This is a genomic window from Plantactinospora sp. B6F1 (assembly GCF_040120695.1).
In the GTDB taxonomy this organism is placed as follows: Bacteria; Actinomycetota; Actinomycetes; order Mycobacteriales; family Micromonosporaceae; genus Plantactinospora.
The window spans coordinates 1-85,489 of record NZ_JBEEAC010000026.1 but is presented as its reverse complement, the minus strand read 5'-3'; the positions used below and the strand labels follow the sequence as shown (position 1 = coordinate 85,489).

75 protein-coding genes, 1 tRNA gene and 1 pseudogene are annotated in these 85,489 nt (G+C 71.6%); 36 read left to right on the top strand and 41 right to left on the bottom strand.

Features of this window, described 5'->3' with window-relative positions:
• Positions 1 to 210: 210 nt before the first annotated feature.
• Positions 211 to 2,118: a M14 family metallopeptidase gene (locus ABNF97_RS26225; protein ID WP_349340134.1), complete on the bottom strand. Its 1,908-nt coding sequence runs from the start codon at positions 2,116 to 2,118 to the stop codon at positions 211 to 213.
• 209 nt (positions 2,119 to 2,327) lie between these two features.
• Between ABNF97_RS26225 and ABNF97_RS26220 the strand changes: the two genes are divergently transcribed.
• Positions 2,328 to 3,686: a C39 family peptidase gene (locus ABNF97_RS26220; RefSeq protein WP_349340133.1), complete on the top strand. Its 1,359-nt coding sequence runs from the start codon at positions 2,328 to 2,330 to the stop codon at positions 3,684 to 3,686.
• A 119-nt stretch (positions 3,687 to 3,805) separates the two neighbouring features.
• On the opposite strand, the gene ABNF97_RS26215 is transcribed toward ABNF97_RS26220, so the two are convergent.
• The 3 genes from ABNF97_RS26215 to ABNF97_RS26205 all read right to left on the bottom strand — a co-directional run bounded on the left by ABNF97_RS26215 (position 3,806) and on the right by ABNF97_RS26205 (position 5,915).
• A complete protein-coding gene (locus ABNF97_RS26215; protein ID WP_130461582.1) occupies positions 3,806 to 4,159 on the bottom strand; it encodes a DUF4229 domain-containing protein in 354 nt (117 codons plus the stop codon).
• A 14-nt stretch (positions 4,160 to 4,173) separates the two neighbouring features.
• Positions 4,174 to 4,602, bottom strand: a complete 429-nt coding sequence (locus ABNF97_RS26210) for a hypothetical protein (protein ID WP_130461581.1) — start codon at positions 4,600 to 4,602, stop codon at positions 4,174 to 4,176.
• A 128-nt stretch (positions 4,603 to 4,730) separates the two neighbouring features.
• The gene (locus ABNF97_RS26205) at positions 4,731 to 5,915 is read right to left on the bottom strand and encodes a radical SAM protein (RefSeq protein WP_130461580.1); all 1,185 of its coding nucleotides are present in this window, start codon (positions 5,913 to 5,915) and stop codon (positions 4,731 to 4,733) included.
• Between the two features lie 255 nt (positions 5,916 to 6,170).
• Between ABNF97_RS26205 and ABNF97_RS26200 the strand changes: the two genes are divergently transcribed.
• Entirely contained in the window at positions 6,171 to 7,658 is a 1,488-nt protein-coding gene (locus tag ABNF97_RS26200; protein ID WP_349340132.1) for a C40 family peptidase, read from the top strand.
• Positions 7,659 to 8,429: 771 nt separating this feature from the next.
• Here ABNF97_RS26200 and ABNF97_RS26195 read toward each other — a convergent pair.
• Positions 8,430 to 8,936 carry a hypothetical protein gene (locus ABNF97_RS26195; protein ID WP_349340131.1) on the bottom strand — a complete coding sequence of 169 codons (507 nt, stop codon included), beginning with the start codon at positions 8,934 to 8,936 and terminating at the stop codon, positions 8,430 to 8,432.
• 646 nt (positions 8,937 to 9,582) lie between these two features.
• On the opposite strand from ABNF97_RS26195, the gene ABNF97_RS26190 reads away from it, so the two are divergent.
• From ABNF97_RS26190 to ABNF97_RS26180, 3 genes are all read left to right on the top strand, one after another.
• Positions 9,583 to 10,179: a hypothetical protein gene (locus ABNF97_RS26190; protein WP_130461576.1), complete on the top strand. Its 597-nt coding sequence runs from the start codon at positions 9,583 to 9,585 to the stop codon at positions 10,177 to 10,179.
• A gap of 240 nt (positions 10,180 to 10,419) precedes the next feature.
• On the top strand, positions 10,420 to 12,348 hold the full coding sequence (locus tag ABNF97_RS26185; RefSeq protein ID WP_349340130.1) for a DEAD/DEAH box helicase: 1,929 nt from the start codon (positions 10,420 to 10,422) through the stop codon (positions 12,346 to 12,348).
• 257 nt (positions 12,349 to 12,605) lie between these two features.
• Complete coding sequence (locus ABNF97_RS26180; RefSeq protein ID WP_349340129.1) at positions 12,606 to 13,226, top strand: putative glycolipid-binding domain-containing protein; 621 nt, start codon at positions 12,606 to 12,608, stop codon at positions 13,224 to 13,226.
• A 76-nt stretch (positions 13,227 to 13,302) separates the two neighbouring features.
• On the opposite strand, the gene cds1 is transcribed toward ABNF97_RS26180, so the two are convergent.
• Positions 13,303 to 14,394 (bottom strand): L-cysteine desulfhydrase Cds1, encoded by a 1,092-nt coding sequence (gene cds1, locus ABNF97_RS26175; protein ID WP_130461575.1) that lies wholly within the window; start codon positions 14,392 to 14,394, stop codon positions 13,303 to 13,305.
• A gap of 72 nt (positions 14,395 to 14,466) precedes the next feature.
• Complete coding sequence (locus ABNF97_RS26170) at positions 14,467 to 14,919, bottom strand: AsnC family transcriptional regulator (RefSeq protein ID WP_130461574.1); 453 nt, start codon at positions 14,917 to 14,919, stop codon at positions 14,467 to 14,469.
• Between the two features lie 248 nt (positions 14,920 to 15,167).
• Here ABNF97_RS26170 and ABNF97_RS26165 point away from each other — a divergent pair, with 248 nt between their 5' ends.
• Positions 15,168 to 15,449, top strand: a complete 282-nt coding sequence (locus tag ABNF97_RS26165) for a BldC family transcriptional regulator (protein ID WP_130461573.1) — start codon at positions 15,168 to 15,170, stop codon at positions 15,447 to 15,449.
• Positions 15,450 to 15,498: 49 nt separating this feature from the next.
• Here ABNF97_RS26165 and ABNF97_RS26160 read toward each other — a convergent pair whose 3' ends face one another.
• The gene (locus tag ABNF97_RS26160) at positions 15,499 to 16,128 is read right to left on the bottom strand and encodes a UbiX family flavin prenyltransferase (protein WP_130461572.1); all 630 of its coding nucleotides are present in this window, start codon (positions 16,126 to 16,128) and stop codon (positions 15,499 to 15,501) included.
• 190 nt (positions 16,129 to 16,318) lie between these two features.
• Here ABNF97_RS26160 and ABNF97_RS26155 point away from each other — a divergent pair, with 190 nt between their 5' ends.
• A complete protein-coding gene (locus ABNF97_RS26155; RefSeq protein ID WP_349340128.1) occupies positions 16,319 to 17,629 on the top strand; it encodes a terpene synthase family protein in 1,311 nt (436 codons plus the stop codon).
• A 396-nt stretch (positions 17,630 to 18,025) separates the two neighbouring features.
• On the opposite strand, the gene ABNF97_RS26150 is transcribed toward ABNF97_RS26155, so the two are convergent.
• A complete protein-coding gene (locus tag ABNF97_RS26150) occupies positions 18,026 to 18,211 on the bottom strand; it encodes a hypothetical protein (protein ID WP_349340127.1) in 186 nt (61 codons plus the stop codon).
• Positions 18,212 to 18,710: 499 nt separating this feature from the next.
• Here ABNF97_RS26150 and ABNF97_RS26145 point away from each other — a divergent pair, with 499 nt between their 5' ends.
• The 3 genes from ABNF97_RS26145 (at position 18,711) to ABNF97_RS26135 (ending at position 21,278) form a co-directional block, all read left to right on the top strand.
• Entirely contained in the window at positions 18,711 to 19,928 is a 1,218-nt protein-coding gene (locus ABNF97_RS26145) for a helix-turn-helix domain-containing protein (protein WP_165436636.1), read from the top strand.
• A gap of 10 nt (positions 19,929 to 19,938) precedes the next feature.
• The gene (locus ABNF97_RS26140) at positions 19,939 to 20,475 is read left to right on the top strand and encodes a GNAT family N-acetyltransferase (protein WP_130461568.1); all 537 of its coding nucleotides are present in this window, start codon (positions 19,939 to 19,941) and stop codon (positions 20,473 to 20,475) included.
• Between the two features lie 149 nt (positions 20,476 to 20,624).
• Positions 20,625 to 21,278, top strand: a complete 654-nt coding sequence (locus ABNF97_RS26135; protein WP_349340126.1) for a phospholipase D-like domain-containing protein — start codon at positions 20,625 to 20,627, stop codon at positions 21,276 to 21,278.
• A gap of 41 nt (positions 21,279 to 21,319) precedes the next feature.
• Here the strand turns inward: ABNF97_RS26135 and mqnP are convergent, their stop codons facing one another.
• From mqnP to ABNF97_RS26115, 4 genes are all read right to left on the bottom strand, one after another.
• Entirely contained in the window at positions 21,320 to 22,222 is a 903-nt protein-coding gene (gene mqnP, locus ABNF97_RS26130; protein ID WP_349340125.1) for a menaquinone biosynthesis prenyltransferase MqnP, read from the bottom strand.
• A complete protein-coding gene (locus ABNF97_RS26125; protein ID WP_349340124.1) occupies positions 22,219 to 23,682 on the bottom strand; it encodes a menaquinone biosynthesis decarboxylase in 1,464 nt (487 codons plus the stop codon). The genes mqnP and ABNF97_RS26125 overlap by 4 nt, the downstream gene beginning before the upstream one ends.
• A 100-nt stretch (positions 23,683 to 23,782) precedes the next feature.
• On the bottom strand, positions 23,783 to 24,193 hold the full coding sequence (locus ABNF97_RS26120; RefSeq protein WP_130461564.1) for a hypothetical protein: 411 nt from the start codon (positions 24,191 to 24,193) through the stop codon (positions 23,783 to 23,785).
• 117 nt (positions 24,194 to 24,310) lie between these two features.
• Entirely contained in the window at positions 24,311 to 25,090 is a 780-nt protein-coding gene (locus ABNF97_RS26115) for an MmyB family transcriptional regulator (protein WP_130461563.1), read from the bottom strand.
• Between the two features lie 119 nt (positions 25,091 to 25,209).
• Here ABNF97_RS26115 and ABNF97_RS26110 point away from each other — a divergent pair, with 119 nt between their 5' ends.
• Together ABNF97_RS26110 and ABNF97_RS26105 are read left to right on the top strand one after the other, a co-directional pair.
• Entirely contained in the window at positions 25,210 to 25,560 is a 351-nt protein-coding gene (locus ABNF97_RS26110) for a nuclear transport factor 2 family protein (RefSeq protein WP_349340123.1), read from the top strand.
• Positions 25,557 to 25,928 (top strand): DUF1330 domain-containing protein, encoded by a 372-nt coding sequence (locus ABNF97_RS26105; RefSeq protein WP_130461561.1) that lies wholly within the window; start codon positions 25,557 to 25,559, stop codon positions 25,926 to 25,928. Before ABNF97_RS26110 ends, ABNF97_RS26105 begins: the two co-directional genes overlap by 4 nt.
• Before the next feature lie 217 nt (positions 25,929 to 26,145).
• On the opposite strand, the gene ABNF97_RS26100 is transcribed toward ABNF97_RS26105, so the two are convergent.
• Positions 26,146 to 26,775: a LysE family transporter gene (locus ABNF97_RS26100; RefSeq protein ID WP_130461560.1), complete on the bottom strand. Its 630-nt coding sequence runs from the start codon at positions 26,773 to 26,775 to the stop codon at positions 26,146 to 26,148.
• Between the two features lie 268 nt (positions 26,776 to 27,043).
• On the opposite strand from ABNF97_RS26100, the gene ABNF97_RS26095 reads away from it, so the two are divergent.
• The 3 genes from ABNF97_RS26095 to ABNF97_RS26085 all read left to right on the top strand — a co-directional run bounded on the left by ABNF97_RS26095 (position 27,044) and on the right by ABNF97_RS26085 (position 29,571).
• On the top strand, positions 27,044 to 27,769 hold the full coding sequence (locus ABNF97_RS26095; RefSeq protein WP_349340122.1) for a DUF998 domain-containing protein: 726 nt from the start codon (positions 27,044 to 27,046) through the stop codon (positions 27,767 to 27,769).
• A 78-nt stretch (positions 27,770 to 27,847) separates the two neighbouring features.
• Positions 27,848 to 28,219, top strand: coding sequence for a YciI family protein (locus ABNF97_RS26090; protein ID WP_130461558.1), 372 nt, complete (start codon positions 27,848 to 27,850; stop codon positions 28,217 to 28,219).
• A 53-nt stretch (positions 28,220 to 28,272) separates the two neighbouring features.
• Positions 28,273 to 29,571 carry an RNA polymerase sigma factor gene (locus tag ABNF97_RS26085; protein ID WP_502930553.1) on the top strand — a complete coding sequence of 433 codons (1,299 nt, stop codon included), beginning with the start codon at positions 28,273 to 28,275 and terminating at the stop codon, positions 29,569 to 29,571.
• 22 nt (positions 29,572 to 29,593) lie between these two features.
• Here ABNF97_RS26085 and ABNF97_RS26080 read toward each other — a convergent pair whose 3' ends face one another.
• From ABNF97_RS26080 to hemL, 7 genes are all read right to left on the bottom strand, one after another.
• Positions 29,594 to 30,022 (bottom strand): VOC family protein, encoded by a 429-nt coding sequence (locus ABNF97_RS26080; protein WP_349340120.1) that lies wholly within the window; start codon positions 30,020 to 30,022, stop codon positions 29,594 to 29,596.
• A 130-nt stretch (positions 30,023 to 30,152) separates the two neighbouring features.
• Positions 30,153 to 31,190 (bottom strand): c-type cytochrome biogenesis protein CcsB, encoded by a 1,038-nt coding sequence (ccsB, locus tag ABNF97_RS26075; protein ID WP_130461555.1) that lies wholly within the window; start codon positions 31,188 to 31,190, stop codon positions 30,153 to 30,155.
• Positions 31,190 to 32,863, bottom strand: a complete 1,674-nt coding sequence (locus ABNF97_RS26070; RefSeq protein ID WP_130461554.1) for a cytochrome c biogenesis protein ResB — start codon at positions 32,861 to 32,863, stop codon at positions 31,190 to 31,192. Before ABNF97_RS26070 ends, ccsB begins: the two co-directional genes overlap by 1 nt.
• Positions 32,863 to 33,720, bottom strand: coding sequence for a cytochrome c biogenesis CcdA family protein (locus ABNF97_RS26065; protein ID WP_349340119.1), 858 nt, complete (start codon positions 33,718 to 33,720; stop codon positions 32,863 to 32,865). The genes ABNF97_RS26070 and ABNF97_RS26065 overlap by 1 nt, the downstream gene beginning before the upstream one ends.
• Positions 33,721 to 33,787: 67 nt before the next feature.
• Positions 33,788 to 34,384, bottom strand: coding sequence for a redoxin domain-containing protein (locus tag ABNF97_RS26060; RefSeq protein ID WP_130461552.1), 597 nt, complete (start codon positions 34,382 to 34,384; stop codon positions 33,788 to 33,790).
• Between the two features lies 1 nt (position 34,385).
• Entirely contained in the window at positions 34,386 to 35,036 is a 651-nt protein-coding gene (locus ABNF97_RS26055) for a histidine phosphatase family protein (protein WP_130461551.1), read from the bottom strand.
• A gap of 5 nt (positions 35,037 to 35,041) precedes the next feature.
• Positions 35,042 to 36,379: a glutamate-1-semialdehyde 2,1-aminomutase gene (gene hemL, locus ABNF97_RS26050; RefSeq protein WP_349340118.1), complete on the bottom strand. Its 1,338-nt coding sequence runs from the start codon at positions 36,377 to 36,379 to the stop codon at positions 35,042 to 35,044.
• Positions 36,380 to 36,546: 167 nt separating this feature from the next.
• On the opposite strand from hemL, the gene ABNF97_RS26045 reads away from it, so the two are divergent.
• On the top strand, positions 36,547 to 36,882 hold the full coding sequence (locus ABNF97_RS26045; RefSeq protein WP_130461549.1) for an anti-sigma factor antagonist: 336 nt from the start codon (positions 36,547 to 36,549) through the stop codon (positions 36,880 to 36,882).
• Between the two features lie 67 nt (positions 36,883 to 36,949).
• Here ABNF97_RS26045 and ABNF97_RS26040 read toward each other — a convergent pair whose 3' ends face one another.
• Together ABNF97_RS26040 and ABNF97_RS26035 are read right to left on the bottom strand one after the other, a co-directional pair.
• On the bottom strand, positions 36,950 to 37,504 hold the full coding sequence (locus ABNF97_RS26040) for a response regulator (protein ID WP_349340117.1): 555 nt from the start codon (positions 37,502 to 37,504) through the stop codon (positions 36,950 to 36,952).
• Between the two features lie 43 nt (positions 37,505 to 37,547).
• Positions 37,548 to 41,915 (bottom strand): HAMP domain-containing protein, encoded by a 4,368-nt coding sequence (locus ABNF97_RS26035; protein WP_130461547.1) that lies wholly within the window; start codon positions 41,913 to 41,915, stop codon positions 37,548 to 37,550.
• Positions 41,916 to 42,245: 330 nt separating this feature from the next.
• Here ABNF97_RS26035 and ABNF97_RS26030 point away from each other — a divergent pair, with 330 nt between their 5' ends.
• Positions 42,246 to 44,360, top strand: coding sequence for a SpoIIE family protein phosphatase (locus ABNF97_RS26030; RefSeq protein WP_349340116.1), 2,115 nt, complete (start codon positions 42,246 to 42,248; stop codon positions 44,358 to 44,360).
• A 219-nt stretch (positions 44,361 to 44,579) separates the two neighbouring features.
• A pseudogene (locus ABNF97_RS26025) lies at positions 44,580 to 45,083 on the top strand (M23 family metallopeptidase); the annotation flags it as partial.
• 278 nt (positions 45,084 to 45,361) lie between these two features.
• Here the strand turns inward: ABNF97_RS26025 and ABNF97_RS26020 are convergent.
• The gene (locus tag ABNF97_RS26020) at positions 45,362 to 46,891 is read right to left on the bottom strand and encodes an FAD-binding oxidoreductase (RefSeq protein WP_349340136.1); all 1,530 of its coding nucleotides are present in this window, start codon (positions 46,889 to 46,891) and stop codon (positions 45,362 to 45,364) included.
• Positions 46,892 to 46,971: 80 nt separating this feature from the next.
• On the opposite strand from ABNF97_RS26020, the gene ABNF97_RS26015 reads away from it, so the two are divergent.
• The 4 genes from ABNF97_RS26015 (at position 46,972) to ABNF97_RS26000 (ending at position 51,213) form a co-directional block, all read left to right on the top strand.
• On the top strand, positions 46,972 to 49,083 hold the full coding sequence (locus ABNF97_RS26015) for a prolyl oligopeptidase family serine peptidase (RefSeq protein ID WP_130461544.1): 2,112 nt from the start codon (positions 46,972 to 46,974) through the stop codon (positions 49,081 to 49,083).
• Positions 49,084 to 49,158: 75 nt separating this feature from the next.
• Positions 49,159 to 50,376: a family 16 glycosylhydrolase gene (locus tag ABNF97_RS26010; protein ID WP_130461543.1), complete on the top strand. Its 1,218-nt coding sequence runs from the start codon at positions 49,159 to 49,161 to the stop codon at positions 50,374 to 50,376.
• Between the two features lie 205 nt (positions 50,377 to 50,581).
• A complete protein-coding gene (gene vapB / locus ABNF97_RS26005) occupies positions 50,582 to 50,806 on the top strand; it encodes a type II toxin-antitoxin system VapB family antitoxin (protein ID WP_130461542.1) in 225 nt (74 codons plus the stop codon).
• Positions 50,797 to 51,213, top strand: a complete 417-nt coding sequence (locus tag ABNF97_RS26000; protein WP_130461541.1) for a PIN domain-containing protein — start codon at positions 50,797 to 50,799, stop codon at positions 51,211 to 51,213. The genes vapB and ABNF97_RS26000 overlap by 10 nt, the downstream gene beginning before the upstream one ends.
• A gap of 277 nt (positions 51,214 to 51,490) precedes the next feature.
• On the opposite strand, the gene ABNF97_RS25995 is transcribed toward ABNF97_RS26000, so the two are convergent.
• A complete protein-coding gene (locus tag ABNF97_RS25995) occupies positions 51,491 to 52,447 on the bottom strand; it encodes a pyridoxal-phosphate dependent enzyme (RefSeq protein WP_130461540.1) in 957 nt (318 codons plus the stop codon).
• A 156-nt stretch (positions 52,448 to 52,603) separates the two neighbouring features.
• Here ABNF97_RS25995 and ABNF97_RS25990 point away from each other — a divergent pair, with 156 nt between their 5' ends.
• Positions 52,604 to 53,626: a DUF4352 domain-containing protein gene (locus tag ABNF97_RS25990; protein ID WP_165436635.1), complete on the top strand. Its 1,023-nt coding sequence runs from the start codon at positions 52,604 to 52,606 to the stop codon at positions 53,624 to 53,626.
• 64 nt (positions 53,627 to 53,690) lie between these two features.
• On the opposite strand, the gene ABNF97_RS25985 is transcribed toward ABNF97_RS25990, so the two are convergent.
• Complete coding sequence (locus tag ABNF97_RS25985; protein ID WP_130461538.1) at positions 53,691 to 54,683, bottom strand: NAD-dependent epimerase/dehydratase family protein; 993 nt, start codon at positions 54,681 to 54,683, stop codon at positions 53,691 to 53,693.
• Between the two features lie 168 nt (positions 54,684 to 54,851).
• On the opposite strand from ABNF97_RS25985, the gene ABNF97_RS25980 reads away from it, so the two are divergent.
• The 3 genes from ABNF97_RS25980 (at position 54,852) to ABNF97_RS25970 (ending at position 56,138) form a co-directional block, all read left to right on the top strand.
• Complete coding sequence (locus ABNF97_RS25980) at positions 54,852 to 55,205, top strand: anti-sigma factor antagonist (protein WP_130461537.1); 354 nt, start codon at positions 54,852 to 54,854, stop codon at positions 55,203 to 55,205.
• A gap of 157 nt (positions 55,206 to 55,362) precedes the next feature.
• Positions 55,363 to 55,824: a large conductance mechanosensitive channel protein MscL gene (mscL, locus tag ABNF97_RS25975; RefSeq protein ID WP_130461536.1), complete on the top strand. Its 462-nt coding sequence runs from the start codon at positions 55,363 to 55,365 to the stop codon at positions 55,822 to 55,824.
• 77 nt (positions 55,825 to 55,901) lie between these two features.
• Entirely contained in the window at positions 55,902 to 56,138 is a 237-nt protein-coding gene (locus ABNF97_RS25970) for a hypothetical protein (RefSeq protein ID WP_130461535.1), read from the top strand.
• Between the two features lie 29 nt (positions 56,139 to 56,167).
• Here ABNF97_RS25970 and ABNF97_RS25965 read toward each other — a convergent pair whose 3' ends face one another.
• Positions 56,168 to 57,100: an SCO2521 family protein gene (locus tag ABNF97_RS25965; RefSeq protein ID WP_349340115.1), complete on the bottom strand. Its 933-nt coding sequence runs from the start codon at positions 57,098 to 57,100 to the stop codon at positions 56,168 to 56,170.
• 240 nt (positions 57,101 to 57,340) lie between these two features.
• Between ABNF97_RS25965 and ABNF97_RS25960 the strand changes: the two genes are divergently transcribed.
• Positions 57,341 to 61,699 carry a HEAT repeat domain-containing protein gene (locus ABNF97_RS25960; RefSeq protein ID WP_349340114.1) on the top strand — a complete coding sequence of 1,453 codons (4,359 nt, stop codon included), beginning with the start codon at positions 57,341 to 57,343 and terminating at the stop codon, positions 61,697 to 61,699.
• Between the two features lie 11 nt (positions 61,700 to 61,710).
• On the opposite strand, the gene ABNF97_RS25955 is transcribed toward ABNF97_RS25960, so the two are convergent.
• From ABNF97_RS25955 to ABNF97_RS25940, 4 genes are all read right to left on the bottom strand, one after another.
• Positions 61,711 to 62,670 carry an SCO2522 family protein gene (locus ABNF97_RS25955; protein ID WP_130461532.1) on the bottom strand — a complete coding sequence of 320 codons (960 nt, stop codon included), beginning with the start codon at positions 62,668 to 62,670 and terminating at the stop codon, positions 61,711 to 61,713.
• A complete protein-coding gene (locus tag ABNF97_RS25950; protein WP_130461531.1) occupies positions 62,670 to 63,587 on the bottom strand; it encodes an SCO2523 family variant P-loop protein in 918 nt (305 codons plus the stop codon). Before ABNF97_RS25950 ends, ABNF97_RS25955 begins: the two co-directional genes overlap by 1 nt.
• A gap of 1 nt (position 63,588) precedes the next feature.
• Entirely contained in the window at positions 63,589 to 65,421 is a 1,833-nt protein-coding gene (locus ABNF97_RS25945; protein WP_130461530.1) for an SCO2524 family protein, read from the bottom strand.
• A gap of 336 nt (positions 65,422 to 65,757) precedes the next feature.
• Positions 65,758 to 66,777 carry a helix-turn-helix transcriptional regulator gene (locus ABNF97_RS25940; RefSeq protein WP_349340113.1) on the bottom strand — a complete coding sequence of 340 codons (1,020 nt, stop codon included), beginning with the start codon at positions 66,775 to 66,777 and terminating at the stop codon, positions 65,758 to 65,760.
• Positions 66,778 to 66,840: 63 nt separating this feature from the next.
• Between ABNF97_RS25940 and ABNF97_RS25935 the strand changes: the two genes are divergently transcribed.
• The 5 genes from ABNF97_RS25935 (at position 66,841) to ABNF97_RS25915 (ending at position 70,105) form a co-directional block, all read left to right on the top strand.
• A complete protein-coding gene (locus tag ABNF97_RS25935; RefSeq protein ID WP_349340112.1) occupies positions 66,841 to 67,599 on the top strand; it encodes a PP2C family protein-serine/threonine phosphatase in 759 nt (252 codons plus the stop codon).
• Between the two features lie 118 nt (positions 67,600 to 67,717).
• Positions 67,718 to 69,088, top strand: coding sequence for an outer membrane protein assembly factor BamB family protein (locus ABNF97_RS25930; protein ID WP_349340111.1), 1,371 nt, complete (start codon positions 67,718 to 67,720; stop codon positions 69,086 to 69,088).
• 105 nt (positions 69,089 to 69,193) lie between these two features.
• Positions 69,194 to 69,266, top strand: a tRNA-Lys gene (locus tag ABNF97_RS25925).
• A 132-nt stretch (positions 69,267 to 69,398) separates the two neighbouring features.
• A complete protein-coding gene (locus tag ABNF97_RS25920) occupies positions 69,399 to 69,791 on the top strand; it encodes a type II toxin-antitoxin system RelE/ParE family toxin (RefSeq protein ID WP_130461502.1) in 393 nt (130 codons plus the stop codon).
• Positions 69,791 to 70,105 (top strand): transcriptional regulator, encoded by a 315-nt coding sequence (locus ABNF97_RS25915; RefSeq protein ID WP_088642010.1) that lies wholly within the window; start codon positions 69,791 to 69,793, stop codon positions 70,103 to 70,105. Before ABNF97_RS25920 ends, ABNF97_RS25915 begins: the two co-directional genes overlap by 1 nt.
• 345 nt (positions 70,106 to 70,450) lie before the next feature.
• On the opposite strand, the gene ABNF97_RS25910 is transcribed toward ABNF97_RS25915, so the two are convergent.
• The 3 genes from ABNF97_RS25910 to ABNF97_RS25900 form a co-directional block, all read right to left on the bottom strand.
• Positions 70,451 to 70,867: a PIN domain-containing protein gene (locus ABNF97_RS25910; RefSeq protein ID WP_130461501.1), complete on the bottom strand. Its 417-nt coding sequence runs from the start codon at positions 70,865 to 70,867 to the stop codon at positions 70,451 to 70,453.
• Positions 70,849 to 71,103 (bottom strand): FitA-like ribbon-helix-helix domain-containing protein, encoded by a 255-nt coding sequence (locus ABNF97_RS25905; protein ID WP_130461500.1) that lies wholly within the window; start codon positions 71,101 to 71,103, stop codon positions 70,849 to 70,851. Before ABNF97_RS25905 ends, ABNF97_RS25910 begins: the two co-directional genes overlap by 19 nt.
• A 478-nt stretch (positions 71,104 to 71,581) precedes the next feature.
• Complete coding sequence (locus ABNF97_RS25900; protein ID WP_349340110.1) at positions 71,582 to 73,069, bottom strand: DUF1349 domain-containing protein; 1,488 nt, start codon at positions 73,067 to 73,069, stop codon at positions 71,582 to 71,584.
• A gap of 87 nt (positions 73,070 to 73,156) precedes the next feature.
• On the opposite strand from ABNF97_RS25900, the gene ABNF97_RS25895 reads away from it, so the two are divergent.
• Positions 73,157 to 74,302: an ATP-binding protein gene (locus ABNF97_RS25895; protein ID WP_130461498.1), complete on the top strand. Its 1,146-nt coding sequence runs from the start codon at positions 73,157 to 73,159 to the stop codon at positions 74,300 to 74,302.
• Positions 74,299 to 74,955, top strand: coding sequence for a response regulator (locus ABNF97_RS25890; protein WP_130461497.1), 657 nt, complete (start codon positions 74,299 to 74,301; stop codon positions 74,953 to 74,955). The genes ABNF97_RS25895 and ABNF97_RS25890 overlap by 4 nt, the downstream gene beginning before the upstream one ends.
• Positions 74,956 to 75,061: 106 nt before the next feature.
• On the opposite strand, the gene ABNF97_RS25885 is transcribed toward ABNF97_RS25890, so the two are convergent.
• A complete protein-coding gene (locus ABNF97_RS25885) occupies positions 75,062 to 75,946 on the bottom strand; it encodes an IS3 family transposase (RefSeq protein ID WP_349340135.1) in 885 nt (294 codons plus the stop codon).
• 272 nt (positions 75,947 to 76,218) lie between these two features.
• Here ABNF97_RS25885 and ABNF97_RS25880 point away from each other — a divergent pair, with 272 nt between their 5' ends.
• Positions 76,219 to 77,310, top strand: a complete 1,092-nt coding sequence (locus ABNF97_RS25880) for an IS110 family RNA-guided transposase (RefSeq protein ID WP_349340109.1) — start codon at positions 76,219 to 76,221, stop codon at positions 77,308 to 77,310.
• Here ABNF97_RS25880 and ABNF97_RS25875 read toward each other — a convergent pair.
• Together ABNF97_RS25875 and ABNF97_RS25870 are read right to left on the bottom strand one after the other, a co-directional pair.
• On the bottom strand, positions 77,264 to 77,575 hold the full coding sequence (locus ABNF97_RS25875; protein WP_349340108.1) for a transposase: 312 nt from the start codon (positions 77,573 to 77,575) through the stop codon (positions 77,264 to 77,266). The genes ABNF97_RS25880 and ABNF97_RS25875 overlap by 47 nt on opposite strands.
• 66 nt (positions 77,576 to 77,641) lie before the next feature.
• Positions 77,642 to 78,436: an RNA polymerase sigma factor SigF gene (locus tag ABNF97_RS25870; RefSeq protein ID WP_349340107.1), complete on the bottom strand. Its 795-nt coding sequence runs from the start codon at positions 78,434 to 78,436 to the stop codon at positions 77,642 to 77,644.
• Between the two features lie 201 nt (positions 78,437 to 78,637).
• Here ABNF97_RS25870 and ABNF97_RS25865 point away from each other — a divergent pair, with 201 nt between their 5' ends.
• Complete coding sequence (locus ABNF97_RS25865) at positions 78,638 to 79,879, top strand: low temperature requirement protein A (RefSeq protein ID WP_349340106.1); 1,242 nt, start codon at positions 78,638 to 78,640, stop codon at positions 79,877 to 79,879.
• A gap of 45 nt (positions 79,880 to 79,924) precedes the next feature.
• On the opposite strand, the gene ABNF97_RS25860 is transcribed toward ABNF97_RS25865, so the two are convergent.
• The 4 genes from ABNF97_RS25860 to pdxR all read right to left on the bottom strand — a co-directional run bounded on the left by ABNF97_RS25860 (position 79,925) and on the right by pdxR (position 85,245).
• Entirely contained in the window at positions 79,925 to 80,320 is a 396-nt protein-coding gene (locus ABNF97_RS25860; RefSeq protein WP_130461494.1) for a hypothetical protein, read from the bottom strand.
• Positions 80,317 to 82,629, bottom strand: a complete 2,313-nt coding sequence (locus ABNF97_RS25855) for an ATP-binding cassette domain-containing protein (protein ID WP_349340105.1) — start codon at positions 82,627 to 82,629, stop codon at positions 80,317 to 80,319. Before ABNF97_RS25855 ends, ABNF97_RS25860 begins: the two co-directional genes overlap by 4 nt.
• A gap of 117 nt (positions 82,630 to 82,746) precedes the next feature.
• Positions 82,747 to 83,604 carry an SMP-30/gluconolactonase/LRE family protein gene (locus ABNF97_RS25850; RefSeq protein WP_130461492.1) on the bottom strand — a complete coding sequence of 286 codons (858 nt, stop codon included), beginning with the start codon at positions 83,602 to 83,604 and terminating at the stop codon, positions 82,747 to 82,749.
• A gap of 60 nt (positions 83,605 to 83,664) precedes the next feature.
• On the bottom strand, positions 83,665 to 85,245 hold the full coding sequence (gene pdxR / locus ABNF97_RS25845; RefSeq protein ID WP_349340104.1) for a MocR-like pyridoxine biosynthesis transcription factor PdxR: 1,581 nt from the start codon (positions 85,243 to 85,245) through the stop codon (positions 83,665 to 83,667).
• Between the last annotated feature and the right edge of the window lie 244 nt (positions 85,246 to 85,489).

Genomic DNA, 85,489 nt, shown 5'->3' with positions numbered 1-85,489 from the left:
TGGCAGCAGCAGCCGCCTTCGATCCTGTAGTCCTCACAAACACATGATCAACAGGCGGCTGCGTCCACGTTACACACCCCCACCACATCCCACGAGGTCAGACCGCCAATGGCGGCTGCCGTACTAGATCGGAGGACCCGAGCAGGCTCAGGCTCCATCCGGGGCCCCGCCGACACCTCGTCATGTTCGGCAGGGCCCCGGGTCGCACTGCTACGAGCTGGTGATCGTCACGTTGTCGATCGCCGCCTCGACCAGGCTTGCCCCGGAGGCGTCGGCGGCCTGCACCAGCAGCCGCACCGACTGCCCGGCGTACGCCGACAGGTTGGCGGTGGCGATGCTCCAGCTACCGTTGCGGTTGCTCGCCGCACCGGCCTGGTTGAGCAGCTGGGTCGTCCCACCACTGTGCACCACGCTGACCCGCAGGTAGTCCGCGGACGACGAGTTCGACCCGTGCGCGAGATACCAGGCCAGGGAGAGGGTCAACGTGCCGCTCGCCGGCAGCGTGATCGCCGGTGACTGTGCGCTGGTCACCCCGCCGTCGATGTCGTGGTCACCGGCCCCCGAGCCGGCCAGCCGGCCGGTGACCAGGTCGTTGCTGCCGGCGTACGGGGTGAGCTGCTTGGCACCGCTGGAGGTGGTCGCCTGGGCGGCACCCCGTTCCCACGCCCCCGTGGTGGCGGTGTCGGTCCCGGCCGGGTTGGTCGTCCAGCCGGTCGCGGTCTCGAAGGTGTCCGACCAGACGGTGGTGCCGCCACCGCTGCCGCAGTACGTCGCCTGGAGCCCGGCCACCCGGTACGGGCAGTCGGCGTACTCGCTCAGGATCAGCACCGCCTCCCGGTTGCGGGAGGTCTGCGCCGGGATCACCTCGTCGGGCGGGTAGAAGCCGCCGCCGGACGCCGAGCCCGGGTACATCTCGAAGGTGTACGCGAAGATGTTGTGGGTGGCCCACATCCAGTCCAGGCTGTCCCCGTCGGTGATGTAGAGGTCGCTGGACTGTTCCGGGGTGTAGCCGTTGGTGGCCGCCATCTGCTGACCGAGGGTGCGGAAGGTCCGTTCCTGGTCGGCGTTCAGCCCCGGGCCGGTGTTCGAGGTGGTGTAGCCGTACGGCCAGAGCACCAGTTGCGAGTACGTGTGGAAGTCGATGTTCACCGTGATCTGCTGGGTACCGCCGACGACCCGGCTGTTGACGAAGTCGCGCAGCCGGGCGGTCTCCGGCGCGGAGAACGCCGACGGGCCCCGGTAGGTCTCCGAGGAGGTCGAGCCGGAGGAGCCGCCGCAGCAGCCCCAGTTGTAGCCCCAGTTCCGGTTCAGGTCGGTGCCGACGTACGACGATCCGCTGTTCGGTTGGCGGTTCTTCCGCCAGGACCGGTACGAGCCGGTGGCGATGTCGTACTCGCTGCCGTCCGGGTTGACCGTCGGGACGATCCAGATCTCCCGGGTGTTGACGATGTTGGTGATCCGGGAGTCCGAGCCGTAGTTGTCGGTGAAGAGGTCGAGCAGGTAGATCGCCATCTCCACGGTCAGGTGCTCGCGGGCGTGCTGCTGCGAGTTGAACAGGATCTCCGGCTCGTTCTCGTCGGTGCCGACGTTGTCGGAGATCTTGATGACCGGCAGGTCGCGCCCCTCGTAGGAGGTGCCCATGCTGGACCGGCGGGCGATCGTCGGATGGTCGGCGACGACCTGGTTGATCACCGCGTTCAGCTCGGCGTAGTTGTGGTACGCCGAGTCGGCCGGCGGGAAGTCGAGTACGCCGACGTCGCCGTGCTCGTGCTGGCCCCGGTCCGGCGGTGCCGGTACCGCCGCCACCTCGAAGCCGAGCGCGGTGATCGCCTTCACCTCGGCCGGGGTCGCGGTGACGTAGAGCGCGCCGTGCTCGGCGTAGTCGATGCTGGTACCGGTGGCGGCCACCGCGTTGCGGTCGGCCAGGGTGCGCGGACCGGTCACCCGGTATTCCGCGCTGGTGGCGGGCTCGGCCTCGGTCAGGTCCGGTCCGGCGCTGGCGGTGCCGGTCGGGCCGAGGCCGGCGACGACGAGTCCGAGCACGACGGTGCCGGCGAGGGCACCGGCCCGGGCCCGGTGCCGGATCGACGGCCCGGACATCCAGGTGCGGAAGGGCATCTGAACCTCCTGGGGGTAGGGAGGACTGCGCTGGGTAGTGCACACTGCACCATCCGTACCATGGTCATATCAACATTGATCACTTTGCACCCCATGCCAGTTACACCCTCCTCGCGGCAAAGATTTTCCTGGCGTGAACATCTGGCGAAAGTTCCTGCCAAGCGGAATAGTGGCGACAGGACCCCGACCTTCGGCCCCGCGGAGCATCGATGGCCAGTTCCCCGAACCCGATCAGCCGACGTACCTTCACCCTCGCCGGCCTCTCCGGCCTGGCCCTGCTCGGCACCGGCATGCCGGCCCGGGCCGGCACGACGACCGGTCGCCCCCGCCCAATGCCACACGACGAACAGATCACCTGGCAGGAGTTCTCCAGCTACCCCGACTGGCGACGCGGCACCCACCGGGGCACCGTCGCCGTCCCCGGGATACGGACCGGGATCACGATGCTTCGCCCGGCCGGCACCACCGAATACACCGACCCGCACACCGGCACCACCCGCACCTGGTCGTACGCCACCTGGACCTCGCCGGTCACCCCGATCGGCTTCGACGCCAGCGAACTGGTCGCCTCCTGGAACGCCGAGACCCCGGCCGGCACCTGGATCCAGGCCGAACTCCAGGGCACCTACAACACCGGCGCGCTGACCCCGTGGTACGTCATGGGCCGGTGGGCCGCAGGTGACCAGGACATCCGGCGCACCTCGGTGAACCGGCAGGGCGACCCCTACTCGACGATCTGGACCGACACCTTCTCGATCGACGACGTCGCGACCGGGGTGCTGCTGCGGGCCTACCAACTGCGGCTGACCCTCTACCGCGCGCCGGAGAGCCGCCGGTCACCCCGGGTCTGGATGGTCGGCGCGATGGGCTCACTGGTGCCGGACCGGTTCACCGTGCCGGCCAGCACCGGCCGGATCGCCTGGGGCCGGGAGCTGGCCGTGCCCCGCTACTCGCAGAACATCCACGCCGGGCACTACCCGGAGTACGACGGCGGCGGCCAGGCCTGGTGTTCGCCGACCTCCACCACGATGGTGCTGGAGTACTGGGGCCGGAAGCCGTCGGCCGAGCAGACCTCCTGGGTCGATCCCAGCTACCCGGACCCGTCGGTCAACCACGCCGCCCGGATGACCTACGACTACGCGTACGAAGGATGCGGCAACTGGCCGTTCAACACCGCGTACGCCGGCTCGTACGGGCTGGACGCCAAGGTGACCCGGCTGCACTCGCTGGACGAGGTGGAACACTTCATCGCCGCCGGCATCCCGGTGGTCACCAGCCAGTCCTTCCTGGCCGAGGAGTTGGAGGGGGCCAACTACGGCACCTCCGGGCACCTGTTCGTGGTGGTCGGCTTCACCCGCGACGGCGACGTGGTGATCAACGATCCGGCGTCGTCCGGCAACGACGTGGTGCGCAACGTCTACCGGCGGGACCAGTTCGAGCAGATCTGGCTGCGGACCAAGCGGATCAACGCCAGCGGCGGGGTCTCCGGCGGGTCGGGCGGGATCGCGTACCTGATGAAGCCGTGGTGGAAGCCCTGGCCGAAGCTGGCCGGCTCGACCAACTGGTAGCCGCGCCGGCGTCAGCTCACCTGGGGAGGATCACCGGCCCCGTACCTGGCCAACGATGTCCGGGCACGGGGCCGGTGCCGTGCCGGGGTCCGGGCTGGTCCGGGCCGGACGCACGGGCCTCAGGACCTGTCGGTCGGCTTCCCCGCGTCCGTCGGCTCACCTGTGTCGGCCGGCTTCCCTGTGTCGGCCGGCCTGCCTGTCTGCGTCGGCTTCACCGTGTCCGTCGGTTGGTCGTCGCCGGCCAGTGCGGCGCGCAGCCGCTCCCGTTCGGCCCGCCGCTTCTCCGCCGCCGTGGCCAACTGCTGCGCCATCTCGTCCCGCCAGCCCCGCAGCAGGAAGAACGCCAGCGCGGCAGAGAACGCCACCGCCAGCATCAGCTTGAGGAAGATGTTCATCTCGACCGGCCAGAGCGCCAGCGCGACCGCCAGGAACAGCCCGATCCGGCCCAGCGTGTACTTCACGGCGGGACTCATCTGCGCAACTCCGATCAGCTCGTCCGGCCGGCGAGCCAACGGACGCCGGCAAACCAGACCAACGCGTACCCCATGGCGAAAACCGCCGCGGCCAACCCGCCCGAGACCAGCGGCGGGGTCGAGGCGGCCAACCCGGCGGCGAGCAGGCCGGCGGCGATCCCGACGGCCGCGGCCACCAACGCCGCCGCGACCCGGGCCGGACCGAACTGCCAGGCCCGGAACTCCTCGACGAAGATCCACGCCGGCAGCACCACCGCGAGCCAACCGCTCGCCCGGCCGAACTCGCCCAGGCCGACCAGGGAGGCGCCGAGGTCGATCACGAGCAGCGCCACCAGCCCGATGACCACCCCGACCAGGGCGACGCCGAGCAGGTCGGCCAGCACGACGATCCGCCCCTGGTCGTCCCGCCGGGGAAAGGGCGCCCGTTCGCTCCGCTCGGCCATGCCGCCTCTCCCGCTGCGCTCCCCACCGGCAGACGTCGACCCGCTCCCGCCCGCTCCTGACCAGTCGAGGGTACGTGAGCGGGCCGGAAACCACCCCCGCCGGGCCGCGCTCCCGCCCGACGCGGGGCTCAGGCCCAGATCCGCTGCGGCTCGGCCCGACGCTCGGCCAGACTCGGCGGGGCGTCGTAGTCACGCAGCACCTCGTACCCGCTGTTCCGTTCGGCGGGACGGAAATCGGCGTCCCAGATCAGCCGGAGCAGATCCTCCCGGGGCAGCACTGTCGGCGTACCGTCCCGGTCGACGCCGTGGCTGATCCGGTGTCCGGCCGCCGAGGCGGCCAGGTCGTCGACGCCGAAGTTGAGTGCGAGCTGCGCCACGGAGTACCCCTGGGTGGCCCAGCAGCACGTCAGGTGGGGCACGTTGTCGAGGAGGAGCCGGGACACCGCGAAGGTCTTCAGCGACTCGGCCGGCGACGCCGTCCCGGTCGGCTGCCCCGCCCCGATTCCATCGCCGGTCGGTACCGCGAGGTCATGCTCGTAGCGCAGCGGCAGGAAGCTGGTGAAGCCGCCGGTCTCGTCCTGTAGCTCGCGCAGCCGCAGCACGTGGTCGACCCGGTGCCGGGGCTCCTCGACGTGCCCGAAGCGCATCGTCGCCGGGGTGCCGATCCCCTTGGCGTGGGCGAGCCGGTGGATCCGGGACCAGTCCTCCCAGGCACGGTCGGCGAGGCCGAGCCGCTGGCGTACCTCCGGGTCGAAGATCTCGGCCCCGCCGCCGCTCGGCGCCGACAGACCGGCGGCGACGAGTTCGTCGAGGATCTCGTCGGCGGGCATCCCGGTGCTCTTCCCCAGCCAAAGCAGCTCGATGGCGGTGAACCCGGTCAACCGGACGCCGGGCAACGCCACCGTCAGCGCGCGCAGCAGCTCCGGATAGTGCCGCCACGGCAGCGCGGGATGCACCGGGTCGACGAGGTCCAGCTCGGTGAGCCCGTCGGCGGCCAGCTCGGTGGCGCGCCGGACAGCCTCGTCGACCGAGAGCGGGACGCTGTCCCCGCCCTCCGGCCGGGCGTGCCCGTCCGGCCCGGGGCGGAGGGAGCAGTACGCGCAGCCACCGACGCAGAGACCGGTCAGCCGCAGCCGCCGGTTGACGACGAACAGCACCCGATCGCCGTCGCCGGTCCCGGTACGCCGGTGGTGCGCCAGCCGGCCGAGCCAGACCAGGTCGTCGCTGGCGTACAGCGCCTCGCCGTCGGCGCGGTCCAGCCGAACTCCCGCGTAGACCTTCTCTTCCAGCTCACGCTTGCGTCCGGCGTCCATCGCAGCACGTCCCTCCAGGCACGATCTCCGGTAGGAGCGTACGTCGAGCGGCGGAGGTGCCGACGGAGGCAGCCGGCGGCAGCGATCTGGTTCACCGGTCACAGGTACTCTTAACCGGCTTCTCAGCGTCTCGTTACCCGCCGTCGCATCGACATCCCCGACGCATTGAGGTAAGACAAAGTGGGACGCGACACAGCACGGATGGCCATTCCACAGCAGCGCCGGGAGCGCCGCTGTGCACGGGACGGGAGCGGTATGACCGACAGCAGGCGCGGACGACCGGACCGGCTCGGCAAGGCGGTCTCCCCGGTGCTACGTCCGCTGGTCTGGTCGGCCCTGGTCGGCGCGATCGTGGCGGGCGCGATGGCGACGCCCGTCTATGCCGATCCGCCGCTGCCGAACACGGTCCCCGACGCTGGGATACGCCCACTGCCCGGTGGAGCGCCCAACGTGCCCACCGGCACGCCGACGACGACCTCCTATCCGCTGCCGCCGAGCGTGAACGGCCCGCTGGCGAGCCAGATCATGACATTGGAGGTCGAGGTCGCCCAGCTCGGCGACCAACTGCTGCAACTGCGCCAGGAGCGGGACAGGGCCACCACCGAGCTGACCGCCGCCGACGGCGTACGCAGGACGGCTCGGCTGGAGCTGGCCAACGCCCGTACGGCGGCCGACAACGCGGCGGCGGGCGCGCTGAAGGACGCCGCCGGGCTGCCGCCGGGCGCGTTCGGCTCCGACCTGCACGGGTTGGACCTGCTCAGTCGGATCCAGCGCGGCGAGGAACGGTCCGGTGACACCGAACTGGCCGCCGGTGAGCTGGCCCGGGCTCAGCAGGCCGAGCAGCAGGCGGAGGCGGCCTACCAGGCCGCGTCCAGCGCCTACCAGCAGAAGGTCGCCGCCTTCACCGACGCGGAGAAGCGGTACAAGGAACGCTCTGCCGCCCTGGTGAAGCTCAAGCGCGACAACGCCGAGCAGCTCAAGGCGATCGAGCGCGCCAGGGAGGCCGCCGAGCAGCGCATCGGCGAGACGATCGGCAGCGACAGCGTCGCCGGGATGGTCGCGCACCCCAAGGCGCTGGCCGCGATGCGTTACGCGCTCGCCCAGCGGGGCGACCCGTACCTCTGGGGCGCCGAGGGCCCGGACCGGTTCGACTGCTCCGGCCTGATGCTCGCCTCCTATCTCTCGGTGGGCAAGCGGATCCCCCGGGTCTCCCGGGACCAGTACAACGGCACTCGCAACCAGAGCGTGGCCCGGGAGGCACTGCTCCCCGGCGACCTTGTCTTCTTCGCCTCCGGCAGCAACTGGACCAGCATCCACCACGTCGGCATGTACATCGGCGGCGGCAAGATGGTGCACGCCCCGACCACCGGTGACGTGGTCAAGGTCTCCACCGTCTGGTGGTCGCGGTTCTACGCCGCGACCCGGATCTTCCCGGCGGTGCCGGCACCGAACGCGACCACGCCGCCGCCGGCCACCCCGCCGCCGACCACCACCCCGCCATCGAAGCCGCCCACCACCCCGCCGACCACGCCGCCCACGACGCCACCGGCGACTCCGCCCACCAGCACGCCGACCACGCCCCCGGCAACCCCGCCGGTGACACCGGCACCGATCCCGCAACCGACGGAGCCGACGGAGCCGCAGACGCCGCCGGTCACCACCTCGGCCGCCGAGCCGAGCAACGGTACGTCCAGCGCCAGCGGATCGACTCCGACTGCGGACGGTAGCCCGGAGGGCGACTGAACGTACCGGTCGCCGGCCGGCTGTGCGGCTGTGCCGCGATATGGCACGGTGAGGGTTGACGTACTTCCGACCCGGCCTACCGGCCCGGGTGTGGGCGCGGGAGGCAACAATGGACGAATCGCAGGTCAAACCGGCTTTCGGGGAGGCATCCCCGGATTCTGACGGTCAGGCTGCGGCCACCCGCCCGGAACGGGACAGCGTGGACGAGAGCGAGCTGCCCCCACTGCCGCCGCCACCGCCGGTCGGAACAGCGCTCCCGGAGCCCTCGGCCGAGGAGGAGTTTCCCGAGGCCTACCAGGCGCCTCCGCCGCCGCCGGCCGCCGGAGCGCTCTGGGCAGACGCGCCGCAGGATGCGTCCGTAGACGCGCCCGCAGGCTCAACGGCCGCCGAGACGGTCGATGCGGCTTCTCCGGATTCCATACCGGACCCGGACGCCGCCAGCCCGGTCCCGGACGCCGCGAACTCGGATGCGGACGCTGTCGATGCCGTCCCGGACACCGCCGACGCCGTCCCGGACTCGGCCGAGCCGAAAGCCGAGACCGCCGATGAAGTGCAGGCCGAGGCCGACGACCCGAGCCCGGAAGCCGACAGCCCAGAAGCACAGGCCGGAGCCGACGACCCGAACCCGGAAGCCGACAGCCCGGGAGTGGACCCGGGAGCCGCCGTCGGTCCGACGTCGCCGGTACGCGGCCGGGCCGTGAGTAGGCAGGCCACCACCCCCACCGCAGCCGAGATAGCCGCGATGCCCGCCGGGTCCTCGGGAAGCCGCACCTACCGGGCCGGCGAGCTGGCGAAGTCGGTCACCCGGGCGGCCGCCGCCCCGACGCCGGTCACCCCGGCAGCCGCCGCCTCCGCGCCCAGCACCCCGGCGGCGTCCGCGGTCGCGGCGTCCCCGGCCGCGGCATCCCCGGCCGCGGCATCCCCGGCCGCGGCGTCCGCGCCGACTCCGGCGCCTCCGGGTAGCCCGGTGCCGCCGCTGCAACGGCGGCGTCCACAGACTCCGGCTCTCGACTCCCCGTGGTCGGCGTTCGCCAACGCCGTCAGGTCCCCGGCGGGCCCGCCGAGCGGGTCGGCCGCCGTGTCGCCGGCCGCTCCGGCGTCCGCACCGCCCATGGGGTCAGCCGCCGTGTCGCCGGCTGCCTCCGGACTGTCCGGGTCGCCCTCGGCCGAGCCGGTTCGCCAGCCCCGGGACCGGCCCGGGGCGGTGCACTTCACGGCTCCACCGGCAGCCAGCCTGTCGGCACCGGCAGCCACCCCCGACCAGTCGTCCCGGGACACCGGCGCACCCGCTGGTGGTACGCCGTCCTACACGGTGCCGCCGCAGCGCAGCGCCGCGCGGGGCCGCGCCGGCACCACCCGGGCCAGTGCCTCGGTGCCGGGGCTGTCTCCGGTGCTGCCGAACGAGGCCGCCGCGGCCGCCGTGGTACCGGGAGTGGCGAAGGTCTACCGGAGTACCGAACCGGATCCGGCCGGCGCGTCGGCGCCGACACATCCCCCGGATCAGGCCGGCCCGCCCGAACCGGGACATCCGCCGGCATCACCGGCGTCCGAACCAGCCAAACCCAAACCGACCCCGGAGCCGGAGCCGGAGCCGGGACCGGTGCCCACGCCGTTCCCCGCACCGGAACCCCCGGCACCCAGTCCGGACCCCGAGCCGGTGCCACCGGCTCCGTCGCCGTTCCCGCCGGCCCCGCCCCGGCCCGCTCCGGTACCCCCAGGCCCGCATCCGGTACCCCCGGGGCCCACGCCGTTCCCGCCTACTCCACCCGGTCCCACTCCCTACCCGCCGCACCCCGAACCTGTGCCCCCCGGCCCGGTGCCGTACCCGCCGACGTCGGCGGGGACCTCGGTCGCCTACCCGACAAGGCCGGTGTCGGGCGGACCGAGTGGCCGCCCGACAGATCCCCCGGCAGCTTCCCCGCTGGTGGTTCCGGCGCCCGCCCTGCCGAGCTGGCCACCACCGACCAACCCGATGTCCTCGGCCAACCTGGCCAGCGGCGGTGCGCCGGGTTACTCGCTGCCCACCGCCGACCCCGGTCCGGCCGTCGCCGCCGAGCCGGCCGGTCGGACCCCGACCGGTGGCCGCGCCTCGGGAACCCGACCGGGCGCGCCGCACCCGCCGGGCGCCGGCCCGACCCCACCGCACCCGCCGGGCGCCGCTCCCGCCGCTTCGCACCGACCGGGCGTCAGCCCGACCGCTGCGGACAAGCCGGGGACCGGCCCGGCCGTGCCGGACTCCCCGGGCTACCAGGAGCAGCGGGCGGCGGGCACCGTTTACGGCGGCCCGGAGGGTCACGTCACCGTCTCGATGCCCACCAACCAGGTCGAGAACTCGGGCTCGCTGACCGGACACATCCTGGCCCAGGGTTGGACGGACACCCCCGCGCAGAGGACGGACACCGGCAAGGTGGTGCTGGTACTGCTGATCGGGCTCGGCATCCTGGTGGTGATCGGGCTGCTGGTGGTGCTCCTGGCCGGCGACGCGTTCAACAACCTCTTCGACGGCCTGCTGACCAGCTGACGGGGCCGTCGGCGGGTGCGGGGTCGACCCGCGCGGGTGGTGAGCCTGCCCACTGGCGTGCGCGGCGAGGTGGCGGTGGCCGCTGCTCCCCGTACACTCGGGTGGATTGTTGACCTGGCGCGTGCCACGCGCCTCTGGGCGATCTTGCGGGCGAATCGGCAGCGACCTCCGTCGCGGCGGGCCATCGCGAAGATGCGCCCCGCTTGAGAGGTATCCTTGACGACCTTTGCTGATCCCAGCATGTTTCCATCCGTATTCGACGCGCAATCCGGTTCCGTTTCGGCAGGACCGTCCGCTTCTGCCGAGCAAGCCGCTCTGAATGTGCCGGCTGTCGCCGACCCGCGCACTGAATCCGCCGACGCGGTGACCGCCGACGATTCCCGCACCCCCAGCGACGTCTCGGCGAACGCGGTTGCCGGGCAGGACGCCCTCGCCGTCCCCGCTGACATCACCGTCCCCGCTGACATCGCCGTCCCCGCTGACATCGCCGTCCCCGCTGACAGCGCCGGTGATGTCAACGAGCCCGTCGACTTCGCCGCGCTCGGGCTGCCTCGGCAACTCGTCCGGGCGCTGCTGCGGGAGGGCATCGACACTCCGTTCGAGATCCAGCGGGCCACCGTGCCGGACGCGCTCGCGGGGCGGGATGTACTCGGCCGGGGGCAGACCGGCTCCGGCAAGACGCTGGCGTTCGGACTGCCCGTACTGGCTCGGATGGCGGCCGGCCCGCGGGCCCGGGCACACCACCCGAGGGCGCTGATCCTGGTGCCGACCCGGGAACTCGCGATGCAGGTCAACGACGCACTGATGCCGCTCGGCCGGGCACTCGGGGTGTTCCTCAAGACCGCCGTCGGCGGTGTGCCGTACGACCGCCAGATCGACTCGCTGCGCCGTGGCGTGGAGATCGTGGTGGCCACGCCGGGACGGCTGACCGACCTGATCGAGCGGGGCGTCTGCCGGCTCGACGACATCGAGGTCACCGTGTTGGACGAGGCCGACCAGATGGCCGACATGGGATTCCTGCCGGACGTCACCGACCTGCTGGCCAAGACTCCGGCGGACGCGCAGCGACTGCTCTTCTCCGCCACTCTGGACAACGACGTCGACGCGCTCGTCAAGCGGTTCATGACCGACCCGGTCACCCACTCGACGGCACCGCCGACCGCCACCGTGTCGACGATGGACCACCACATGCTGCTGATCCCGCCGCACGACAAGTTCGCGGTGGCGGCCTCGATCGCGGCCCGGCAGGGGCGCACCATGATGTTCGCCCGGACCCAGATGGGCGTCGATCGGCTGGTCGAGCAGCTCGCCGCGGTCGGTGTCCGGGCCGGTGCGCTGCACGGCGGAAAGACCCAGCGGGTACGCACCCGCACCCTCGCCGAGTTCAAGGAGGGCCGGACGAACGTGCTGGTCGCCACCGACGTGGCGGCCCGGGGAATCCACGTCGACGGTGTCTCGCTGGTGGTGCACGTGGACCCGCCGAAGGATCCGAAGGACTACCTGCACCGAGCCGGGCGGACGGCCCGGGCCGGAGAGTCGGGTGCGGTCGCCACGCTGGTACTGCCGAAGCAGCGCCGGTCCACCCTGGCCATGTTGCAGAAGGCCGGTGTCGAGCCGGAGCAGACCCGGGTGCGCTCCGGCGACGCCGCGCTGGCCGAGGTGACGGGAGCCCGGGAGCCGAGTGGCGTGCCGGTGGTCGACGAGCCGCCGGCGTCGCGCCGAGGGTCGGGCACCCGCCCGGACCGTCCCCGCTCCGACCGCCGTTTCGGTGACCGTCCCCGGGCCGACCGCCGCTACGGCGACCGCCCGCAGGACGAGCGCCGGCACAGCGACGGTCCCCCGGGTGAGCGCCGCTACGGAGACCGTTTCCAGGGTGAGCGCCGGTACGGTGACCGGCCGCAGTCCGAGCGTCGCTACGGCGACCACCGGTTCGGCGACGGCGGCGGCACGTCCCAGGGTGGCCGGGCCGAGCGGGGCGGCGAGTGGCGCTCCGGCGGGCGGCAGGGCGGCTTCCGGCACGAGGGCCGCCCGCACACCGACCGGCCCGGCCGGGACCGGTCCCGGGACGAGCGTCCGCGCGACGAGCGGGCCGCCGGGGAGCGGTCGGACGACCGGTGGGGCCGCCGCGACCACCGGTTCGACGGCCGGCGCCCGACCCCGACTCGCTGACCGGTCCGCAGCACCGCCGACCGGTGCCGGCCCCGGTTCGGTTACCGGGCCGGCGGCGGTAGCCGGTCCGAGTGGCGCCGCCAGCCGGTCCGAGTGGCGCCGCCAGCGGCCGACAGGCCGACCTCGCGCCGCCAGCGGCCGACAGGCCGACCTCGCGTCGTCGCCGGCCGTCGGCCGGATCGGCGCCGTCGCCGGCCGTCGGCCGGATTCGCGTGGTCGGGCATACCTGTCGGCTGGCGGCGGTAACGTCCATGGGCATGTCGAGCATGCCGAAGACGTTGTTCTGGAGCCGCACCGACGTGCCCGGTGCCGATCACGCGCTCATCACCGACCATCGCGGCCTCACCGCCCGGGGCACGGCGCTCGCCGTCGACCCGATCGCCTTCACCTGTCGCTACGAACTGCGTACCGACGAGCACTGGGCGACCGAAGGGCTGGAGGTGAGCTGCGAGGGAGCCGGGTGGCTACGTACGCTGCGGCTGGAGCGGGCCGCCGGCCGATGGCGGGCGAGCACGGCGGAGCAGGGGGACCTGGACGCGGCGCTGACCGCCGTCGGGCAGCCCGGTGCCGGGCTGCCCGGGATCGAGGAGCCGGAGCGGCTCGCCGAAGCGCTCGACGTCGACCTGGGCGCCGCGCCGCTGTTCAACACCCTTCCGGTACGTCGCCTCCGGCTGCGCGACGCCGCACCGGGCAGCTCGCACCGGATCGTCACGGTCTGGGTGCTGGTGCCCAGCCTCCAGGTGGTGCCGGCCGAGCAGACCTACACGGTGCTGGCGGACGGCAACGTCCGGTACGCCAGCGAGAGTTTCACCGCCGACCTGACCCTCGACGCCGACGGCTACGTGCTGCACTACCCCGGGCTGGCGCACCGACGCTGACCCGTGCCGGTCGGGCCGGCCACTGCTCGGCAGCCCCTGTTGATCAGCAGCCCCTGCTGATCAGCCCGGCCACTGATCACCCCGGCCACTCACCGGTCGCCAGGAAACGTTCGACTGTGGACCGGTGCGGTGCCAGGTCGAGGCCCCGGCCGGCCACCCACTCGTCGGAGTAGTACGTGTCGGTGTAGCGTTCGCCGCCGTCACAGAGCAGTGTCACGACCGACCCGGTTCGGCCGGCGGCCCGCATCTCGGCGATCAGGCCGAACGCGCCCCAGAGGTTGGTGCCGGTCGATCCACCGACCCGCCGGCCCAGTACCGTCGACGCGACGCGCATGGCGGCCAGCGAGGCCGCATCCGGCACCCGCACCATCCGGTCGACGACGCTCGGCTGGAACGACGCCTCGACCCGTTGCCGTCCGATGCCCTCGATCCGGGATCCGGCGTCGGTGGTGGCGGACCAGTCGGCCGAGGTCCACGCGGGATAGAACGCGGAGTTCTCCGGGTCGACCACGCAGAGCCGGCTCGACAGCCGCCGGTAGCGGAGGTAGCGGCCGATCGTCGCGCTGGTGCCACCGGTGCCGGCGCCGACCACGATCCAGTCCGGTACGGGATGCCGTTCCAGGGCGAGCTGCGCGTAGATCGACTCCGCGATGTTGTTGTTGCCCCGCCAGTCGGTGGCGCGTTCGGCGTACGTGAACTGGTCCATGAAGTGCCCGCCCAGGTCCTCGGCGAGCCAGCGGGCCTCGACCACGACGGCGGCCGGATCGTCCACCAGATGGCACTTTCCGCCCTGGAACTCGATCAGCGCGATCTTCTCGGCCGAGGTGCTGGCCGGCATCACGGCGATGAACTGGACCCCGAGCATGCGGGCGAAGTAGGCCTCGGAGACGGCGGTCGATCCCGACGACGCCTCCACAATGGTGGTGTGCGGTCCGATCCAGCCGTTGCAGAGCCCGTAGAGGAAGAGTGACCGGGCCAGCCGGTGCTTCAACGACCCGGTAGGGTGCACCGACTCGTCCTTGAGGTAGAGGTCGATCCCCCACTGCCGGGGCAGCGGAAAGCAGAGCAGGTGGGTGTCGGCGGATCGGTTCGCGTCCGCCTCCACCGCCGCGATCGCCTCGGTGACCCAGGCGCGTTCGGCGTCGTCGCACCGGTCGAGCTGTTCCATGACCAGGAACGTAGCAAGCTGCTCCGGTGACCGGCCGAACCCGTCCCGGCGCTGGTCCGGCACCGGCAGGGGTCAGGACGGGCCGAGCGGCTGGGGGCGATCCTCCCATTTGGTCGAGAGTGCGACGGCCGTCCGGGTCGAGGCGACTCCGGCGGTCCGGTTCAGCCGCAGGATGAGCTGCTCCAACTCGGCAATTGTGCCAACTCGCGCCTTGAGCAGGAACGATTCCACCCCGGCCATGAAGTAACAGGATTCGATTTCCGGCATGCCCCGGATCGCTTCGAGTACGTCGTCGGTGTCCCCTCCGGAGTCCTGCACGATGCCGATCAGCGCCGTCACGCCGAGCCCGACCGCCTCCGGCTCGACGTCGGCCCGATAGCCCCGGATGACGCCGCCGGCCTCCAGTTTGCCCACCCGCTCGTGCACGGCCGGCGCGGAGAGGCCGACCTGACGGGCCAGTTCGGCGTACGAGAGTCGGGCGTTGCCGCGCAGCAGTTCGACGAGGCTCAGGTCGATCGCGTCCACGTTCTGAGACCCTAGTCCGGGTCGGTCGACGGGCCGTCCGCGGTGGCCAGCATTGTTGCTGACATAGCGGTTAAATGCCGTGAATCAGCCCGGCTAACCTCACAGACAGTACGTTTTCGCGTTTGCCGGACACGGCACTCCGGCGGTGTTGTAATTGCCGTACGTCCCTTAAACGAAGGCTCTGGCAAGCATGTGTTCTGGGGGCGGTCCTACCAGTCCGGGGGCTTCGTAGACGCGAGGAGGGGGCTGTGGACACTGGAGATCGTCTGCTGACGCCGGGCGAGGTGGCAGCGCTCTTCCGCGTCGATCCGAAGACCGTGACACGCTGGGCCGCGGCCGGGCGGATCGGCAGCATCCGAACACCGGGCGGACACCGCCGCTTCCGCGAGTCGGAGGTACGCGCGCTGCTCGAAGGCGAGGGGATGCTCGACGAGGTGGACGAGGACATCGCCAACCGGCCGCGCAACGCCGGGCCCGCCACCCCGAGTGGCCCCGGCCCGGCCGGGGCCGGAAACGTCGGCCTGCACTGAACCACCGCAACCAGGACAGCGGCTGAGCCGGGGTTCGGCGCCGGGGCGGTCAGCCCCGGTCGGCCCCCAGCTCGCCGGACCAGCGCCGGAACAGCGAGTGTGGCACGTCGAGCGCGTCGAGCACCTTTCCGGCCACGAAGTCGACGAGCTGCCGCGCGGAGGCGGCGGCTCCGGCACCGTAGAAGCCGGGGCTCGCCGGCAGCACCACCGCTCCGGCATCGTGCAGGGTGAGCAGATGCTCCAGGTGGCTGCGGGTGACCGGGGTCTCCCGGGGCACCACCACCACCGGCCGGTGCTCCTTGAGGTTCACTTCGGCAGCCCGTTGCAGCAGGTCCTTGGAGAGGCCGATGGCGATGCCGGCGCACGCCGCCGTACTCGCCGGCACCACCACCATGCCCCGGGTCGGGTACGACCCGCTGCTCGGCCCGGCCGCGAGGTCCCCGGCCGGCCAGTACGCCACGTCTGCGCCGGTCAGGTCCCGCCCGAGCCAGGCGGCAAGGTCGTCCTTCCAGTGCGCGTCCCGGAACGGACGGCCGGTCTCGTCCAGGATCGTCAACCGGGCAGCCCGGGAAACGACCAAATCCACCGGCTCGCCCGCGTCGAGCAGCCCGCCGAGCACGGCGGCCGGATACGGCGTACCCGATGCCCCGGAGACGCCGACCACCCACGGCCTTCTCATGCCCACCAGCCTGCCGCAAGCCTCGGCGCCGGCCCCGACCGCCCCCGGCGCGACCTGCGGGGAGTGGTCAGCGGGTATCCGGATCATCACGTTCTGCAAAATAGGACGTACGCGACGGTGATCACAAACGAGTCCAAAACTGCAATGCTGCTCACGTCTGCCCACGGGTTGCCGACGAAGGGGGCCGGGCATGTACGGGATCAGCTCGTGGGCGGCCGAGCTGAGGTGTCCCATTCCGGCACGCCTCTGCCCGCACGCCGACGCGGTGCAGGACTGGCTGGTGGACTGGGCGGACCGGATCATCGGCCCGCTCGACGCGGCGGGTCGGGAGCGGCTCGCCCGGGGCGGGGTGGCCCGGTACGCCGGTCGGCTCTACCCCGATGCCAGCGAGTCCGACCTGCGGGTCCTCGCCGCTCTCTTCACCTGGTTCTTCCTGCTCGACGACGCCTGCGACGCAGCCCGGCGCCCCCGACCGACCGAGGTGGCCGCGCTCTGCGACGGAGTGCTGCGCCTGCTCCGGTCCACCCCGCCGTCAGCCAACTCACCCTCGGCAGGCGCACCCCCGCCCGGTTCGCCACACCCGGGGCCGACCCGCCGGGCGACCGCACACCCTGGGCCGACCGGCCGGACGACGACCGCACACCCCGGGCCGACCGGCCGGATCACCGCACACCCCGGGCCGATCGGCCGAGCCGCCGGGCACCCCGGGGCGGCGCAGGTCCGGCCCGCACACCACCCGTTGGCGGCCGCCGGCGGCCGGTCGGCCAACCAACCGGCGCCCCGACTCACCGTCCCGCCGCAGAGCCGGGCAACCAACCAGCCGACGCCGAGGTCGGAGGCGTTCGACGGGCCGCTCCGGCGGATGCTCGCCGAAGCCTGGCGTGTCCCGTACGAGCGGATGTCGGCGGCCTGGCGGGAGCGCTTCGTCGACGCGGTGGCACACCACCTGGCCGGCGTGGTCACCGAGGCCACCAACAAGGCGAGTGGGCGGCTGCCCGGGGTCGCCGAGTACATCACGTTGCGCCGGGCGACCTCCGCCGCGTACGTCTCGTACGTCCTGCTCGAGTTCGCCACCGGCCGCCCGGTGCCGGACGCGATCTACCACCACCCGGCGGTACGCGAGGTCGCCGACACCGCCAACGACCTGCTCAGCTGGTTCAACGACCTGCTCTCCCTGGAGCGGGACGCGGCCACCTCCGGCGGGCACAACCTGGTGCTCGCACTCGCCCGGGAACAGCGGATCCCGGTCGAGGCGGCGATCGAGGCGGTGGTCCGGCGCTGGCAGCACAGCATGCGGCGCTTCCTCGAACTGCGCGACGCCGTACCGTCGTTCGGGCCGGCACTGGACGGGCCGCTGCGGCAGTACCTGGACGGGCTCGGCAACTCGGTACGCGGCACCATCGACTGGTCCATGGAGAGCGCCCGCTACCGGGACGCCCTGAGCGCCACCCGCCCGACCGGACCACTCGTCGAGGCCGACCGACAGCGCCACCCGGACTGACGGAGCTCCGCTTGCCGCGAGCGGCTACATCACGCTGCTCTGCTTTGGGATAGGTCCGGGCCGGGTGGAGAGCCCACTTGTCATGCGCGGTTGTGGTACCGGCCCGCCCCGCCGGCCGCGCCCGATCGTGGCCCCGACCTTCGCACTGGCTGGCCGATCGGCCGAGCCCGGGCCGACGGGGACTCACGGATCACGCGCAGCCCGGCAAGCTGGACGAACACATCACGCTTGTCGACCGCCTCGCCGCACCCGTCGAGCACGTAACCGGACAGCCAGACCCAACCGTGGTACGTCGGCTTCGGATCCACCGACGCCACCCGAAGCACCAACGCCCGGGACCCGGAGAACTGCACCGACGCCCGGCCGTCGATCCGCAACACATCCCCCGGCTGAGGACTACCGGGCATGCCGGGCCAGCACGTCCACCCGGGCCAGCAACTCCATACACAACCTGTGCGGCGGCACCGACTCCCAATGACAACACAACGGATCATGTCCACGTACCCACACCCACAGGTAGCCGCCGTCGAATCGAGTGACGCCCTTGTCCACCTGCACGATCCGAATATCGACATACCCCACAACGTCCGCACCCTGGTAGTAGTGAGACCACTCACCAGGCTCAAACCGGACCCGGGTATCCACCGGCAGATCCGGAATCTCCGACGGTGGAATGTGCGGCGGCCGGCTCACCGGTTCGGCCCCGACACCCGCAACCACCGCCGACCATCCCGGCGGTAATCCCGAACCCGGCCCCGGCAGAACCAGCGGGGGGTCCAGCGTCGTACGGTCGTCAACATGTCGTGACCTCCAGGTGCGCCACGACACCCCGGAACACCAATTCACGGAGCGCCGCTCAGCGGTGTGGATGACTGGTGCCGGCCCGGGGCGTCCGGGGGACGGGGGCTCCGGACCGGCCGGGACGCGGGCGGTAGGCCGACGCCGGCGGTCACCGCGCCAAGCTGGGGATGCCGCTCGTTATCCCGTGTGGGTACCGTCGCAGGTACCGAGCGCAACCGCGAGCAGTGAGCAGTGGTCCCCTGTGGGCCATACAGCAGCCCACACCACTCGGGGAGGGTCTGTGGAAGACTTCGGCCAGATGCTTCGTCGCCTCCGGCGGGAACGCGGTATGTCCCTGCGCCGGTTCGCCGAGGTCGCGGGAATTGACTTCGGTTACGTCGGGCAGATCGAGCGGGGCGAACGCCGCTGCTCGCCGGAGTGGGCCGAGATCTGCGACCAGACGGTCGGCGCCGGCGGCGCCCTGGTGGCGGCACACCGGACGGAGAGCGCGACGAGAACGGGGGCCGAGGTGCGGCGGCGGACGGTTCTGATGGGGCTGGCGCTCGGCGCGTCGACCCCGACGGTTGCGGTAGAGGCCATCCGGCACGGGCTCGACAGCAGCATCGGTGCCGGTCCAGACGAGTGGAACATGATCGCCACCGACTACGCCCGAGACTTTTACACCACCCCGCCGGCTCGGCTGGTCGAGCAACTCGGACTGGACCTGACCGTGTTGCAGCACATGCTCGCGGCTGAGCCCGCCAACCGCGATTTACTCCGGGCCGCCGGACAGCTCGCCGTCATCATGGCGATGGCGCTCGCCTCTACCGGCCAGGTTGACCTGGCTCGCCGGTGGTGGCGTACTGCCCGACGGCAGGCCGACCAGTCCGGTGACCTTGATACCCGGCTCTGGGCCCGAGACTGGGAGACCGTCAACGGCACCTACGAGCGCCGGCCCATCCGACAGATCCTCGCTCTGGCCGACGAGGCGGTGACGTTGGCGAACGGCCGCCCTTGCCGGGGTACCGCCGGGGTGTTGTCCGGCCGGGCTCAGGCGCTCGCCGTCGCCGGCCGGGCCGACGAAGCGACGGCCGCGCTCCAGACGCTCAGCGATGTCACCGACCGACTCCCGGCTGCCGTCGTCGCCGACGCCGATTCGATGTTCGGCTGGCCGGAGGTCCGGCTGCGCTACACCCAGTCGTACGTGCATACCCACGTCGGGGACACAGCGTCGGCAATGGCCGCCCAGGATCGGGCGCTGGAGCTGTACCCGGTCGACCTGGCGCGCGAGCGGGCCCAGTTGCAGATGCACCGGGCGTCGTGCCTGATCCAGGCCGGGCACGTCGCCGACGGGCTTCGGTACGCTGCCGACGTCTTGGACGAGCTGCCCGTCGACCAGCACAACGCGCTGTTGTACGAGGTTGCCCGGCAGGTTGTCGCGACGGTCCCGGACGCGGATCGGCGCCGGGTCGAGGCCGAGGACCTGCGGGACCGGCTGGTGGCCCTGCCGGCTCGGTAGGCTGCCGGCCATGCCCGCCCTGGTGTACGAACTGCTCGACGCCGACCAGGCCCGTCCGCTCTCGCTGGAGCTGGAGCGCCTGTACGCCGAGGTGTACGCGGAGCCGCCGTACGAGGAGGGTCCGGAGCACACGGCCCAGTTCCGGCGTTGGTTCCGCGACCACTGCCGGCAATCCGGATTCAGTCTGGCCCGGGCCATGGACGGGGAGCAGCTCGTTGGCGTGGCGTACGGGCACACGATGCCGGCCGGCGGGTGGATGGAGCCGCGAGTCGACGACCCTCCGGGGCACCTGCTCGACGTGCCGAAGTTGACGATCCCGGAGTGGATGGTCCGACGACCGTACCGAGGCCGAGGCGTCGGACGGCGGTTGCTGGCGATGCTGCTCGCCGACCGGCCGGAGCCGTGCGCCATCCTGGCCAGCAACCCGGCGGCCCCGGCCCGCCAGCTCTATGACCGGATGGGCTGGCAGCAGTACGGCACCATCCGGCCGAAGCTGATTCCGCCGATGGATGTGCTCGTACTTCCGCTGACAGGGAAGCTTTCCTAGGCGGTGAGGTGCGGCCGCCCGACCCACCAGAGCCAGCCCAGCCCGACGAGTTCGCCGTACCAGACGACGACCCTCTCCGCCTCGCGCTCGCCAGTGCGAAGATGACCGAAGCTGAACTAGCGTCCGCTGTCGGTGTCGACGAGAAGACCGTGTCCCGATGGGTGGCGAACGCCAGTCGGACACCGCATCCGCGTCACCGGTACGCGGTCGCCGCCGCACTGGAGATCGACGTGGAGAACCTGTGGCCTGCGGCCCTACGCGCCGCCGTGAAGACCGGCTACGACCGAGAGATCGTCAGCGCGTACCCGAACCGGTCGCTGGTGCCCCGATCGCTGTGGCGGGACCTGATAGGCGACGCCAAGGACGAGCTGCTCTTCGCTGGATACACGAACTACTTCCTGTGGCTGGACTTGCCCGGCCTGCGCGGCGTGCTGCGCAAGCGCGCCGACGCCGGGGTGCAGGTGCGCTTCCTGGTGGGCGACCCGGACAGCCCGGTCACGGCCGAGCGCGAGCGGATCGAGGGAGTACCGCTGACCGTCTCGACCCGAATCCGGGTGACGCTTGACGAGTTCGGGAAGCTCCGCGACAGCGCGCCATCGGTGGCGGGCCGCTACTCGGACCGGCACATCGCGCTGTCCGTGTTTCGGTTCGACGCGGACATGCTGGTGTGCACGCACCTAGCCGACCAGATGGGCCACGACTCCCCGACGATGCATTTACGTCGCCGGCAGGACGGCGGGTTGTTCGACCGTTACGCCGCCCACGTCGAGCATTTGTGGGCGGCAGGCCGCCCAGTCCAGTGACCCGATGCCCGACTCTGGGCCCGAGAGCAGGAACCTAAGTCTCAGGCCGCGAGGTGCAGCCGGACCACCAGGTCGAGCAGGGCGAAGACGAACAGGGCGATCCCGACGAACCCGTTGGCGGTGAAGAACGCCCGGTTGACCCGGGACAGGTCGGTCGGGGTGACCACCACGTGCTGGTAGCCGAAGGCGAGCGCGGTGAGCAGCAGCCCGACCCACCAGAGCCAGCCCAGCCCGACGAGTTCGCCGTACCAGAAGAAGAGGCCGAAGGTCACGACGTGCGCGACGGTCGACGCGTGCAGGGCGAACCGGCGGCCGTAGCGTGCGGGGACGCTGCGTACCCCGATCTCACGGTCGACCTCGGTGTCCTGGCAGGCGTAGATCAGGTCGAAGCCGCCGATCCAGAGGCCGACCGCCGCGCCGAGCAGCCAGGCCGGGCCGGAGCCGGCGAAGGTGCCGGTGACCGCGAGCCAGGCGCCGACCGGGCCGACCGCCTGAGCCAGGGCCAGGATCGCGTGCGGCCAGTCGGTGAACCGCTTGCCGTAGGGGTAGACCACCAGCGGGATCGCGGCGAGCGGGGCGAGGGCGAGGCAGAGCGGGTTGAGCGCCGCCGCAGCGGCGAGGAAGACCAGCAGCGCGACGACCGCGCCGGTCCAGGCGGTCCGGACGCTCACCGCCCCGGTCACCAGTTCCCGCCCGGCGGTACGCGGATTGCGCGCGTCGATCTGCCGATCGATGATCCGGTTCGCCGCCATGGCGAAGGTCCGCGCCCCGACCATGGCGACGGTGATCAGCAGCAGGTCGAGCCAGCGCACCTGGCCGCCGTGCCGCTGCATCGCGGTCAGCGCGGAGAGGTAGGCGAACGGCAGCGCGAAGACCGAGTGCTCGATCGCCACCAGCCGGAGGAAGGACTTGACCCGCCCCGGCGCACCCGCCACGGCGGTCATGAGACTCCGTACTCCTTCCAGCGCTTGTCCACCAACGAGCGGATCTCCGGCGACATGGTCATCTCCTCCGGCCAGCCCCGGGTGTAGCCCTCGGTCGGCAGCTTGCGGGTGGCGTCCACCCCGGCCTTGCCGCCCCAGAACTGCTGGTACGACGAGTGGTCGAGGTGGTCCACCGGCCCCTCGGTGAGCAGCAGGTCACGGGCGTAGTCGACGTTGCCGAAGGCCCGCCAGGCCACCTCGGCGTAGTCGTGCACGTCGCAGTCCTCGTCGACGATCACGATCAACTTGCTCAGCGACATCAGGTGGGCTCCCCAGATGGCGTTCATCACCTTCTGGGCGTGCTTCGGATAGCGCTTCCGGATCGAGATGATCGCGCAGTTGTGGAAGACCCCGGCGGCTGGCAGGTCGTAGTCCACGATGTCCGGGATCAGCAGCTTCAGCAACGGCTGGAAGATCCGTTCGGTGGCCTTGCCGAGCCCGTAGTCCTCCTGCGGCGGCTTGGAGGTGATGATCGAGTGGTAGACCGGCTCCCGCTGGGTGGTCATCGCCTCGACGTGCAGCACCGGGAACGGCTCGACCGGGGTGTAGTAGCCGGTGTGGTCGCCGAACGGCCCCTCCGGCAGCCGCTCACCGGGCTCGATGTAGCCCTCCAGCACGATCTGGGCATGCGCGGGCACCTGGAGCGGCACGGTCAGGCAGTCGACCATCTCGACCCGCTCGCCCCGCAGGAAGCCGGCGAAGAGGTACTCGTCGATGTCGCCGGGGAGTGGGGCCGAGGCGGCGTAGCTGACCACCGGGTCGCAACCGATGGCGATCGCCGCCGGCAGCCGCTGACCGAGGCGTTCCGCGACGGCGTGGTGCGCGGTCGAGTCCTTGTGAATCTGCCAGTGCATGCCGAGGGTGTTGTGCGAGTGCTGCTGCAACCGGTAGAGCCCGAGGTTGCGCTTGCCGGTCTCCGGGTGCTTGGTGTGGGTCAACCCGTAGTTGTGGAAGATCCCGCCGTCGCCGGGCCAGACCTGGAGCCCGGGCAGCCGGTTCAGGTCGACGTCGCCGCCCCGGTAGACCACCTGCTGGCAGGGGGCGGTCCTGACCTTCTTCGGCGGTACGGACTTGAGCTGCATCACCTTGCCCAGGCCCTCGCGGATGCCGGACCAGCCGACCGGCAGCTCCGGCTTGACCAGCGCGCCGATCCGCTCGCCGATCTCGTCGAGCCGGTCGACGCCGAGCGCCATCGCCATCCGCCGCTCGGTGCCGAAGAGGTTGATCGCGACCGGCATCTCACCCCGGGTGGGGCGCTCGAAGAGCAGGGCAGGTCCGTTCGCCCGGACGGTACGGGTCACCACCTCGCTGATCTCCAGCGTCGGGTCGACCGGCACCGGGACCCGGCGCAACTCGCCGGCGCCCTCCAGCACGGTGAGGAACTCCCGGAGGTCGGTGTACGGGAAGCCACGAGCCGCCATGGCCGCTAGTCTGTCGCACCGCCGGTCAGGGCGGCACGGCCGGGTCCCCTCGCGGTGACCGGGCTCCCCGTCGACGGCCCTGGTGGCCGCGCCCAGACGGTCACCGCCCGAGCAGGCCGACGCCGAGCAGCAGGGTGCCGACCGTCAGGCTCAGCCCACCGGCTCCGACCAGCCAGATCAGCTTGTTGGGCCTGGTGTCCGAGGGGCGTACGACGGAGAGGAAGAAGCCGAGCGGCATCAGGATCGGCGCGGCGACCAGCAGGACCCGGATGAGCGTCAGCATGCCGTCGCCGTAGTCGGCCCGGTCCAGGTAGAGGAGCGCGACGAGCGCGAACAGCACGAGTACGCCCGCGTGGGCGTGCCCGGCGGTCCAGAGCGCCCGCCGGACGGGGTTGTCCAGATAGCCGGGTATCCGGCGGACCAGGTGCATGAGCAGCGACAACCCGCCGAAGGCGATGGTCGAAACGGTGATCAGCAGGATGGCGGCGGTGTTCTGGGTGGCGGACGACATCACATTCTCCCCGTCGGCGCGACGAAACCGAACTTTACATCGTCTAGATTCCCATCCAGCAGCGATCTTGTCAACAGCAAGACTCTGTGAGGCCGGCCGGAAGGGTGCGGGATCGGTCTACCGCTGATCGAACCGGCGTCGGGTCTCCTCGTCGGCTGGCAGGAACGTCTCCAGATGCAGCCCTTCCAGGGCGACGTCGGTGGCGGTGCTGAGCGTGGCGGAGGTGCTGAAGAACCGGAGCGGGAAGCCGTCCACCTCGATCTCAAGGGTGATCACCGGTCCCGTGCGGAGGGGGACGGCATCGGGCTTGTCGAGGTACCCGGCGATCTCTGCGGCCAGCTCGCGGTGCCGCTGGTCATGGGTGCGGTCGGCACGGTGGCGCACCTGCTGCAGCAGATGACCGCCCCACTCCGCGCGATTGCCGATCCGACCGGCCAGCCCATCCGGGTGCAGACAGACCCGGACCACGTTGATCGGCGGCTCCAGCAGCTCCGGCGCGCAACCGGCCAGCAGCTGATCGACGGCAGCATTGGCGTCGACGATGTCCCAGTACTCGTCCAGCAGCAACGCGGGGTACGGCAGGTGGGCGTCGAGGAGTCGGCGCAGGCCGTCCATCACCACCGCGATCGACGAGTCGTCCAATTGACGATCCTGATAGCGCGGTGCGTAGCCGGCGGCCAGCAGGAGCCGGTTGCGATCCCGCAGCGGCACGTCGAGGTTGTCGGAGAGGCGCATGAGCATCTCCGGTGTCGGGCGCGCCCTGCCGGTCTCCACCCGGCTGAGGTGTCGGGTGGAGACCCTCGACCGGTTGGACAGCTCCTGCTGGCTGAACCGGCGCCGTTCACGCCAGGTCCGCAGCAGCGCGCCGACCGGCGGGACCTCGAATGCAACGCTCATGTCCGTGAGCTTAGGAGGCCGGGTGCGGGAGGCCATGACCTGCGAGGTCATGGATTGGATGCGCGGCCCCGGCCAGAATTCTGGACGTCAGCCGATCGAGACGAACGGGAGAAATGAGCATGAACGGCATCGTCCAGCAGTACCTGGCCACCTGGAACGCGACCGGTGACGAGCGGGCGAGGCTGCTCTCCGAACATTGGTCGCCCCGGGCGACCTACACCGACCCGATGGCCGAGGTCGCTGGCCGCGAGGGGATCGACGCGGTCGTCGACGGCGTCCAGGCGCAGTTTCCGGGGCTCGTGTTCACCCAGGTCGGTGAGGCCGACGCCCACCATCGCCAGGTGCGATTCCGCTGGGGCCTGGGTCCGGAGGGAGCCGAGCCGCTGGTGATCGGATTCGACGTCCTGGTGCTGGACGAGTCGGGCCGGATCCAGGACGTGCGCGGTTTCCTGGACAGGGTGCCGGCATGACGGCGCCGCGCGGGTACGTGATCGGTTACCTGGAGAACGTCGAGGTCGGCCCGGAGATCGTGGAATACATCGAGCGGATCGAGGCCACGATGGCGCCGTACGGTGGTCGCTATCTCGTGCACGGCGGGCAGCTCGTCGGGCATGAGGGAACCTGGAACGGCGACGTCGTGCTGCTGGAGTTCCCCGATCTGGCGAGCGCGCAGGAGTGGTACGGGTCGCCGGACTACCAGGCGATCCTGCCGCTCCGCACCGCGCACGCGACCTCGATGGTCGCACTGGTCGAGGGGGTGCCCGAAGGCCATCGCGCGGTCCACAAGGTCCGGCAGCTCCTCCCGGACCAGCATGCCCCCACCAGGCAGGCGAGCTGAGCGCGGACCGGCCACCCGCCGGTGGCCACGGCCTCTGGTGGGCGTCGCCGGACGTCCCGACTGCGGTTCCAACTGGTCGGGATGTCCGGCGACGTCGCCGGGCAGCATCGTCGCACCGCTGGCGGGCTGATCGAGCGCGGGCACGACCTGAAGACACTCCCGGCGGTGCCCCGGACGGTCGTCGCGTCCCACCGGTCAGGCACAGGGCCGACGGGAGTCAGGCCCGCTCGGTGGCGAGCCGGACGCTGAAGCCGAGCATCGCGACCCCGGTGCCGGCGTCCATCGCCCGGCGCACCCGGCGTCGGGACAGCACCCGGCGTGCCCGGTGCAGCAGCCCGACCAGGGTCAGCAGGTAGAGCAGCGAGAGCACCGCGTGACTCAGCGCGAAGAGCAGCAGTACGCCCAGCGGGGCGCGCTCCCCGACGAACTGCGGAAGTACCGCGAGATAGAAGGCCAGCACCTTGGGGTTGGTGATGTTGGACAGGAAGCCCTGTCGCCAGCCGGCGAGGGCCTGCCCGGGCGGGGCGGGCTGGTTCCCGCCGATCGGGGCGTACCGGCCGCGCCAGGCCGAGCGCAGCGCCTGGAGCCCGAGGAAGGCGAGGTAGCCGACGCCCACCCACTTGATCGTCTGGAACAGCGGCTGGGAGCCTACGATCACCGCCCCCAGCCCGGCCGCGGCCGCACTGCCCTGTACGGCGTTGGAGCAGGCGACGCCGACTGCGCTCCACCAGCCCCGCCCGCGACCGGCGGCGAGCGTGTTCCGGGTGACCACCGCGAAGTCCGGGCCGGGGACCACGATCAGCACCACCGCGAAGAGCAGGAAGGTGCCATAGGTCGTCCAGGACATGGCCCCGAGCCTACGACCGGCCGCCCCGACGGCACGTTTCGGGCAGATCCGGCCACCACTCGTCGGTGCCGCCGGTGGCCCTGGTCCGAGCCGCGCCGCGCCGCTCGGGTCGGGTCGGGTCGGGGTCGGGCGAGCTTCTCGGAGAGGTCACCCGAAATTCCTCGGAAAAAGTCAGGCAGAGCTGTCGGATCCGTCGTCGCCCGTTCGAGGCAGAGGTAGCGGCCGGTCCGGGCGACGCACCGGCCCAGTGGAACCGAGGAGGACGACGATGAACCAGTACGGCACGACGACCCAGGACACCGGATCCGGGCCGGCCGCCCCGTCGGCCGGGCAGCCGTGCGACCCGGCGACCGGTGTCACGAGGGCCCTGTTGGCGTACGGCGTGCTCGCCGGGCCGAGCTACGTCCTGGTGTCACTGGCCCAGGCCTTCACCCGGGACGGATTCGACCCGACCCGGCACGCCTGGAGCCTGCTGGCCAACGGCGGGCTCGGCTGGATCCAGATCACCAACCTGGTGCTGACCGGGCTGATGACCTGCGCACTCGCGGTCGGACTGCGCCGAAGCCTCACCCGGGGCACCGGAGCCGGCTGGGCGGCCCGCCTGATCGGGGCGTACGGGATCAGCCTGGTCGCGGCCGGCGCGTTCCGGGCGGACCCGGCCCTGGGTTTCCCGATCGGCACCCCGGAGACCGGCACGGCGGTAACGTGGCACGGCACCCTGCACCTCGTGGCCGGCGGCATCGGTTTCGGCTGCCTGATCGCGGCCTGCCTGCTGCTCGGCCGGCGGTTCTCGACCGAGGGGCGGCGGGGCTGGGCGGCCTTCTCCCGGCTGACCGGCGTGCTGTTCCTCGCCGGCTTCCTGGCGATGGCCGCCGGAGCCGGAGCCGTCTGGTCCAACCTCGCCTTCACCTGCACGATCGTGCTGGCCTGGGCCTGGGTCTCGGCCCTGGCCGTCCACCTGTACCGCCGGGCCACGCCCGCCCGGGCCGGCTGACCCGACCGGGGCGGCCCGGCGACCGGCAGCACGGCATACGACGTACCCGCCAGACAACGAACCGAAGGAGACCGGAAGATGCGATACCTGACACTGTTGCGAGCCACCCGGACCATTGCCCCGCCGCCACCGGAGCTGATGGAGGCGATCATGCAGCTCGGTGAGGAGGCGACCGCGGCCGGCGCCCTGCTCGACCAGGGCGGACTGGCGCCGAGCGCGGAGGGCGCCCGGATGCAGGTCGCCGCCGGCAAACTCAGTGTGACCGACGGGCCGTTCGCCGAGGCCAAGGAGATGATCAGCTACGCGGTCTACGAGGTGCGCTCGAAGGAGGAGGCCGTCGAGTGGGTCTCCCGGTTCCTGAAGCTGCACCGCGACATGTGGCCGGGCTGGGAGGGCGAGAGTGAGGTTCTCCGGGTCTTCGGCCCCGAGGACTTCGCGCCGCCCGCCTGAGCCCACGCACTCCCGCTCCCGACAACCCGATCTGCGTGCTTGGATCGGGAGTCATGGGGGTGGCAGGGCGAAAGCGGCAGGCCAGCCGGGAGGCTGTCGAGGCGGTCTGGCGGATCGAGTCCGCCCGGATCGTCGCCGGGCTCGCCCGGCTGGTCCAGGACATCGGGCTCGCCGAGGAACTCGCCCAGGACGCGCTGGTCGTCGCACTGGAACAGTGGCCCCGGGAGGGGGTCCCGGCGAACCCTGGTGGCTGGCTGATGTCGACCGCCAAGCATCGGGCGGTCGACCTGCTCCGGCGGCGCACGACGTACCAGCGGAAACTCCAGGAGCTGGGGCGGGAGGTGGAGAGCCGACCGGACCCGACCGAGGCCGAGCTGGCCGCCGCACTGGACTCGGAGCGGATCGACGACGACCTGCTGCGGTTGATCTTCACGGCCTGCCATCCGGTGCTGCCGACCGAGGGGCGGGTGGCGCTGACGCTGCGGCTGCTGGGCGGGCTGCGTACCGACGAGATCGCCCGGGCGTTCCTGGTGTCGGAGCCGACGGTCGGGCAGCGGATCACCCGGGCGAAACGTACCCTCGCCGCGAAACGCGTACCGTTCGAGTTGCCGCCCCGGGCCGAGTTGGCGGACCGGCTCGGCTCGGTGCTGGAGGTGGTCTACCTCGTTTTCAACGAGGGTTACTCGGCGACCGCCGGCAACGACTGGACCCGGCCGGCGCTCTGCGCCGAGGCGCTACGGCTCGGCCGGATCCTGGCCGGGCTGATGCCGGAGCAGGCCGAGGTGCACGGCCTGGTGGCACTGTTGGAGTTGCAGGCGTCCCGGATCCCGGCCCGGACCGGGCCGGACGGCGAGCCGGTGCTCCTGCCCGACCAGGACCGCCGACGGTGGGACCGGCTCCTGGTCCGGCGCGGGCTGGCCGCCCTGGACCGGGCCGAGTCGCTGGGCATCGGCCCGTACACCCTGCAGGCGGCGATCGCGGCCTGCCACGCGCGGGCCCGGACCGCCGCCGAGACCGACTGGGTACGCATCGCCGCGCTCTACCGGGTGCTGGTGCACGTCTCGCCGTCACCGATCATCGAGCTGAACCGGGCGGTCGCGGTCGGGAACGCCACCGGCCCGGCGGACGGTCTGGCCATCGTCGACACGCTGCTCGCCGAACCCGTCCTTGCGGCCTATCCGCAGCTACCCGCCGTCCGGGGTGACCTGCTGGCCCGGCTGGGCCGGCAGGAGGAGGCGCGGCGCGAGTTCACCAGGGCGGCCGAGCTGACCCGGAACGCCCAGGAACGGGCACTCTTCCTCCACCGTGCCGCCGCCCCCGACGCGGACGCGGCGCCCGGTCCGGTGGAGTGAGGGGTGGGCGGGGCGGGGCGGGTTAGGCCGAGGCCGCCCCGGTCGGCAGGGTGAGCTGCCAGGAGACGCCGAAGCGGTCGTTGACCCAGCCGAACTTGGCGCTGAAGCCGTACGAGCCGAGCGGCATCAGCTCCTGGCCGCCCTCGACGAGCGCACCGTAGAGGTGGTCGATCTCCTTCTCCGACTCGCAGGTCACGTAGAGCGAGACCGCCGGGGTGAAGCCGAACCCGTGCGTGACGCTGCTGTCGATGCACATGTACTGCTGGCCGCCGAGCCGGAAGGTGGCGTGCCGGACGGACCCCTCGGCGCCGTCCTCGCCGGGGCCGTACCTGTCGACGGCGAGGACCTCACCGTCGTCGAAGAGCGACGTGTAGAAGGTCATCGCCTTCTCGGCGTTGCCGTCCTGGAACATCAGGAACGTGGTGACCTTCTGGGGCGCGATCGCAGACACTTCGCGGATCTCCTTCCCGGTACGGGTGGCAGGTGGGTACGCGCGATCGACCGCACGTACTACCCCTATCTTTCAGGTCTCGCTTATATAAGTCAAGCCTGAAGATGCCCCAGCGGCGACGACGGAAGGATCAGTCGAGGCCTCCGTACGAGTGCAGGCCCTCGAAGAAGATGTTCACGCCGTACAGGTTCATCTGCATGGTCAGGAAGCCGAGCACGGCGATCCAGGTCGCCACCGGACGCTTCACGCTCGGCGTCGCCCGGGCGTGCAGGTAGCCGGCGTAGACCACCCAGGAGATGAAGGCCCAGATCTCCTTCGGGTCCCAGCCCCAGTACCGTCCCCAGGCCGCCTCGGCCCAGACCGCGCCGGCCATCACCGCGAAGGTGAAGATCGGGAAGGCGAACGCGTGCAGCCGGAAGGTCAACCGCTCCAGCGTGTCGGCGGCCGGCACCCGGGCCCCCAGGCTGTACGGGAAACTCCGCTTGCCCTGGTCGTGGCCGTGCCGGATCAGGTACATCACCGCCGGCACGGCACCCAGCAGCAGGATGCCGGACGAGACCGCGATCGTCGCCACGTGCACCACGAACCAGTACGAGTCGAGCGCCGGCACCAGCGGCACGATCGGCACGTAGAGCAGCAGCCCGGCGACGGCCAGCAGCAGCACCATGGCGAGCGCGACGAAGAGCCCGAGGTGCCGCAGCGTCGGGCGCCGGTAGAGCAGCACCAGCCAGCCGACCACCCCGACGAAGGTGACCGAGAGCAGGTACTCGTACATGTTGCCCCACGGCATGCGCTCGGCGGCGATGCCCCGGGTGACCAGCACGGCGAGGTGGACCAGCGCGGCGAGCCCGGTGAGCGCGACGGCGGTCCGGCCGGCCAGCACCGCCCGATACGGCCCCGATCCGCCGGCCGGCACCGACGCGTCCGAGCCGGAGAGCGCCGTGTCGGGAAGCGCCGTGTCGGCGACCGGGCCCGGCTCGTCGGCCGGGCCGGTTCCGCCGGCCGCGCCGACACCGGCCCCGACCAGCACCCGCGCGCGCTCCGGCCGGGCCGCCGCCCGGCCGATGACACTGCGGGTGCCGAAGGCGTACTCCACGGCGTGGCAGATCATCGCCAGCAGGTAACACAGGATCGCGACCACCAGGAGTTGGTCGGAGAGCGCAGCCATCAGTCGGTCCCCTCTTCCGTCGCCGGATCGGGTCGCGTCGCGGCGACGAGCCGGTCGAACTCGTCGGCGAACCCCGCGTACTCGGTGCGCGGCAGACCACCGATCTCCAACAAACTACTACGACCTGTCGTGGTCGTGTCGGCCGGTGCCGGAGAAAGGCGGAACCAGACCCGGCGCCGCCGCCCGAACAGCGACGTCATCAGTCCGACCAGCAGCAGTGCCGAGCTGATCAGCACGATCCGCTCGCCCGGGTCGTACCGGGCCGAGATGGTGACGTACTGGCGGGTGCCGAGGAACTCCACCGACGTACCGTCGTCGAGCGTCCACTTCTCACCCGGGCGCAGCAGCTTGCCCTCGCCGATCTGCGTCAGCCTGCCGCTGCTCACCTGGCGCTGGTCGAGCCGGTAGACCGACCCGGGAATCCCGGCGTCCATCCCCAGGTTGCCCCGGTACGCGAAGAGCATCACCGCCGGGGAGCGCTCCGCCGGGTACATCGAGCGGGTGAAGGGCGGCGAGTCCGGCGCGGTCGGGAGATACAGCCCCTCGAAGGCGACCTGGAGATCGGGGTTGCGCGCACCGGTCACCGGGTCCAGGTTCACGTCCGGGAAGGCCGCCACACCCTCGCTGGTGAGGTTGCCGTCGATGCTGAGGAACGCCTCGTCGCTGGTCTGCGACACGCCGTTGCGGTCGGTGTAGCGCAGGATCGGCGCATAGCCGTGCCCGAGCAGGTAGACGCTGGCCCCGTCCAGCCGCAGCGGATCGTTGACCGAGAAGCTCGCCCGGTACGGCGCCCTGTCACCCTGCTCCACGATCGTCTCGGCCCGGAACGACTCCGGCTGCCCGCTCGGCAGGAACGTCGCCGTGAAGTCGGTCAGTTCCAGGCAGAACGGCGGCAGGTCGGCGGCGTCCACCCGGTGTCCGAGCTCCGACTCGGCGTACTGCTGGAGGGTGTTGCAGTACGCGTTCTCCGGGCCGGCGACCAGCAGCAGGTTGCCGTGCCAGCCGTACCAGGAGCCGAGGCCGACCCCGAGCAGCACGCCGAGCAGCGAGAGGTGGAAGAGCAGGTTGCCGGTCTCCTTGAGGTAGCCCTTCTCCGCCGAGACGGTGTCGCCACGGACCGCCACCCGCCAGCGCCGCCCGCGCAGCGCCGCCGCGATCCGGGCCAGGTCACCGTCGTGGTCGGTCAGCACGGCGTGCCGGGGCAGCCGGTCCAGCCGCTTCGGCGCCGGTGGCGGGGCGGCGCGCAGCGCCCGGAGGTGGTCGCGCAGTCGGGGCAGGATGCAGCCGACCAGCGAGGTGAACAGGAGTACGTAGATCGCCGAGAACCACGGCGAGGCGTACACGTCGAAGCCGCCGAGCCGGTCCAGCGCCGGGAAGAGATCGGGATGCTCGGCGGCGAACCGGTTGACGTTCTCGATGTTGATGTTGCGCTGCGGCAGCACCGAGCCGGGGATCGCGGCCAGGGCGAGCAGGAAGAGCAGGATCAGCGCCGTACGCATGCTGGTCAACTGCCGCCACGAGTTGCGCAGCAGGGCCAGCGGCAGCGGGGTCCGGCGTACCCCGGAGGGCCGGCCGCCCCCGGCCGGGCCGCCGGGCGCCGGCGGCTCGGCCTCGGCGACGCCGGTCGGCGCGCCCGCCGACCCGGTGCCCCGACCGTGCTGCTCGATCGACATCAGATGCTCACCTCGCCGACCCCGAACGTGGTCTGCAACCAGATGACCAGGTCCTGCCAACCGCCGGTGACCAGGGCCAACCCGATCGCGATCAGCAGTGCCCCGCCGACCCGGGTGACCCAGCGGCTGTTCCGGCGCACCGCCCGGAACAGCCCGAGCAGCCGGGAGAAGCCGAGCCCGAAGGCCACGAACGGCAACCCCAACCCCAGGCAGTACGCGACGGCGAGCAGCGCGGCCCGGTCGGCCTGACCGCTCGCCGTGCCCATTCCGATCACCGCGCCGAGGGTCGGGCCGACGCAGGGTACCCAGGAGAGCGCGAAGACCGCGCCGAAGACCGGGGCACCGAGCAGGCCGGCGGCGGGGAGCCGGCGGATCCGGAACTCCCGCTGCATCCCGGGGACCAGCCCGAGGTAGGAGACCCCCAACACGATGATCACGATGCCGATGCCGATCTCCAGGGGGCGCTTCTGCGCGAAGAGCGCCTGCCCGGCGGCGGTGACCAGCACGGCGGTCAGGGTGAAGACGACGGTGAAGCCGGCGACGAACAGCAGCGTGCCGGCGAGCACCCGACCCCGGACGGCCCGGGGCGACCGGACCGCCACCGCCACTGCGGCACCTGCCGGCTCGTCCGCCGGCGTCGGCGAGCCGGGGACCGCCGGCTCGCCGGTGGCGCCGTCGGTCCCGGCGCGGCGCTGCTCCAGGTCGCTGCCGGCGAGCCCGGTGACGTACGACAGGTAGCCCGGCACCAGCGGCAGCACGCACGGCGAGAGGAAGCTGACCAGGCCGGCCAGCGCGGCCGCGCCGAAGGCCAGCAGCACCGGTCCGCTCACGGCCAGTTCGGCGAAGGTCTTGCCCATCAGCCCAGCCCGCCCGTCAGCGTCGAGCCCTCGCCCGTCCGCAGGCCGCCCATCCGCAGGCCGCCCATCAGTTCGGCCCGCTCGGTGGCTGCTCGTCGGCGACCCGGGCGACGATCGGCTCCAGCCGGTCCCGGGTCACCCCGGCCCGGATCACCACCGCGATCCGGTTCTCGCGGTCGAGGACGACGGTGGCCGGGATCGAGTTGGGCGGGATGTCGAAGGCCAGCGCCAGCCGGCTCGGCGGGTCGAAGAGGCTCGGATAGCTCACCTGGTAGGCGGCCTCGAAGGCCTTCGCCTTGTCCCGCCCGTCCTGGATGTTGATGCCGAGGAAGTGCACCCCCCGGTCCCTGGTCGCCCGGTAGGTCGCTTCCAGGTCGTCGGCCTCGGCCCGGCACGGCGCGCACCAGGAACCCCAGAAGTTGACCACCACCACCCGGCCGCGTCCCTGCGCCGGGTCGTACGCCCCACCGGCCAGCAGTTCACCGGCGAGCGCCGGAGCCGCCGGGCGGTGCTCCGGCGCGCACTCGACGATGCCGTCCGTGGTCGCGCATTCGCCCTTCCAGTCACTTCCGCCCCCGCCGCCGCCCGAGCAGCCAGCCAGGGCCAGCGTCACGGCGACCGCGATCAGCGCGCCGAGGCCGGCGGCTCGCCGGGGGCGGTTCACGTCAAGCCCCCTTGGCCGTCCGCGCGGTCGGCGACATGGCGACCAGGTGCGCGGCCGGCTCGGTGTAGCCGATACCCACGATCTTGGCGCCGTCGAAGTGGAACGAGGTCAGGCTCGCCAACCCGCACTGCCGCCTGCGCGGGTCGTGCCAGAGCCGCTTGTGCTCGACGTACCGGCGCAGGGTCCAGATCGGAAGCTGGTGGGAGACGCAGACCGCCTCCCGCCCCTCGGCGGCGATCCGGGCCGCATGCAGGGCCGCGAACATCCGCTCGGCGATCAGCCTGTACGCCTCGCCCCAGGACGGCGTGACCGGGTCGCGCAGCACCCACCAGTTGCGCGGGTCGCGGAACGAGCCGTCGCCGGGCGAGACCCGCTTTCCCTCGAACCAGTTGGCGCTCTCGATCAGCCGCTCGTCCACCCCGACCGGCAGCCCGAACTGCGCCGCGATCGGCTCCGCCGTCTGCTGGGCCCGCTCCAGCGGGCTCGCTACCACGTGCGTGATGTCCCGCTCGGCGAGCGCCTGGGCGGCCGCCTTCGCCATCTGCACGCCCAGCTCGGAGAGGCGGAAGCCGGGCAGCCGGCCGTAGAGGATCTTCTCCGGGTTGTACACCTCACCGTGCCGGAGTACGTGCACGACCGTTGTGCTGCCCACGTTCCCTACCCCCCGTGACCGGCCGCCGCCGCAGCCTCCGCCGCGACCGGCAACGCCGCCGCGATCTGCCCCAGCGCGGCGTCGTCCAGCGCCGTCGAGACGAACCACGATTCGAAGGAGCTGGGCGGCAGGTAGACCCCGCCGGCCAGCATCGCGTGGAAGAACGCCCGGAACGCCGCGACGTCCTGGGTCCGGGCGGTGTCGTAGTCGTGGACGTCCGCGCCGGTGAAGAAGATCGAGAACATGTTCCCGGCGTACGACAGCCGGTGCGGCACCCCGGCGGCGGCCAGCGCGTCGCTCGCCAGCTTGCCGACGGTGCCGGCCAGCTCGTCGAGCCGCTGGTACGTCGCGCGGTCGGCCAGCCGCAGCGAGGCCAGCCCGGCCGCGGTGGCCAGCGGGTTACCGGAGAGCGTGCCGGCCTGGTAGACCGGACCGGCCGGGGCGAGTCTTCCCATCACCTCGGCCCGGCCGCCGAACGCCGCCGCCGGCAGCCCGCCGCCCATCACCTTGCCGAAGGTGTAGAGGTCGGCGTCGACCGGTTCGAGGCCGGCCCAGCCGCCCGCCGAGACCCGGAACCCGGTCATCACCTCGTCGAGGATCAGCAGCGCGCCGTGCGCGTGGGCGATCCGGGCCAGCGCCTGGTTGAAGCCGTCCCGGGGCGCCAGCACACCCATGTTGCCGGGCGCCGCCTCGGTGATGATCGCGGCGATCTCGGACCCCTGGGCGGCGAAGGCCGCCTCGACCGCCGCCACGTGGTTGTACGGCAGCACGACCGTCTCGCTCGCCGCCGCGCCGGTGACCCCGGGCGAGTCCGGCAGCCCGAGGGTGGCGACCCCCGAGCCGGCCGAGGCGAGCAGGGCGTCGACGTGCCCGTGGTAGCAGCCGGCGAACTTGACGATCCGGCCCCGTCCAGTGAAGCCCCGGGCAAGCCGGATCGCCGACATCGTCGCCTCGGTCCCCGAGTTGACCAGCCGGACCTGCTCGACCGGGGTGCGCGCGACGATCTCGGCGGCCAGCTCGACCTCTGCCTCGGTCGGGGCGCCGAAGCTGGTCCCGTTGGCGGCGGCGGCCTGCACCGCGGCGACCACCTCGGGATGGGCGTGGCCGTGGATCAGCGGCCCCCACGAGCAGACGAGATCGACGTAGCGTCGGCCGTCCGCGTCGAAGAGCCACGGCCCGGTACCGCGGGCCATGAACCGGGGCGTGCCGCCGACGGCCTGGAACGCGCGCACGGGAGAATTCACCCCGCCCGGCACGAGGGCGCGGGCGCGGTCGAACAGGGCCTGGGAGGCCGGTGCCGCGGCCGGATAGCGACCGGGGCCGGCGGGGTACGTCTCAGTCACGGTGTCGCCATTCTGTCAGCGCTGTCTGTGCGCCCGGCACCCACCCCTCGGGCCGTCGCCCACGTCACGCCCGGGGCGGGCCGTCCGGCGCGCCCGGTGCGGTGCGCTGCCGGCGGGGCGAAGCGCCAGCAGAGGCCGGTTGGGGTAGGTCGCGATAGGCTAATCGGGTGAACCGGGCGGACCTGACCATCGGCGTGCGGCGCGGCACCGACGAGGTGACACTCATCCTCGCCGGCGAGATCGACATGCTCACCGCCGCCAGGCTGTCCAGCGTCGTCAACGAGGTGCTCGCCGATGCACCGTCCCGGATCGTGTTGGATCTGACCGATGTCACCTTCTGCGACTCGCAGGGCCTAGGCACCCTGGTCGTCCTCAGCCGCAAGGCCAGCCACTCGCAGAGCCTGCTGATGTTGACCAACGTCGGCGACTTCCTGCTCCGGGTGCTGGACATCACCGGCCTGCGCTCCGCCCTGATGATCCGGAACGGGCAGTCCACCGGCTGACCCGGCGGAGGTCAGACCACACCGCAGGACGTCGGACCAACACAGAGCGTCGGGCCACTGCGGAACGTCAGGCCGCCGCACCCCATCGCGCCTGTTCCAACACCTCCACGGCCCGGTCCCGGCTCTCCGGGGTGTCCGACCGGAGCAGCGCCACCGCGACGTCCACCGCCTCGGTCATGGTCCGCCACTGGTTGTCCCGCTCCCGGACCAGCTCGGACTGTGCGGCGAGTTGTCGCGACTTCACCCACAGTTCGACGAAGACCGAGACCTTGGCCCGGAGGACCCACGGGTCGAACGGCTTGGTCAGGTAGTCGACCGCTCCGACGGCGTACCCGCGCAGGGCGAGCTGGGCGTCCCGGTCAGCGGCGGTGAGGAAGATGATCGGCACGTGCCGGGTACGCTCCCGCCGCTTGATGTGGCTGGCCGTCTCGAAACCGTCCATCTCCGGCATCTGGGCGTCCAGCAGGATCACCGCGAAGTCCTCCACCAGGAGCTGCTTCAGCGCCGCCTCGCCGCTCTCCACCGCGACCGACTGGACGGGCAGGCCCTGGAGGATCGCCTCGAGCGCCATCAGGTTCTCCCGCCGGTCGTCGACCAGCAGGGCTTTGGCCAGCTCGCTCACTCGATCGTCCCCTCGCCCCGGATCGTGCCCGTGTCATCCGCGCTCACCCCTCGACCTCCCGTCCGCCGGTGACCCAGGAGGCCATCAGCTCGATCAACTCGTCCAGGTCCACCGGCTTGGTGATGTAGTCGCTCGCACCGGCGCCGAGCGCCGACTCGCGGTCCCCCGGCATCGCCTTGGCGGTCAGGAACACCACCGGCAGGTCGGTGAAGCGGTGGTTGCGGCGGATCGCCCGGGTGGTCTCGTAACCGTCCTGGTCCGGCATCATCGCGTCCATCAGGACGATGTCCACCTCCGGATGCTCGGCGAGCAGGCGTACCCCGTCCACCCCGTTGTCCGAGTAGAGCACGGTCATGCCGTGCAGCTCCAACGCGCTGGTCAGGGCGAAGACGTTGCGGACGTCGTCGTCGATGATCAGCACCGTGGCGCCGTCGAGCTGCCGGGCAGCCGGGGTGATCGGCCGGTCCGGCTCGCTCTGGGTACGCAGCATGGCGGGCAGCCCGCCCCGAGGCGTCTGCATCGGCGGTACCGGCACCGGGGCGACCACCGCGTCCGGCGCCAGTACGTCCGGCACGAAGAGGGTGAAGGTCGAGCCCTGCCCCGGTGCCGACGAGACCGTGATGGTGCCGCCGATCAGCCGGGCCAGGTCCCGGCTGATCGACAGCCCGAGCCCGGTGCCGCCGTACCGCCGGCTGGTGGTCCCGTCGGCCTGCTGGAACGCCTCGAAGATCAGCCCGAGCTTGTCGTCCGAGATGCCGATGCCGGTGTCGATGACGGTGAACGCCACCACCTGGTGCGCGGTCGCCAGCGCCGGTACGTCGAAGAACGCCCCCTCCGGCGCCGGCCCGATCCGCAACGTCACCGCCCCGTTGTCGGTGAACTTGACCGCGTTGGAGAGCAGGTTGCGGAGGATCTGCTGCAACCGCTGGGCGTCGGTGACCAGCATCGGCGGCAGCTCCTTGGAGATGCGTACCTGGAAGTCCAGGCCCTGCTCCTCGGCCTGTGGCGCGAACGCCTGCTCGACGTAGCTGCGGATCTCGGAGAACCGCACCTCGGTCGGCTCCACGTCCATCCGACCCGCCTCGATCTTGGACAGGTCGAGGATGTCGTCGATCAGCGAGAGCAGGTCGGAACCGGCGCTGTGGATGGTCCGGGCGAACTCGATCTGCTTCTCGGTCAGGTTGTTCTCGGAGTTGTCCGCCAGCAGCCGGGCCAGCAGCAGCAACGAGTTGAGCGGCGTACGCAGTTCGTGGCTCATGTTCGCCAGGAACTCCGACTTGTACGCCGAGGCCCGGGCCAACTGCTGCGCCTTGTCCTCCAGACCGATCCGGGCCAGCTCGATCTCCCGGTTCTTGGTCTCGATGTTTCCCTTCTGCTCGGAGAGCAGCTGCGCCTTGTCCTCCAGCTCGGCGTTGGTGCGCTGGAGTTCGGCGGACTGTTCCTGAAGTTCGTGGGCGAGCCGCTGGGACTGCGAGAGCAGTTCCTCGGTACGCCGGTTGGCCTGAATGGTGTTCACCGCGATGCCGATGGTGAGCACCAGCCGCTCCAGGAACGCCAGGTGCAGGTCGGAGAAGGGCGAGACGCCGGCGAACTCGATGACGCCGAGCAGTTCGCCCTCGAAGAGCACCGGCAGCACCACCAGGTCGGCCGGGGGCGTGGCGGCGAGTCCGGAGCGGACCGTGAGGCTGCCGTTCGGCGGTGCACCGACCCGGATCGTCCGCCGGGAGAGCGCGGCCTGCCCGACCAGCCCCTCGCCGGGGCCGAACGTGACGTCGTGGTGCCGGGCCACGTAGCCGTACGAGGCGGTGAGTCGCAGCCGCATCACCGCCTCGTCGGTGTCGGCCAGGAAGAACGCGCCGAGCTGCGCGTCGACCAGCGGCGTCACCTCGGTCATGATCATGCGGCAGACCTCGCCGAGGTCGCGCTGCCCCTGGAGCAGGCCACCGATCCGGGCCAGGTTGGAGTCGAGCCAGCCCTGCTCGGCGTTCTTCTTGGTGGTCTCCCGGAGCGTGACGATCATCTGGTTGATGTTGTCCTTCAGCTCGGCGACCTCGCCCTGGGCCTGTACGGCGATCCGCTGGGTCAGGTCGCCGGTGGTGACCGCCGTGGAGACCTGGGCGATCGCCCGGAGCTGGGTGGTCAGCGTGGAGGCGAGCTGGTTGACGTTCTCGGTGATGTCCCGCCAGGTGCCGGAGACCCCCTTCACCTGGGCCTGACCGCCGAGCTTGCCCTCGACGCCGACCTCCCGGCCGACCCGGGTCAGCTCCTGGGCGAACGAGGAGAGCTGGTCCACCATCGTGTTGACGGTGTCCTTCAGCTCCAGGATCTCGCCCTGCGCGTCCACGGTGATCTTCTGCGACAGGTCGCCCCGGGCCACCGCCGTGGTGACCGAGGCGATGTTCCGGACCTGGGCGGTCAGGTTCGAGCCCATCGAGTTCACGTTGTCGGTCAGGTCCCGCCAGGTGCCGGAGACCCCCTTCACCTGGGCCTGACCGCCGAGCTTGCCCTCGGTGCCGACCTCCCGGGCCACCCGGGTCACCTCGTCGGCGAAGGACGAGAGCTGGTCGACCATCGTGTTCACCGTCTGCTTGAGCTCCAGGATCTCGCCCTGCGCGTCGACGGTGATCTTCTGGCTGAGGTCACCCCGGGCCACCGCCGTCGACACCTGGGCGATGTTCCGCACCTGCGCGGTCAGGTTCGACGCCATCGAGTTCACGTTGTCGGTCAGGTCCCGCCAGGTGCCGGCCACGCCGCGTACCTGGGCCTGACCGCCGAGCTTGCCCTCGGTGCCCACCTCCCGGGCCACCCGGGTCACCTCGTCGGCGAACGACGAGAGCTGGTCCACCATCGTGTTCACCGTCGACTTCAACTCCAGGATCTCGCCCCGGGCGTCGACGGTGATCTTCTGCGACAGGTCACCCTTGGCCACCGCCGTGGTGACCGAGGCGATGTTCCGGACCTGGGCGGTCAGGTTCGACGCCATCGAGTTCACGTTGTCGGTGAGATCGCGCCAGGTGCCGGAGACCCCCTTCACCTCGGCCTGACCGCCGAGCTTGCCCTCGGTGCCCACCTCCCGGGCCACCCGGGTCACCTCGTCGGCAAACGACGAGAGCTGGTCCACCATCGTGTTCACCGTCGACTTCAGCTCCAGGATCTCGCCCTGCGCGGCAACGGTGATCTTCTGCGACAGGTCACCCTTGGCCACCGCGGTGGAGACCTGGGAGATGTTCCGGACCTGCGAGGTGAGGTTGCCGGCGAGCTGGTTGACGTTCTCCGTCAGTGCCCGCCAGGTGCCGGAGACGCCGCGTACCTGGGCCTGGCCGCCGAGCTTGCCCTCGATGCCGACCTCCCGGGCCACCCGGGTCACCTCGTCGGCGAACGACGAGAGCTGGTCCACCATCGTGTTGACGGTGTCCTTCAGCTCCAGGATCTCGCCCTGCGCGGCCACCGTGATCTTCTGGCTGAGGTCACCCCGGGCCACCGCCGTCGACACCTGGGCGATGTTCCGCACCTGCGCGGTCAGGTTCGACGCCATCGAGTTGACGCTGTCGGTGAGGTCCTTCCAGGTGCCGGCCACGTTCGGCACGTCCGCCTGGCCGCCGAGCTTGCCCTCGGTGCCGACCTCCCGGGCGACCCGGGTCACCTGCTCGGCGAAGAGCCGCAGTGTGTCGGTCAGCCCGTTGATGGTGTGCGCCAGCTCGGCGACCTCGCCCTTGGCCGAGACGGTGATCTTCTGCGACAGGTCTCCCCGGGCCATCGCCGTGGTCACCTGCGAGATCGACCGCACCTGGTACGTCAGGTTCGACGCCATGGTGTTCACCGAGTCGGTGAGGTCCTTCCAGGTGCCGGCGGCCCCGCGTACGTCGGCCTGGCCGCCGAGCTCACCCTCCGTGCCGACCTCCCGGGCCACCCGGGTCACCTCGTTGGAGAAGGACGAGAGCTGGTCGACCATCGTGTTGACCGTGCGGCCGATCCGCAGGTACTCGCCGCGCAGCGGCCGGCCGTCGATCTCCAGCGCCATGTGCTGGGAGAGATCGCCGTCGGCGACCGCCGCGATGACCCGGGCTATCTCGGTGGTCGGCCGGCCGAGATCGTCGATGAGCTGGTTGATCGCCCGCTGTCCCTCGGCCCAGGAGCCGTCCAGCCCCTCCTCGTCCAGCCGCTCGGTGAGCCGGCCGTCCCGACCGACGGTCCGGCTGATCCGGCGCAGGTCGAGGTGCTGCCGCTCCTGGACCGAAACCACCTCGTTGAAGGCGTCCGCCACCTCGCCCGCGACACCGGCCCGGCGCGGTAGCCGGGCCTTCAGATCGCCGCGACGGACCCGCCGCAGCGCGTCGACGAGCTCGCTGAGCAGCACCGCGTCCTCGGCGGCGGACCGCTCCTCGGCAGAGATCTGTTTCGCCGTGGTCATCGTTCCTCGCTCAGGTTTCGAAGGAGGTGGGCCAGCCCGGCCGGCCCGCGCCGCCAGGTGGTCGGCGAATCCGCTCCGCCGGTCCGGATGGTTCCGCTCGGGCGGCGGCCACACCCATCATTGTGCCTTTCGTCCATCCGATGCCACCCTCGACGCACACCAGCGGCCGCCGGTGGGACAGGCCACGAGGTAAAGCGGGCAGAACGGTCAACTTGGGCAGGGCCCAGCCTAGCGCGGCCCCGCTCGGACCGCCCTGAGCCGCGACCGGGCACGGGCGTGGCCGGCCCGGATAGGGTGGCCTGGATCTCGGATCGGCGGAGGATACGAAGGGTGTCAGCGGAGGCGGGCGGCACGGGCACCGGCGGAGCGTCCACCGGGGGCACGGGCGATCAGCTGCGCCGGGTTCGGCTACCCGCCGACCGGCGTACCCCGGCGGCTGCCCGCGCCCTGGTCCGGTCGGTGCTGGACGAGGCCGGCCTTGAGGAACTGCTCAACGAGGCGCTGCTGCTCACCACCGAACTCTCCACCAACGCGGTGGAACACGCCCGCACCGAACTGGACATCGAGGTCGTGGCGGACGCCTCGGGCCTGACGGTGACGGTCTCCGACTTCGCGGCCGGACCGATCGAGGACGTGACGGCCCGGCCCAGAAACGACCTGACGGACATCTCGCAGGTGTCCGAGCGGGGCCGCGGACTGCTCCTGGTCGACCACTTCGCCAGCCGGTGGGGCACCACACACCAGGCCACCGGCAAGGGTGTCTGGTTCCGGCTCGACCGCAAGGGCCGGGCCGGCCCGGTGCAGTACCCGCTGGAGGCGGCGCAGGCCGTCGCCATCAGCGGCGTCACCGGCGCCATCAGCGGCATCACCGGCCCACCCGGCCCGTCCGCGCCGAGCGCCGGGGCGATGAGCGCGTTGATGCAGACCGTCCCGGACCCGTACGCCGACGACCCGCTGCCCAACTTCGCCGCCGACCTGCTGGTCCGGCTCGGCGACATGGTCGGCGCGGCCGGCGGGGCGGTACGTCTGGACCGGGGCGACGGCGCGGGCTGGCAACTGCTGGCCCGGTACGGCCGGCAGCCCCGCGCCGGCGACGAGCTGATCCGGGTGCCGTTGACCGTGCATCGGCCGTACGCCGGGGAGCTGGAGCTCGACGCGGCCCCCTCCGGGTACGCCCGCCCACTCGCCGCGCTGGTCGCCGAGCGGCTCTCCCTGCACCTGGAGAACGACCGGCTGCGTCGGGCCGACGTGCGCCGGCAGACCTGGCTGACCTTCCTCGCCGAGGCGAGCGAACTGCTCGCCCAGTCGCTCGACGTCGAGCTGACGATGGCGCTGATTCCGCAGCTCGTGGTGCCCCGGCTGGGGCAGTGGTGCGCGGTGCACGTCACCGACGAGTGGGGACGGTTGAAACTGGCCTCGGCCACCCACGCCGACGAGGCGGTGCTGCCACAGCTGCACAAGATGCTCTCCGAGGAGGGCCCGGAGTCGGTGCAGTCCCGGCTGCGCGAGGCGTCCCGCAGCCAGGGACAGGTGCCGATCGGCGCCCCGATGGACGGCTTCGCCATCCCGCTGGTCGCCCGGGGGCAGCGGCTCGGCACCCTCGCGGTCGGCCGACACCAGCGGCACCGGCACGATCCGGACGAGATCGCCGTACTGGAGGACGTGGCCCGGCGGGCGGGGCTGGCCATCGAGAACGCCCGGATCCACGACGAGCGGCGGAAGGTGGCACACACCCTCCAGCAGTCGCTGCTGCCGCCGGTGCTGCCGGTGGTGGACGGCATCGGGTTCGCCGCCGAGTACGTGCCGACCGGGGACGCGGCGGAGGTCGGCGGTGACTTCTACGACGTCGTACCGCTGGCCGAGGATCGCTGGCTGGTGGTGGTCGGGGACGTCTCCGGCAAGGGCGTTCAGGCGGCGACGGTGACCGGCCTGGTCCGGGACGTGATCCGGGTCCTGGTCGGCGACGGCAAGCCCCTGCCGGAGGCGCTGGCCCGACTCAACGGCACGCTGGTGGAACGGGGTGGCGGCCGGTACTGCACGCTGGCGCTGGCCGCCGTGGACCGGGACCCGACCGGCCGGCTCACCGTCTCGCTCTATCTGGCCGGCCACGACCGGCCGGTGCTGGTCCGAGCCGACGGGCGGACGTCGTTCGTGGGTTCCGGAGGTACCGCGCTCGGCCTGCTCGACTCGATCACCTCGCCGGTCACGGAGGTGCGGCTCGGCCCCGGTGACGCACTGGTCTTCTACACCGACGGGGTGACCGAACGGCGGCGCGGCCGGGAACTCTTCGGCGTCGAGCGGTTGCGGGACGCGGCGGCGCCGCTGGCCGGTTACTCGGCGGAGGTGCTGGCCGCCCGGTTGCGCGCCGCGGCGATCAACTTCTCGGTCGAGTCGCCCCGGGACGACATCGCCATCCTGGTGCTGCGCAACGACGCGACCGGCTGACCACACCCGCCCCGCACCAGAGTGCTTGGAGAAAACCTTCACGACTGAACATTCGTTAAGTTAAGTATTTACATGCGTCGAGTGCGTGGATAGCATTCCCTTGCGTACGCGAAGGCCGGCCGTTCCCTAACCCCCGCCCAGGGAAGGACGGAACCCTTGCGATCGATCCGGTTACTTCTCGCCCTCACGGCAACCGTCTGCACCACGCTCGCCGCGACGCTGGTGGCGGCCACCCCGGCGCACGCCGCCCCGGTCTTCAAGGCGCCGTTCCCCTGTGGACAGCGCTGGACCTACAGCCACCACAGCGCCGAGGTACGCCTCGCGCTCGACTTCGTCCGCTCCGACGGCGGCGCCACCGCCGGCACCCCGGTGCTCGCCTCCGCGGCCGGCACCGCCCGGCGCTACTACCAGGCGGGCGGCGCCGGCAACTACATCGTGATCAACCATGGTGGCGGCTGGACGACGTACTACTTCCACCTCGCCGCGTTCTCGGTGCCCGACGGCGCCACCGTCGGCCAGGGCCAGCAGATCGGCACCACCGGCAGCACCGGTAACTCGACCGGGGCGCACATCCACTACGAGCAGCTCTACAACGGGGTCGGGCAGACCATCGTGATCAACGGCGGATCGCTGGCACCCTATCCCGGTTCGTACCACCAACGGCACCTGACCAGTGACAACGGCTGTGGCGGCGGCGCCGCCTTCTGGACCTGGGGCAGCGGAGTACGGGTACGCGCCGACGCCCGGCTCAGCGCGCCCACGGTGACCGCCCTGGCCGGCCCCACGCTGGTCTACGTGCTCTGCCAGAAGCAGGGCGACACGGTGGTCGCCGAGGGCTACACCAACAACTGGTGGTCCCGGTTGCGGGACCAGAACGGCTTCATCACCAACATCTACATCGACCATCCCGCCGCACAGTTGCCCGGGGTGCCGAACTGCTGAGCCCAGGCCCGGCCCGGTCGGTACCCACCGACCGGGCCGGGCGCACCCCCGCCCAGGGGTCAGATGCCGCCCGGGTAGCGTCCGGGGGCGAGTCGTCGGGCCGGATCGAACCGCTCCTTGACCCGGCGCAGCATCGGCAGGTCGGGCAGTTCGCCCCAGAGGTCCACCGCCTCGCGGATCCGGGCCGGAGCGGCGACCACCACGCAGCGGCCGGAGCGGGCCCGTAGCACCGCACGTACGCCGTCCAGGATGGCGCCGACCCGCTCCGGTGCCGAGTCGGCCGGCAGCGCGGCGTGCACGACACCGAGCCCGGCCGAGCCGCGAACCGGCACGGGTGCCCCGGCGGCGTCCCGCAGCGCGTAGACGGCGGCGTGCAGGTCGCCGATCGGCACCTCGATGCGCAGCGCCACCTGGTCGGGCCGGAACGGGTAGCGGCGCCACCAGCCAGGCGCCGTGCCGACCGCCCGGGCGTCACCGCCGAGCAGCGTGGTCAACCGGGCCGTCCGCTCGGCCACCTCCGCCGGTCCGCCCTCGATCAGCACGCCGAGGGTGCCGGCGCCGGGCTCACCGCTCCCGCCGCGCCCCCCGGTGCCGCGACCGGGCCCGGCCCGGCCCCGCTCACCGGACCAGCCCGTGCCGGACCCGCCGGCGCCGGAGGGACGGCCGGGCACGCCGGACCGGCCGGGAGTCTCGAACCAGCCTCGCGGACCGGGTGCCCCCGTGACACCCGGCCCGTCCGGCGGAAGGTGCCCGGCGGAGCCGAGGCTCCGGACGGCCCGGCCGGCCGCCGGTGCCCGACCGCCGGGCAGGTCCACCTCGATCGCGGTCGGCCGCAGGTCCGCGCCGAGGACGGCCCGGACCAGGTCGTGCACCTCCAGCGGGGTCCAGACCGACCGGAGCACCCACGCCCGGCTCGCCGGGATCGGCTGCACCCGCAGGGTCGCCGAGACCAGCACGCCGAGCGCGCCCTGCGACCCGCAGAGCAGCCGGGTGACGTCCGGATCCGCCGGCACGGCCCGCTCACCGGGACGGCCGGACGACCCGGCCCGGGCGTGCGCGAGCACCCCGAAGGCGTCGACGTAGCTCACCCCGACGAGCTGGTCGCAGGGCCGGCCGTGCAGGTGCCGGAGCGGGCCGCTCTCGTCGGTCGCGACCACGCCACCGACGGTGGCGCCGACCGAGGGCACGTCGATCGGCAGCCGACGCCCGGTCCGCTCCAGGATCGCCTCGGCGGCCCGGAGCGGTGTGCCGGCCCCGATCTCGGCCACCAGTTCGTCCTCCGGCTGCTGCCAGACCCCGGCGAGCCGCCCGGTATCCAGCACGATGTCGACCTGCGACGGAGGCATGCCCCAGTCCAGTTTGGTGCCGGCACCCCGGGCGACCACCGAGAGGTCGTGCGCGGCGGCCAGCCGGACCACCTCGGTCACCGCCTCCGGATTGCCCGGGGCCGCGACCCAGCGGGCCGCCGCGCCGGCCACTCCGTCGGCCGCCCCCGCCGGCCGCGCGAAGTGGGCACCGCAGATGTCGGCCAGTCGCCGCGCGATGTCAGCGCCCCTGCGTTCTATTGAGATCTCCCCCACCTTTGTCATCGTACACATGTGCTAATTTTCGGCAACGCCGGGTCGCACCGGGCCGCCCTCCGGCAGGTGCTGCCGGGTAACGTGACCGGGTGACCTCTGAGACGACCGCCCCCGTCGCCAAGCGGCTGCCGACCGAGCGCACCCACCACGGCGACACGGTGATCGACGAGTACGCCTGGCTCGCCGACAGGGACGACCCGGACACGATCGGTTACCTCACCGCGGAGAACGCCCACACCGAGCGGACCACAGCCCGACTCGGTCTGTTGCGGGAGGCGCTGTTCAACGAGACGAAGCGGCGGACCAAAGAAACCGATCTATCGGTACCGACCCGCAAGAACGGCCACTGGTACTACACCCGGACGGTCGAAGGCGAGCAGTACGGCATCCACTGCCGCCGGGCGGTCCGGGACGGCGAGACGGCACCGCCGATGCCGTCCGACGGCGCACCGCTGCCCGGCGAGGAGATCCTGCTCGACGGCAACGCGCTGGCGCGGGGGCACGACTTCTTCGCGCTCGGCACCTTCGACATCAGCCCGGACGGGCGCTGGCTCGCCTACTCCACCGACTTCGCCGGCGACGAGCGGTTCACCCTGCGGGTCAAGGACCTGGCCACCGGTGAGGTGCTCGCCGACGAGGTGCCGAACACGTTCTACGGCAGCGCCTGGTCGGCCGACGGCTCCACACTGTTCTATCTGACCGTGGACGAGGTCTGGCGGCCCTACCGGGTGTGGCGGCACACCGTCGGCACGGCGGCGGACGCCGACGAGATCGTCTACCAGGAGGACGACGAGCGGTTCTGGGTCGGTGTCGGGCTGACCCGCTCGGAGAACTTCATCGTCATCGACTCGCACAGCAAGATCACCAGCGAGGTACGGGTCATCCCGGCCGGCAACCCGACCGGCGAGCCGGCGGTGATCGCGCCCCGCCGGCAGGGTGTCGAATACTCGATCGAGCACCACGGTCACCGCGCCGGCTCCGCCGGCCAGGGGCGTTTTCTGATCCTGCACAACGACGGCGCGGAGGACTTCGCGCTGGCGTACACCTCGGCGGACGCGCCCGGGGACTGGGTGCCGATGATCGAACACGAACCGGGCACCCGGCTGGAGGCGGTCGACGCCTTCGCCAACCACATCGTGGTGTCGCTGCGCACGGCCGGGCTGACCGGGATCCGGGTGCTGCCGGTGGGCAGCACCGAGTCGTACGACATCGACTTCCCGGAGCCGCTCTACAACGTCGGGCTGGACAGCAACCCCGAGTACCAGACCACCACCGTCCGGCTGCACTACGCCTCGCTGACCACTCCCGACTCGGTCTACGACTACGACCTGGTCACCAGGGAGATGGTGCTGCGCAAGCGGAAGCCGGTGCTCGGCGACTTCGACCCGGCCGACTACGAGCAGCACCGGGACTGGGCGCTCGCCGACGACGGGACCCGGGTGCCGATCTCGCTGGTCTGCCGGGTCGGCACGCCCCGGGACGGCTCGGCACCGTGCGTCCTCTACGGCTACGGCTCCTACGAGGCCAGCATGGACCCCTGGTTCTCCATCCCCCGGCTCTCCCTGCTGGACCGGGGCGTCGTCTTCGCCATCGCGCACGTGCGTGGCGGCGGCGAGCTGGGTCGTCGCTGGTACGAGACCGGCAAACTGCTGGCCAAGAAGAACACCTTCACCGACTTCGTGGCCAGCGCCCGGCACCTGGTCAAGGCCGGTTGGACCTCGGCGGACCGGCTGGTCGCCCGGGGCGGCTCGGCCGGCGGGCTGCTGATGGGCGCGGTGGCCAACATCGCCCCCGACGCCTTCGCCGGGATCGTCGCGCAGGTGCCGTTCGTCGACCCGCTCACCTCGATCCTCGACCCGTCGCTGCCGCTGACCGTCACCGAGTGGGAGGAGTGGGGCAACCCGCTGGCCGACCCCGAGGTGTACGCGTACATGAGGTCGTACTCGCCGTACGAGAACGTCACCGCGCAGGACTACCCGCCGATCCTCGCCGTCACCAGCCTGAACGACACCCGGGTGCTCTACCACGAGCCGGCGAAGTGGATCGCCCGGCTCCGGGCCGTCGCGCCACAGGGGTCGTACCTGCTCAAGACGGAGATGGGTGCCGGGCACGGCGGCCCGAGCGGGCGCTACGACTCCTGGCGGGAGGAGGCGTTCGTCGCGGCCTGGATCCTCGACCGGCTGGGCGTCGCCGGCCGGTAGCGCGGAGTCTGCCAATCACTCCCGATTTAGTTAACAACCTTGCAAGAAAGCGCTCTCTGGCGTAGAAACATTGACATGCGTACACGCCGAGCCACCCTCGTCCTGGCCCTGCTCGCCGCGACGCTGGTGGTCACCCCGCCCAGCCCGGCCGTCGCGGAGCCGGGCGCGCTCACCTGGAGCGACGAGTTCAACGCCGCAGCCGGCACCCCGCCCGACGGCAACAAGTGGAAGTACGACATCGGCGGTGGCGGCTGGGGCAACAACGAGCAGCAGTACTACACCAACAGCACCAGCAACGCCGCGCACGACGGCAACGGCAACCTGGTGATCACCGCCCGCCGGGAGAATCCGGCGAACTACCAGTGCCACTACGGCCGCTGCCAGTACACCTCGGCGCGGCTGCTCACCGCGGACCGCTTCACCCAGACGTACGGCCGGTTCGAGGCCCGGATGAAGCTGCCGCGCGGCCAGGGCATCTGGCCGGCGTTCTGGATGCTCGGCGGCATGCCCTGGCCGGACCAGGGTGAGATCGACATCATGGAGAACATCGGGCGCGAGCCCGGCAACGTGTACGGCACGCTGCACGGCCCCGGCTACGCCGGCGGCAGCGCGATCAGCTCCCGCTACACGCTCCCCGGCGGCCAGGCGTTCGCCGACGCCTTCCACACCTTCACGGTGGACTGGGCGCCGGACTCGATCACCTGGTACGTCGACGGCATCCAGTACGGCCGCAAGACCCCGGCCGACCTGAACGGTAACCGCTGGGTCTACGACCACCCGTTCTTCATGATCATGAACGTGGCGGTCGGCGGCCACTGGCCGGGCTACCCCGACGCCAGCACCACCTTCCCGCAGCAGATGCTGGTCGACTACGTCCGGGTCTGGGCCTGGAACACCGGCGGCGGCAATCCCGGCACCGGCAGCCAGATCGTCGGGCTCGCCGACAAGTGCATCGACATCCCCGGCGCCAACCCGGCCGACGGCACCCAGTTGCAGATCTGGGACTGCAACGGCACCGTCGCGCAGCGCTGGACGTTCACCGGCGGGACGGTCCGGGCGATGGGCAAGTGCATGGACGTGGCGAACGGCTCGACGGCGAACGGCGCCAACATCCAGATCGTCGGCTGCAACGGGAATCCGGCCCAGCAGTTCGTGCTGAGTTCGGCCGGTGACCTGGTGAACCCGCAGGCGAACAAGTGCGTCGACGTACGCGACTGGAGCACCGCCAACGGCGCCAAGCTCCAGCTCTGGGAGTGCACCGGCGGCGCCAACCAGAAGTGGCGACGCGCCTGAGGAACCAGACGCGCGGCGGTACGCCGACCCGCCGCGACGACCGGCCCCGCACCGGGCTCGGTGCGGGGCCGGTCGTCACTCCTCGGCCGCTGTATCGCCACCTTGCCGGAGCCCTGCTCGATAGGATGGACCTGGCATATCTGGGTCGATCCGGTCGGCGCGTGATATCGTGATATCATCGTCCGATCCTGGATCGGAGGTGCACATGCCCAACATCCTCATCCGTGACCTCAGCCAAGAAGCCGTCGACCGCATCGACGCTGCGGCCGCCAACCTCGGGCTGTCCCGCAACGAGTACCTGCGCCGGAAGTTCGAGGAGAACATCAGCCCTGCCGGCGAACGGACGGTCACCGTTGAAGACTGGCAACGGTCCGCGGAGGCTTTCGCGGACCTGGCCGATCCCGCGGTGATGGAGGCCGCGTGGCGGTGACGAGCTGGCTGATCGACAAGTCCGCGTACATTCGGCTCCAGCTCGGCCAGACGGCGAACCGCGACGAGTGGAGCGCACGCATCAGCCGCGGACTCGTCCGGCTCTCCTCAATCACGCGACTCGAACTCGGCTACTCAGTGCGTTCCGGAGAAACGGGACGTCGACAGTTCGCCGCCCCACCGCTGTCCCTGATGCCGGTCGAACACCTCACACCTGCTATCGAGGACCGGGCCCTGGAGGTCCAGATGCTGCTCGCCGACCGTGGTCAGCACCGCGCCCCGTCAATTCCCGACCTGCTGATCGCGGCGACCGCTGAGAAGACCGGGCTGACCGTCCTCGCCGTCGACAAGGACTTCGACCTCATCGCCGCAGTCACGGGCCAGCCGATTGAATCCCTGGCTGGCTAAGGATCGCCGTACGATCGGAAACTCCGGCCGTACATGCGCACTCGGTGGTCCCCGTCGCAGTCAGCGCGCGGGCAGCTCACGGAGGAACGCCCGCCCGCACTCCACCCCGAGGCAGCAACACCAGGTCGGCGATCTGGACGGCGCCGGCCGGACCGGCTCCGGGCGGCGGTGCCGGGTAGGTAACACCGCTGGTCGGCCCGGTCGGGCCGGCTCGTCACGCCGTCAACCGGCTGCCGGTTGGCGCTGATCGCGTTCGCCGCCGGCATCTGGCGCGCCGTCAGCCCGCGTCGGGACGGCCGGCGGCGGCCGCCAGTACCGCCGGGTCGACGTTGCCGCCGCTCACCACCGCCACCGTACGCCCAGCGGGCAGCTCGGCGGCGTGGAACATCCGGGCGGCGGTGGCCACCGCACCGCTCGGCTCCACCACCAGCCGGGCGGCCCGGACCAGCCGGGTCGTCGCGGCGGCGATCTCCTCCTCGCTGACCGTCACGATGCCGTCCAACCGGGCGCGCAGGTGTGCGAAGGTCAGCGCGGAGAGGTTGGTCCGCAGCCCGTCCGCGCTGGTGCGGTAGGTGCGGGCCGGTTCCCACTGCCGCAGCTCCCCGCCGCGCAACGACTCGGCGGCGTCGGCGGCGAGTTCCGGTTCGACCCCGATGACCCGGGTCTCCGGGCGCAACGCCTTGACCGCCGTGGCGACCCCGGAGGCGAGCCCGCCCCCGCCGACCGGCACCAGCACCACGTCCAGGTCCGGCATGTCCGTCAGCACCTCCAGCCCGATGGTGCCCTGACCGGCGATGACCCGCCGGTCGTCGAAGGGCGGGACCAGGGTCCGGCCCTGCTCGACGGCGATCGCCTCGGCGACCGGTAGCCGGTCGGCCGGGTCGACCACGCGTACCTCGGCGCCCAGGGCGCGCACCTGGTCGATCTTTGTCGCCGGAGCGCCCTCGGGGATCACCACCGTGCACGGCACGCGCCGGGCCCGGGCGGCGTAGGCGAGCGCCTGTCCGTGGTTGCCGGAGGAGTGCGTGACCACGCCCCGGGCCCGCTGGCCGGCGTCGAGCCGGGCCACCGCGTGCGTCGCGCCGCGCAGCTTGAACGAGCCGACCGGTTGCAGGCTCTCCGGCTTCAGCCAGAGCTGGTCGTCCCAACGGCAGGGCAGCAGCGGCGTACGCAGCACCAACCCGAAGAGGTGACCTGCCGCGGCCCGTACGTCATCGACGGTAAGGAGATCCACCCGATCATCCTGCCACCCCGGCTCAGCAGCCGGTCCGGAGCGGTTCGGCCGGCCGCTCCCGCCGGCCGCCGGGTACGAAGATGGCGATCCTGACCGGGATGAATGCGACTAAAGCCTACTATTTGGCCAGAGAACACGGATGATACGAGGATCACGATGACCAGCCCCGACCAGACCGGCGGGCAGCCGTACCGGCCCGGCGGCGGTTCCGGCGAGCCGCCAGTGGACGGTTCCGGCGAGCCGCCGACGGGCGATGCCGGTGAGCCGCCGACGGGCGGGGATCGGCCGGTCGAGCCGGTCCCCCAGGCGTGGGACTGGGCGATCGATCCACCGCCGCCGGAGGGGCCGAGCCGGGAGCCGAGCCCGGATCCGGCGGCCGGACCGAACATCGACGAGGTCCCGGATCCGATACCGCTGACCGGCCGCTTTCCGGACACGATCGCGCCCGGCGCGGGCCCGCCCTCCCCGCCGGACTGGTCCACGCCGCAGACCCGGGTCAGCACGCCGCCGCTGGGCGGTTACCCGCCGCCAGCGCCTCCGCCGCCGACCTGGGCCTCTGGACCGACCGGCCCGGAGGGCGGGGCAGGACCGGAGGCGGGACACGCACCGCCCGGCGGCACCGTCAAGGTTCCCGAGTTCGTACGGCCGACCGACCGGCGGTGGTGGTTCGTACTCGGCCTCGTCGCAGCGGTCCTCTCCTGCTGCTGCGTGGCCGCCGCCGTGGTCGCGCTGGTCTGGGGACCGGGCTTCTACAACGGGCTGCGCGACCGGGCTCCCCGAGTCGTCGGCCTCAACCAGCCGGCCCGGGACGGCGACCTCGAGTTCCAGGTGCAGCGGGTGCGCTGCGGTGTCACCGAGGTCGGCGACCCCCTGGTCAGCCAACTCGCGGTCGGGCAGTTCTGCCTGGTCGACCTGGCGGTACGGAACCTGGGCCGCCGACCGGTGACGTTCCAGGACGGCCTCCAGATCGCGTACGGGCCGGCGGGACAGCGGTTCGGGGTGGACAGCTCGGCCGGACTGCTGGCCAACGCCGACCAGCTCGGCTTCCTCGACGAGATCAACCCCGGCAACCGGGTCACCGGCGCGGTCGTCTACGACATCCCGCCCGACACCCGGATCGTCCGGCTCCGGCTACGCGCCTCCGCGACCTCGCCCGGAATCCAGGTCCGCACCGGATAGCCGGGCCGACCGGACCGACGGGACGGCAGAACCGGAGGGGACGGCAGAACCGGACGGGCGGCGGTCAGCGGGCGTGCCAGGCGGCGAGAAGTTCGGCCTCCTCGACCTCGGTGAGCCCGATCCGCTGGCCCGCCTCCGGGCCGGCCGTCGCCAACCAGCCCGCGGTGTCCCGGGCCGTCTCGGCAAGCGGCCGGGTCCGCAGCCCGGCCGCCAGGCTCGGGGTCACATCCCGGCTCAGGATGCCGGCGTACTCGGGCACCGGCAACCACAGCGGCAACGACCGGGGGCCGGCCCAGGGCTGAACCCCCCGCTCCGCCAGGAACTCCTGGGTCACCCAGCTCAGGGCGGCGCCGTCGGGGAGTACGTCGGCCAGGAATCGGGCCCGGGTCATCGGCGCACCGGCGCCGTCGTACGTCCCGATAAGTCCGCGCTCACCGGCGGCGACGATCCAGGCGGCCAGATCGCGTACGTCCACCAACTGCACCGCGTCGTCCGGTGAGCCGGGCGCGAGGACCTCGCCACCCCGGGCCGCCCGCCGGACCCAGTACTCGAAGCGCCCGCTCGGATCCTCCGGGCCGACGATCAGGCCGGCCCGGCAGACGAAGACCCGGTCGGCACCGAACGCCTCCGTCACGAGCTGCTCACAGCTCACCTTGCAGGCGCCGTACGACTCCGCGGAGAGCGCCGGGTCCTCCGCGTCCGGCGGCGCGGGGGCCAGTACCGGCGCGGTGTCGACCCGCTGGCCGACCGTGGTGGTGTCCGCGTACACCGAGACGGTCGAGACGAAGGTGAAGTGTCCCACTCGACCGGCGAGCGCGGCGGCCGCGTGCCGGACCTGGTCGGGGTGCCGGGTCACGTCGACGACCAGGTCGAACTCGCCGGTGAGCCCGGCCAGGCCGGCCGGGTCGGTGCGGTCCACCCGGACGAAGCGGACGCCGTCCACCGGGTCCCCGGACGAGCCCCGGGCGGCGCAGGTGACATCGTGGCCGGCGGTGAGGGCCTGCCGGGCGACGGCCCGGCCGAGGAACACGGTGCCGCCGAGGATGAGGGTTCGCATCCGGCGATGGTGCCCGGTGGGACGGCCTTCGGTAACCCCTGTTCGCGCAGGGCGGATCAGGTCCACCGGCGCCGGGGCACCGCCGGCCGAGGGCCGAGTTCCGCCGCCCGTCATGCGTACCGGCCCGGATGTAAAGTACGGTTCGACCGATATCCCAGGAGGTCGCGAATGTCCCTGACGGTGCACACCGAGGAACGGGCCGACGTCGTCGTCGTGTCGGTCGCGGGCGAACTCGACATGGCCACCGCGCCGCAACTGCAGGACCAGATCACGGACCTGCTGGAGAAGGGACACCACCGACTGGTCTTCGACCTGGCCGATCTCACGTTCTGCGACTCCACCGGGCTCTCCGTCTTCGTCCGTGCCCGCAACAGCGCCGACGAGGCCGGCGGCATCGTCCGGCTGGCGGCGCCGCGCCGGGGGGTGCTGCGCATCCTGGAGGTCAGCGGTCTGGTGGAGGTGCTCCAGACGCACGCCACGGTGGACGAGGCGGTGGCCGGCGGCCGCACCGTCACCGACTGACGGATCCGGCCCACCACCGACCGGCGGCAGGGCAGGCCGCCACCGACCGGCGGCCCGGCCCGGCCGATCCGCCACCGGGCACCCTGCCGCTTTTCGTCCGCCACGCGCCAGGCACTAGGTTGTCGACCGACACGGATCCGGCAACCTGGAGACGCCAATGCTCAAGGGCTTCAAAGACTTCATCATGCGGGGCCACGTCGTCGACCTCGCCGTCGGCGTGGTCATCGGCGCGGCCTTCACCGGCCTGGTCACCCAGTTCACCAACTCGTTCCTGAAGCCGCTGATCACCATGTTCGGCGGCGAGAAGGACCTCGCGGCGGGCACCTGGACGCTGCCGAACGGGGCCGTGGCCGACTGGGCCGCCTTCGTCAACGCCACCATCACCTTCCTGATGACCGCCGCCGTGCTCTACTTCCTGGTGGTCCTTCCGCTGAACAAGCTCGCCGAGCGGCGCCGGCGGGGCGAGGAGCCGGCGCCGGCCGCGCCGAGCGAGGAGATCAAGCTGCTCACCGAGATCCGGGACGCGCTGGTTGCCGCCGGCCGGGCACCGAACCGGCAGCCCGAGGGGCCGGACGAGCACTTCGGCCAGCAGTACCCGCCGGCGCAACGCCACCCCTGAACCCCGAGCGTCACCTGCCCGGGTAACGGCCCGAGACCCGGCGATCTTCTCGAACGTACGTTCGATAAGGTCCCGGCATGGAACAGCGAAAGCACTGGTGGAACGGCAAGTGGGGGCGCCTGGCACGGCGCGATGTCTATCTACGGGCGGATGCCGACCAGTGGCACGTGGAACAGCGGGCGGGCGGGGCCGAGGGGATCTCCCGGTTCTACGAGTTCGACAGCGAGGACGCGGCGTACGACGTGGTCCGGACCCTGCTGGCCGGGCCGGACAGCTGGCGGGAGCTCTCCGCCCGGCCGCCCGGGGTCGACTGACCGCGCGCGGACGACGGGGCGGGCGGCGGTCAGCGGGACGGCGCTTCCAGCAACGCGATGGTGCTGAGCGTGACCTGGTCGCGGATCCGGGTCACCGAGGTCTGCCACTGCCGGGTGAACCCGGGCCGGTGTTCGAGGTCCCGCCAGACCGGCAGCACCGACTCGTCGAGCCGGGCGGCCGGCATCCAGAGGTGCAGCAGGCAGTCTATTGCCGGACGGAGCCGGTCGATCTTCTGCGTCCGGGTGCCCGGCCCGGTGAGGCTGAACTCGATCAGCGACAGCAGCGTGGTGAGCAACCAGTCGTGCAGGGCGAGGTCCTCGCAGAACTCCACCAGCGCCGGTACGGTCTCCTGCGGCGCGGTCAACTCCAGGGTGCGCAGCGTGTCCGACTCGATCCGGAACTTCCCGTGCGCCTCGGTTCCCGGATCGGCGGCCGGCAGCACCGCCCAGCGCAGCCGGGTGCGCTTGGTCCGGAACGGCGGGCGGCGGTCCAGCCGGGGCGACCGCTGCACCGCGTCGATCAGCCGGGCGCTGATCGCACCGAGGTTCAGCGTCTGCGGCTGGTGGGTGGGCCCGAGGAAGCCCCGGGCCACGTCCCGGAGGTCGACCTTGCCGATCGTCTCCACCCAACCGGGCCGGGACAGGTAGTGCGACCAGATCAGCCGGCGGTTGCTGGCGGCCCGGTCCAGCCGGGTGTAGGTGGAGCCCTGCAACACGTGCCCCCCGGTCATCGCCGCGTGTGACACCACCGTCCCCACGCCCCGGATACGGCTGCCGGAGCGGGTCGGCAGCCGGCAGTCGACCCCGGTGAGCTGGTCCGGTGAGACCGCGTACGCGATCGGACGCTCGGACCGGCGGACCCGCTGGCCGACCAGGAGGTCGAGGAGTTGGGCGGTGTTCTCCAGCGAGAGCGAGCTGGAGTTCTGCAGAAGTCCGGTGTGGACCTCGCCCAGCGTCAGCATGCGCTCCTCCGCAACCTCGTGGGCACCGTGACCGGGCGGCCGGAGCCGGGTCGCCGTGACAGCGTCACCGTAACCGATGTTCGCGGCGGGCACGGTGATCGGCCGACGGCAATTCGCCGGCGTCGTCCCGCACCCGTCCCAGCGGGGACGGACACCGGCTTCCACCTGCGAAAACGATGTTGTTGCGTCCTATTGGTACGGTTGCGTTACGTGCCGCTCACGCCGCCCCTAGGAGCCGCCGTGACCAAGGTCTACGTCTCGGCCACTTTCCGGGATCTACAGGAGTGCCGCGCCGCCGTGCAACTGGCGCTGCGCCGGCTGCGGGTCGAGGACATGGCCATGGAGTCGTACGTCGCCGAGGACCGGCGCCCCCTCGAACGCTGCCTGGCCGACGTCGCCGAGTGTGACGTCTACGTCGGCATCTTCGCCTGGCGGTACGGCTTCGTCCCGGCCGGCTACGACCGCTCGATCACCGAACTCGAATATCGGGAGGCGCTCACCGGCGGCAAACCGTGCCTGATCTTCCTGCTGGACGAGGAGGCGCCCTGGCCGCGCAGCTTCGTGGACCGGGGTCGGGACGCGGACAAGATCGAGGCGCTCCGGGCGGAGCTGGCCGACCGGCACATGTGCAGCACCTTCCGGGACCCGGCCGACCTGGCCGCGATGGTCACCGCGGCGGTGGCGAACTGCCTGACCGACGCCGGGGTGCCGACCGGCGGCATGCACACGCTGAGCCGGGACACGCTGAAGCAGTACCTGCTGCGGCTGCGGCAGCACTACGGGGTGCTGGACCTGGACGCGCTGACGCCGGAACAGACCGAGGACTACCTCCGGATCCAGTTGATGTCGGTCTTCGTCGAGCAGTGGGTACGCGAGGACCCGCCCCCGGCCGAGCTGCCCCGGGAGTGGCTGCGCCGGATGCAGTCGGAGGGGCGGATCGGCACCGAGGACGTGCCGGAGGAGGTCGATCCCCGGGAGCTGGTGCAGTTGCACGAGTCGTACCGGGCGAAGCCGTTGCAGCGGCTCTTCGACGTACTCGGCGCGCCGGACCAGCGGGCGATCGTGCTGCTCGGCGATCCCGGCTCGGGCAAGTCGACCGCGGCCCGGTACGTCGCGCTCAGCCTCACCGGCGGTCCGGTCGACGACCGGCTGGCCCCGCTCGCCGACCACCTGCCGCTGCTGATCGAGCTGCGCTCGTTCATCACCCTGGCCGCCGAGGGCAGGTGCGAGAACTTCGTCGACTACCTCGACCACCGGGCCGGCACCGACGGGCTCGGCATCGAGCGGGCCGCCCTGCTGCGGCATCTCGGGGTCGGCGGCCGGGCGGTGATGATCCTGGACGGGCTGGACGAGGTCTTCGACCGGCACCGCCGGGAGGAGGTGGCCCGGCAGATCGCCGGGTTCGCCGCCAACCACCCCCAGGTACGCATGATCGTCACCTCCCGGATCATCGGCTACTCCCGCCGGATCCTGACCAGTGTCGGGTTCGTGCACTACACCCTGCAGGACCTGGACGAGGAACAGACCGGCGACTTCCTGTCGAGCTGGTACCGGCTGGCGATCCGGGACCGACCGGAGGACGCGCAGGCCCAACGGGCCCGGCTGCTGGACGCGATGCGGCACTCGCACGCGATCCGGGAACTCGCCGGCAACCCGCTGCTGCTGACCATCCTGGCGATCATCGGCAAGCACCAGCCGCTGCCCCGGGAGCGCTGGAAGCTCTACGACCACGCCGCCACCGTGCTGGTGGCGCAGTGGGACACCGACCGGCACCTGCGCGAGGAGTCCCCGGTCGCCGGCTTCCTCGACCCGGAGGACAAGAAGGAGCTGCTGCGCCGGCTGGCGTACCGGATGCAGTCGGCCGACCGTGGGCTGACGGTCAACTACATCGACCGGGCGGAACTCAGCGACGTCTTCGAGCGGTACCTGGTCGAGCGCTACCGCCGGGACGCCGCCACCGCCCGGAGCATCGCGCTGGCGATGATCGAGCAGTTCCGGGAGCGGAACTTCATCCTCAGCCGGTACGGCCCGCAGGTCTACGGCTTCGTGCACCGCACCTTCCTGGAGTTCTTCTGCGCCGACGCCATCCTGGCCAAGTTCCAGCACGACCAGGTGCTCTCCTTCGAGCAGCTCAAGGAGCTCTTCCGGCGGCACTGGGCCGACCTGTCCTGGCGGGAGGTGCTCCGGCTGCTCGCCGGCGCGCTGCACCAGAACCACACCGCGCAGCTCATCCAACTGCTGACCACCGAGGTCAACCAGCCCTGGCCACCGGCCGACTTCGCCCCGCCGCCGTGGAACCTGGCCCTGGCCGTGCAGTGCCTGGCCGAGGTGCGCAACCTGCACAGTGCCGCCGCCAAACCGGCGGAGACGCTGCTGCGGCAGCTCATCCTGCTGCTGGAGCACTGCGTCTCGATCGACGACCGGGAGACCGCCCGGCTGATCGACGAGGAGATCCTGCCCGCCGCCAAGGTGATCGGCCCGAACTGGCCGGGCCGCAAGATCTACCTCTCCTGGTACCGCCGTCGGGGCGTCCGGGTGGTCTGGAACCCGGTCTCCACCCACGCCGCCCGGCTGGCCGCGATGCTCTCCACCCCGGCCGAGCGGATCGACGACCTCTTCGACGACGTGCTCGCCAGCATGGACGAGAGCCCCGCCTCGTACGCCTCGGTCGCCGGGCTGGCCGAGTTGGCCCAGCTCGCCACCACCGCCGTGGACAGCCCGGCCCACCAGGCCGCCGCCGCGCGCGCCCGGACCCGGCTGATCAAGCGCGCCCGGGCCGACAACCACGCCGGGGTACGGCTGGCCGCCGTGCAGGCCCTCGGGGAGCGGTTCGGTACCGACCCCGAGGCCCGCGACCTGCTCATCGAGCGGGTCCGGGCCGACGGGTACGCCGGGGTCCGGCTCGCCGCCGTGCAGGCGCTCGGGGAACGGTTCCGGGACGAGCCGAACGTCCGCAACCTGCTCCGGGAACGTGCGCACGCCGACGAGCACGCCAGCGTACGGCGGACCGCGATCCAGGCCCTCGGCGAGCGGTACGGCGGCGACGACGAACTCCGGGACGTGCTCGTCGAATGCCTGCGCACCGACACCGACGCCGAGGTGACCAGGACGGCCGCGCACGTCCTGGTCGAACGGTTCGCCGCCAGCCGGCACGTCCGGAAGTTGCTGATCGAACGCGCCCGGGACGACACCGACCCGGTGACCCGGCGGACCAGCGTGCGGGTCCTCGGCGAGCGCCTGGCCGGCGACGCCAGGGTCCGGGCGCTGCTCGTCGACCGAGTCCGGGCCGACCGTGACCCGGGGGTGCTCCGGGTCGCCGCCCGCGCCCTGATCGACCAGTACGGCCCGGACACCGCCACCCGGGACCTGCTGTTCAGCCGCGCCGGTGGGGACACCGACGAGATGGTCCGGCTGGTCGCGCTGCGGTTGCTGGTCGAGCACTTCGAGCGGGACAACGCGCTGATCGAGCTGCTGGTCACCACCGCCCGACAGGACCGGGACGCCGACGTACGCCTGCTCGCCGCCCGGGCGCTGACCGACGAGATCGGCGCCGAGGCGTCGGTCGGGGCCGCGCTCGGCGAGCTGGCGCTGCGGGACCGGGACGCCCGGATCCGGCTGGTCGCGGCCCGGGCCCTGATCGAGCGGGTCGGAATGGACTCCGCCGTCTCCGAGGTGCTCGCCGGGCTCGCCCGGGACGACTCCGACGCGGCCGTACGCCTGGCCGCCGTCAATGCCCTCGCCGACACCGTACGCCGGGATCCGACGATCCGGGAGGTGGTGCTGGACCGGGCCCGCGCCGACTCTGACGCGGAGGTGCGGCTCGCCGCGCTCCGGGCGCTGACCCGGGAGCCGCACCACTCCGACCAGGTGCACCAGGTGCTGGTCGACCGGGCACACCACGACCCGGACGCCGCCGTATTCGCGCTCGCCGCCACCGCGGTGGTGGAGCGGGGCGGTCCCGGGGACGACGTGCACGGCCTGCTCGCCGGCCGGGTGCACGGGGACGGCAACGCCCGGGTCCGGCTCGCCGCCGTACGCCTGCTGGTGCAGCGGGTCGGCGTCGACGCCGACGTCCGGGAGACACTGCTGGAACGGATCCGGCACGACCCGGACGCCGAACTCGTGCACGAGGCCGCCGTCGAACTCGCCACCCGACTCGGCACCGACGTGGAGCAGTGCGAGGTGCTGATGGCCCGGGCCACCGGCGAGGACCCGCAGATCCGCACCGTGGCGGTACACATCCTCGGCGAGTACTACGGCACCGACCGGGCGGTACGCGAACTGCTCATCGAACGGGCCGGCAACGACAGCGACGTCCAGGTACGCCGGACGGTGCTCCGGGTCCTCGGTGAACGCCTCGCCGAGCACCCCGAGGTGCGTACCCTCTTCGTGGAGCGCCTGCGCGACCAGGACTGGTCGGTGCGGGCCGCCACCGTGCAGGCCCTCGGCACCCACTTCGGCGACGACCGCCAGACCCGGGAACTCCTCACCGAACTGGCCCGGGACGACCCGGATCCCGGCTTCCGGCGCCGGGCCGGTCAGGTGCTCACCTGGCTACCCGACGCGGACCCCGACCACCTGCCTGACGTACGGCGGTGAGCGGTGTGCGGTCAGTCGCCGGCGAAGACGTACTCGGTCCGCTCGACCAGGTCCTTGGGCAGGTCGATGTGCTCGTTGCGGCTGCGGGTCTGTATCTGGTCGAGCACCGCCGGGCTGATCGAGACCTGGCTCAGGATCGTCCGGACGGCGTGCTCGATCGGCAGGAAGCGCGAGCCGAGCACCGAGAAGGTCCGGTACGCGCTGAACGGCGGGGCGTGCGGGTTCAGCTTGACCACCGCCGGCATCTCGTCCCAGTCGTCCGGCCAGTCGTCGAGCTGGTAGGGGTTGGTCACGCCCTCCCCCTCGTGCCGGAGCAGCCCCAGCCGCATGAGCTGCCAGACGGCCGCCAGGAACGGGCAGGACCAACGCCGCTCGCCGTTCTCCTCGTAATCCCACAGCTCGACGTCCATGAAGATGGAGTGCCGGTTCGCCGCGTTCTGCATCGGCGGCTGCCAGGCCCGGCCGGCACTCATCGCCTGGCCGGGAACGGAGACCGGCGACCGCCTGCCGTTGCAGAGCCAGCCGGTCTCGGAGGTGGGCGGGCGGTCCCCGGTGGTCTCCGGGACCGGATCGGAGACGAGTTGGGTGAGCACCAGTTCGGCGAGCGGGATGTCGTCGGCCTGGGCGCAGCCGGCCTCCCGGGCGAAGTAGTCGATCACCAGACCGCTGTCCCGCGCCGCCTCGCGTACCTGCTCCATCACCACCCGGGGGGTGCTGAACCGCTGGAAGTAGTCGTCGATCAGGAAGCAGGTGCTGATTCGGGGCCGGCCGTTCGGCAACCGCTCCGCGCAGGCCTGCCGGGCCGCCGCCGCCCAGGGTGCGACCCGGGCGAAGTGCCGGCGGAGCTGGTCGATCCCACCGGCGAACTCCTCGATGTAGAGGTGTCCCAGCTCGATGGAGAGGTGCGAGAGCGGAACGGACTCGACGCTGCGTCTGGCCGCCGTCTCCTCGAAGGTCACATCCGGTCTCATCACAGCATCTCCCAGGCCGTGTCGTCCACGATGAGCTTTGCCAGCGCCGAGAAGGCCTCCACGGTCTCCAGGTTCGCAATCTTGCGCGCGTACACGTCGTTGTCGGAGATGAGCTGCTCGCGCCATTGCAGCACCGGGTCGAGCGGTACGGAGCCGAGCAGCATCGTCCGGCCCACCCGGTTGTTGCTGGCCAGCTCCAGCAGGTCCTGGTTGCACTCCCGGAGCCAGGCCACCTGTGCCGGCCGCAGCCCCTCCAGCTCCGGCGAGTCGGGGTCGACCACGGCGGTACGCACGAACCGCAGTCGGTTCACCAGGTCCTCGTGGTCGTGCCCGGCGAGGGTGCCGGCGTCCAGGATGCCCCGGGTGCCGTAGACCAGCCCCGAGGCGGCGAGGACGTGCTGCCGGGTCCAGCGGTGGAAGACCAGCCAGCGCGACCGTACCGACTTCAGCGCCGGCATGGCGGTGGCCGCCAGCACCATCTGGGTGGCGTACGACCGGCCCGCGCTCAGGTCGACGAGGCTGAGGTCGAACTCCTCCTCCAGCCGCAGGAAGAGCCGGGCACAGCGTTCGATCCGCTCCCGGGTGGCCGGGAACTCCCCGCCGCCACTGTCGCCGGGCAGCAGCACCAGCCGGCCGGCACCGGGCGGCCGGTTGCGCAGGCTGGGCCGGTCGGACTCGGTCCACACCTCGATCCGTTGCGGCTCGGCCAGGGCACCGTCCAGGTAGTCGTGCAGACCGCCCCGGGTGGTGCCGTGCACGGCGGAGTCGATGTGGAAGATCGCGCCAGCCGTCGGCGACCCGAAGTCGAAGTCCAGATAGCAGACGTCGCTGCCCTGCAGCGCGCTCCGGTAGAGCATGTTGCTGCTGGTGACCGAGCGCCCGGTGCCGCCCTTGTCGGAAGCCGCGAAGATCAACATTTCAGCCTGCCTCCGCGACGTCGCGGCGGGCCGCGTTCAACTCGTCCAGCCGGCGCAGCACCGAACTGGTCAGCGCGGCCGCCGTGCCGGGCCGCTCGTGCACGATGTCCCGGGCCCGCCGCAGATTGACCCGCACCACCTGGAGCGTCTGCTGCATCTTCGGGCCCGCCTCCGCCGCGCCGTCCAGCAGCTCCATGTCGTAGAGGTGCTCGGCCTCGTTGAGCAGGTCCAGCGCGTGCATGGTGAGCCGGTCGCTGCGCAACGGCGGACGGCGCAGGACGCGTACGGTGGTGACCAGCGACTGGACCACCCGCTCGGTGTAGTACCACGAGGGTGCGTCGTGGTAGTCGACGAACTGCCGGAACACCCGGGCCGGCTGGTCCCACAGGCTCCGGCCGGCGCCGCGTTCGAGCCGGCGGAGCACCAGATGGTCCCAGACCTGGTCGGCCAGGTCCAGCATCCTGGCCCGCTGCTCGGCGTCGCTCAGTAGCCCGGCGATGTACGCGGTGCGCTGCAACAGCAGGGCGGAGAACTCGGTCACCGCCCAGCGCAACGTCGGCCCGCCCAGCTTGTCGCTGTTCTGCAGGGTCAGCCGTACGCCGGGCGAGTGCAGCGTGAGCGCCTGGTCCTGGTCGAACGGCCGTCGGGTGATCCGCGCCCGGTTGGCCAGCTCCTCCAGCACCGCACCCACCCGGCCGAGTTCGGTGTCGGCGCCCCGCTCGACCACCAGGCCCTTGACCGCCAGTGAGGTCACCAGCAGGGTGTAGTAGTCGGTGGCGTCCCGGTCGGTGGTCCGCCAGGGGATGTCCTCCAGCGGCCAGCGGTGGCCGTCACCGAAGGTGGCGACGGTGGCCCAGTAGCCCCGGGTCAGGTCCCACCGCAGTTGCAGCGCCCGGGAGAGCCGCTGCTGCTCCTCGTTGAGCAGACCGAGGATCCGGGTCCGCTCGGTGAAGAGTTCCTCGATCGCGTCGATCGCGATGACCGTGAAGTAGAGGTACGGCTCCTCGGGCGCCACGCCCGGCCGCTGCTGGCCGACCGCCTCGGTCGTCTCGATCTCCGGCGCCTCCCCGACGATGCCCCAGGACCAGCCGCACTCGAAGAGCCGGTTCGGACTGTCCAGGTCGGCCACCTGGCCAGAACCGATCATGACCTCACGGAAGCTGGCGATGGTCTGCCGCAGCCGGCGGCGCAGCTGCGCGACGACCTGCCGCTGCGGCAGGTTGCTCTGGTTGAGGGTACGGACCAGCGCCTGGCCCTCCTCGGAGTCGACGTCGAAGACGTTCACCGCGAAACTGCGCAGCAGCCCGACCATCGCGGCGGTCAACCGCACGCTCGCCATGCTCTCCAGCTCGTCGACTTCCCGAATGATCTCCTCACGGCGTACCGCGGTGCGGAAGACCCGGGCGAAACCGATGGCGGCCAGGGAGAGTGTGATCGACATGGCGAACGAGTCGACGATGTCGAGTTCGAGCTGCTGCTCGGACGGCTCGCCGTCGTCGGTCTGGAAATATGTCCGGCCGGAGAAGACCGGCGTCCCGGATTTGTCGGTGTAGCGCTGGTAATACTCGGTGAGCACCTGGATCAGCACCCGGGGAATCTGGGTGGCGGTGCCGAGCGGGCGCAGCGCCCTGATCATTTCCTCGGCGGTCTCGTCCGGACGGTCCAGTGAGAAGTCCGCCTGGGTGGCCGGGAGCAGGATGCAGAGCAACTGCTCGGCGTCACTGATCGAATTCGGCCCGTCCCGCCCGCCCCACTGCCACTTCCCGTCCTGCCAGCTCGACCGGACGGTGGCCGCCCAGATCTCCAGTAGCTCCTGACGGGGCTGGATCCTCATCTATCGTGCACCACCATCCGCGAAAAACACCGGCTAGGTCGAGCGGCACTCACATTGTCCGTCGGGAAGACCTGGCGGCTCCCATACGTGTCTCGATGATAGAGACGGATTCGACCGGCTGCGGTAGCCCGGCTCGGCGACCGGCGCGAATCAAAGGAAGACGCAGGTCATCGCCGCAGTACTCGGCCTCTCCACAGTGGTGCCACGTTTCATCGCGGCCACCCCCTTCGCATCTCGGGCCTATCCATCAATGATGGCGTACGCGTCAAGGCGCGGGAACACCTCGCCGGGGCGCCCACCAGGAACATCGCCCCGAACGGGGGACGCGGGACCGGCTCAGCCGTGTCGGGCCGGATCGGTGAGCTGCTGGCGTACCGCCCAGAGCGCCGCCTCGGTACGCGACGCCGAGCCGGTCTTGCGGAGCAGGTTGGACACGTGCACGGTGACCGTCCGTACCGAGATCCCGAGCGACCGGGCCACCTGCTTGTTGGACATCCCGGCGGCCAGACAGGACAGCACCTCGATCTCCCGGCCGGTCAGCTCGGCGGTGGGCGCCGGCGGCGGCTCGACGAGCAGCCGCAGGTCCACCGGCTCGGCCACGAGCTCCTCGGGCCGCCGGCCGCGCCCCGCGACCAGCAGCTCCACCAACCGGTAAGGGTTGCCGCCGGTACGCCGCCACACCGCATCGGCCACCGCCGACGGCACCGGCGGTCCGGGATAGACCTGACGGAGCACGGCGGCCACGTCCGGCCGGCCCAGCGGGCCGAGATGCTGCCGGACCGCGCCCGGGGCACCGGTGAGCCGGGTCAGGGTGGCCGCGACCAGCCGGGGTGACACCGCCTCCTCCGGTGGCCGGCTGCCCACCAGCAGCAGGGCCGGCAGACCCGGTGCGGTGGCCAGCTCGCCGACCAGGTTGAGGCTGGCCGGGTCGAGTGCGTGCAGGTCCTCCACCACCAGGACCGCCGGCCCGGCACCGACCAGGGCCCGTACGGTGCGTACCGCCAGGCGCAGCAGCGCGTCCGGGGCGTACCGTTCCCGGGGTGCGTTCGGGTGCTGGGCGAGCCAGGCCAGCGCGTCGGGCGGCAGCGGCAGGTCGGCGGTGTCCCGACCGCTGAGTACGGCGGCGAGCCAGTCGTACGGGGCCGGGGTGTGCACCCGGGCGGTACCGCTGAGGATCGTCACCGGCCGGGGCGAGAGTCCGTCGAGCGCGGCGCTGATCAGCAGGCTCTTGCCCACCCCGGCGGCGCCGGTGACCACCACGCAGCCGGTCCGGGGGCACCCGCCGGCGACCCTGGCCCAGGCTGCGGCGAACTCGGCCAGCTCTCCGGCGCGCCCGACCATGGAGACCGGCATCATGGGTCAACCCTACGCAGTACTGCGTAGTGACTTCGCCGTGGATCTCGGGGCAAGCTGCACGGTATGACCTATGTCCTGCGCAGCCTGGCCGTCAGCGACCCTGGACTGGTCCGCCCCAACAACGAGGACGTGGCGTTCGCCGGCAACCGGCTGATCGCCGTCGCCGACGGCATGGGTGGCGCGCCGGCCGGCGAGGTGGCCAGCGAGATCGCGATCAGCAGTCTGGCCCCGGCGGAGCGGTCGGCGCCCGGCGCGGAGCCGGTGACCGCCCTGTTGGACGCGATCGGTGCGGCCAACACCCGGATCCGCGCGGTCACCGACGCGGACCAGGCCACCGAGGGGATGGGCACCACGGTCACCGCGATGCTGCTCGCCGGCCGCCGGCTCGCGGTGGCGCACGTCGGCGACTCCCGGGGCTACCTGCTGCGGTCCGGCAGCCTGTCGCAGCTCACCCGGGACGACACCTTTGTGCAGGCCCTCGTCGACCAGGGCGGGCTGACTCCGGAGGAGGCTCGACGGCATCCGCAGCGGTCGCTGGTCACCCGCGTACTGCAGGGCGGCCCGCTCGCCCCGGCCACGGTCGCGCTGATCGCCCAGCCCGGCGACCGGCTGCTGCTCTGCAGCGACGGCCTCTCCGACGTGGTGGACGACGACAGTATCGCGGCGACGCTGGTCGGCTTCCCCGACCGGGAGGAGTGCGCGCGACAGTTGGTCAAACTCGCCCACCAGGCGGGCGCCCCGGACAACGTGACGCTGGTGTTGGCGGACGTGGTGCCGGCCGTCGACCCGGAGACGTCGACCGCCGGCATCGAGCCGGCCTGACGGCGCCCCGGCGCGGCGGATCCGGGTCGGCGTACCGCATCATGGATGGCGTACCGGCCCCGGCCGATGGCTCGGATCACATGGCCGGCGCACCAACCCGGTGGGCGGGAGGGCCAGCGTGATCGTGATCGACCTCGGCGAGGAGCGGTACGACCCGCCGGTCGATCCCGACCCACCCCGCCGGCTCGTTCGGCGGCGACTGCGGACCACGGCCCTGGTGCTGACCGGGGCGCTGGTGCTCGGCGTGGGTGGCGGGGCCCCGCCCGCACCGGCGCAGCTGACCGAGGTCTACCGGGGGCCGCTGGAGGCCCGTCCGACCTTCGCGCTGACCGGGGACCGGTTGTTCGTGACCGGACCGCTCGACCACGGTGGCGGACGTCGGGTCACCGCGTACGAGTTGGACCACGGGCGGCGGCTCTGGGCCAGCCCGTACCGGATCGAGCGCCAGCCGGTGGGGCTCTACCACGTGGGCGGCCTGCTGATGGTGATGGAGGAGTGGGGCGGATCCCAGCACCGTTGGTTCCGCACCACCGCACTGGACGCCGACACCGGTCAGCGGCGCTGGTCGGTGCCGAACCACCTGACCGTGCTGCCGGCCGAGCGGGTGGCGCTGACCGTCACGGAGGTGTTCCCGGAGGGTTCGCGGGTCGACCCGGGCGATCCACCGCCGTCGGGCAGCCGGGTCTACGTTTCGGGCGCCGGCGTGTACGACGCGCCGCCGATCGGAGAGGTCGTCCGGACGATCGACCTCGACACCGGCCGGGAGCTCTGGACCTCGGCGCTGGTGTCGGGCGTCCTGGCGATGACGCGCACCGCCGAGCGTCCCGCGGCGCTGCTGACCGGGCACCGCGACGGCGTACTCGAACTGCGCGACCCGCGGACCGGGGTGGTCCGGCAGCGGCTCGACCCGGCGGCCGGCCGACCGGAGTACGCGACGGTGGTCGGCGACTCGCTGGTGGTCAGGCACGAGCGGAAACTCGCCGCCTACTCGGCGGATCTCCGACAGCTCCGGTGGACACGTCCGCTGCCCAGAGACGTCCCGTACGCCAGTGAGTGCGGGCCGATGGTGTGCCTGGACAACCCGAACGACGTCGAGGTGATCGATCCCGCGACCGGCTCGACCGCCTGGCGGGTGGCGGAGCCGTTACGGCTGAGACCGTACGGCGCGCACCTCGTCGAGGTCGATGGCCAGCCCGCGCTCCGCCGGGTGGTGGACCCGCACACCGGGCGTACCGTGGTGGACCTGGCCGGGTGGACCGAGGCGGTGCCGCCCGCGGAGGACGGTCCGCTGCTGCTGCTCCGCCGGGCCGCTGGTCCCCGGACCTGGGTGGGCCTGCTCCCCCCGGGGGGTACGGCGGTCCGCCCGCTGGACTACCTGCCCTTCGTCGTCTCGGCCTGTCGGTCGACCGCCGGGGTGATCGCCTGCCTGGCGCAGCCCGACGAGCTCCGGGTCTGGCGGTACCGGCCGGCGGCGCTCCCGGCGGGTTGAGCGGGCGGCGGAAGCACCTCGCGCGGCGTTGCCCGGCCGGGTCGACCAGACGGCCGTAGCCGTCGAGATCGGCGATCACCTCTTCCGGTACGCTGGTCACCCATCGGGTCGCTAGCTCAATTGGCAGAGCTGAGGACTTTTAATCCTTAGGTTCGGGGTTCGAGTCCCCGGCGGCCCACCTCATAACGTGATCTCGTTTTGACCTGCGCTCTCGCGGTTCGCACGTCCACGTGCGGCCTGGCAGGTAAGGGTTTCGCTGGCTCGGCCACAACCGGGATCGGCTGTGTATAGGTTGAGCTATAGTTGTTCCGTGACCAACGGGCCGGCCCACCGCTGGGCAGTCAGGACCACAGGCGAGGTCCGCAACTGGCTACGGGCCCTACGTCAGTCCGACCCGGCGGCGTACCGATCCGTCAACGTGGCCATCGACATGCTCGCCGAAACCGGTCCGGGCCTGGGGCGTCCGCTGGTCGACACTCTCCGGGGTTCGAGTATCAGCAACCTCAAGGAGCTACGGCCGAGGTCTGGGCGGAACGTCGCCATTCGGGTTCTGTTCGCCTTTGATCCCTGGTCGCAGGCGGTGCTGTTGGTCGCGGGCAACAAGGCGGGAGACTGGACGCGGTGGTACGAGAACGCGATCCCGATCGCCGAGGTCGCTTATGAGGGTTGGCTTGCCTTCGAGAGGAAACGAAGGGAGGGCTGATGGTCGACTTCCATGACTGGGACGACATCCGCGCCGAGTTGCACGATGGGGACGACGACGCGCTCGATGCGGAACGCGCCCGCACCGAGGCGTGGGTCGGCGCGTTCCACCTCGCCGAGGAGCGCAAGCGTCTCGGCCTTACCCAGCGGCAGGTGGCCGAGCTGATGGGGGTTACGCCCGGCCGGGTGAGTCAGATCGAGAACGGCGATCTGGACGCCAACGAGGTGGCGACCCTCAGCCGGTACGCACGAGCACTGGGTGCCCGGATGCGGATCATCTTCGACTACGGCAGCGACCTCCGGCAGATCGCCTGATCTCGTGTTCTGAGGTCGCCCATGGCCCGCTTCAGGTCAGCGATGTTGCCGACGTCGGCGAGTGGGTGATGTTCGCGCCACCTCGACGATCCCACCAAAGACAGCCTGGACTGCCGCGGTGTCGCCGGCCGCCAGAGCCTGCGGACCCAGTGCGGACTGAGAGCGTCGGCCCAGACCTTGACGCGGTCCGTCCGGGTCGTCGGCAGCATGCTTGAACAGGGACAACGGTCGGTGGGGCGGAGGTACCCCCATGCGAACCACCCCCGCGACGATCGCCGGTGATCCGCTTCCAGTCAGGTTGTCCGGCCCGAGGGCGTCAGGCCGATGATCCTCGGGCGGCCACCGTCAGGACACCGCGAGTAGTCGGAACTCGCAGCGGACGCCGCTGGCCTTGGCGAGCCGACCATCACCGGTCACGAGCGGGCAGGCCAACAACTCCGCCGCCGCGACGTAAGCCGCGTCGTACGCCGTGACATTGCCCCGCAACTGCCACATCCGGTCGAGCAGCATAGCGATGGCAACCTCATCGATGACCAACGAGGGCAGGGTGCCGATCGCCTCCTGAGCCCGGGCAAGGCCCAGCTTCCTACCGAGGACCTTGCCTCTGATCACCGAAATGACCTCGACCAGAAGATGGCTCGGTGCGGCCCAGTGCGGATCTCCGGTCAGCTCCGCCCGCGCCGCGTCGCCGACCGGCCCGTCGTCGACCAGGGCGTCGGCCAGAACCGACGCATCCACGACGATCATTCGGCGCTGTCCCACGGTCCGCGCTGCTCCCGCTGGTCATTCAACTCGGCCACGCTCTCCCCCGGCAGGGAGCGAGCACCGTCCGATCGGCCGGCGAAGCGATCAAGGGCCGCGGTGTTGCGCAGCCGCCGAGCCTGGGTCTCCACCAGATCCAACAGGTACGCCTGGAGTGACTGCCCGCGCGCCTTAGCCTGCGCTGCCAGGGCGTCTCGTACTTCTTCCGGCACGTCCCGAATCTGGAGAGCAACCATGCATTCATTATGCATGCAGCATCACTCGCTCGCCAGAAAGACTTGAGGCTTCGATCAATCGGTTCCGCATGACGACTGCGACACGGCCAAGAACCGCAGTTCAGAGAAGTCGGTGGGCCGGAGGTACCACCATGCGAACCACACCGCCACGATCGCCGGTGATCCGCTACCCGTAGGTTGCCCCGCTCGCGGGCTTCGGGCGGTGCTCGGTGATCTCGACTCGCCCTACCGGCACGGTTCGCCGGAACGACTGGCCTCGCCGTACGCGATGTCGCCTGGGGTTTGCGGAAAGGATCGCGCGCGTCGTCGCTATTGCTCTGACCTGCGACGCGATCGTCTTCACCACCGATCCGGAAGGCATCGCCCAATCGTCTGCCGCCGCGGACGTCACGCGTAGTACGCCGTCTCTGAACGGTCACCGCTCTAGAACGGACGGACCCGAACCCGGAACGGCGCGGGGTCGTTCCGGCACGGCCTGCTATCGCCAGTCGGTGTCCACCGCCGGCTGCCGGCCGACGGCCATCCGCAGCACGATCAGGGTGTACGCGCAGAGCACCGCGAGCCCCGCCCACCAGGGCAGCGGGAAGTACCCGGCCGACGGTGCGTAGTGCGCGACGACCTGCGGATACTCCTGCGTCGTCTGCTTGACGGCGAAGCCGGCGGCCGGGGTGAGCCGCAGCAGCCACTCGGAGACCGGGTCGGGCAGTAGCGGGAACGCGATGACGGCGTAGGGCACCGCGACCAGCGACAGCCCGACGAGGATCGCCACCGGGCCGCGACGCAGCCACACACCGAGCCCGTGCCCGAGGACAGCGCAGAGGGCGAGCACCACCGAAATCCCGATGATCACCCGGGCGCCGGTCGGTACCGACATCGACTGCACCGGGTTTCCGTTGCTCTTCAGGATCGCCGCACCCACCGGAAGGACGACGCCGACGGCGACCAGACCGGTGACGAAGGTGGCCGCGCCGACGACCGCCGCCCGGGCGACGATCGCCCGCCGACCGATCGCCTGCCGAGTTGCGCGGGTGCCGTGACGGACCGCGACGACGAGCATGACGATCAGGGCAACCACCAGGCCGATCAGGGTGTTCTCGACGGTACGCGCGCGCTCCTCGTTGAGCGGCCCGATGTCGCCGGTACCGCTGACCGTGATGACACCGTCCCGCTCGGTGGCGCCCGACGGGTTGTGGTACCTCTCCCAGTCGGTGTGGTTCATCTCGCCGACCGGGTCGCTGTCCCATGCCTCGGCGGTGCCGCCGACGACGGCGACGTTGTCGAAGACACCGACGGCCTGGGTGAACCGGGACTCCTCGACGGCGCCGCCGAGGGCGACCTTCCGGAGGGTGAGGTCGCCGGGCGAGGTGGCGAAGAGGCCGACCTGCACGGTGTCCGGCAGCCCGTCGAGCCTCGCCGTCCCGACGGTGCGCCACTGCTCGCCGTCGACCGACTCGGAGCCGGTGATGGTGTCGCCCGAGCGGGTCAGCCGCAACCAGCGCGGGGACTGCTCGGAAACGTCGCCCGCGCTCCCGGCGACGTCGTGGGCGTAGTCGTGCTGGAAGCGTACGCCGTGGCCGCCGGTCATCATGAGTGCCGCGTACCGCGAGCCCGGCCGCACGCCGTCCTTGACGATGATCCCCGCCTTCGCCCATGGCACCAGCCCGGACACGATCTCGTCATGGTCCGGCGGAGGATAGGTGATCGTCCCGGACATCGAGGTCATCCGCACCGTGATGCTGCCCTCGCGGCCCAGGTCGCGGTGCAGGAACCAGAACCTGTCGCTGACGGTGGCGCCGTCGCTGGCCACGGGAACGCCCGGGCACGGCCCGGAGCAGGACGAGTGGCTGCCGAAGGCGTACAGCAGACCCAGCGCGATGACGGTGACGGCGGCGGCGGCCAGGGCGGCCAGCCGGCCGGGGCGACGGAACGCGGTCCATTCCCGCCGGAGGAGGTCGGTGGTCGACATGCCTTCGGTTCTACGCATCGGCGGGTAACGGGGCCCGAACCGGCGCTGTCACGCCGTTGTTAGGTGGCCCCGGGCATCCTGGAAGGCATGCTCAGGCTGCTCAGCGGGACCGTGCGGGCGAGGTTCACCGCCCTCTACGCCCTGGTGTTCCTCGTCTCCGGTGTCGGGCTGTCGGCCCTGACCTTTCTGCTCTCCGGCGGCAGCATCAGCAGCGTCGTACCCGCCGGAGGTCCGCCGCCCGGCCAGGGCGGCCCGGCGCAGCAGCGGATCCGGCAGTTGGAGGAGCAACTGGCCGCCGTGCAGGCGGAGCAGGCCCGCCAACTGCTGGCCGGCTCGCTGATGGCGCTGATCGTGATGGCGGTCGTGTCACTGCTGCTCGGTCGGGTGCTGGCCGGGCGGGTACTCCGACCGCTGCGGCTCATCACCCGCGCCACCCGGCGCATCTCCGCCGACAGCCTGGACCGGCGGCTGGCGGTGGACGGCCCGGCCGACGAGGTGAAGGACCTCGCCGACACCATCGACGAACTGCTCGAACGGCTCGAAGCCTCGTTCACCGCACAGCGCCGCTTCGTCGCCAACGCGTCCCACGAGTTGCGTACGCCGTTGGCGACGATGCGGGCGTCGCTGGATGTCGCGGTCGCCAAGCCCGACCCGCCCCCCTCGACGGTGGCGCTGGCGGATCGGCTGCGCCGCCAGTTGGACCGGGTCGACCACCTGCTCGACGGGTTCCTCGTGCTGGCCCGGGCCCAGCACGGGGCACTGGCCGACGCCACCACCGTCGACCTCGGCGACCTCGTCGGCGCGGCCCTGCACGAGCGGACCGCCGACGTACGGGCGAAGCGGCTGAACGTGACGGTGGACGTACCACCGGGCACGGCGACCCACGGCAGCCCGGCGCTGCTGGCGCGGCTGGTGGACAACGTCGTCGACAACGCTGTGACCCACAACGAGCAGGGCGGATGGATCGGGATCACCGGATCGGCGGGCGAGGAGGAGACGGTACTCGTCGTCGAGACCGGTGGTCGCCTTCTCGACCAGCGGGAGGTCGACCGGCTGGCGCGGCCCTTCGAGCGGCTCGGCGGTGAGCGTCACGGCTCCTCAGGGCTCGGACTCTCCATCGTGGCCGCCGTCGCCGCCGCCCACGGCGGCCGGCTCGTCCTGCGCGCCCGGCCGGAGGGCGGTCTGGGAGTGTCGATCACGCTTCCGGCGGGGAAGGTGCCGGTGACAGCGTGAGAATCCTCGTCGTCGAAGACGATCACGCTCTCGCCGAGGTCGTCGCGGAAGGGCTGCGCGACCAGGGGATGGCCGTCGACATCGCGTACGACGGGCTGACCGCCGGCGCGAAGCTCGACCTCGGCACGCACGACGTGGTGGTCCTGGACCGGGACCTGCCCGGCCTGCACGGCGACACACTGTGTCAGATGATCAGCGAGCGGACCGGCCGGCCGATGGTGCTGATGCTGACCGCGGCGAGCGCGCCCGGTGACCGGGTCAGTGGGCTGACCCTCGGTGCGGACGACTATCTCGGCAAGCCCTTCCACTTCCCGGAGCTGATCCTGCGGATCCAGGCGCTGGCCCGGCGCAGGCCGGACGCGCGGCCCCGGACGCTGCACGCGGGCGGGATCACGTTGGATCCGGTACGCCGGACCGCCGTCCGGGACGGACGGCACCTCAACCTCTCGGTGAAGGAGTTCGCGGTGCTGGAGGCGCTGCTGCGAGCCAGTCCGGGCTTCCTGAGTACCGAGGCGCTGCTGGAGCAGGTCTGGGACGAGAACGCCGATCCGTTCACCAACACCGTCACGGTGACCGTTGGCCGGTTACGACGGAAGCTCGGCGACCCACCGGCCATCGCGACGACGCCGGGGGTCGGCTACCGGATCGCCTGATCCGACGCCCGCGGCGGCATCCGGGCGAACGATTCACGGTGCCGCCCCGCTTCCTGCGGTTCGGGTCCTGCGGGCTGTCAATCCCCTGGAATCGTGGAGGACTCCGTTATGCGGCTTGGGCCTCCTGAGCCCGGACCGTTGATCGTTCGTAGTTGATCGGTGAGCGTCCGTCGCAGACGGAGTGCCGGCGTCGGTTGTTGTAGAAGTCGGTGATCCAGGTGGCGATCTTGATGCGGGCCTCGTTACGGGTACGGAACCGGCGGCGGTGGACGTACTCGACCTTGAGGGTGGAGAAGGTGGCCTCGGCGACGGCGTTGTCGAAGCACGAGCCGACCCGGCCCATCGACTGCCGCACCTTCCATCGGGCACAGGCGCGGGCGAAGTCGGCCGAGCAGTATTCGCTACCCCTATCACTGTGGAAGATCACCCCAGCCACGTCGCCGCCGCGGGTGACCGCGGCCATGTTCAGCGCGGCGACAACCAGGCTGGTGTCATGGTGCGCGCCCATCGCGTAACCAAGGATCCGCCGGGAGTACAGGTCGATCACGGTGGCCAGGTAAAGCTTGCCGTCGTCAGTGACGATCTCGGTGATGTCGCCGCACCAGGCGACATTCGGTGCCGGTGCGGTGAAGGCTCGCCGGATCAGGTCCGCAGCGGCGGGGCGTTTACCGGGCCGGGTCAGCCCGCGCCGGCGTCGCTTGGCCCGCGCGACCAGGCCGAGGTCGGCCATCAGCGCGGCGATCGTGTTGTCGGAGACCAGCCAGCCCTGCTCCCGTAGCTCGTCGCCGATGCGCGGGCTCCCGTAGGTGCCGCCGGAGTCGTCGAACACCCGACGGACGGCAGCGGCCAAGGTACTGCGTCGCTTCTGCCTCGGGGTCGGTGGCCGGTCGCGCCACTTGTAGAACCACGACTGCGAGACCCCGAGGGCTCGGCAGGCCACCGCGTGGGGCACAGCGTGTTCGGTCCTCTGGGAAGCGATGAAGGCCGCCACGCTCACCGGCCCGTCGCTTCCTTGACCCACAGGACCACGGATCGCTTGAGGACTGTGAGGATGGATTGGTGCCGCCCGGCGGGTGGGGTTTGACCCAGCTTGAGACTGGCCCTGCGGGTGCCTTCGTGATGACCCGTCGACCTCGCCCTCGGGCGGCACCGAGCTGATCCGGGCGTGGATGTGTCCCGATAGGGGCCTTGCCGATGCACCGTCACAGTCCTGACCATCACGTCCGGTCGGCGTCGACCCCTGTTACCGAGTGAAAGGATTTGATGTTGCCGACCGACGTCCCGACCAATGCCACCGCGCTGGATGAGGAGATCATCCTCGGCGTTGACACGCACAACGACACACACGTCGCTGCGGTGATCACCGTGCTGGGTGCGCTGGTGGACACGCAGACGTTTCCGACCACCGCCGCCGGCTACACCGCCTTGGTGGAATGGGCGCGCGGACACGGTCGGCTACGCCGCGCCGGGGTGGAGGGCACCAGCTCCCACGGCGCCGCCCTGACCCGGCACCTGCACGGCGATGGGCTGCAGGTCATCGAGGTCAACCGACCCAACCGGGCGGTGCGCCGTCGGCGCGGCAAGACTGACGCCATCGACGCGGAGAACGCCGCCCGGGCGGTGCTGTCCGGGCAGGCCACCGGCCTGGCCAAAAGCGGCGACGGTGCCGTGGAGGCGATCCGCATGTTCAAGATCGCCAAGGACTCGGCGGTCAAGGCCCGCACCCAGGCCATCAACCAGCTCAAGGCCGTGCTGGTGCGGGCCGATCCGGCGCTGCGGGAATCACTGAGCGGTCTCGGCCGCGTCGCGTTGATCCGCGCCTGCGCCAACCTGCCCAGCGACACCGACCACAGCACCTACGCGGCGACCACCACGGTGCTGCGCAGCCTGGCCCGCCGCGTCCTGGCCCTCACCGACGAGGCCCACGCCCTGCAGCAACAGATGAGCGCCACCATCACCGCCTGCGCGCCGCAGTTACTCGAGCAGAACGGCATCGGCCCCGACACCGCCGCGGCACTGCTCATCACCGCCGGCGACAACCCCGACCGGCTGGCCAACCAGGCCACATTCGCAGCCCTCTGCGGCGTCAACCCGATCGAGGCGTCATCGGGGAAGACCATCCGCCGCCGACTCAACCGCGGCGGTGACCGGCGCGCCAACAGCGCCCTCTACACCATCGTCCTGACCCGACTCGGCCGCGACCAACGCACCCGCGATTACGCCACCAAACGGGCACACGAGGGCAAATCCACGAAGGAGACCATCCGCTGCCTGAAGCGCTACGTCGCCCGGCAGATCTTTCCCCTCATCACCGCAGCCCTGCCACCAGCGACAACGCCCAACCCGGCGACTTGACAAACATAGGGGCGTCATCACGCTCCATCGCCAGCTCGGCGTTCTCGCGCCGTAGCCGCGCCAACTCGGACCGCTCGTCCTCCGACAGGCCACCAGCCACGGCCTCACCACGGGCTTCGCGGTCCTTCTTCACCCAATTGGCGAGGGTGCCGTCGTTGATGCCCAGGTCACGAGCGACCTGCGCGATCGACTTCCCCGTCTCCCGCACGATCCGGACCGCGCCCTCGCGGAACTCCGGATCGAACCGGCGTCTCGTCTCAGCCATGAACCTCTATCCCTCAAGATCTGGCCTCCACGCTACGAGGGGAACCGCAGGCTGCCCGCCGCGCCGTCAGTAGGTGTCGGCGAGTTGGGTGCGGAGTTTGGTGAGGGCGCGGGTGAGGAGGCGGCTGATGTGCATTTGGGAGACGCCGATGTGTTCGGCGATTTGGGATTGGGTGAGGTTGCCGTAGAAGCGGAGGGTGAGGATTTTTTGTTCGCGTTCGTCGAGGGTGGCGAGGGCGGGGCCGAGGGCGACGCGGAGTTCGGCGAGTTCGTATTGGTTGTCTTCGGTGCCGAGGAGGTCGCCGAGTTCGGTGGTGCGTTCGCCGTCGCCGGTGGGGGTGGAGAGGGAGACGGCGTTGTAGGCGCGGGCGCCTTCGAGGCCTTCGAGGATGTCTTCTTCGGTGAGGTTGAGGTGGGTGGCGATGTCGGTGATGGTGGGGGAGCGGCCGAGGGTTTGTAGGAGGGTGCTGTTGGCTTCGCTGATGGCGAGGCGGAGTTCTTGGAGGCGGCGGGGGACGCGGATGTCCCAGGTGCGGTCGCGGAAGTGTCGTTTGAGTTCGCCGATGATGGTGGGGATGGCGTAGCCGGCGAAGTCGACGCCGCGGGTGGGGTCCCATTTGTCGATGGCTTTGATGAGGCCGATGGCGGCGGTTTGGGTGAGGTCGTCGGTGGGTTCGCCGCGTCCGCTGTAGCGGTGGGCGAGGTGGTGGGCGAGGGGGAGCCAGGCTTCGATGGCTTTGTCGCGGAGGGTGGGTCGGGAGGGGTGGTGGGTGGGTAGGGCGGTCATGGCGTGGAGGAGGTCGGTGGCGGTGTCGGTGAGGGTGGGGTTGGTGGTGGTGGTTCTGGTGGTTGTGGTGGTCATGTGGTTCCTCCCTGCGCTGGCTGTTCAGGCATCACCTTAGCCCGTTGGTATTGGTTGAGGCTAGCCGAACGGCTGATGTATAAAACGGGCATGTACGACTGAAAGCTGGCAGAACCGCCCTTGATCTAACCCCTACCCGACCCCGGATTCGCCCCCGAACGGGATTCGCCGATCCCGCCCGACCGGCCCGACCCAGACGGAATGATTACCGTCTGTGAGCTGGAGGCGGCACCGCGTACCCTGCCGGGGCGGCCGGACCGGCGACCGGAGCACGGTGTGATCCGGCCACGCCGGCTCGTCGAGCGCTGGGGCCTGGACCCGGATTCCCTGCCCGGCGAGGAGGAGCGGCACGCGTCCTGGCTCGAACTCTTCTTCGACCTGGTCTTCGTACTGGCCCTCGCGGCCGTGCAGAGCCGGCTCGCCGAGGTGGTCCCCGACACCGGCGAGATCCTCTGGACCGCCGGCCTCTTCGTGATCGTCTACTGGGCCTGGGTCGGGCAGGCCTTCTACGACACCCGTTTCGACCCCGACGACCTCGGCCACCGGCTGGTCGTCCTCGCCGGCATGATCGGCGCGGGCATCATGGCGATCGGCGCCGAGGATGCTCCGGAGACCCGGCTGCTACCCGTCGGCTACCTCGTGGTCCGCGGCACCCTGTTGGTGCTCTACCTCCGGGTACGCGGCGTCGGTACCACCGCACGCCGGCTGACCACCGTCTACCTCGTCGGGTTCGGCGCGGGCCTGCTCTTCTGGGTCGCCTCGCTCGCCGTACCGGCACACAACCGTCCGCTGCTCTGGCTGATCGGACTGGTCGTCGAGGTACTGACCCCGTGGCTCGGCCGCCGTTGGCTGGTGCAGCATCCGGTCCACCCGTCACACCTGCCGGAACGGATCGGGCAGTTCACCATCATCCTGCTCGGGATCAGCCTGACCGACCTGATCGACGCGGTGCCGACCCGCCCGTCGCCGGCCGCCGTCGTGGTGGCGCTCACCGGCTTCCTCATCCCCGCCTCGATATGGTGGGTCTACACCACCTTCGTGACCGTGGGGCTGACCACGTCGCGGTTGAGCGCCGGCATCGGCTACGCGACCGCGCACGGGGTGGTCGGCTCCGCGCTGCTGCTGCTCGGCTGGTGCCTGGGCCAGGCCGTCCGGGAGGCCGGGGCCGGCCGGGAGCACCTGCCGCAGATGCTGCGCCTGCTGCTGGCGGTCTCGCTCGCCAGTTGGATGGTCGGTGGCCTGGCGCTGCAACGGATCGCGCTGGGCAGGGTACCGGCGCTGCGGATCGGGATCGCGGCGGTCGGCGTCGGGCTGCTCGGCGCCGCCGCCCTGATACCGCCGCCGATCGTCCTGGTGCCCCTGCTCGCCCTGCTGATGATCTGCTACGCCGCCGTGGCCAGCCGGCTGATCGTCCGGGTCGGCGAGGAGCGGGTCGAGACGTAGCGCCGCCCGACGGGCGGGCTGACCTGCCGGCCCGTCGGGCGGCGGTCAGCCGGCCAGGCGGCGGGCCCGGTCGCGTACCCGTCGGGCGGCGAGGTGCGCGGCCGCGAAGCTCCGACCGGCGGTGATCCGCATCGACTCGGGGATGTCGTCCAGCCCGCGATAGAGCACCCCCAGCAGTTGCAGCCAGCTCATCAGGCCGGCGAGCTCCCCGCCCAGCGGGTCGGGTCGGCCGGCCGGGTCCACGGCCAGCGGGCCGGGATAGCCGTCGACCGCCTCCTGGAGGGCGCGGTGCCGCGCGGCCAGCGGCGGCAACAGTTCGGCGACCGGGACCGGCGTGCCGGCCCGCACCGGGTACGCGCCGAGCAGCTCGACCACCGCCCCGGCCGCCTCGGCGACGGCGGCCGCGAGGCGGCGACGGTCGCCCTCGGTCACCGGCGTCATGCCGGCACCGCCGCGGCACCCAGGGCCCGGCGCAGGTGTACGCCGGTGGGCGAGGTGGCCAGCTCGACCAGGCCACCCGGCTCGCCCTGGTAGAGCACCCGGCCACCCCGGCTGCCGCCCTCCGGCCCGAGCTCCACCACCCAGTCGGCGTACGCGACGACGTCCAGGTTGTGCTCGATCACGAGTACGGTCGCCCCGTACTCGTCGACCAGCCGGTCCAGTACGCCCAGCAGCCGACCCACGTCCGCCATGTGCAGCCCGGTGGTCGGCTCGTCGAGCACGTACGCCGGGGCGCCGCCGCGCAGGTGCGTGGCGAGCTTGATCCGCTGGCACTCGCCACCGGAGAGGCTGGTCAGCGGCTGGCCAAGCCGCAGGTAGTCGAGCCCGACGTCGGCGATCGCCGCCAGCACCGGGGCGATCCGGCGGCTGCCGGCGAAGAACTCCCGCCCCTGCGCGACCGTCATCTCCAGCACGTCGCTGATGGTCCGTCCGCGCAGCCGGTAGCCCAGCACCTCGTCGGAGAAGCGGCGGCCGTCGCAGGTCTGGCAGACCAGCGAGATGCCCTCCAGCGCGCCGAAGTCGGTCTGCACCACGCCCAGGCCCGCACAGGTGGCGCAGGCCCCCGAGGAGTTCGCGCTGAACAGGGCCGGACTGACCCGGTTGGCCCGGGCGAACTCGGTCCGGATCTGGTCGGCGACCCCGGTGTAGGTGACGACGGTGGACCGGCGGTTGGCGTGCGGCATCGACTGGTCGACGATCACCGCCTCGGGATGCTGGGCCCGGAACGCGCCGCCCACCAGGCTCGACTTGCCCGCGCCGGCGACCCCGGCGATCACGGTGAGCACCCCGGACGGGATGTTGAGGCTGAGGTCGCGCAGGTTGTGCGTGCGGGCCTCGACGATCGGCAGTACGCCGGTCGGGGTGCGTACCGTCGCCTTCAGCCGGGTGCCCCGGGTCATCGCCCGGCCGGTCGCGGTGTCGGCGTCGACGAGCCCGTCGACCCCGCCGGCGTAGACCACCCGGCCGCCCGCCGTACCGGCGCCGGGGCCCAGGTCGAGCACGTGGTCGGCGGCCGCGATCACGTCACGGTCGTGCTCGACGACCAGCACGGTGTTGCCCTTGTCCCGCAACGTGCGCAGCAGGTTGGTGAGCCGGTGCACGTCCCGGGGATGCAGCCCGACGCTCGGCTCGTCGAAGATGTAGAGCAGGTCGTTCAGGCTGCTGGAGAGGTGTCGTACGATCTTGACCCGCTGGGCTTCGCCCCCGGAGAGCGTACTGGTGCGCCGGTCCAGGCTCAGGTAGCCGAGCCCGATCTCCACCAGGTGCCCGACCTGGCCGACCAGGGTGTCCAGCACCGGCTTGGCCGCCGGCACCTCCAGCCCGGCCAGTACGCCGAGCAGTTCCTCGGCCTCCATCGCGCAGAGTTCGGCGATGTCGTGCCCGCCGATCCGGCTGGAGCGCGCCAGCGGCGACAGCCGGCTGCCGCCGCACCCCCGGCACCGCACCGAGGTGGTGTGCTCCCGCACCATCCGCCGGGTCCGCTCCCCCGGCTCCGTCTGCTGGTCGAGGTAGCGTCGGCGGAACTTCACCACCGCGCCCTCGTAGCTCAGGTGGATCGTCGACCCACCGACCTCCAGCGGCACCGTGCCGTCGGTCGCGTACAGCAGGTCGTCGAGTTCCCGGTCCGAGTACGCCGACACCGGCTTGTCCGGGTCGAGCCGGCCCGAGGTGGCGAGCAGGTGCCAGTCCCGGCTGCCCACCTTGAACGTCGGGGCGAGCAGGGCCCCCTCGTTGAGCGACCGGGTGGGGTCGAGGAAGGTGGCCAGGTCGACGTCGGTGACCTCGCCGAGCCCCTCGCACTCCGGGCACATCCCGGCGGGCATGTTGAACGAGAACGCGTCGGGGTAGCCGACGAACGGCTCGCCGACCCGGGCGAAGAGCAGCCGCAGCAGCGGGGCGATGTCGGTGATGGTGCCGACGGTCGACCTCGGCCCGCCGGTGAGCGGTCGCTGGTCGATCGCGACCGTCGCCGGCAGATGCTCGATCAGGTCGACGGCCGGTCTGGCGGTACTCGGCAGGAAGTTGCGGACGAACATCGGCAGCATCTCGGTCATCTGCCGCTGGCCCTCGACCGCGATCGTCTCGAAGACCAGCGACGACTTCCCCGATCCGGAGACGCCGGTGACGACGGTCAGCCTGCGCTTGGGAATCTCGACGGCGACGTCCGCGAGGTTGTGTTCGCGGGCGCCGGTGACCCGGATCCACTCGGTGACCGGCCCGTCCGGCCCGGAAAGTTCAACGACACTCATTCCCTCAACAATATCGTTGAACCTCCATGTTAAGAGTTCGGCAAGGTTGTCCGGGCGGCTCCGGCCAAAAGTCTCAACTCGCGTGTTGAGACGCCGGCACCGGGGCAGGTGACCGGTTCAGGCCCGGAACGGGGTGACCGGCAGCCCGGCGACCCCGGGCTCGGCCCGGAACAGCGCACCGGCGGCCGGCTCCGGGTCGTCCAGGCCGAGCCGGGAGGTGGTGATGTAGAGATCGCGCAGCTCCGGTCCGCCGAAGGTGCAGGCGGTGACCTGACGGGCCGGCACCGCCAGCCGTACGTCCAGCCGGCCGTCCGGTGCGTAGCGGCGTACCTCGCCACCGCCCCAGAGCGCGACCCACACCCCGCCCTCGGCGTCCACCGTCAGCCCGTCCGGCGAGCCGTCGGCGGGCTCGATCCGGGCGAACGGCCGCCGGCCGGTCAGCGCCGCCTCGTCAGCGGCGTAGTCGAAGACGTCGACGCGCTGGGTCGGGGTGTCGACGTAGTACGCCAGGGTGCCGTCGGGCGACCAGCCGATGCCGTTGGAGATGGTGACATCCGTGAGTACCCGCCGGGCCACCAGGTCGGCGTCCAGCCGGTAGAGCGCGGCCGCCCCCGGCCTGGTGTCGTACGCCATCGAGCCGCAGTAGAACCGGCCGGCCGGGTCGCAGCCGCCCTCGTTCATCCGCAGGTCCGGATCGGCCCAGACGTTGGGCAGCCGGCGTACCGGCCGGAGCTGCGCGTCGGTGAACAGGAACCCGCGCTCCACCGCGACCAGGTAGCCGTCCCCGGCCCGGGGTCGCACCACCGCCGCGACGCTGTCGACGTGGTGCCGATCCACCCGCCCGGCCCCCGGCGTCATCGTCAGTACGTCGCCGGCCAGCATGTCCACCCACAACAGCCGACCGGTCCGGGGGTCCCAGACCGGTCCCTCGGCATGCTGGCAGCACGGATCCGTCACCTGCGTCGCGTCCACCACGTCGCGCTCCTTTCGACAACCTCGATCATGTCAGCGGGCTGCGGCAGAACCCCGATAATGTCAGCACGCTGCGGCACCGACGGCGGCGATGCCGTCGGAGATCTCGGCGGTGGTGCTGGCGGCGTAGCCGAGCACCAGGCCCGGCGGGCCGGGACGTTGCCGGTGCCAGGAGAGCGGCTGCACCTTGACACCCCGGGCGAGCGCCGCGGTAGCCAGCTCGACGTCGTCGACGCGATCGCCTCGGCCACCGACAAAGGTGATCATGAGGTGAAGGCCCGCCGCCGCGCCGTGCACGACCGCGTCCGGCAGGTGGGCCCGGATCGCGACGATCATCGCGTCCCGGCGCCGGACGTGGCGACGGCGGAGGAGCCGCAGGTGGCGTTCCAGCCCTCCCGACTCCATCAACTCGGCCAGCACCAGTTGCGGCAGGGCGGCGTTGCCGAGATCCGCGGTCCGCTTCGCGTCGACCAGGGCGGCGCGGTACCGGCTCGGTGCGAGCAGCCAGCCGACCCGCAGGGCGGGGGCGAGCAGCTTGGAGACACTGCCGGCGTAGCAGACCTGTTCGGGCAGCATCGCCCGGAGCGCCGGTACGGGTGGTCGGTCGTACCGGTGTTCGGCGTCGTAGTCGTCCTCGATGATCAGCCCTCCGCCGGTCGCCCAGCGCATCAGCTCGCGCCGCCGGGCACCGTCCAGCACCACCCCGGTCGGGAACTGGTGCGCCGGGGTCAGCATCACCGCCGGGGCATCGCTGGCCACGAGTTCGTCGACACACAGCCCGGCGGCGTCGACCGGGATCGGCGGCGTCGCCAGCCCCCAGTTGGACAGTTGCTGCCGGACCCCGAGCGAGCCCGGGTCCTCGACCGCCACCGTCCGCAGCCCGTCGCGGGGCAGCACCTGCCCGAGCAGGGTCAGCGCCTGCGCGACGCCGGCCACCACCAGCACCTCGTCCGGGTCCACGCCGATTCCCCGGTTGCGGGCCAGCCAGCGTGCGACCGCCTCCCGCAGCCTCGGGGCGCCCCGCGGGTCGCCGTAGCCGAAGTCGCCGGGCGTCAGAGCGTGCAGCACGGCGCGTTCGGCCCGCAGCCAGGCCGCGCGGGGAAAGGCGGCGAGATCGGGTACCCCCGGGGTCAGGTCGATCCGGGCCGGCGCGGCGCGGAGCGAGTCGAAGATGTCGGTGCGGGGGCCGGCGGCGAAGGGCCCGGCGGCCGGTGCCGGGATGCCGGTGGACCGGGCGGTCACGGCCGGGATGCCGGTGGACCGGGACGGCGCGGCCGGGATGCCGGTGGACCGGGACGGCGCGGCCGAGGTGCCGGTCGACCGGGCGGGGACGGCGGGTGCGCCGATCGGGGCGGAGACGACGATCGTCCCGCCCCGGCCCCGCCCGGCGACGTGACCGTCCTCGACCAGCCGCTGGTACGCCTCGGTGACCACCCCCCGGGAGACGCCCAGCTCGGCGGCGAGTACCCGGGTCGCCGGCAACCGCCCGCCCACCGGCACCCGGCCGTCGGAGATCGCCGACCGCAGTCGGCTGGCGAGCCAGTCGGCCCGGCCCCCGGCCGGCGCGTCACCGATGTCGAGCTGGAGGAAGTCGGAGCCGGAGGATATGGACCGGTCGGCTGCCTCCTGTTTGGCTCTGCTCATCAGGCCATTGTGCCGGGCAGAGTGGGCGGGCCGACACCGCTCGCGCTGGCGGACGAGTTGGCCGTGCTCTGGTCGGCACGGGGGCCGGCGGACTCCGGCTACGCCGGTGTTCCGCCGGACGGCGAAAGGGCCAGCCCCGGTCGGGGCTGGCCCTTTCGTGTGGTGTCCGGTTCTGGTTATGCGGAGTAGCCGCGTTCGGCGGCCCAGTTGGCCAGGGTGATGGTGCTCATCCAGTACTCGGCCT

What these genes read in the sequence shown, in the direction of transcription:
- ABNF97_RS26210 (WP_130461581.1), bottom strand. Translation starts at nt 4,602, where the DNA reads ATGGCCGAGCGGAGCGAACGGGCGCCCTTTCCCCGGCGGGACGACCAG.
- ABNF97_RS25945 (WP_130461530.1), bottom strand. Translation starts at nt 65,421, where the DNA reads ATGAGGATCCAGCCCCGTCAGGAGCTACTGGAGATCTGGGCGGCCACC.
- ABNF97_RS26020 (WP_349340136.1), bottom strand. Translation starts at nt 46,891, where the DNA reads ATGACAAAGGTGGGGGAGATCTCAATAGAACGCAGGGGCGCTGACATC.
- ABNF97_RS26110 (WP_349340123.1), top strand. Translation starts at nt 25,210, where the DNA reads ATGAACGGCATCGTCCAGCAGTACCTGGCCACCTGGAACGCGACCGGT.
- ABNF97_RS26155 (WP_349340128.1), top strand. Translation starts at nt 16,319, where the DNA reads ATGTACGGGATCAGCTCGTGGGCGGCCGAGCTGAGGTGTCCCATTCCG.
- ABNF97_RS26035 (WP_130461547.1), bottom strand. Translation starts at nt 41,915, where the DNA reads ATGACCACGGCGAAACAGATCTCTGCCGAGGAGCGGTCCGCCGCCGAG.
- ABNF97_RS25870 (WP_349340107.1), bottom strand. Translation starts at nt 78,436, where the DNA reads ATGACCACCACAACCACCAGAACCACCACCACCAACCCCACCCTCACC.
- ABNF97_RS25875 (WP_349340108.1), bottom strand. Translation starts at nt 77,575, where the DNA reads ATGGCTGAGACGAGACGCCGGTTCGATCCGGAGTTCCGCGAGGGCGCG.
- ABNF97_RS25970 (WP_130461535.1), top strand. Translation starts at nt 55,902, where the DNA reads ATGGAACAGCGAAAGCACTGGTGGAACGGCAAGTGGGGGCGCCTGGCA.
- ABNF97_RS25980 (WP_130461537.1), top strand. Translation starts at nt 54,852, where the DNA reads ATGTCCCTGACGGTGCACACCGAGGAACGGGCCGACGTCGTCGTCGTG.
- ABNF97_RS26140 (WP_130461568.1), top strand. Translation starts at nt 19,939, where the DNA reads ATGCCCGCCCTGGTGTACGAACTGCTCGACGCCGACCAGGCCCGTCCG.
- ABNF97_RS26200 (WP_349340132.1), top strand. Translation starts at nt 6,171, where the DNA reads ATGACCGACAGCAGGCGCGGACGACCGGACCGGCTCGGCAAGGCGGTC.
- ABNF97_RS25905 (WP_130461500.1), bottom strand. Translation starts at nt 71,103, where the DNA reads ATGGTTGCTCTCCAGATTCGGGACGTGCCGGAAGAAGTACGAGACGCC.
- ABNF97_RS26185 (WP_349340130.1), top strand. Translation starts at nt 10,420, where the DNA reads ATGTTTCCATCCGTATTCGACGCGCAATCCGGTTCCGTTTCGGCAGGA.
- ABNF97_RS25855 (WP_349340105.1), bottom strand. Translation starts at nt 82,629, where the DNA reads ATGAGTGTCGTTGAACTTTCCGGGCCGGACGGGCCGGTCACCGAGTGG.
- ABNF97_RS26215 (WP_130461582.1), bottom strand. Translation starts at nt 4,159, where the DNA reads ATGAGTCCCGCCGTGAAGTACACGCTGGGCCGGATCGGGCTGTTCCTG.
- ABNF97_RS26220 (WP_349340133.1), top strand. Translation starts at nt 2,328, where the DNA reads ATGGCCAGTTCCCCGAACCCGATCAGCCGACGTACCTTCACCCTCGCC.
- ccsB (WP_130461555.1), bottom strand. Translation starts at nt 31,190, where the DNA reads ATGGCTGCGCTCTCCGACCAACTCCTGGTGGTCGCGATCCTGTGTTAC.
- ABNF97_RS26225 (WP_349340134.1), bottom strand. Translation starts at nt 2,118, where the DNA reads ATGCCCTTCCGCACCTGGATGTCCGGGCCGTCGATCCGGCACCGGGCC.
- ABNF97_RS26090 (WP_130461558.1), top strand. Translation starts at nt 27,848, where the DNA reads ATGCGATACCTGACACTGTTGCGAGCCACCCGGACCATTGCCCCGCCG.
- ABNF97_RS25950 (WP_130461531.1), bottom strand. Translation starts at nt 63,587, where the DNA reads ATGTTGATCTTCGCGGCTTCCGACAAGGGCGGCACCGGGCGCTCGGTC.
- pdxR (WP_349340104.1), bottom strand. Translation starts at nt 85,245, where the DNA reads ATGAGCAGAGCCAAACAGGAGGCAGCCGACCGGTCCATATCCTCCGGC.
- mscL (WP_130461536.1), top strand. Translation starts at nt 55,363, where the DNA reads ATGCTCAAGGGCTTCAAAGACTTCATCATGCGGGGCCACGTCGTCGAC.
- ABNF97_RS25940 (WP_349340113.1), bottom strand. Translation starts at nt 66,777, where the DNA reads ATGATGCCGGTCTCCATGGTCGGGCGCGCCGGAGAGCTGGCCGAGTTC.
- ABNF97_RS25895 (WP_130461498.1), top strand. Translation starts at nt 73,157, where the DNA reads ATGCTCAGGCTGCTCAGCGGGACCGTGCGGGCGAGGTTCACCGCCCTC.
- ABNF97_RS25955 (WP_130461532.1), bottom strand. Translation starts at nt 62,670, where the DNA reads ATGAGACCGGATGTGACCTTCGAGGAGACGGCGGCCAGACGCAGCGTC.
- ABNF97_RS26065 (WP_349340119.1), bottom strand. Translation starts at nt 33,720, where the DNA reads ATGGGCAAGACCTTCGCCGAACTGGCCGTGAGCGGACCGGTGCTGCTG.
- ABNF97_RS26205 (WP_130461580.1), bottom strand. Translation starts at nt 5,915, where the DNA reads ATGGACGCCGGACGCAAGCGTGAGCTGGAAGAGAAGGTCTACGCGGGA.
- ABNF97_RS25860 (WP_130461494.1), bottom strand. Translation starts at nt 80,320, where the DNA reads ATGACGCCGGTGACCGAGGGCGACCGTCGCCGCCTCGCGGCCGCCGTC.
- ABNF97_RS26105 (WP_130461561.1), top strand. Translation starts at nt 25,557, where the DNA reads ATGACGGCGCCGCGCGGGTACGTGATCGGTTACCTGGAGAACGTCGAG.
- vapB (WP_130461542.1), top strand. Translation starts at nt 50,582, where the DNA reads ATGCCCAACATCCTCATCCGTGACCTCAGCCAAGAAGCCGTCGACCGC.
- ABNF97_RS26125 (WP_349340124.1), bottom strand. Translation starts at nt 23,682, where the DNA reads ATGGCGGCTCGTGGCTTCCCGTACACCGACCTCCGGGAGTTCCTCACC.
- ABNF97_RS25935 (WP_349340112.1), top strand. Translation starts at nt 66,841, where the DNA reads ATGACCTATGTCCTGCGCAGCCTGGCCGTCAGCGACCCTGGACTGGTC.
- ABNF97_RS25880 (WP_349340109.1), top strand. Translation starts at nt 76,219, where the DNA reads ATGTTGCCGACCGACGTCCCGACCAATGCCACCGCGCTGGATGAGGAG.
- ABNF97_RS26010 (WP_130461543.1), top strand. Translation starts at nt 49,159, where the DNA reads ATGCGTACACGCCGAGCCACCCTCGTCCTGGCCCTGCTCGCCGCGACG.
- ABNF97_RS26120 (WP_130461564.1), bottom strand. Translation starts at nt 24,193, where the DNA reads ATGTCGTCCGCCACCCAGAACACCGCCGCCATCCTGCTGATCACCGTT.
- ABNF97_RS26095 (WP_349340122.1), top strand. Translation starts at nt 27,044, where the DNA reads ATGAACCAGTACGGCACGACGACCCAGGACACCGGATCCGGGCCGGCC.
- ABNF97_RS26100 (WP_130461560.1), bottom strand. Translation starts at nt 26,775, where the DNA reads ATGTCCTGGACGACCTATGGCACCTTCCTGCTCTTCGCGGTGGTGCTG.
- ABNF97_RS25900 (WP_349340110.1), bottom strand. Translation starts at nt 73,069, where the DNA reads ATGTCGACCACCGACCTCCTCCGGCGGGAATGGACCGCGTTCCGTCGC.
- ABNF97_RS25965 (WP_349340115.1), bottom strand. Translation starts at nt 57,100, where the DNA reads ATGCTGACGCTGGGCGAGGTCCACACCGGACTTCTGCAGAACTCCAGC.
- mqnP (WP_349340125.1), bottom strand. Translation starts at nt 22,222, where the DNA reads ATGACCGCCGTGGCGGGTGCGCCGGGGCGGGTCAAGTCCTTCCTCCGG.
- ABNF97_RS26070 (WP_130461554.1), bottom strand. Translation starts at nt 32,863, where the DNA reads ATGTCGATCGAGCAGCACGGTCGGGGCACCGGGTCGGCGGGCGCGCCG.
- ABNF97_RS26115 (WP_130461563.1), bottom strand. Translation starts at nt 25,090, where the DNA reads ATGAGCGTTGCATTCGAGGTCCCGCCGGTCGGCGCGCTGCTGCGGACC.
- ABNF97_RS25990 (WP_165436635.1), top strand. Translation starts at nt 52,604, where the DNA reads ATGACCAGCCCCGACCAGACCGGCGGGCAGCCGTACCGGCCCGGCGGC.
- ABNF97_RS26160 (WP_130461572.1), bottom strand. Translation starts at nt 16,128, where the DNA reads ATGAGAAGGCCGTGGGTGGTCGGCGTCTCCGGGGCATCGGGTACGCCG.
- ABNF97_RS25865 (WP_349340106.1), top strand. Translation starts at nt 78,638, where the DNA reads ATGATTACCGTCTGTGAGCTGGAGGCGGCACCGCGTACCCTGCCGGGG.
- ABNF97_RS25915 (WP_088642010.1), top strand. Translation starts at nt 69,791, where the DNA reads ATGGTCGACTTCCATGACTGGGACGACATCCGCGCCGAGTTGCACGAT.
- cds1 (WP_130461575.1), bottom strand. Translation starts at nt 14,394, where the DNA reads ATGGAACAGCTCGACCGGTGCGACGACGCCGAACGCGCCTGGGTCACC.
- ABNF97_RS26085 (WP_502930553.1), top strand. Translation starts at nt 28,273, where the DNA reads ATGGGGGTGGCAGGGCGAAAGCGGCAGGCCAGCCGGGAGGCTGTCGAG.
- ABNF97_RS25985 (WP_130461538.1), bottom strand. Translation starts at nt 54,683, where the DNA reads ATGCGAACCCTCATCCTCGGCGGCACCGTGTTCCTCGGCCGGGCCGTC.
- ABNF97_RS26180 (WP_349340129.1), top strand. Translation starts at nt 12,606, where the DNA reads ATGTCGAGCATGCCGAAGACGTTGTTCTGGAGCCGCACCGACGTGCCC.